The sequence below is a fragment of the Nocardioides sp. genome (assembly GCF_047602075.1).
Taxonomy (GTDB): domain Bacteria; phylum Actinomycetota; class Actinomycetes; order Propionibacteriales; family Nocardioidaceae; genus Nocardioides.
This window is the reverse complement of record NZ_JASGIF010000001.1, coordinates 391925-506809: the sequence shown is the minus strand read 5'-3', so window position 1 is coordinate 506809 and position 114885 is coordinate 391925. Positions and strand designations below refer to the sequence as shown.

The following is a 114885-nucleotide window of genomic DNA, read 5'->3' as shown; positions in this document are numbered from 1 at the left end:
GGTCGGGCTCGAGGACGGCCGACCAGTCGGGTGCGTCCGGCCAGCCGATCGCAGCGGCGCGCTCGCTGGTGGTGGCCAGCACGACGGGCGAGGTCGCCAGACTGGTCCCGTCCCCGTCGAGGCGCTCTTGGCCCTCGTCGCTCTCTCCGGCGATGCCGATCCACAAGGAAGAGTCGGGGATCCAGGCGTCCGGCAGCGCACCCCCGAGGCCCTTGCCCTCGGCACGGGCCACGTCCGCGGCGGTGCTCGCCGAGGACACCGAGCGCACGCCCACGCTGATGCACGGGTCCTCGGGCAGCTCAGCGACGATCTCGCGAACAGTTGCGGCGATCCGCGGGTCGGCCGCGATCGAGAAGCGCTGCTCACCGCAGGCGGCGTTCTGGTCGCCGGCTTGCACGTCGGTACCGCTGCCATTGCTCCCGTCGCCGCGCAGGGCCCTCACCGCGACCGCTGCCGCCCCGGCTGTGAGCCCGATGACGAGCACCATCGCGAGCAGCCCGCCCCACCGGGATCGCTTCTTGGCTGCCCGATGGCCGCCCACGCGTGGTTGTGTCACGGTCGTCCACGATGCTGGGCCAGCCGAACCGGTGTCAACACGCGCCACACACGTCTCGGTGTCCGATCCGCGCGTCGGCATTGGTGCTGAGCGACTTTGGACAGCAGAATCCTTGGCGTGGAGCACCTCCGACCCGCGTCCGGCACCGCCATTCGACGGTTGAGCCGCCGCCAGCTGTTGGCGGGGCTCGGGGCGACCGGCGTCGGCGCCATCGGTCTCGCCGCATGCACCGGGGACGGTGGCGGGTCGGGCGGGGCCTCGACCGAGCCCGCCTCGCGCTCCTCCTCCAGCGGCACGTCCGAGGAGGCAACGGGGCCAATCGTGTGGGCCAACTGGCCGGCGTACATCGCCAAGGGCACCCTCCAGGGCTTCGAGCGCAGCTCGGGGATCCACGTCGACTACAAGACACCGATCAACGACAACGACGAGTTCCTCGCCGTCATCGGCGACGATCTCGACGCGGGGCACCCGATCGGCTACGACATCATCACGATGACGTCCTGGGTGACCGCTCAGCTCCTGGACAAGGGCGTGTTGCAGCCCTTCGGCCCGGTCGAAGGCGCCGATCGGGTCATCTCCTCGCTCGCCACGCCCAACTGGGACCCCGAGCAGCGCTATTCGATGCCCTGGCAGGCGGGGCTCACCGGGATCGCGTACGACGCCCGCCGCGTCGACCGCGCCATCGGCTCGATTGCCGAACTCTTCGAGCGCAAGGACCTCGCCGGCGGCGTCGGCATGCTGACCGAGCTGTCCGACACCCTCGGCATGGTGCTGCTCGGACGGGGCCACTCGCTGAGTGATCTGTCCGAGGACGACCTGGACGCCTCGATCGACTACCTGCGCAGCCGCTCCGACGCTGGCCAGTTCGCCGGCTTCTACGGCAACAACTTCATGAAGGGTCTGCGCAACGGAACCCTCACGGCCTCGCTCGCCTGGTCCGGCGATGTGCTGCAGGAGCAGCTGAAGAACCCCTACCTGAAGTTCGTGGTGCCCGAGGAGGGGCTGCTGATCTGGTCCGACGACCTCCTGGTCCCCCGTGGCTCGACCCAGGCTGCTGCCGTGGCCGAGCTTGCGGCGTACTACTACCAACCCGAGGTGGCCGCCCGAGTGGCCGCCTGGGTCAACTACATCTGCCCCGTCGAGGGAGCGCGCGAGGCGATGACCAAGGTGGCGCCCGACCTGGTGGACAACCCGCTGATCTTCCCCGACGGCTCGATCAACGAGGTGAGCTACCTCTTCCCGAACCTGCCCATCGAGATGTTCGACCGGGTCTCGCAGAGCTTCTCCGAGATCGCCGGGACATAGCCAGCAGAGCCACGCCGTGCGAGTCCCCTCGCGGAGAGGGCCCGCCGACCACTACGTTGTCCACATCTCGTTTCTCGACCACAGGAGCCAGCGATGTCGATGGACCCGCCTCCCCCGCCGCCTCCCCCGCCGCCGGCTGGCGCTAGCCCGACCGGTTACAGCGCGGGTCAGGCTTGGAGCTACGGCTGGAACAAGTTCACCAAGCACTTCGGCCAGATCATGCTGGCCGTGCTCGTGCTGGTGGTCGTGATGTTCGTCTTGGAGGGGATCGGCTTCTTCGTCACGCGAGCGGTGTCTTGCGACCCGACCGCGACGTTGACGGACAACGGCATCAAGGTCGACACCTGCAACCGGGGCTTCTTCAGCGCCGGCAACATCGTGTCGTGGCTGTTCGGCCTGCTCGCCTGGATCGTCTCCTTCGTCATCAGCGCCGGTCTGGTCCGTGGTGCGCTCACCATCGTGGACGGCCGTGACCTCGACCCGAAGACACTGCTGACCCCACACCGACTGCCCGAGGTGATCGTCGCCTCGATCCTGACCAGCATCGCCACCTTCATCGGGCTGGTGCTGTGCATCATCCCGGGTCTGATCATCTCGTTCTTGTTGTCCTACACGCTCTACTTCTTGATGGACCGTGACGATATGAGTGTCGGCGACGCGATCAGGGCGAGCTTCGAGTTCACCACGAAGAACCTCGGCAGCGTGGTGCTCTGGTTCCTGCTCAGCCTGGTGACCGCTTTTGTGGGCGCACTGCTGTGCGGCATCGGCCTACTTGTCGCCATCCCGGTCGTCCTGATCGGCACGGCCTACACCTACCGCACCCTCAGCGGGCGGCCTGTCGCTCCCTGACCTGCTAGTCGGAGGATCCCCCCGGACTGGTGGCTACCCCTCGACCTTAGGGTTGGGGGGGTGGCCACCAGTCCGACCCTGCGACCCGCCCGACCCGCGGATGTCGATGCGGTCGCGGGGGTGTTTCACCGCGGCTGGCACGATGCGCACCCGGGCCTGGTCCCCGACGGCCTCACCGAGCGGCGTACTCCTGAGTCGTTCCTCGAGCGGGTCACGCGCCGCGTTGCCGAGACCGAGGAGACGACGGTCGCCGAGGTCGACGGCCGGATCGCCGGGTTCATCATGGTGCACGACGACGAGGCCGAGCAGGTCTACGTCGACCGGGACTTCCGGGGCACCGGGGTCGCCGCGCTCCTCCTCACCGAGGCCGAGCGGCAGATAGCCGCGGCCGGACACGAGGTTGCCTGGCTCGCGGTCGTGCGCGGCAACGAACGCGCGCAGGCGTTCTACGCCAAGCAGGGCTGGGTGGACGACGGCGATGTGGACTATCACGTCACGGCGCTCGGCGAGCAGTTCGTCTCCCCGTGCCGGCGCCTCGTCAAACCGGTCCTGTAACGCGTGCGGGTCATCGTCGCAGGCGCGGGCGCCTGGGGACTGTCCCCTGCGGCCGTTTGCCGAACAGGTCGTCCACTCGGCGACGGGGGCGCCTCAAAACGTGTTGGGGAAGTCTCGGCCGTCACGAGCGGCGCATCCGCGGGATGACTCGGCAAGGCGCGGAATCGAAGCCATACCGGGTCCTCTCGCGAGATTCCGCAGCGCAGCGCCCTCGGGGCGTCGCGCAGCAGGCCACGGCATCCCAAACACGTTCTCAGATCAGGACGACAACCTGCCCTGCCTGATCGACGGCCCGACCGAGACGGACCCGGCGGTGTATGCCATGCCGCCGCCGGGTGTCGGCTACAAGATCGGTCTGGACGATCCGCTCCGTGCGTTCACCGCCGCTGGCGAGGTCAGCCTGGATCGACCCGGTGCTGGTCGATCAGCTCGTCGGCACGCGCTCGCGTCGCCAGGTCTGACCGGGCCTCCTGCTCGAGCCCGCGGAACAGGCTCCTGAGCGTGTCGGCAACGGTGCCCACACCCAGGCGGGGGACCTCGCTGGCGAGCCCTCCGACAGAGGACTCCTCGAAGGGCACCTCCAAGGCTCGGTAGACCTCACCGAGCACCGGTCGAAGCACCTCCTCACCGTCGACGACGACCAGCGAGCTGAACAGCCACGACGCGCGCAGCACCCGCTGAGCGGTGCCGACCAGCTTCGTCTCGCCGCCGGCATTCACGCTGTAGGCGCCGGGACAGTACTCGCCGGGCACCGGCCCCAGCCGGGCGTCGGCGCCGAGCGCCCGCAGCGCGTCGACGAACATCCGCCCAAAGGTCACGAACCGGTGCTCCTGACCGAGCACCGCCTGCGTCTCGGCCGCCACGTGGTCCACCACCACGGTGTCAACGGTGTAGGCGACCGCGCGGCCACCCACTGCTCGTACGGCGGTCTGGAAGCCGGCCTCCCGCGCTGCCCGCACCGCTCGGGCGAAGCCGGGCGACCGGGTGTCGCGGCGGCTGAACACGACGGCGTTGCGCGTGGGCCGATAGATCCGGACCGTCTCCTGCGCCAGCCCCGCATCGGTGCGCCGCAACATCGCCTGGGCGAAGGCGAGCTCGGTGGCCTGGTCGTCGGCGACCGAACCGGTCAGCACCCGCTCGACCGGCCACGGAGTCGCCGGGCCGACGGGATCGGACACAGGCTCAACCCTCGTCGACCGAGGAGTCCTCGTCGTGGGTGCCCGGGCGAGGCGCCCACGGCAGCTCCCGGGCGGGTCGGACCACAATCAGTCGATCACCCCGGGCGAGCTGGGAGACGACGGGGTCGAAGTAGCGGTAGACGGTCTCGTCGCGGATCACGGCGATCACCTGGTCCGGGAGTGACTGTGGCTGCTTGCCGACCTCGGTCAGGAGCAGATCCCGCTCGGCGACCTCCAGGCCTTCGCCATAGGTCAGCAGATCCTCCATCACCGAGCCGAGCATCGGCGAGAGCGTCGAGAGCCCCAGCAGGCGGCCGACGGCGTCGGAGGAGGTGATCACCGAGTCTGCCCCGGACTGCCGCATCAGCGGGACGTTCTCGTGTTCGGCGACAGCGACCACGATCCGCACCTCCGGGTTGAGCTGGCGCACGGTGAGGGTGGCCAGCACACTCGAGTCGTCTCGCCCGGTGCAGATGATCACCTGACTGGAGCGGGTCACGCCGGCGCGCATGAGCACCTCGCGCCGAGTCGCATCGCCGGTGACCACCGCGACGCCGTCCGAGCGCGCGTCCGCCAACGCGACGGCGCTCGGGTCGACCACCACGATGTCCTCGCGGGTGTAGCCGTTGTTGAGCAGCGTGTCGACCGCGCTGCGCCCCCGAGTGCCGTAGCCGATGATCACCACGTGATCGGACATCTTGTTCCTCCAGCGCGCTATTCGGAACTGATCTCGGCCCTGGGAGGCGAGCACCTCCAAGCTGGTGCCGATCAGCAGCACCAGGAAGCCGATACGTGCCGGGGTGATGATGAACGCGTTGACCAGTCGCGCCCGCTCGGAGACCGGCGCGATGTCGCCGTACCCAGTCGTGCTCAGCGTCACGGTCGTGTAGTACAGCGCGTCGACCAGGTCGACCTGATAGTTGTGCTCGGGGTCGTTGCCGTCTCGGTAGCCTGCGCGTTCGACATAGACAAGCAGCAGAGTACCCAAGAGGATCGCCAGCGCCGCCATCAGCCGCATCCCGAGCTGCCACCACGGCGAGTGCTCCCGCTCGGGCAGGGTGACCTTGCCAAGCGCCGGACCGATCTGGTCGCGCGGGTCGTCGGGCACGGACCGAATCTAGTCGAACCCGATCATGCTCCGGGTGGCACCACGCTGCTGTCTCGCTCGGGATCCGGGGGCCTCCGCCTGGCCCGCTCGGTGTCGACCTGGGGGAACACGGTGTCGAAGGCGGCGTTGACAGCGGCCCCGATCAGCACGGCGATCGCGACGAGATAGAGCCAGAGCAGGACGGCGATGGGCGCGGCCAGCGGACCGTAGATCGACTTGGAGTCCGCCGCGGTCCCGGTCAGCACCAAGCGGAGCAGATAGGAGCCGAGGATCCACGCCACCAGCGAGAACGTCGCGCCCGGGAGGTTGAAGCGCCACTTGGTCCGCACCGGCACGGAGACGTGGTAGAGCATGGCCAGGAAGCAGATGCAGGCGACCACGATCGTCGGCCAATAGAAGTCCATCACGAACTGCAACCGATCCGGGAGCCACGCGCTCACCAGCCGTGGCCCGGCCAGCACCAGCGGGATCGCCACCGCGCCAGTGATCATGGCCAGCACGTAGAGCCCGAAGGAGAGCAGTCTGGTCCGCACGATGCCGCGGCGCCCGCCGAGCCCGTGCATGATCGTGATGGTGTCCACGAAGACGTTGAGTGCCCGTGATCCGGACCAGAGGGCAAGCAGGAAGCCGAGCGAGATGACGTCGTACCGCGGCTGACCCAGCACGTCGTTCAGGGTCGGCTCGATGATCCGGTCGACCGCCTGGTCGGTCAGCGCACGATTGGCCAGGTCGATGACCGCGTTGCGGAAGTCTGAGATCTGCGCCTCGCTGAAGCGCTCGGAGACGAAACCGACCGCTCCGGCGAGCGCGAACAGCAACGGAGGAATGGACAGGATCGCGAAGAAGGCGGCCTCCGCCGCCAGGCCGGTGACCCGATTCCGCATGCAGGAGCCGACGGTGCTGACCAGCAGACGCCAGCAGACGTCCCCGGCCCTGCGCAGCCAGCCGACGGCCGCGGCCAGCTGCTTGTCACCACCGGGCATGGGCCTACCGTAGCGGCATGGATCAGGTCATCCGCGAAGCCACCAACCAGGCTCCCCCGCTGGTCGGTCACCACGTCGTCAACAGCGACGCGGCGCTCTCCGAGGCCGTGCTGCGCCATGGCTCGCCGGAGGTGTTGAAGTCCCTAGACGAGCTCGGGACCCTCGCGGGCACCGAGAAGGCCCGCAACCACGGGATGCTGGCCAACCGGTTCGAGCCGGAGCTCCACTCCTACGACCGCTACGGCAACCGGGTCGACGAGGTCGCCTTCCACCCGTCGTGGCACTGGCTGATGGAGCACGCCGTCGGCTTCGGCCTCCAGGCAGCGCCGTGGGTGTCGGATGAGTCACACCCGCACGTACGGCGGGCTGCCGGGTTCCTGGCCTGGTCCCAGGTCGAGTCCGGTCATGGCTGCCCGATCTCGATGACCTATGCCGCCATCCCCGCGCTGCAGGCCGACGAGGTGCTGGCAGCACGCTGGACGCCTCCACTCGCCGCGACCCACTACGACCCCGGCACTCGGCCGCTGGCAGCCAAACGCGCCGCCCTGGCGGGGATGGGGATGACCGAGAAGCAGGGCGGCTCCGACGTGCGCGCCAACCGGACCGAGGCACGACCCACCGGGGTCGAGGGCGACTACACCCTGCACGGGCACAAGTGGTTCACCTCCGCGCCGATGAACGACGTGTTCTTGGTGCTGGCCCAGGCACCCGGCGGATTGACCTGCTTCCTGGTCCCCCGCTGCTTGCCGAGCGGCGAGCGCAACGTCTTCGACATCGCCCGCCTGAAGGACAAGCTCGGCAACCGCTCCAACGCCTCCTCGGAGCTGGAGTTCGACGGCACCCTCGCCCAGCGCCTCGGAGACGAGGGCCGCGGAGTGCGCACCATCATCGAGATGGTCGCTGCCACTCGACTGGACTGCGTGATCGGCTCGGCGGCGCTGATGCGGCGAGCCGTCGCCGAGGCGTCCTGGCACGTCGCCCACCGCTCGGCGTTCGGCCGGGTGCTGGCCGACCAGCCCCTGATGGCCAACGTGATCGCGGACCTCGCGGTCGAGTCGGAGGCCGCCACCGCACTGGCGATGCGACTAGCGGCCGCCGTCGACGACCGAGACGACGCCCACGAGGCGGCCCTACGCCGGATCGCGCTGCCGCTGGCGAAGTTCTGGGTCTGCAAGCGCACCCCCGCCCAGGTGGCGGAGGCGCTGGAGTGCCTCGGCGGCAACGGCTACACCGAGGAGTCCGGGATGCCGCTGCTCTTCCGCGAGTCTCCGCTGAACTCGATCTGGGAGGGCTCGGGCAACGTCAACGCCCTCGACGTGCTGCGCGCCCTGTCCCGTGAGCCGGAGGTGCTGGAGGCCTGGATTACCGAGGTCGGCGCGGCGCACGGCGCCGATCCACGCCTGGATCGGGCGGTCGAGCAGACCCTGACGCTGCTCGGCGACTCCGGAGCGCTCGAGGTCTCCGCTCGCCAGCTCGCCGGCAGCATGGCCGCCTGCTTGCAGGGCTCCCTGCTGGTCCGCTTCGCCCCGCCCGAGGTGGCCGACGCCTTCTGCGCCACCCGGCTGGACAGCCGCTACCACGGCACCTTCGGCACCCTGCCCGCCTCGCTCGGCGAGTCCGCGATGCGCACGATCATCGAGCGCACCACACCCACCGTCGACTGAGCACAGCCCGGCGGACGTCATCCTCTGCGGGTTCAGCCGAGGTCGATCTCGGGGTAGAGCGGGTGCTTGTCGAGCAGTTCGGCCGAGGCCGTCCGGACTCGATCGGCCACGCCGTCGGCCAGGACGTACGACGCCTTCGACGGCGCGCCCGCGCTGGTCTGGCCCGGGGTGGTGCTCGACAGCACCTCCACCATCAGCTCGGCCACCCGGTCGAACTCGTCGTGGCCGAAACCCCGAGTGGTCAGCGCCGGAGTGCCGAGACGGACGCCGGAGGTGTACCAGGCGCCGTTGGGGTCGGCCGGCACGGAGTTGCGGTTCGTCACGACACCGGCCTCCAGCAGCGCCGACTCGGCCTGGCGACCGGTGAGGCCGAACGAGGTGACGTCGAGCAGGACCAGGTGGTTGTCGGTGCCGCCGCTGACCAGGGTGCAGCCGCGCTTGAGGAAGCCCTCGGCCAGGGACTGGGCGTTGTCGGCGATGCGCCGGGCATACTCCTGGAAGGTTGGCTGCCTGGCCTCCGCGAGCGCCACTGCCTTGGCCGCCATCACATGGCCCAGCGGGCCACCGAGGACGAGCGGGCAGCCGCGGTCCACCGCGTCGGCGTACTCCTCTTGCGCGAGCACCAGGCCGCCGCGCGGGCCGCGCAGCGACTTGTGGGTCGTGGTCGTGGTCAGGTGTGCGTGCGGGACGGGGTTCTCATCGCCGGTGAACACCTTGCCGGCGACCAGGCCGGCGAAGTGCGCCATGTCCACCATCAGCGTGGCGCCGACCTCGTCGGCGATCTCGCGCATCTTGGCGAAGTTGATCCGACGCGGATAGGCGGAGTAGCCGGCGACCAGGATCAGCGGGCGGAACTCGCGAACCTTGGCGGCCACGGCGTCGTAGTCGAGCAGCCCGGTGACGGGGTCGGTGCCGTACTGCTGCTGGTGGAACATCTTGCCGCTGATATTCGGCCGGAAGCCGTGGGTCAGGTGCCCGCCCGCGTCGAGGGACATGCCGAGCAGCCGCTGGTTGCCCAGCTCCCGGCGCAGCGACTCCCAGTCCTCCTCGGTCAGGTCGTTGACGCTCTTCACGCCCCGCTCGGCCAGGCCCGGCGCCTCGATGCGATGGGCGAGGATGGCCCAGTAGGCGACCAGGTTGGCGTCGATGCCGGAGTGCGGCTGGGCATAGGCGTACGGCGCCCCGAACAGCTCGCGGGCGTGCTCGGCGGCGAGCGCCTCGATCGTGTCGACGTTCTGGCAACCGGCATAGAAGCGGTGGCCGACGGTGCCCTCGGCGTACTTGTCGCTGAACCAGGTGCCCATCGTCATCAGCACCGCTGGCGAGGCGTAGTTCTCCGAGGCGATCAGCTTGAGCGAGCCTCGCTGGTCGATCAGCTCCTGGCGGGTCGCCTCGGCGACGCGCGGCTCGACCGAGGCGATCACCTCGAGTGCTTGACGGTAGACGCTGGAGATGCGGGCATCGGTCATGGGCACACAGTAGTGATAGGAGGCCCTGCGCTGCGCGTCGGTCTTGTCTCCTCGTTCCGCCGTGGCTCTGGGGCGGCATCGACCCGCCGGGGCGGAAACATGTGATGGCTGTCTCACATGGTGTTTGGAACGTTCACATCATGAGATCGCGATTTGTGGACTCGGTGTCCGATCCGTGAGACTGGCAGAGCCGGTCGCCCGTCGGGGCGGCTGGGACTCGTCTCCGGACGGTCCTCGACAGCGTCGTCGAACTCCCCCACCCGACTCGCTCGAAGGAACCCACCATGGCCGCTCCCCCGCTGATCGCACTGGCGCGCGCCGGGCATGACGCCCGCACCAAGCAGACCGTTGCCGACCTCGTCGAGGAGGTCCACCACAGCCGTTCGGACCTGCGTATCGAGCGAGCCTTCTTGGAGGGCAGCCGACCGAGCTTCGCCACTGCGGTCGACAAGCTGGTGCGCGCTCACCACGAGGAGATCGTGGTGGTGCCGCTGCACCTGACCGACTCCGAGCCGCTCCAGGCCCAGGTCGGCGCCGCGGTGGCCGAGGCCGAGGCCAAGCACGAGCACCTCCGCATCCGGGTCTCTCGCCCGCTGGGGCTGGAGCCGTGTTTCCTCGAGGTCCTCGACGTCCGACTGCGCAGTGCCCTGCGCGAGGCCCGGGTCCGCGAGTTGGACGCCCTGGTGCTCGCAGCCGAGGGGTCGACCGACCCGCTGGCCAACCAGGCGGTCGCCCGGCTCGCCCGCGTTTGGGGCACCCATCACCGGCTTCCAGTCACCGCCGCCTTCTCCTCGGCCGCCCCGCCCGCGACCGGTGAGGCCGTGCGCGCGTTCCGCGCCGAGGGGCGCCGTCACATCGCGGTTGCCTCCCTCTTCCTGGCTCCGGGCCCGATGGCCGACCGGGCGGCCGAGCTCGCCCTCGAGGCCGGCGCGATCACCGTTGCCGAGCCGCTTGGTGCACACGCCGAAGTGGCTCGGGCCGTGCTAGCGCGGTATGCCGTCGGCGCGGTCGAGCTGGTCCCCGTCTAGCCGACCAGGCGCTCCAGGAGCCACTCAAGCTCACGCTCCGGATCGGCGGTGACGCCGCCATGCACCGGGCCCGGCCGGATCACCGTGCTCCGGGGCGCCCTGAGGAAGCCGAACCGCTGACCCGCCGGTCGCTGGGCGGCGGCCCCGCCTCGGGCGTCACCCGCGCAGACGCCGTCGACGAAGTCGAGCGCTGCTCGGACCTGGGCAAGATCCACACCGGGGTCCAGCGCTCGCAACCGCTCCTCGACGACGAGGTGGCCCAGCCGTAGCAACCCGGTGGACTCGCAGTAGAGCACCACTCCGACGTTCACGAACTCCTCGCGATCGGCTCGCGGCACGCACCGCAGCACGACGTACTGATAGGGGTGCTGACCGGCGAGGGTGGTCATGGCAGCACTCCCTGCAGCCACTGCCGCGTCGCGAGCCGAGCGGTCAGGAACTCCACATAGGCCGCCCGCTGCTGAGCGGGCGTCTCAGCGCCCGGCACCGACTCCAGCCAAACGTCTGGGACCTCCCCGACGGCGGCTTCGAGCGCGGCCCGGTCCAGGGCCGCCGTCGCCAAGGCGTCCGCCTCGGGCAGGTGATCGACTGCCGAGAGCAGCACGTGGTTGTCCGGGTCCCAGGGCTGGGCGGCAAACCGCGCCGGATCACCGAGGCCGCCCTGCCAGCCGTGGTGGAAGTACAGGCAGGCGCCGTGGTCGATCACCCACAGGTCGCCGTGCCAGACCAGCAGGTTCGGGTTGCGCCAAGAGCGGTCAACGTTGGCGACGAAGGCATCCAGCCAGAGCACCCGCGCGGCCTCCTCGGCGTCCGCGGCCACGACGGTGTCGAAGCCGAACGCCCCTGGCAGAAAGTCGACACCGAGGTTGGCCCCCGGGCTCGCGTTGAGCAGATCCTGGACCTCCTCGTCGGCCTCGTAGCGGGCGATCTGCGCATCCAGATCGAGCTCGACCAGGCGCGGCGTGCGCAGGCCCAGCCGGCGGGCGAGCTCGGCCACGATCACCTCGGCGACCAGCACCCGAGCGCCCTGCCCGGCACCGCGGAACTTGCACACATAGGTGCCGAGGTCGTCGGCCTCGACCAGTCCCGGCAGCGAGCCTCCTTCACGCAGGGGAGTCACATAGCGGGTGACGGTGGCGGTCGGGATCACGTGATCGGTGCCTCGTCGGCCAGCCGCTGCTTCTCGACCTCCACGTCGAAGTCCGCGGCCGGCCAGCCCAGGCCCAGCTCGGCGAGCGCCTCGTGCAGCAGCCGGCCGATGGCCAGGTTGCGGAACCACTTGCGATCGCTGGCGATCACGTGCCACGGCGCCACCTCGGTGTTGGTGCGCTCCAAGGCGATCTGGTAGGCCTCGCGGTACGCCGGCCACAGCGCCCGCTCGTCAAGGTCGCCGGGGTTGTACTTCCAGTGCTTGGTGGGGTCATCGAGGCGCGCCAGGAGGCGCTCCTTCTGCGTCTCGGCGGAGATGTGCAGCATGCACTTGATCAGCACGGTGCCTTGGGCGACCAGGTCTGCCTCGAAGGCGTTGATGGCGTCGTACCGCCGCTCGATCTCCTCCGGAGGGGCGAGCTGTCGCACCCGAGCGATCAGCACGTCCTCGTAGTGCGAGCGATCGAAGACGCCCACGTAGCCCCGTGCCGGCAACGCCTTCTCGATGCGCCACAAGAAGTCGTGGCCGAGCTCCTCCTTCGTCGGCGCCTTGAAGGAGGTGATCCGCACACCCTGCGGGTCGATCAGCCCGACCGTGTGTCGCAGCACGCCGCCCTTGCCGGAGGTGTCCATCCCTTGCAACACCAGCAGCACCGAGCGAGCCTGGTCGGTGCCGCGCGCCGCGAACAGCCGCTCCTGGAGATCGGCGAGCCCCGGACCGAGCTTGGCAAGCGCCTTCTCCCCCTGCTCCTTGTCGCCCTCGAAGCCGGGGGTGGCGTCGGTCGGGATCGTGCGCAGGTCCACCGGACCCGCCGGCAGAGTGAGCTCCGCAGTCGTCATGGGTCCACACCCTAATGGGGCGTCGCGAGAGGCCGTTGGCCTCAGCCGAGGACGGTCGCGACATCGAGGGTGCAGCCGACGACCGTGTCGACGCCACCACTGCGCGGCTCGTCGAACCAGGTGCCGCGCATGAACCCGGCCTTGTCCAGCATCCGCAGCGACGCCTCGTTGCGGTGGTCGGGGGCGGCGAAGTACGACGACACCTCGGGGAAGCGGGATCGGGCCCGGAGCATCCAAGCCCACAGCATCCGGGCGCCGATCCCTCGGCCCACCCAGGCCGGCTCTCCGATGGCGTAGTCCACTCCGGCCGCCTCGGGATCGGGACACAGCACCGCATAGTCGGGATAGTCGCTGAGCCGATAGTCCTGCACGAAGCCGACCGATCGCCCGTTGACCTCGGCGACCCACATCGTGGTCGGGGTCTCGCCGTCGATCCGGGGGGCGTACTTATCGGTCACTGTGGCCAGTGTGCGCTCCCCGTCCTCTGCCCACCAACGGTGCACGTGCGGCTCGGCAAGCCACCTGGCCATCAGCGGTAGGTCCCCGCGGGTCATCGGCCGGACCGCGACTACGGTCAGTGGATCGACCACGAAGAGCTTCGGCTCGCCGACGAGATCGAGAGGCATCGGGTCGCCCAGCCATCCGTTCGCCAGCCGGCCTGCCGCAGCCGCCCAGGACTCCCCGGGGCCGATCAGCCCGGTGCGCTCCTCACCGCGGTGTCGGACCACCACGCGCACGCTCATCTATCTAGGTTAGAAGGTCGTCCTCGTCCGCCGACTGGGCCAACTCCGAGCGCACGACGGCCAACGCCAGCCCGGAGGAGTAGCCCTTGCGGGCGAGCATGCCGACCAGGCGGCGGGTAGCGGTGGTGGCGTCGACCCGCTGGAGACTACGCAACCGCCGACGGACGAGCGCTCGGGCAGCGGCCTCTTGGGCCTCCTGGTCGACCTCGGCCACGGCCTCGCGCGCGACCTCGTCGCTGACGCCCTTGCGGCGCAGCTCCTGCGCCAGCGCCCGCGGGGCCAGTCCGCGGCTGGCCTGTCGGCTCTCCACCCAGGCTCGGGCGAAGGCCTCGTCGTCGATCAGGCCGACCTCGGTGAACCGGTCCAAGAGTTGCTCCGAGATCTCTTCGGGCACCCCGCGTCGATCCAGCTTGGTGCGCAACTCGGCCCGACTCCGGGCCTGCCCGGTGAGCTGGTCGAGCAGGATCTTGCGAGCCACCGCCTCCGGGTCGGCGTCGGGGCCGTCGGCCATCGGGTCGGCAGGGGCCGCGGACGACCTTCCCCTTTCCGGAGCGGCCCGGCCCTCAGCAGCCAGGTCGTGGCCGGCCCAGGCGGCGACGCCAGCAGCGACGTCGCCCTCCCACGGCCGACCAGCGACCGGCCGAGCAGCCTTAGAAGTCATCGATGCCGATCGGCTTATCCGAGAGCTCTTCGGCCTCGGCGTCGACCTGCGGGCCCACCCCAAGCTTCTCGAGGATCTTCTTCTCCAGCTCGTTGGCGAGGTCGGGGTTGTCGCGCAGGAAGGAACGGGCGTTCTCCTTGCCCTGGCCGAGCTGGTCGCCCTCGTAGGTGTACCAAGCGCCCGCCTTGCGGACCAGGCCCGCCTCGACGCCCACGTCGATCAGCCCGCCCTCGCGGCTGATCCCCTGGCCATACATGATGTCGAACTCCGCCTGCTTGAACGGCGGGGCCACCTTGTTCTTGACGACCTTGACCCGGGTGCGGTTGCCGACCGCATCGGTGCCGTCCTTGAGCGTCTCGATCCGACGCACGTCCAACCGCACCGAGGCATAGAACTTCAGCGCCCGACCACCGGTCGTCGTCTCCGGTGATCCGAACATGACGCCAATCTTTTCCCGGAGCTGGTTGATGAAGATCGCGGTGGTGCCGGCGCCGTTCAAGGCACCGGTCATCTTGCGCAGCGCCTGGCTCATCAGGCGGGCTTGGAGGCCGACGTGGCTGTCGCCCATCTCCCCCTCGATCTCGGCGCGCGGGACGAGGGCGGCGACCGAGTCGATGACGAGCAGGTCGAGCGCGCCGGAGCGGACCAGCATGTCGGCGATCTCGAGCGCCTGCTCCCCCGAGTCGGGCTGGGAGACCAGCAGCGCGTCGGTGTCGACGCCGAGGGCACGGGCATAGTCCGGGTCGAGCGCGTGCTCGGCGTCGATGAAGGCGACCACACCTCCGGCCGCTTGGGCGTTGGCCACCGCGTGCAGGGCGACGGTGGTCTTGCCGGAGGACTCCGGGCCGTAGATCTCAACCACGCGGCCACGCGGCAACCCGCCGAGCCCGAGCGCCACGTCCAAGGCGATGGCGCCGGTAGGGATCACCTCGAGCGGAGCCCGCACGTCATCGCCCAGACGCATCACCGAGCCCTTGCCGAACTGCTTCTCGATGTTGGCGAGTGCGGCGTCCAGGGCCTTCTCGCGGTCGTTAGCTGCCACTGTCATCTCCGTCCGATCTGGGTGTCACGTAGGACGCTAGACCGGGCCACCGACAGTTCCCATCCCACCGAACAGGACCTGTGGAGTACGCCGACCACCCGCGTCGTCTGCGCACCAACCTAGTGCGAACGTCTGTTCGAACCAGTCATCGCGCGGCGGCGTGTCGCCCTCGGATGGCTGGTCCCGCCTGGAGGTGCTTCCGATCGACAGGGCGCTTACCGAGAGAGCAGTCCTGGGGTTCCGGCTGCTGGCCGACCCATCTGATGCGCGGTTGTAGGGGGTGAGTGTCCAGTAGACCGGGCACTCAGCACCCATAGAGGCGCGGGAGACGCAAGAAGACCGCAGCAGACGCCATCGATCCAGGCGGGCCTACCCCACGCCACCGGAGATCAGCCGACGCGACCGGAGGGCGGCGGCGAGGGTCAGGGCGGCGATGAGTGCGGAGAAGAGGTTGAGGGTGGCGTAACCCTGCCAGCCCACGACCACGCCGGCGAGCGCGCCGGCACCAGCGGCGGCCAGGTTCATCACCAGGTCGGCTGCGCCTTGGATGTCGGTGCGCGCCTCGAGCGGGGTGTGCTCGACGACCAGGCTCGAGGAGGCGACCGTGCCGAAGGACCAGCCGAGGCCGAGCAGGAAGAGTCCGGCAAAGATCAGCCACGAGCTCCCCCTCCGGCGAGAGCCCGCTCAGCACCAGCGACACCAGCAGGACCACGCCGCCGACAGCGAGCGTGACCGGCGCCCCCCACCGGTCGGTCGCCCACCCCGACAGCGGCGAGAAGGCGAACATGCCGAGCACGTGGACGGAGATGACGAACCCGATCACTCGCAGGTCGGAGCCGCCATGATGCATGTGCAGCGGCGTCATCACCATGACCGCCACCATTACGGCGTGTGACGAGGCCAGCCCGACGATGGCTGCGACCAGGATCGGACGCTCTCGCAGGACGGCTCGCACGTCGACCCACGAGAGGTTCCGCACGACGGCCGTGCTCACTCCCGCATGCTCGCGGGCGATCAGCAGCGGGTCGGGACGGAGGAAGAGCCACAAGATCAGGGCGGCAAGCAGCATCCCGAAGCTGCCGAGCAGGAAGGGACCGGTCAGGGCGGGGATGCCCAGCCGATCCGCGAGCCGGCCGGCCGGGCCAGTGAGATTCGGGCCGAGGACGGCACCGATGGTGGCTGCCCACACCACCACTCCGAGGGCGCGACCGCGGGACTCCTCGGGGGCGAGGTCCGTGGCGGCGTACCGCGCCGCGTTGTTGGCCGCCGTCGTAGAGCCCAGCAGCACCGCGCCGGCCAACAGCAACAGCATCGACCCCGCCGCACCCGCCACCACGACCACGACCGAGCCCGCAGCGCCGAGCAGATAGCCCAGCGCCAGCCCTGCGCGTCGCCCGCGGCGCGACATCAACCGCGCCAGGAGGTACGACGCCACCGCCGTGCCGAGCACCTGGCTTGTCTGAGCCAGGCCGGCGAGCTTCTCCGAGCCGGACAGGTCCTCGGCCAGCAGAGAGGCCGTCGCGATACCGATGGTGATCCCGGTCGCGCCGACGATCTGGCCAGCGACCAACGTCGCCATCGTGCGCCGCTGCACCTTCGCAGCGGCCGAGACGACGGCCGTCACCGCTCGGACTCCGAGAGCCTCCAGCACCTGCCAGACCGCGGCCCAGACCCGTTTGGGCGGCACGCCCTCGGCCAGGGCCTGGACCACGGTGCGCCCGTCCAGGTCGGTGATCACGATCCGCTCCGCCCACGAGCGGGCGTACGACGACCCGAGCGCCGCCTCGAGCCGCTCCCAGAGCTCGGTGTGCCTCATCGACGCCTCGCCAGGACATCCAGCCATGCCTCACCCGTCGGGTCGGCCAGGTGGTGCACCTCGATCGGCTGCCAGCCCGCGCGCGAGAGCGCCCCGGCCAGCGGCTCCTCCCGCCAGTAGGTGAAGAGCCGGGGCGCGTTGACGCGACCTGGCTGAGGCTCGGACCATCCGTCGCCATCGCCTTCCTTCACTGCCACGTGGAGGAGGGCCTCGGGCCGCGAGACCTCGGCCAGCCGGGCAAGAACCCTCCCAAGCGCGAACCGCTCCACGTGGAGCAGGCTCGCGTTGGCCCAGACTCCGTCGTAGGGCCGGCTCGGGTCGGCGGGATCACGCAGGTCGTCGGTCAGCGGGTCGACCAGATCGGCCTCCAACCCTCTCCCCCGGAGCATCTCGACGAAGCTCGGCGTGACGTCGGTGCACCGCACCGAACAGCCCGCCTCGCCGAGCGCGAGAGCATCCCAGCCGGGTCCGCTCCCGATCTCGAGCACCCGCGGCCGCGGTGGAAGCAACCCCACGAACCGGGCGATCGCCGCGTCGACGGCTTCCGACGAGCGGGGAGTGCGCTCGGCGTAGGGCTCCGCGTAGGTGTCGTAGGCCTCGATCGTGCCGGCCGTCGCATCGAAGCCGACGTCGTGCAGGTGGTGGATCACGTCGTGCAGGTGGTAGCGACCGAGCGAATCCACGGTGAACGTCGAGCCGTTGCTGCGTCTGCCGGTGCGAGCCCACTGGTCGGTGCCGACCAAGCGGTACGACGCAGCGACGGCGTTCGCCGCCTCGACGAGCTCACCGGACACCACCGCGGGGTCCTGGAGGTCATAGCCGCCTTCGACGGCCGCAGCGTCTTGGTCCCAGTTGGCGAAGAGGGGATCCTGCTCGCCGAGCATGAGTCGGACCCGCTCGTCGAAGACGCGATGCACGTCGCGCACATGGCAGGCATACTCCAACGTCGACCAGCGATCCGGGCGCGGCCGACGGGTGACCTGGTCCCCCGCAAGCACTCGCGTCCAGCCGACCGCATTGGCCTCGATCGTCCCGGGGATGTCGGCCGGCGTCAGCACGGCGGCGTCGAAGCCGCACTCCGGGCAGGGTCGATCCAGGACCCAGGTCCAGTCCTTGGTGTCCGGCTCGATGCTCACCGCGGCATCCTCTCGCACGCGGCCACCAGCGCCGGCGGCCGACCATCGGTCGAGTTCACGTGAGCAGCAGGGTCCATTTGAGTAGCAGAGTCACTTGAGCAGGAGGGTGCTCAGCCGACGGCGTACGACGAACAGCCCGAGCAGGCCCATCAGCACGAGGTAGACGACCGACGCCAGCGAGCTCCACGTCAGCGCGCCGGTGGTCAGTTCCCGGCAGAGCACGACACCTCGATAGAGCGGCGTCACCTCGACAAGCCAGCGCACGATCGGGTGGAGGGTATCGATCGGGAAGAACGTGCCGGAGAACAAGAACAGCGGCAGCTGGACCAGGGTGATCTTGTCGAAGTCCTGCCAACTCGTCATGAAGGTGGTCAGGGCCATCCCGACCGCCGCGAACGCGAACGCGATGAGCAGGGCTGCGGGGAAGGCCAGCACCGCCCACCACGAGCTGATCAGCCCGAGCATCCCCATGAAGACCACGAAGGCCGCGGAGTAGGCGCCACCGCGCAGCAGCGACCAGGTGATCTCGCCCCGCGCGATGTCGCCGGTCGACAACGGGGTGGCGAGCTGCTGGTCGTACAGCTTGTCGAACTTGAGCTTGAAGAAGACGTTGTAGGTCGCGTCCATCACCGCGCCGTTCATCGCCGAGGCGGCCAGCATCCCCGGCGCGACGAACGCCGCGTAAGGGATCTCCCGCCCGTTGAACTCGAAGGTGTCGATCAGCTGCCCGACGCCCACCCCGATCGAGAGCAGATAGAAGACCGGCTCGAAGAATCCGCTGATGAAGAGCTTCCACGCCTTGCGATAGACCAGGTAGTTGCGCAGCACCAGGAGCTGAACGGCCCCGAGCAGCGAAGGTGGCGGCGGGATGGTCCCGGCCGGAGTCGTCGACGTCGTGGCCATCAGTTGGCCAGCCTCTTGGTGAGGCCGGTCACCGACCAGTGCCAGCCGATCGCGAGCAGCGCGATCAGGACCACGGTGTTCACCGCGGCTACTGGCCAGTCGATGGTGTCCAGGGTGAACATCCGCGACAGGTTGACCCCGTGCCACAACGGCGTCAACCGGGCCACCCAGCTGAGCACCGAGCCGAGGTTGGCGATGGGGAAGAACGCGCCGGAGAACAAGAACAGCGGGAAGACGCCGAGCCGGAAGATCAGCCCGAAGCCCTCCTCGGAGGTCAGTCGCGCGGTGAACCCGAAGACCAGCGTCGCGAAGACCATGCCGACCAGCACCTGCGCCGCCAGCGCCAGGATCGGTCCCCACCAGGTCGCGTAGATCCCGAACGGCAGCAGGATCAGCGTGTAGACACCGCACGTAGTCACCAGCCGGAACAACACGAACAGCAGGTTCCCCGCCACCAGGTGGCGCACCTCGAGCGGCGTGGCGAGCATCGAGTAGTAGATCTTCTGCCACTTGATCATGCCCATCACCGGGTAGGTCGTCTCTCCCACCGCGGTCTGCATGGCATGCGCTGCGACCAGGCCGGGCACGACGAAGGCGAGGTACGACGTCGCGCCCTCGAGCTGGTCGGGATCGCCCTTGATGAAGCCGCCGAGAAGGATGCCCATCGCGACGACGTAGAACAGCGGCGTGACGAAGGACGAGATCACCGAGCCGCGCCAGGTCCGCTTGTAGACCGTGGCCCAGTAGTCGAACTGACGGGCGGCGCCCTCACCCAGGCTGAGTGTGCGCGGTGTCGGAGGGCTCGGCGTTGAACTGCTGGAGGCGGCGTCGACCATCACTCCACCAGCGTCCGACCGGTCAGATGCAAGAAGACGTCTTCCAGAGTCGACCGCCGCACCAGCACCGCCACCGGCTGAAGTCCTCGCTCGTTGGCGCGCGCGATGACGGCCTCACCGTCGTCGCTGTAGACCAGCAACCGGTCGGGCAGCACCTCGACCCGCTCGCCCAGGTCAGCGACCTTCTCCGCGGCGGCCTGGTGCTCCCCCACGCCGAAGCGCAGCTCGGCCACCTCGCGGGTGGAGTGCTCGCGGATCAGCTCGAGCGGAGCGCCCTCGGCCACGATCAGGCCCTGGTCCATCACCACCAGCCGGTCGCACAGCTGCTCGGCCTCGTCCATGTAGTGCGTGGTGAGGACCAGCGTGACGCCCTGCTGCTTGAGCCGGAACAGCCGATCCCAGAGCAGGTGCCGTGCCTGCGGATCGAGCCCGGTGGTCGGCTCGTCGAGCAGGATCAGATCGGGCGCGTTGATCAGCGATCGGGCGATGGTGAGCCGTCTCTTCATGCCGCCGGAGAGGCTGTCCACCTTGGCGTTCGCCTTCTCGCTGAGCTGGACGAAGTCCAGCAGCTCCTGGGCACGGCTGCGGACCTGCTCTCGCGGGAGTCCGAAGTAGCGGCCGTAGATGTAGAGGTTGTCGAAGACGTTGAGTTCGGTGTCCAAGGTGTCGTCTTGCGGGCAGACCCCCAGCCGCGCGCGGATCGCCGGCCCGTCGGTGTGTGGGTCCATGCCGAGGATGGACAGCTCTCCCCCGCTGCTCGGCGACACTGCGGCGATCATCCGCATCGTCGAGGACTTCCCAGCACCATTCGGGCCGAGGAAGCCGAACGCCTCGCCACGGCGTACGTCGATGTCGATCCCCCGCACCGCCTCGAAGTCACCGAACGACTTGCGCAGCCCCCGGGCATGGATCATCGAGTCGGACACGAGTAGCGAGGTTAGACGACCCCTCCGACAACAGCACGCCAACCCGGGCGCGAGTGTCGGCGGAGTGCGGGAGGATGGGCAGATGGACGGCGTGTGGGACTCCTTCTCAGCCCCGACGGGCGAGTGGTTCCGCGCCGCGTTCGCCGAGCCCACGGCCGCCCAGGTCGGCGCCTGGCAGGCGATCTCCGCCGGGCGGCACGCGCTGGTGGTGGCACCTACCGGGTCGGGCAAGACCCTGTCGGCGTTCTTGTGGTCGCTGGACCGGCTGCTCAGCGCGCCGCGCCCGGAGGACAAGAGCCGGCGCACGCGGGTGCTCTACGTCTCCCCTCTCAAGGCGCTGGCGGTCGACGTGGAGCGCAACCTGCGTGCCCCGCTGACCGGGGTCCGGGCGACGGCCGAGCGGCTCGGTGGGCCGCTCCCCGAGATCTCGGTCGGGTTGCGCACGGGCGACACGTCGGCGGCCGACCGCCGACGCCAGTTGAGTCAGCCCGCCGACATCATGATCACCACGCCCGAGTCGCTGTTCTTGATGCTCACCTCGCAGGCCCGAGAGACGCTGCGCGGCGTCGAGACGGTGATCATCGACGAGGTCCACGCGGTCGCCGGCACCAAGCGCGGCGCCCACCTGGCCGTCACCTTGGAGCGCCTCGACGAGCTATTGGACCGACCAGCCCAGCGGATCGGCCTCTCGGCGACCGTCCGCCCGCACGAGGAGGTGGCCAGGTTCCTCGGCGGCGTGGCGCCGGTCGAGATCGTGGCGCCGCCTGCGCAGAAGTCCTGGGACCTGCGCGTCGTCGTCCCGGTCGACGACATGACCGCTCCCGACGACGGAGCGGAGGACCCGGAGGGGCGCTCCTCGATCTGGCCGCACGTCGAGGAGCAGATCGCGGAGCTGATCGGCCAGCATCGCTCGACGATCGTCTTCGCCAACTCCCGTCGGCTCGCCGAGAGGCTCACCGCCAGGCTCAACGAGATCGCAGCTGAGCGCGACAGCGACAGCAACGACGCATCTGACCCCGCCAGCGCCTCGCCGGCCCAGGTGATGGCCCAGTCCGGGCACACTCACGGCGCGGCGCCGGTCATCGCGAAGGCGCACCACGGCTCGGTGTCGAAGGAGCAGCGCGCGATCATCGAGGACGACCTCAAGCGCGGCCGGCTGCCAGCAGTGGTGGCGACCAGCAGCCTCGAGCTCGGCATCGACATGGGCGCGGTCGACCTGGTCATCCAGGTCGAGTCGCCGCCCAGCGTGGCCAGCGCCCTGCAGCGAGTCGGTCGGGCCGGCCACCAGGTGGGTGAGACCTCCCGCGGGGTGCTCTTCCCCAAGCACCGTGGCGATCTCGCGCCGACCGCCGTCGCGGTCGAGCGGATGCGCAGCGGGACGATCGAGTCGCTTCGGGTGCCGGCCAACCCGCTCGACGTGTTGGCCCAGCAGGTGGTCGCCGCGACCGCGCTGGACGAGTGGGGCGTGGACGACTTGTTCGCCCTGATCCGCCGCAGCGCTCCCTTCACCAGTCTGCCGCGCAGTGCCTACGACGCGACCCTGGACCTGCTGGCCGGCCGCTATCCGTCGGAGGAGTTCGCCGAGTTGCGCCCCCGGATCGTGTGGGACCGGGTCGCCGGCACGCTGACCGGTCGACCGGGTGCGCAGCGGCTCGCGGTCACCAGCGGCGGCACCATCCCCGACCGCGGTCTCTTCGGCGTCTTCCTGGTCGGCGCGACCGGGCCGGGCGCCCGGGTGGGCGAGCTCGACGAGGAGATGGTCTACGAGTCCCGCGTCGGCGACGTCTTCGCGCTGGGAGCGACCAGCTGGCGGATCGAGGACATCACCCACGACCGGGTGCTGGTGACCCCAGCCCCCGGCGTGCCCGGTCGACTGCCGTTCTGGAAGGGCGACAGCCTCGGCCGTCCGGCCGAGCTGGGCGCAGCGGTGGGCGCGCTGCGCCACGAGCTGGGCAGCCTGCCCGAGCCGAAGGCGCTCGCCCGCGCCCATGAGGCCGGGCTGGACGACCGAGCCGCGGCCAACCTGGTCGCCTACCTGCGCGAGCAGCGGGAGGCCACCCAGCTCTTGCCCAGCGACCAGACTCTCGTCGTCGAGCGGGTCCGTGACGAGCTCGGCGACTGGCGGCTGGTGGTGCACTCGCCCTACGGCACTCCCGTGCACGCACCCTGGGCGCTGGCGATCAACGCCCGACTCCGGCAGCGGTACGGCGTCGACGGCCAGGCCGTCGCCAGCGACGACGGCATCGTCATCCGCATTCCAGATGGAGAGGCCGAGCCACCGGGCGGCGACCTGATCGTCTTCGACGCCGAAGAGATCGCCGAGATCGTGACCACCGAGGTGGGCGGCTCCGCCCTGTTCGCCTCCCGGTTCCGCGAGTGCGCAGCGCGCGCGCTGCTCCTGCCTCGACGCGACCCCGGCCGCCGCTCGCCACTGTGGCAACAGCGCCAACGCTCGGCCCAGCTGCTTGAGGTGGCGGCACAGTATCCCTCCTTCCCGATCGTCCTCGAGGCGGTCCGCGAGTGCCTCCAAGACGTCTACGACCTGCCGTCGCTGACCAACCTGATGGACCGCATCGAGCGACGAGAGGTCGCGGTCAGCGACGTGGCCACCACTCAGCCGTCGCCGTTCGCACGGACGTTGCTGTTCGGCTACGTCGCCCAGTTCATGTACGAAGGCGACTCCCCCGTCGCCGAGCGTCGCGCCGCCGCGCTCTCGCTGGATCAAGGCCTGCTCGCCGAGCTGCTCGGCCGAGCGGAGCTGCGTGAGCTGCTCGACCCCGAGGTGCTCGCGCAGCTCGAGGCGGAGCTCCAACGACTCGCGCCCGACCGTCGGATCGGCACGGTGGAGCAACTCGCCGACCTGCTCCGGATCCTCGGGCCGTTGACCATCGACGAGGTCGCCGAGCGCAGCGTCGAGGGCGCGACGGTCGCAGACTGGGTCGCTGAGCTCGCCGGCAAACGCCGCATCGTCAACCTGCGCGTCGCCGGACGGGACTGCTGGGCCGCGGTCGAGGACGTCGGTCGCCTGCGTGACGGGCTCGGCGTGCCGGTGCCTCCCGGCACTCCTGACGCGTTCACCGACCCGGTCGAGGATCCGCTGGCCGACCTGATCGGCCGCTATGCCCGCAGTCACGGCCCCTTCACCGCCGACGACGTCGCCTCTCGACTCGGCCTCGGCATCGCCGTGGTCCGGCACACCCTGGAGTGGCTGACCGCACGGGGTCGCCTGTTGGAAGGCGAGTTCCGGCCGGCCGGCACCAGCCAGGAGTGGTGCGATGCCGACGTCCTGCGCAGGTTGCGCCGGCGGTCCTTGGCCAAGCTCCGACACGAGGTCGAGCCGGTCGAGCCCGATGTGCTCGGTAGGTTCCTGCTCGCCTGGCAGCGGGTGGGTGCCGGGCGTGGTGCCCTGCGTGGGATCGACGGCGTCTATGCCGCGGTCGAGCAGCTCGCGGGGGCGCCGGTGCCAGCGTCGGCGCTGGAGCCACTGGTGCTGGCTGGCCGCGTCGCCGACTACGAGCCCGCCATGCTCGACCAGCTCACCACCTCCGGCGAGGTGCTCTGGACCGGTCACGGCGCGCTCCCCGGCAACGACGGCTGGGTCTCCCTCCACCTGGCCGATCAGGCAGCGCTCACGCTTCCCCTCCCTGATCCCACCCCGTCCGACCCACCGGACCTGAGCGATCTGCACCGCGCCATTCTCGACGCACTGGCACCGGGCGGCGCGTGGTTCTTCCGCCAGCTCGCCGACGTGGTCGTCGACGACGAGGCTGCGTTGACCTCCGCGCTGTGGGATCTGGTCTGGGCCGGCCTGATCGGCAACGACTCCCTTGCGCCGCTGCGGGCGCTCACCGGCTCCGGACGGCCCACGCACCGCACTCGCAGACCGGCGCCGCGCAGCCGCCCGGTGCTCAGCGGTCGACCCCGGCTGCCGTCATGGCAGGGTCCGCCGGAGACCGCGGGCCGGTGGGCACTCCTGCCCGAGCGTGACGACGACCCGACCCGGCGAGCGCATGCCACGGCCGAGCGCCTCCTCGACCGACACGGCGTGATGACCAGGGGCGCGGTCGTCGGTGAGCGGGTGCCCGGCGGGTTCGCCGGCGTCTACCGCGTGCTGACCGCCTTCGAGGAGTCCGGCCGTTGCCGGCAGGGCTACTTCGTGGCCGGTCTGGGCGCTGCCCAGTTCGGCACCGCCGGCGCAATCGACCGACTGCGGACCTTCATCCACCGCGACGAGCTCGCCGATCCAGTGGCGGTCGCGCTCGCGGCGACCGACCCGGCCAACCCCTACGGCGCGGCGCTGGCGTGGCCCGAGCGCATCCAGGCTCAGGGCGAGGAAGGCCCCGGCCACCGGCCGGGTCGCAAGGCTGGTGCCCTGGTCGTGCTCGTCGACGGCAGCCTGACCCTCTACGTCGAGCGCGGTGGACGGACCCTGCTCACCTGGTCCGATGACGAGGAGCGACTCACCGCCGCCACTCGCGCGCTGGCCGACGCAGCACGGGCCGGACTGCTGGGCAAGCTCACCGTCGAGCGCGCGGATGGCGAGCAGCTGCTCGGCGCCGGGGCCACACCGCTGCGGCTCGCGCTCCAGTCGGCGGGCTTCGTCACGACTCCTCGAGGGTTGCGGTTCCGTGCCTGAGGGAGACACCGTCTGGCGAACGGCGCGCACCCTCGATCGGGCGCTCGCCGGCCATCGACTGACCGCCACCGACTTCCGCGTGCCGGCCCTGGCCACCGCTGACCTGGCCGGAGCGATCGTGCGACAGACGGTGTCGCGCGGGAAGCACCTGCTCACTCACATCGACCACGAGTCGCACACCTGGACCCTGCACACGCATCTGATGATGGAGGGGGCCTGGCACACCTACCAGCAGGGACAGCGCTGGCGCCGGCCCGACCATCAGGCGCGCGTGGTGCTGACCGCCCACGACCGACTCGCGGTCGGCTTCTCCCTCGGCATCGTCGAGCTGCTGCCACGCAGCGAGGAGCACCAGGTCGTCGGCCACCTCGGGCCCGACCTACTCGGCGCCGACTGGGACGAGCAGGAGGCACTTCGACGCCTGCTGCAGATGCCCGAGCGGGCCATCCACGAGGCGCTGCTCGACCAGACCAACCTGGCCGGCATCGGCAACCTCTACGCCGCCGAGCTCTGTTTCACCAGCGGCGTCCACCCGACCACTCCGGTCGGCGAGGTCGCCGATTTGCCGCGGCTGATCCGGAGGGCGCAGGCGATGCTCGAGCAGAACAAGACCCGAGCTGTCCAGACCACCACCGGCGACCTGCGCCAGGGTGAGCGGGTCTGGGTCTACCGCCGCGACCGGCAGCCCTGCCGTCGATGCGACTCGACCATCGAGGTCTCCTCGATCGGCGAGCCCAGCCGGGAGCGGGCGGCGTACTGGTGCCCGACCTGCCAGCCGGGCTGAGCCTCAGCCTGGATCCGTGGAGGGGCGCCGTCGCGAGCGGCGCTGGAGGGGTGCGATGGCAAGGCGCCGGCGCGAAGGCAGACTGGACGTCTTTCGAGCGTCCGGCAACGCAGCCAGGGCGCCGCTCCGGCGCCGCGCAGTAGGCGGCCTTCCACGGATCCAGGCTTAGGCGGCGGAGGCGACCACGTCGCCGGTGGGACGGGTCGGCACCTGGAGTGGAGTGGCCTCCACCGGCAGCGACTCGAGCGAGAGCAGCGCCTCCTGCTCCGCCACTGCGTCGCTGACCTCGCGCAACACGTCGGAGAGCGGCACTTCGAGCGCCCCGCACAACGAGGCGAGCAACTCGGAGGAGGCTTCCTTCTGACCGCGCTCGATCTCGGAGATGTAGCCCAGGCTGACCCGGGCCTCGGCGGACACCTCGCGCAGCGTCAGGCCCCGCTGCATCCGCCGACCGCGGAGCACATCGCCGAGCAACCGACGAAACAGCACCATCCGCTCATCCCTCCGGGGTTCCCTCGGCGGTCCGGAACAGACCACCTGACGGCCCCAACGCTACCCGAGACCCGAGTGTTCCCGGCGCAGGACGTCGGCAAGCGCCGCCAGCGCCGCCTCGCAGGTCGCCGCCTGGACGGCCGGCCGATCGCCGTCGAGCCGCAGCGGCAACGTTCTGACACCCTCGGGCGAGGCGACCCCGACAAACACGGTGCCCGCCGGATGTCCCTCCTGCAGGTCCGGCCCCGCGACCCCGGTCGTGCTGAGGGCGTACGACGCTCCGACCACGCGGCGCGCGCCGTCGGCCATCGCCTCGGCGCACGCCGGAGAGATCACCCCGTCCTTCTCGACGACCGTCGTGGGCACGCCGAGCAGGTCGACCTTGACCGCGGTGGCATAGGACACCACGCCACCGCGATAGACCAGCGAGGCGCCCGGCACCGAGGTGATCCGAGCCGCCAGCTGCCCGCCGGTCAACGACTCCGCGGTCGCCAGCGTCCCGCCGCACGCCACCAACAGCTCGAGCAGCTCGGCCGCTCGGGCGTCCACTCCGGCCCCTACTTCTTCACGACCTTGATGGTGATCTTCTTGCTGACCGACTTGTTGTGGTCGTCGCCGAGATACTTCACCGTCACTGCCTTCTTGCCGACGGTGGTGAACTTCGGCAGCGTCACCGTGGCCTTGCCGCCCTTGAGGTCGGCGAGATAGGTCTGCGTGCCGACGGTGACCGCGATGGTGCCAGTCGGTGTCTGCCCGGTCGCCGCCAACGTGGCGGTCACCTTCGCCTTGGTCTTCTTCACCACGACCTTGGCCGGTTTGCTGCTCACCGTGAGTGAGGGCGTCGCCTTGGCGACCGTCAGGCCAACCGCGGTCGAGGCGGCGGCGAGGTCGCCGTCGCCGGCATAGGTGACGATCAGCGAGTGCGTGCCGGGCTCGAGCGCCTTGCCCCCGATGGCCACGGTGGCCTGCCCTCCCGTGAGCGCGGCGGAGCCGAGCTGCGTGCCGCCGTCGCGCACCTGCACCTCACCGGTGGCGCTGGCCGGATCGACCGAGACCTGCACCGAGCCCGCAGAGCCGTAGGTCATCGACGCCGCGGTCGCGGTGACCGTCGAGGCGTCGCGGCCCTTGCCAGCCGTGGTCATCGACGGGGCTGCCACGACGGTGAGCGTCGAGCCGGCGGGGACACGGTTGGGCACGGTCAGGTCCACACTCGCCGCACCATCGGTGACCGGGAAGGTGCCGAGTGAGATCTGGCCACCGGCGCTGGTCCGGGCGTAGACGCGCACCGAGGTGTTCTCCGGACTGCCGAGCGAGCTGAGGTTGAGCTTGTCGAGGGTGAACGAGACCTGGTCACCGGGCGAGACACTGCGCGGCATCCCCGACTCCGCCACCTGCTGACGGGCGAAGTCCGGGCCGATCGCCGGGTTGTCCTGCAGATAGGCGATCCACAGGTCCCGGTCGATCAGACCGGTGTCGCGATGGGTGCCGTCGGTGAACGCGCGGAAGTTGTCGCCGCCGGTGCCGAGGAAGGAGAACGTCGAGACGGTGTAGGTCTTGGACGCCGACACTGGCGCGCCGTCGATGGTGATCGAGGTGATCCGGTCACCCTCGGGTCGACTGGCGTCGTAGGTCACGTTGACGTTGTCGGACAGCCCGAGCGCCAGGAAGGACCTGGTGGGAACGTTGCCGTTCTCGTCGCGCTGCCACTGCTGCTCCAGCACCTGCTTGAGCTGGGCGCCGGTGAGGTCGACCAGCCAGATGTTGTTGAGGAAGGGCAGCACGGAGTTGGCCTCGGCATAGGTCACCACGCCATCGGTGTTGGCGGGATTCTCGCTGGTGTCGCCGGCGTAGTAGAGCTCGTTGCGCAGCCCGCCCGGATTGACGATGCCGATATCGGCGGTGCCGATCGCGCTGGACAGGCCGTCGCGCAGTGCGTTGGCGACCAGATCGCCGAGCGCGGACTCGTTGGCCCGGTCGTCACGGGCGCCACCTGCGTAGACACCGTCCACGAACCCACCACCCGAGAAGGCCGTGGTGACGTCCGACGTGACCGATCCGATCGGCAGGTTGCCGATCCCGGCAGCGTGGTCGAGCGCGGCGGTGACCGTGTCGTCGATCGGCCCGAGGACATCGGGATACTGCGCGACGAGCGGCGGGTTGTCCTCGACCGGTCCACTCGGCACCGGGTTGTTGGCCACCGTGTAGGAAGCGACCTTGTCCGCGATGGTGTCGTAGGTCAACACGACCTGGCCGATGTTGGAGCCGTAGGACCCCGTCTGCAGGAAGGGCCGCGTCGCTAGGTCACCGCCGGGGTTCGGCGCGTCCCAGGCGTAGGTCTGGTGCGTGTGGCCGTTGAAGACGACGTCGACGGCCGGGTCGAGGTTGGCCATCTCGGCGAACTCGCCGCCCTTGGCGACCTCGTCGTCGTACGTCGATCCGGCGCCGACCTGCGCGCCCTGGTGGAACGCGGCGACGATGACATCCGCCTCGCCGTTGGTGAGGTTGCCGTCACTGAGCTCGCCAGCGACCCGGTTGACCGCGTCGATCGGGTCGCCGAAGTCGAGGTCGGCGACACCGGCCGGGCTGACTAGGGTCGGTGTCTCGGCCGTCACCGCGCCGATGACGGCCACGGTGACGCCGTCTTCGTCGTAGGTGGCGTATTCCGGCAGCACCGGATCCTCGGTGCCCTTGGTGTAGACGTTCGCGCCGAGGTAGTCCCAGGCGGCGTTGTCGCCGCCGTCGATCACTCGGTTCTCCAGGTCATTCCACCCCTGGTCGAACTCGTGGTTGCCCACTGCCGAGGCGTCCAGGCCGATCTCGTTCATCACGTCGATGGTCGGCTGGTCCTGCTGGATCGCCGAGGCGAACTCCGAGGCGCCGATCAGGTCGCCGGCTCCGATCAGCAGGCCGGCGTCGGCCGGTGTGTCGGCCCGCAGATCCTCGATCTTCCAGGCCCACTTCACGGTGTTGTTGTTGATCCGACCGTGGAAGTCGTTGGTCAGCAGGAGGTTCAAGGTGACGTCGCCATCGGCCGCCTGTGCGGGCGTGGTGGGGATGAGCACCGCGAGCGGGGCAAGGGCGAGCGCCGTGGCAGCAACCAGGGCGGCGCCGCGCCGACGCGAGCGGGGGTCACGTCGTGACGGGGATGTGGGGAACACGAGGCACCTTCCGAGCGGCGAACCGTTGCACGAGTCGAATCACCATAACGCCGGGATCGTGGATTTGTTTACCTTCGGGATCAAACCGTGATGCCAGCGGGGCCCTCAGAGTCCGGGCCGGCTCTCAGGCGTCACGCATGGAGCCGCGTTGCCGCCACACGTCACGGAAGAACTCGTAGCCCGACCAGAGCGTCATCGCCACGGCGCCGGCCAGTGCCACCTGGGCGAGGTAGAACACCACCGTCCCTGGCGTCCCGAAGACGTCGAAGGCTCCCCCGTGCGCATCTCCGTGCGGAAGGGGTAGGCACAAGCCCGCCAGGGCAACCGCTTGAAGGGTCGTCTTGATCTTGCCGCTCATCGCGGCCGGGATGACCACGTGCTTGAGCACCGACAGCCGGAGCAGAGTGACGCTCCACTCCCTGACCAGGACGACGATGGTGACCCACCACCAGATCTCGCCCATGATCGAGAGCCCGATGAAGGCCATCCCGGTGATCGCCTTGTCGGCGATCGGGTCGGCGATCTTGCCGAAGTCGGTCACCAGGTTGCGGGCCCGCGCGATGTCGCCGTCGACCTTGTCGGTGATCATCGCGGCCACGAAGATCGCGAAGGCCACCAGCCGCCAGGTGATCGAGTCGCCGCCGTCGGCCAGCAGCGCCCATCCGAAGAACGGCACCATCACGATGCGCAGCGTGGTCAGCGCGTTGGGCAGGTTGAGGTTGCTCACCTGGGGTTCGCTCACTGGTCGACTCCGATCGGTCGTGCCTCCAGGTCGGCCCCGTCGGCGGCGACCACGACTGCCTCGACCAGGTCACCTACCTGGTGTCCGTTCACCGGGAGGCTGGTGCATCCGTCGACCTCGGGACCCTGGTGGTCACCGCGGCCCTCGGCCGAGGCTCCGTCGACGGCCTCGACCAGCACCCGGACCGGCTCACCGACCCGGTCCTGGGCTCGCTCGGTGGTGACGGAGTCGACCAGGTCGGCGACCCGCTCCACTCGCGCGCGGATCTCCTCGGCGTCGAGCTTGTCGTCGTACGTCGCTGCTTCGGTGCCGTCCTCGTCGGAGTAGCCGAACACCCCTGTCACGTCGAGCCGGGCGTCGGCCAGGAAGTCGCACAACAAGTCGAGCTCCTGCTCGGTCTCGCCGGGGAAGCCGACGATCACGTTGGACCGGATGCCCGCGGTCGGCGCCAGCTGCCGGATCTGGTCGAGGAGCCCCAAGAAGGTGTCGGGGTCGCCGAACCGTCGCATCCGGCGCAGCACGGTCGGGCTGGCGTGCTGGAAGGAGAGGTCGAAGTAGGCCGTGACGCCCGGGGTGCCGGCAATGGTCTCCAGCAGGCCGGGTCGCAGCTCGGCCGGCTGCAGGTAGGACACCCGGACCCGCTCGATCCCGTCCACGTCGGCCAGCTCCGGCAGCAGGGTCTCCAGCAGGCGCAGGTCGCCGAGGTCCTTGCCGTAGGACGTGGTGTTCTCCGAGACCAGGAACAGCTCCTTGACGCCGGTCTCGGCCAGCCAGCGCGCCTCGGTCAGCACCTCGGCGGGTCGCCGGCTCACGAACGAGCCTCGGAAGCTCGGGATGGCGCAGAACGTGCAGCGCCGGTCGCAGCCGCTGGCGAGCTTCAGCGCGGCCGTGGGTCCGGGGTCGAGTCGGCGGCGCAGTCCCGCGGCGGCGGCATGGCCGGGCACCGGCAGCTCGGTGGCGGCGCGGTCGATCGGGGTGATCGGCAGCAGGCGACGCCGGTCCTGCGGCTGGTGCGCCGTGGGGACGTCCCCGGCCACGATGCCTCGCAGGCGGGCCGCGATGTCGGGGTAGTCGTCGAACCCGAGCACGGCGTCGGCCTCGGGGAGCGCGGCGGCCAGCTCGGCGCCGTACCTCTCCGCGAGGCAGCCCACCGCGACGACGCTGCGCGGGCGTCCGGACTCCTTGAGGTCGGCCGCGGCCAGCAGGGTGTCGACGGAGTCCTTCTTGGCGGCCTCGACGAAGCCGCAGGTGTTGACCAGCACGGTGTCGGCGTCGACCGGATCGGCGACCAACCGGAACCCGTCGGCCGCCAGCCGACCGGCCAGCTCCTCGGAGTCGACCTCGTTGCGGGCACAGCCGAGCGTCACCAGCGCGACCGCGAGCGGCTCGCTCGCAGCCTCGCTCGCCTGAGCTCCAGGCTGGGGGGTGGCCGACACGATGATCGAGTATCCCAGCCGCCGCTCACCCCCCGCGCATCCACCCCGCGCGGGACATCTCCAACTCAGTCGCCGACGTAGGTGCGGGTGGCGGGTTGGCCGGTGTGGCCGAGGGCGCCCTGTTCTTGACCGTCGACGACGACCTTGACGCTGCCGTCGGAGGACTCGACCCGGACCGGAGGCGCGACCTCGAGGGAGCGGGAGGCGCCGTAGGCGAGGTCGCCGGTGAAGATGATGCGGCCGTTGCCGTCGCGGACCACGACGTGGGCGCCGCCGCCAGCAGCGCGTACGACGACGGGCACGGCGTCGGCGGTGGTCGAGGTTGCGGCGCGGCCTACGCCGCCGGAGCCGTCCAGCCGCGGGGCTACCGGCACGTCGACCGGGCCGTCCATGACCAGGCGCGCGAGTGACCAGGCGAGCACGACGGCCATCAGGGCGGCCACCAGCACCGACCAGTTCGGGCCGCCGCGGGTGTTGCGCAACGACGCCGTGGCGCCGGTGGCCAGCTCGGCCTCGAACACTTGGCGAGGGGTCACCGGCGCATGGGCGTAGCGCTGGTCGTACTGCTCGATCAGCGGAGCCGCCTCCAGTCCGAGCACACGCGCGAGGGTGCGCAGGTGGCCGCGGGCGTAGAAGTCGCCGCCGCACGGCCCGAAGTCGTCGATCTCGATGCCGGCGATCACATGCTGGCGGATGCGGGTCCGCTCGGCCAGCGCCTCGACGGTCAGGTCGAGCCGGCGCCGTGCGGCCGCTACCTGGGGGCCGATGACCGGCTCCGGGAGCTCCTCGGCAGCCGGCTCGTTCTCGACCTCCAGGCCGGGGAACTCCGGACGACGCAGCTCCTCCATCTCCGGCAGCGCCACCGTCACCTGGTCGGGTGAGCTGGCCAGCGCGAGCGACCCCAGCACCAGGTCCGAACGCAGACCAGGCGTGAGCTGGCGGTCAGGCGTCGGTGCCGGCTCGGTGAGGCTCGCTGCCGGCGCGACCGGCAGCCCCGGACCAGGCAGATCTTGACCAGGAGGGCCCTGCTCAGGAGACGACTCTTCGGCGGTGGCCGAGGCAGGCTCGCCACCGCGGCCGGCGATCCGCAGCCGCTCGGCGATCGCACCGATCCCGGCCGCCATCGCCGGACGGGGGTCGCGCCAGCGAGAGGCACCGGGCGCATCAGCCTCGTCGGGCTCGACCGACAGATCGGGCTCGATCGGCGCGACCAGGGCAGCGCCGGGGACGATCTCGGCCAGGACGGCATCGAGGCCGTCAGCAGCCCCGCTCACCCGGGTCGACAGTCCGAGCGGGACGGCGTACGCCTCGGCATCGGCGGCTGCGGGCTCGACGACCAGCCGGCCGTCACGGAGCAGGCTGGACCGGGGCTGGTGCTCGACCGCGTCCACCTCAACCCAGGGCAGGCCCTGCCAGGTGCGGCCGCGCCGCACCCGGACGCCCCGGGCATCGGCGACCAGCAGCGGTGAGCGCGCGTCCACGACGACAGCGAGGTAGCCGAGCGCGACCAGGCCGAGCACCACGCCCAGGATCCAGTCGAGCGCCGAGCCGGACCCGGTGGCCCGGTGCAGATACGCGGCGGCGACCAGGGCAGAGGCCACGCCGACACCGGCAAGCAGCCAGACGTTGCGCCGGATCTCCAGCCGAGGCTCCGAGTGGCCCTCGGCGGCAGGCGTCTCCGGGTGATCGATCTCGGTCGTCACTGCTCCCCCTGCAAGGTGATGAGCACCGCATCCAGCTCGTCGGGCTTGATCAACACGTCGCGGGCCTTGGAGCCCTCACTGGGTCCGACCACGCCGCGGCTCTCCAAGATGTCCATCAACCGGCCGGCCTTGGCGAAGCCGACCCGCAGCTTGCGCTGCAGCATCGAGGTGGAGCCGAACTGGGTCGACACGACCAGCTCGACGGCCTGCACGACCAGATCGAGGTCGTCGCCGATGTCGTCGTCGAGTTCACGCTTGCTCGAGGCCGCCGCGGTGACGTCCTCGCGGTAGCTCGGCGACAACTGCTCCTTGACGTGCCGCACCACCTGGTGGATCTCGGTCTCGGTGACCCAGGAGCCCTGGACTCGGACCGGCTTGGAGGCGCCCATCGGCAAGAACAGGCCGTCACCCTGGCCGACCAGCTTCTCCGCACCCGGCTGGTCGAGAATGACCCGGCTGTCGGCGAGCGATGAGGTCGCGAAGGCGAGCCGCGACGGCACGTTGGCCTTGATCAGGCCGGTGACGACGTCGACCGACGGCCGCTGGGTCGCGAGCACCAGGTGGATCCCCGCCGCTCGGGCCAGCTGGGTGATCCGGACGACGGCGTCCTCGACATCACGGGGCGCGACCATCATCAGGTCGGCCAGCTCGTCGACGACGACCAGCAGGTAGGGGTAGGGCTCGAGCTTGCGCTCGCTGCCGACCGGCACCTGCACCTTCCCGGCGCGCACCGCCCGGTTGAAGTCGTCGATGTGCCGGAAGCCGAAGTTGGCCAGGTCGTCGTAGCGCATGTCCATCTCGCGCACGACCCACTGCAGCGCCTCTGCGGCCTTCTTGGGGTTGGTGATGATCGGCGTGATCAGGTGTGGGATGCCTTCGTACGCCGTCAGCTCGACCCGCTTGGGGTCGACCATGATCAGCCGCACCTCGTCCGGCGTGGCGCGCATCAGGATCGAGACGACCATCGAGTTGATGAAGCTCGACTTGCCGGAGCCGGTGGCGCCGGCCACGAGCAGGTGCGGCATCTTGGCGAGGTTCGCCACCACGAAGCCGCCCTCGACATCCTTGCCGAGCCCGGCCAGCATGGGATGCGGATCGGAGCGTGCGGTCGAGGAGCGCAGCACGTCTCCCAGCGACACGATCTCCTTGTCCAGGTTGGGGATCTCGATGCCGATCGCGGACTTGCCGGGGATCGGGCTGAGAATGCGCACGTCCGCGGACGCGACGGCATAGGCGATGTTCTTCGACAGCGCGGTGACCTTCTCCACCTTCACCGCCGGGCCGAGCTCGACCTCGTAGCGGGTCACCGTCGGGCCGCGGGTGTAGCCGGTCACCTGCGCGTCGATGCCGAACTCCTCCAGCACCTGGGTGAGCCGCTCGACCACGCCGTCGGAGGCTCGTGACCGTGGCTTGTGCGGGGACCCCATCTTGAGCACGTCGCTGGCCGGCAGGGTGTAGGTGATGTCCCCGGACAGGGCCAGCTGCTCGACGCGCTGCGGCAACGGCGTGTGCGGCGGCGCCTGGAGCTCCACCGGCTCGGGCGTCTCGGCGGGCGCCTCCGCCTTCGGAGGGGCCGCGCCCTTGCGCCGCTTGTTCACCTCGCGGTCCTCGAGGACCGGGGTGTCGTAGGCCGGGCTGCCCAGCTCGGGGTCGACATCGTCACCCGCGCCGCGACCGCGCCGGCGGGTCCGGATCGGAGCGGTCTGCTCCGCATCGGTCTCGTCCGCCGAGGGCCCGTCGGTCCGGCCGAGCAGCCGATCGCGCGCGGCGCCGATCCGCTCCGGCACCCGGTGGACCGGCGTCGCGGTGATCACCAGCAGTCCGAAGATCGCGAGCAGGAGGAGCAGCGGCACCACGATGTACGGCGTGCGCAGCAGGTCCATCAGCAGGCTGGAGACGACGTAGCCCACCGCTCCCCCGGCCTGCTGCAGATCACTGCTGTCACCGGCCCGCGGCGCCGGCGAGCCGTTCGCGATGTGCACGATGCCGAGGACGCCGAAGGCGAGCGCCGTCCAGCCGACGATCTGTCTGCCGGCCGGGCCGTTGCTCTCGGGGCGGCGCAGGGTGCGCCAGCCGACCAGGATCAGCAGCAGCGGGACCAGCCAGCCGACCTTGCCGACGGAGCCGGCCACGACGGTGCGGACCAGCTCCATCACCGATCCGGGCAGCTGCCACCACACGGCACCGGCGCTGACGACCGCCAGCCCGAGGAACAGCAGGCCGACACCGTCGCGGCGGTGCTCGGGCTCGAGATCGCGCGCGGCGCCGCCGATGTGGCGGGCCACACCACCCACGCCATGCGCGATCGCCAGCCAGACACCGACCACAGCACGGCCGACGGCGCGGAAGAACCGCGAGACGGGGCCAGGGCCGGAGCGCACCGCGCGCGGCGCGGTGCGCGCAGTCAGCCCACGAGACTTCTTCTTGCTCGTGGTCCGCCTGCTGCGGCTGGTACTCCGGGATCGGGTGCTCGAGCCTCGGCCTTGGGAGGACGTGCTCTTGCTCCGCGAACCCGGCGGGGAAGACGTACGGGTCGCCATGCTGCGACCTTAGGCGATCGTCACACCAGCATCACGCTTCACAGCGCGTGTCGTGCCCGACCGACCGGACGCGGCGATCATCGCGAAATCGTTCGTATCCAAACGATTGAATAACGAAACACCAGTATTGCGGAATTCGGGTAAGGCCCACCTGTGTTAGTGACGCCACATTCAAATGTCGTCTCCCCGATTGCTTTTTAGTGCGGGAGCGGGTCGATACTCGAAGGCAGGAGCCTCATCCTCCGCACCAGAAGGGGCCACGCTTGTGGATGTTCTCGACATCGCCCGGTGGCAGTTCGGCATCGTCACCGTCTACCACTTCTTGTTCGTGCCGCTGACCATCGGCCTGACCGCCCTCATCGCCATCCTCGAGACGATCTGGGTGCGCACCAACAAGCCGGAGTACCTCCGGCTCACCAAGTTCTTCGGCCGGCTGTTCCTCATCAACTTCGCCATCGGCGTCGCCACCGGCATCGTGCAGGAGTTCCAGTTCGGCATGAACTGGTCGGACTACTCCCGCTTCGTCGGCGACATCTTCGGCGCCCCGCTGGCCGTCGAGGGGCTGCTCGCCTTCTTCCTCGAGTCGACCTTCCTCGGCCTATGGATCTTCGGGTGGGACAAGCTCCCCCGTGCCCTGCACGCCACCACGATCTGGCTGGTGCACCTGGGCACCCTCGCCTCCTCCTGGTTCATCCTCGCGGCGAACTCCTGGATGCAGCACCCGGTCGGCTACACCTACAACCCCGACAGCGGACGCGCGGAGCTGACCGACTTCTGGGCCGTCATGTTCAACAAGGTCCAGCTGGTGACCTTCCCGCACGTGGTGATGGCGGCGTACATGACCGCGGGCGCGTTCGTGCTCGGCATCGGCGCCTACCTCTACGTGCGCAAGGACAAGGAGCATGACCGGCCGCTCTACCTCAAGGCGATCCGGTTCGGCGCTGCGGTCTCGCTGATCGGCGGACTGGGCGTGGCCATCACCGGCGACGTCCAGGGCAAGATCATGACCGAGGTGCAACCCATGAAGATGGCGGCGGCCGAGGCGCTCTACGACACCGAGCAGCCCGCGTCGTTCTCGATCTTCACCATCGGCACGCCGGACGGTCAGACCGAGAAGTTCGCGATCAAGGTGCCGCGGCTGCTGTCCTTCCTGGCGACCGGCGACTGGAACGGCAAGGTCGAGGGCATCAACCAGCTCCGCGAGAGGTACATCGAGAAGTACGGCCAGGACCCGGGCGCCACCTACTACAGCGCCGGGGACTACGTGCCGGTGATCCCGGTGACCTACTGGTCCTTCCGGTTCATGATCGGGCTCGGCGTCCTGGTGGCCGCCGGCGCGGCGCTGATCTTGTGGCTGACCCGGCGCGGTCGCGCGCCGACCAGTCCCTGGTTCGGCCGGTTCGGAATCCTGATGCCGATCGCCGCGGTGTTCGCCAGCTCCTGGGGTTGGCTGTTCACCGAGATGGGTCGCCAGCCCTGGGTCGTCTTCGGGTTGATGACGACCGAGCACGGCGTCTCCCCCAGTGTCCCTGCCTACGAGGTGTGGACCTCGGTGACGGTCTTCACGCTGCTGTACGGCGTCCTCGCGGTCGTCGAGATCGGCCTGCTCGCGAAGTACGTCAAGCGCGGTGCCGATCCGTTCGAGGAGCCGCCGGACGTGCCGCTCGGCGGTTCGGACGACGACGCCCCGCTGTCGTTCGCCTACTGAGAGGAACGAGACGATCATGGAACTCACCACTGTCTGGTTCGCCCTCATCGCGATCTTGTGGATCGGCTACTTCGTCTTGGAGGGCTTCGACTTCGGCGTCGGCATGCTGCTGCCGATCCTGCCGAAGGACGAGAAGGAGCGCCGCGTCCTCTACAACACCATCGGCCCGACCTGGGACGGCAACGAGGTGTGGGTGCTGGTCGCCGGCGGCGCGACCTTCGCGGCCTTCCCGGAGTGGTATGCCACCTTGTTCAGCGGCTTCTACCTCGCGTTGCTGCTCATCCTGGTCGCGCTGATCGTGCGCAACCTGGCCTTCGACTACCGCGGCAAGCGCGACGACGACACCTGGCGGAGCCGGTGGGACATGGCCGCCATCTTCGGGTCGTACGTGCCCGCGCTGCTGTGGGGTGTCGCGTTCGCCAACATCGTGGCGGGCGTGCCGATCGACGAGCACAAGGAGTTCACCGGCAACCTGCTCACCCTGTTGAACCCCTACGGCCTGCTCGGCGGGCTGGTCACGCTCTCCCTCTTCCTCACCCACGGCGCGATGTTCTTGGCCCTCAAGACCGACGGCGACATCCGGCACCGTGCCCGGTCCCTCGCGGTCAGGCTCGGCTTGGTCGCCGCGGTGATCGCGGTGGTGTTCATCGTGTGGACGCTCGCGAAGTACGACTGGGAGATCATGCCGCTGCTGTTCTTCGCGGTGGCCGCTGTGGCTCTGCTCGCCGCGATCGGGATGGCCGCTCGAGGAAGCGAGGGCTGGGCCTTCATCGGCACGGCGGTGACTATCGCCTGCGCGGTGGCCGGCCTGTTCTGGGCCCTGTTCCCGGCCGTGATGCCGTCGAGCACGGATCCGGCCTTCTCGCTGATGGCGTCCCACAACCCGGCGGTGGGGGTCTCCGCCGCCGCGACGCAGTACACCCTGAAGGTGATGACCTGGGTCGCCGTGGTCTTCACGCCGATCGTGCTCATCTATCAGGCCTGGACCTACTGGATCTTCCGCAAGCGGATCTCCACGCACCACATCCCCGACCCCGTCGGGGATACCGTGCAGGCCTGATGCGGCCACTGGATCCACGAGTCCTGATCCACCTCCGGCCAGCACGCCGAGCTCTCCTCGGGGTGCTGGCCGGAGGCACGCTGGGCGGTCTGCTCACCGTCGCCCAGGGCTTCGCCATCGGCACGCTGGTGGTCCGGGTCGTCGATAGTGGGCACTGGCAGGGCGCCGCGTGGTGGGTGCTGGCGATCACGGCGGCGCGGCTCGCGTCGTCGTACGTCGTCGACGTCGCCTCGGCCACCGCGGCGACCCAGGTCTCCTCGGCCCTGCGCCGACGGCTGCTGCGGGCCACCTTGGACCTGGACGCGCTCGCCCTCTCCCGCCGCCGGGCCGGCGAGCTGACCCTGCTGGCGACGCGCGGGATGGCGGCGGTGGAGCCCTACCTGACCCGCTACCTGCCGGCGATGGTGATGGCGAGTGTGCTGCCCGCGATCACGGTGCTCGCGCTGCTGCTGCTCGACTGGCAGGCCGGGCTGATCGTCCTGCTGACGCTCCCGCTGGTGCCGGTGTTCGCGATCCTGATCGGCCACGCCACCCAGGAGCGCGCCGACCGACAGTGGCGGCTGCTCGCGGTCCTCTCCGGGCACTTCCTCGACGTGGTGCGGGGTCTGCCGACCCTGGTCGCCTTCCGGCGCGCCGAGGCGCAGGCCGCCTCGATCCGGGCCATCACCGACCGCTATCGGCGCGCCACCTTGGACACGCTTCGCATCGCGTTCGTCTCCTCCGGCGCTCTGGAGCTGATCGCGACCCTCTCCGTCGCCCTGGTCGCCGTCGACGTCGGGCTGCGGCTCGCTGCCGGCCGGCTCGACTTCTGGACCGCGATGGTGGTGCTGCTGTTGGCACCCGAGGCCTACTGGCCGCTGCGGCGGGTGGGTGCCGAGTTCCACGCCGCCGCCGAGGGCACGGCCGCCTTCGAGCAGGCCGACGCGCTGCTGGCGACCGAGCCGGCTCCGCAGGGTGACCCGATCACTCCTGGAGCGCCTATCACGCTCGACGGCCTCATCGTCCGCTATCCCGATCGCGCCACGGCGGCGGTCGACGACCTCACCGCGGTGCTCCCCTCCCCCGGGCTGACGGCCGTCGTCGGACCGTCCGGCAGCGGCAAGTCCACCCTGCTCGCCACCCTGCTGGGCGAGCTCTCTCCCGACGCCGGTGAGGTGCGGATCGGCTCCACCTCGCTGGCCGGCGCCGACCTGGCCGGCTGGCGCACGCAGGTGGCCTGGTCGCCGCAGCGGCCGTGGCTCTTCTCCGGCTCGGTGGCGGACAACCTGCGAGTCGCCCGACCCGAAGCGACGGACGACGAGCTCCGTGCCGTGCTCGACCGGGTCGCTCTGGGCGAGGTGGTCGCCGCCCTGCCGGCCGGACTCGGCACCGAGCTCGGCGAGGACGGCGCCGGACTCTCCGCCGGACAGCGGGCACGGCTGGCCCTCGCCCGAGTGCTGTTGGCCGAGCGCCCCTATGTCTTCTTGGACGAGCCCACCGCGCACCTGGACGAGGCCACCGAGGCGATCCTGCTCGACGCGCTGCGGGACCTGAGCCGCCGCTCCTGTGTCGTCGTGGTCGCGCACCGACCGGCCGTGACGGAGGTTGCCACCCATCTAGTCACGCTCTCCCCTCAAGTTCCCCGGGCGTCGCCGGATGTGGTCGAGCCGGCGGCGACACCGGCCGCGCTCGACCACTCGGGTTCCGACCGGGCTCCTACTCAGACCGTTGCGAACAAACCACCCCGCCGCACCCGGTTCCGCGCCGGCGCCCGGACCGGCACCCTCCTGGGCACCCTGTCCGTCGTCTGTGGCGTCGCGCTGACGGCCACCGCGAGCTGGCTGATCACCCGCGCCTCGGAGCAACCACCGGTGCTGGACCTGATGGTCGCGATCGTCGCGGTGCGCGCCTTCGGCCTGGGTCGCCCCGCGCTGCGATACGCCGAGCGGTTGGTCTCCCACGACGCGGCCCTGCGGTTGCTCGCCGAGCGGCGCGCGGAGGTGTACGACGCGCTGGTCCCGCTGGTGCCCGGGCGGCTCGGCACGCGCCGGGGCGATCTGCTCAGCTCCGTCGTGGACGACGTCGACTCCCTGGTCGACCGTCAGCTCCGCGTCCGGCAGCCGGTGTGGACCGCGATCTGGGTCAGCCTGCTGGCCGTCGTCCTGGCGGCCGCGCTCGATCCGCGGGCGGGGGCCACCGTGCTGGTGGTCTGCCTGGTCGCCGCCCTCGGCCTCCCCCTCGCCCACCGTGGCGTCGCCGCTGCCGAGCCTGCCTTCGTGGCCGCGCGGGCCGGTCTGTCCGCCCGCGTGGAGCAGATCGTCAGCTCGGCCCGCGACCTGGTGCTCTGGGGCGCCGACGACCGGGCCCTGGTCGACCTGGATGCCGCGAGCGAGAGCCTGGGTTCGGCTGCACGTCGGTCCGCACGCGCGACGGCGCTCGGTCGGCTCCTGCCGATCGTCGCGGGCGGGTGCGGGGTGGCCGCCATCGCTGTCGTCGTGCCTCGTGGCGCGACGTCGGACGCGATGCTCGCGCTCCTGGTGCTGCTTCCACTCGCGTTGGTCGACGCCTTCGCGCCGCTTCCGGACGCCGGCGCCCTCGCCGTCCGCACCGCCGCGGCCCAGCGCCGCCTCGACGCACTCACCTCTCAGAGCCCGGTGGTGACCGAGCCGGCGGCTCCGGTGGCCGCCGACCTGACCCGTCCCGACGCCCGTGCCCACGCCATCTCGGTGGGCTGGGGTGAGCAGGATGCCCTCACCGACTTCTCCCTCGACCTTCCCGCCGGGGCGAGAGTCGGACTGGTGGGCGCGTCGGGCACCGGGAAGTCGACCTATGCCGCAGTGATGATGCGCTTCCTCGACCCGCACTCGGGCAGCCAGACGCTCGCCGAGGTCGACCTGCGCGAGCTCGCCTTCGGCGACCTGCGCGGTGCCACCGGGCTGGTCGACGACGACCCGCACGTGTTCGGGTCCACCGTGGTGGAGAACGTGCGGCTGGCCCGGCCGGACGCGACCGACGAGGAGGTCCGCAAGGCTCTCGATGCCGCCCACCTGGGCTCCTGGGTCGACTCGCTGCCTCGTGGCCTGGACACCCCGATCGGCGAGGGCAGCGCCCACGTGTCGGGAGGCGAGCGGGCCAGGATCGCCCTCGCCCGGGCCTGGCTGGCCGACCAGCCGGTGCTCGTCCTCGACGAGCCGACCGCCCACCTGGACTCCGACACCGCCCGCCGGGTCAGCCAGGAGATCCTCGGCGAGGAGCGCGGTCGCTCGATCGTCTGGATCACCCACGGCACCATCGGCCTGGACGCGATGGATCAGGTTGTGACGCTGCGCTGATGCTTCATCAAGGTAAGTGGGTGGACCTTCACCTCACACGGCGCACACGCAATGAGAAGTGAAGCCCCGTGCACGTACCGCAGATGTTGCAGCGACGCCCGGGGCCAGCAGTGGCATGCTGCTGTCGGTGATCTGGGCGCTAGCGGGTGTGACGGGGGTGCTGGCCGCCGTCGACTGGGTGGCGGTGGTGCGTGACGATCGACGGACCGAGCAATGGGCCAAGCCGGCCACGCTGATCGCGCTGATCGCGGTCGCCCTCGCGGGCGGGGCGCTCGAGACGGGTGCGGGCACGTGGCTCGCGGTCGCGCTGGTCTTCGGACTGCTCGGTGACGTGATGCTGCTGGGCGACTCCGCGGCCAGGTTCCAGGCCGGCCTGGCGGCGTTCTTGGTCGGGCACCTGGCCTACGTCGTCTGCTTCGTGGTCCTCGGGCTGCCGTCGCCTGCCTTGGCGGTGGCCGGAGTCGCGTTCGTCGTGCTGGCGCTCGGCGCCGGGCGGGAGGTGCTCCCGTCGGCCTACCGAAGCGAGGGCTGGGGCCTGGCGGTGCCGGTGGCGGCGTACATGCTGGTGATCTCGGCGATGGCGATCACGGCCTGGATGACCGCCGATCCGCGGGTGGCGCTAGGCGCGTCGGTCTTCGTCGCCAGCGACACCATCCTCGCGATGGACCGGTTCGTGCGGCCTCGGTCCTGGGCGCGGCCGGCGATCATGGTCACCTACCACCTGGGCCAGGCCCTGATCGTGTGGGGCGTGCTCGCTGCGACCTGACCCAGAGGGCTCAGGCCTCGATGACGATCGGGATGATCATCGGCCGTCGCCGATGGGCGTTGTTGACCCAGCGGCCGACCACACGGCGTACGTTCTGCTGAAGCTGGTGGGGGTCGCTGACCCCGTCTCGGAGGGCGGCGTCGAGGGTGTCGATGATCGGCTGCTTGATCTCGTCGAAGGCCGAGTCGTCCTCGGCGAACCCGCGGGCGTGGATCTCCGGGCCGGCCGCAACCTTGCCGCTCACCGTGTCGACCACCACGATCACCGAGACGAAGCCCTCCTCGCCGAGGATCCGGCGGTCCTTGAGAGACATCTCCGCGACGTCGCCGACCGAGGATCCGTCGACGAAAACGTAGCCGCAGTCGACCTTGCCGGCTATCTGCGCTCGGCCGTCGATCAGATCGACGACGACGCCGTCCTCGGCGACCACGACGTTCTCCGCGGGGACGCCGGTCGCCCGGGCCAGCTCGGCGTTGGCGCGCAGGTGGCGGGCCTCCCCGTGCACCGGCATCACGTTGCGCGGGCGGACCACGTTGTAGCAGTAGAGCAGCTCGCCGGCGCTGGCATGACCGCTGACGTGCACCAGCGCGTTGCCCTTGTGCACGACGTTCGCGCCGAGCCGGGAGAGGCCGTTGATCACCCGATAGACGGCGCTCTCGTTGCCGGGGATCAGCGAGGAGGCCAACACCACGGTGTCGCCCTCCTCGATGGTGACGAAGCCGTGGTTGCGTTGCGCGATGCGGGCCAGCGCCGACAGCGGCTCGCCCTGGGATCCGGTCGAGACGAGCACCTGCTGGTCGGCCGGCAGATCGGCGAGCTGCTTGGCATCGACCATCACACCGGGCGGCACGGTGAGATAGCCCAGGTCTTGGGCGATGGCCATGTTGCGGACCATCGAACGGCCGACGTAGCCCACCTTGCGGCCGTGCGCGACCGCGGCGTCGAGCACCTGCTGGACCCGGTGCACGTGGGAGGCGAAGCAGGCCACGATGATCCGCTGCTTGCTCTGGTGGAAGACCCGGTCGAGCACGGGCGCGATGTCGCGCTCGGGGGTGGTGAAGCCGGGCACCTCGGCGTTGGTGGAGTCGGTCAGGAAGAGGTCGACACCCTCCTCGCCCAGCCGGGCGAAGCCACGCAGGTCGGTGATCCGGCCGTCCAGGGGCAGTTGGTCCATCTTGAAGTCGCCGGTGTGCAGCACCGTGCCCGCCGGAGTGCGGATCGCCACGGCCAGCGCGTCGGGGATCGAGTGGTTGACGGCGACGAACTCCAGGTCGAACGGGCCGAACCGCAGCCGGTCGCCCGCCTCGACCACGTGGCGCACCGTCTCCTTGAGCCGGTGTTCGCGCAGCTTGGAGGAGAGTAGTGCGAGGGTGAGCTCGGAGCCCACCAGCGGGATGTCGTCGCGCTCGCGGAGGAGGTACGGCGCCGCGCCGATGTGGTCTTCGTGCCCGTGGGTGAGCACGAGAGCCTCGATGGCGTCGAGCCGGTCCCGGATCGACTCGAAGTCGGGCAGGATCAGGTCGACCCCGGGGTGGTGCTCCTCGGGGAAGAGCACCCCGCAGTCGACGACGAGCAGCCGGCCGGCGTGCTCGAAGACCGTCATGTTGCGGCCGATCTCGCCCAACCCGCCGAGCGGGATGACCCGAAGCCCCCCCTCCGCCAGTGGTGGTGCCTCGGGCAGCTCAGGATGGGGGTGGCTCAACGGACTCTTCTCTTCTCTCGGTTCGGGGCTCAGATGAGGTGGGCGGCGGCGAGGGCGGCCCCGAGGGCGGCGTACTCCTCGTCGTCGAGCGGCACCAGTGGGCCGCGCACGAAACGGTTGTCGAGCACACCCAGCAGCTGGAGTGCGCCCTTGGCGGTGGTCGCGCCGTAGTTGGACACTCCCATGATCGCGTCGATCACCGGCAGCATCGCCCGGAAGGTCTCCAGCGCGGCCGCGTGGTCGCCCTCGGCGAACTGGTCGTGCATCGCCCGCAACTGCATGCCGCAAGCGTGACCGGCCACCGACACGAAACCCGAGGCGCCGTGGGCGAGCCAGCCGAGGTTGTTGGCGTCGTCGCCGGAGTAGATCGCCAGGCCGGTGTCTCGGGCGATCCGGACCCCGCGCGCAAAGTCGCCCACCGCGTCCTTGATCGCGACGACCTGGTCCCACTCCGCGGCGCGGGCGTAGGTGTCCGGCGCGATCGTGGTGCCGGTGCGGCCCGGGACGTCGTACAGCATCACCGGCAGGTCGGATGCCGCAACCACGGCGCGGAAGTGCTCGAGCACGCCCGCCTGGGACGGCTTGTTGTAGTAGGGCGTCACGAGCAGCACGCCGTCGGCCCCGGTCTTCTCTGCTTGGCGGGCCAACTCCACGGAGTGAGCGGTGGCGTTGGTGCCGACGCCGGCGACGACGGTAGCGCGGTCGCCGATCGCGTCCCTCACCGCCCGCAGGATCAGGCCGTCCTCCTCGACGGTGGTGGTCGGCGACTCCCCTGTCGTGCCGGAGACGACGACGCCGTCGTGGCCGTGCGCGACCAGGTGCTCCGCGATCCGCGCGGTGCCATCCGGGTCGATCGAGCCGTCCTCGTGGAACGCCGTCGCCATCGCGGTCAGCACGCGGCCGAAGGGAGCGCTGGGTGCGGACGTCATGGGCTCCAGGTTAGTGGTCGCCGCCGGTGGTTCGTGGGATGCCCCACAGCCAGTCCGGACAACCCGTCCCGGTCAACCGTCCCGACAAGCGGCGCGACAACCTGTGCCGACAACTCGGGCGTGATCTACGGCGTCTTTCACCATGTGGGGGCCGGATGCGGTTGGGTACTCCCCTGACCAGGACGACTCGACGCCTTGAGCTGAGCGTGCTCGCCTGCCTGCCGCTCCTGGTCCTCACGCCCAACACTCGGGGCCTCGACACCACCGAGCAGGGGCCGGGCATCACTCTCGCCGCAGACACCGGGCCGAGTGCTGCTCCTTCGCCGGGTCGTCCTCTGAGCCTTCTTCTCAGCCTTCCTCGGAGCCGACGTCGGCCACGCAGCAGGAGCGCCCGCGCACCCGGACGGTGACGGTCGCGATCAGCGGCGACATCCTGATCCACGACAACGTGTGGACGTCGGCGCAGCGGCTGGCCGCCCGCGACGGCCACCCGGGCTTCGACTTCCGGCCGATGCTGGCCAACCTGAAGCCACTGGTCTCGGGCGCCGACCTGGCGCTGTGTCACCTCGAGACTCCCCTGGCGCCACGCGGTCCAGCCGATCGAGCGCATCCACGGCACCTGGGTAGTCTTCGGACTCCGCAACCTGCTCGCCGGGCAACGGACCACGGCTTCCGGCGTCGACCGCGGTGAGGTCGTCGTACTCACTCTTCGGCAGCGCGGCGACGGCCCCGTCCGCGTGCTCCGCCCCACCAGGCACCCGACCCAGATCCTCGAGCACGGGCCGGACGGCAAGTTCTCCGTCCAGCTCGTCGGTTAGCGGCGCTCGAGCCAGCGCCAGGTGAAGGTGCCGTGCTCCTCACGGGCGGTCTCGTGCCACTCGGTGGGGTCCCAGACCGGATAGAAGGTGTCGCCGTCGGGGACGTCGAGATCCACCTCAGTGAGGATCTGATGGGTGGCGACCGGCTGAGCCAGCGCATAGATCTGGGCGCCGCCGGCGACCATCACGTCGCCGGGTTGCTCGCGGGCCAGCGCCAGGGCCTCGTCGAAGGTGTGCGCCACCAGCACCCCGTCGGCTGACCAGTCCGGGTCGCGGGTGAGCACCACGGTGGTTCGGCCCGGGAGGGGTCGCCCGATGGAGTCGAAGGTGGCCCGGCCCATCAGCAGGGTGTGACCGAGCGTGGTGGCCTTGAAGTGCGCGAAGTCCTCGGGGATCCGCCACGGGATGTCGCCGTCTCGCCCGATCACGCCGTTGCGAGCGTACGCCGCGATCAGGACGACCCGATCGGTCATACCGCGATCGGCGCCTTGATCCCGGGATGCGGGCCGTAGCCCTCGACCTCGATGTCCTCGAGCTCGAAAGCGTCCAGATCAGTCACGGCCGGGTTGAGCCGCAGCGTCGGCAGCGGCCGGGGCTCGCGGGTCAGCTGCAGCCGCGCCTGGTCGAGGTGGTTGCGGTAGAGGTGGGCGTCGCCGAGGGTGTGCACGAAGTCCCCGACGGCGAGACCGGTGACCTGGGCGATCATCTGGGTCAGCAGGGCATAGGAGGCGATGTTGAACGGCACGCCGAGGAACACGTCGGCGGACCGCTGATAGAGCTGGCAGGAGAGCCGCCCGTCGGCGACGTAGAACTGGAAGAACGCGTGGCACGGCGCCAGCGCCATCTGCGGGATATCGGCGACGTTCCAGGCGGAGACGATGTGGCGGCGCGAGTCAGGATCGCTCCGGAGCTGCTCGACCACCTGGGCGACCTGGTCGATGTGCCGTCCGTCGGGCGCCGGCCAGGATCGCCATTGATAGCCGTAGACCGGGCCGAGGTCGCCGTTGTCGTCGGCCCACTCGTCCCAGATGGTGATGCCGTGGTCCTGCAGCCACTTGATGTTGGTGTCGCCGCGGAGGAACCACAGCAGCTCGCCGAACACCGAACGGGTGTGGATCCGCTTCGTCGTCACCAGGGGGAAGCCATCGCTTAAGTCGAAGCGCATCTGATGGCCGAAGACGCTCAACGTCCCCGTCCCGGTCCGGTCGCCCTTCTCCGCGCCCTCGTCGAGGACGCGGCGGACCAGATCGAGATATTGCTGCATGGGCCGACCCTACGCCCGGGCACCGACCTCGACCGTGCCAGACACGACGGTCACGGTGTCTCCGCCGACCCAGATCTCGCCACCGTCCTGGTCGACGAAGACTCGCCCGTTGCGGCCGAGTGCGGTGCCCTGCGAGGCGACGTACGACGACGGCAGGCGACCGCTGCCGATCAGCCACTGGGCCAGGCTCGCGTTGAGGCTGCCGGTGACCGGGTCCTCGACCACACCGAGCGACGGGCAGAAGGCGCGCACCTCGACGGCGGCACCGACCCGAGCCGCTGCTTCGTCGGCGTAGGCGCCGACCACGCCGACCTCGAAGCCGACCAGGTCTGGCCAGCTCGGCCGGAGGGCGAGCACGGCGTCGGCGTCAGCCAGCAGCACGCCGATCCAGCCGGGGCCGTTGTCAGCCCACGCGATGTCGACGACCTCGTCGCGACCGACCCGCAAGCCGCGGCAGATCCGCTCGACGTCGGCGGGCGCGACCGGACCCTCACGGACCAGTGGCGGAGCGGCGAAGGCGAGCCGCTCGCCCCGCCGCAGCCGGACCAGCCCGGCCCCGCACTCCTGGACCACCGCTCCCTCCTCGCGCGGGACCCCGCCGCCGGCGAGCCAGGCGTGGGCGCTTCCGAGGGTGGGGTGACCGGCGAAGGGCAGCTCCTCGGCCGGGGTGAAGATACGCACGCGGTAGTCCGCCTCCGGTGCGGTCGGCGGCAACAGGAAGGTCGTCTCGGAGAGGTTGGTCCAGTGTGCGAAGCGCTGCATCTCCTGGTCGGTCAGTCCCTCGGCGTCGTGCACGACGGCGACCGGGTTGCCGCCAAGGGGGTCGGCGGAGAAGACGTTGACCTGGGTGAACGGCCGCATCGCGGCCCTCAGCTCGCCGAAAGCGGCATCGGGCCGTAGACCATCCGCTCACCGTCGAAGAGGCTGACCGCCTCGACCCCGGCCTCGGCGAGGTCGGCCCAGATCTCGCCGACCCAGGACTCGGCGTCGGACTGACTGGGGAAGCGCTGGTCAGCGAGACTGCGCTCGACCTCGACCAGATCGCCGCCCGCCGACTCCAGCCGCCACCACCAGCTCCGCTCGGGTTGGTTGCCGGACCGGATCAGCGGGGGCTGCTCGGGAAGGTTCACGACTCACGCACCGAGGTGTCGACGAAGGGGAGCTTCACGCACTGGAAGATCTCGCGGCGACCTCGCACGTCGACGCCCAGCTCGGCCTCGGGGTCGACGAAGGTCGGCACCAGAGCGAGCCCGATCCCCTTCTTCAGGGTCGGCGAGAACGTGCCCGACGTGATCTCGCAGAGCGGCACGTCACGGGCCAACGAGACCGACATGCCCGGTCGCGGGATGCCCCGGCCGACGGCGAGCAGGCCGCGCAGCGTCCGCTGGGGGCCCTCCTCCTTCTCGGCGAGGATCGCGTCGCGGCCCCAGAAGGCGTCCTTCTTCCAGCCGACCGCCCAGCCGAGCCGGGCCTGGTTGGGGGTGACGTCGAGGGAGATGTCCTGGCCGTGCAGCGGGTAGCCCATCTCGGTGCGCAGGGTGTCGCGCGAGCCGAGGCCGCACGGCAGGATGCCGAACTCCTCCCCCGCGGCGAGGATCGCGTCCCAGAGCGCACCGGCCGCGTTGTTGCGGACGATCAGCTCGTAGCCGCGCTCTCCGGTGTAGCCGGTCCGGCACACCACCACGCCGGCGTCCCCGAAGTTCGCCTCGACGAAGGACATGTACTCGTGGCCGACCGGCAGCCCGACCTTCGCGAGCACCTCGTCGGACTTGGTGCCCTGGACGGCGAAGACGGCGAACTCGGTGTGGTGGTTGCGGATGGTGAGGCCCTCGGGTGCCTTCTCGACCAGGCGGCGCACCACCTCGGCGGTGTTGGCGGCGTTCGGCACCAGCAGGACGTGGGAGTCGTTGTGGAAGTAGGCGATCAGGTCGTCGACGACGCCGCCGGTCTCCTCGTCGCAGCACAGGGTGTACTGCGCCTTGCCGTGCCGGATCTTGCCGAGGTCGTTGGTCAGCGTGGCGTTGACGTAGTCCGCCGCCCCCGGCCCCGACACCATCGCCTTGCCGAGGTGACTGACGTCGAAGATCCCGACGGACTCCCGGACAGCGGTGTGCTCCTTGACGATGCCGGTGGGGTATTCCAACGGCATCGACCAGCCACCGAACTCCGCGAACTTCGCACCTAGCGCCTCGTGCCGGTCGTGGATCGGTGAGCGCAGCAGGTCCTCAGTGTCGGCCATGGTCGCAACGTATCGCAGCACCCCCGCCGAGGTGCCAGTCCGGGTTGCGCGAGGTGCCAGCCCGGGTCGCTGGTTGCCTTGGGTGCTCGCCGACGGGGCACCGACGGGGAGCGGTGGCCTCAGCTTCCGGTCGCCGCCCGGGTTGCTGGTCTGCGGCGGTCACTCCTCTCACCGCAACATCTGCGGTATCTCGGTGGGCCTGCACTTCTCATTGCGTGTGCGCGATGAGAAGTGACGCTCCACCCACTTACCGCAGATGTTGCAGCAGCCCGAGTGACTCCCGGGACCAGAGCGTGTGCCGCGCCCGGGGATGAGTGCGCCGATTGTTCCGAAACTGCATCCCGCCCCGTCTGCCGCGGTGCTGTGGTGGCCCGACCCGTCTGCCGAGGTGCTGTGGTGGCTGGGGACCCCGTATACGGGCCACTTTGCCACTACAAGACCGCGGCAGACGCAAGAAGACCGCGGCAGACGGCCCACCGGGCGGGCCGGGCGACCGCAGCAACCCCAGCATTCGTCCGCGTATCCTGCGCGGGTGACGACTTACACCTTGCGCAGTGCCAGCCCCGCCAAGACCCGCGCCGATGCCGTCGTGGTGGGTGTGGTGCAGAAGGGCAAGGACGCGCGGCTGGCCGCGGGGGCGGAGGACGTGACTGCCGCGTTCGGTCGCCGGCTCCGGCCGCTGCTGGCGAACCTCGGCGTGACCGGCAAGCCCGGCGAGGTCGTCAAGCTGCCGACGCAGGGGCTGATCGGGGCCGGGCTGTTGGTGCTGGTCGGCTTCGGCAAGCAGGATGCCGTCGACGCGGCCGGCGTACGCCGTGCTGCGGGCGCCGCCGCGCGGGCTGTGGCCAACGCGGCCTCGGTGGCGATCGCGCTCCCCGCCGACACCCCCGAGCTGGTCCGCGCGGTGACCGAGGGTTGGCAGCTGGGTGGCTACAACTTCACGGCCTACAAGTCCGACAGCGCCAGCCCGGCCAAGAACCCTCACGAGGTGGTCGTGCTCAGCTCGATCGCTCGGCAGGCCGCGGCCACGACCGCGTTCGAGGAGGCCCAGGTCGTGGCGGCCGCGGTCGCCCAGGCACGGGACTGGGTCAACACCCCCGCACAGGACCTCACCCCGCCGCTCTTCGTCGAGTCCCTGCAGGCCTTCCACAAGCAGGTGACGAAGGGACGTGGCGCTCCGAAGCTCACCCTGACCGTGCTCGACGAGGCCGAGCTCGCGGAGCAGGGCTGCGGTGGGATCATCGGCGTCGGCCAAGCCTCCGACGCACCGCCCCGTCTGGCGGTGCTGCGCTACCGCCCGCGCGGCGCGGTCGCCCACCTGGCGCTGGTCGGCAAGGGCATCACCTACGACTCCGGCGGCTTGTCGATCAAGCCCGCCAACTCGATGCACACCATGAAGTGCGACATGGCCGGCGCGGCGGCGGTGCTGCAGGCGACCTACGCAATCGCCCGCCTCGGCCTCCCCATCTCGGTCACGACCTTCGCCCCGATGGCGGAGAACATGGTCTCGGGCCGCTCCACCCGACCCGGGGACGTGCTCACCATCCACGGCGGCCGCACCGTCGAGGTGCTCAACACCGACGCCGAGGGACGGCTGGTCCTGGCCGACGCGTTGGTGATGGCCACCGAGGAGAAGCCCGACGTGATCCTCGACGTGGCCACGCTGACCGGCCACATGGTCGTCGCGCTCGGTGACCGGGTCGCCGGGGTGATGGGCTCCGAGGAGATCGTCCAGGAGGTGCTCGCGGCCGGGCAGGTCGCCGGCGAGCCGCTCTGGCCGATGCCGATCCCCGAGGACATGGACGAGCGGATCCACAGCAGCAAGGTCGCCGACCTGGCCCAGCACGACTGGACTCGCTGGGGCGGCGGGCTGTTCGCCGCAGCGTTCCTGCGCGAGTTCACCGACGGGCTGCCCTGGGCCCACCTCGACATCGCCGGCCCCGCGTTCAACTCCGGCGGTCCGCACGGCGAGGTCACCTCCGGCGGCACCGGCTTCGCCGTCGGCACCCTGGTCGACTTCGCCCGAGAGCGAGCGGCTCAGGACTGACTACCCGCCGGCCTTCTTCCGCCGGTTGTAGTCCCGCATCCGCTGAGGCACGCCGACCACCGCGGCGTCGTACGACGGCACCTGGCGCTCGTTGCAGAAGCCGTGCGCCCACTTCACCGAAGGCACCCGGCGGCGGGTCCACTCTCCGTCGTGGGCGACCAGCAGGAGGGTCACGTCGCTGACGGCGGTGCGTGGCTCGACGAAACCCTCGACCCCGCGCCGGGTCGCGACGAAGTCGTTGAGGTGGTCCTCGTCGGCGCGAGACGACGCTCGCACCGTTGTCGACCCGGTCCGCGCAGAGTTGCCACCGGGGCGTCGCATCCGCTGCGTCGACCTGCGGAACCGATCGAACAAGGCCATGCCCACAGTGTGCCGGGTCACCGGACGGGATGCGTTGCGAACCGCTACCCGGAGGATGCAAAGATGGGTGCCGCCGAGTTGTGACGGACGTGACGGAAGGACGAGGGTGACGCACTTCGACGTACTCGTCCTCGGGGCGGGGTCGGGCGGCTACTCCTGTGCCCTGCGCGCCGCACAGCTGGGCCTCTCGGTCGGGCTCGTCGAGAAGGACAAGGTCGGCGGCACCTGCCTGCACGTCGGCTGCATCCCGACCAAGGCACTGCTGCACGCGGCCGAGGTCGCCGACGGCGCCCGCGAGGCGGAGCGGTACGGCGTCCGCGCCAGCCTCGAAGGCATCGACATGCCAGCCGTCAACGCCTACAAGGACGGCGTGGTCGCGCGTCTCCACAAGGGTCTCGGCGGGTTGATCTCCGGCCGTGGCACCACCGTGATCGAGGGTGAGGGCAGGTTGACCGGACCGCTGACCGTGACGGTCGGCGACGAGGTCCACACCGGCACCGACCTGGTGCTTGCCACCGGGTCGCACGCCAAGAGCCTGCCGGGTCTCGAGATCGACGGCGACAAGGTGATCGCCTCCGAGCACGCGCTCGCGCTGGACCGGGTGCCCGAGTCGGTCATCGTCCTCGGTGGCGGCGTGATCGGGTGTGAGTTCGCGAGTGTCTGGCGCTCGTTCGGCGCCGAGGTCACCATCGTCGAGGCGTTGCCGCGTCTCGTTCCGGCCGAGGACGCAGCCAGCTCCAAGGCGCTGGAGCGGGCCTTCCGCAAGCGCGGCATCAAGTTCCGCACCGGCACCCCGTTCGGGACCGTCACCGCCACCGACAGCGGGGTCTCGGTCACCCTCGCTGGAGGGGACACCCTGGCCGCGGAGCTGCTGCTCGTCGCGGTCGGCCGCGGCCCGAACACCGACGGCCTGGGGTTCGCCGAAGCCGGAGTCACTCTCGACCGCGGCTATGTCGTCACCGACGAGCGGTTGCGCACCAACCTGCCGCACACCTACGCCGTCGGCGACATCGTGCCCGGCCTGCAACTGGCCCACCGCGGCTTCGGCCAGGGCATCTTCGTCGCCGAGGAGATCGCCGGACTCGCGCCGGCTCCTCTCGATGACGCGGGCATCCCCCGGGTGACCTACTCCCATCCCGAGGTGGCCTCGGTGGGGCTGACGGAGGAGCAGGCCACCGAGCAGTACGGCGCCCACGGCGTCGCCACGCTCACCTATGACCTCGGCGGCAACGGCAAGAGCCAGATCCTGGGCACCCAGGGCTTCGTGAAGCTGGTCGCCCGCCCCGACGGACCGGTGATCGGGATCCACCTGGTCGGCGACCGGGTCGGCGAGCTGATCGGCGAGGCCCAGCTGATCTATGGCTGGGAGGCGCGCGCCGACGACGTGTCTCCTCTCGTGCACGCCCATCCCACTCAGAACGAAGCCCTCGGCGAGGCACACCTCGCGCTCGCCGGCAAGCCACTCCACGCCCACTCGTAGAGCAGAAGGACACTCACATGGCCAGCGAAGTCACCCTCCCCGCCCTCGGCGAGTCCGTCACCGAGGGCACCGTCACCCGGTGGTTGAAGCAGGTCGGTGACAGCGTCGCCGTCGACGAGCCCCTGCTCGAGGTCTCCACCGACAAGGTCGACACCGAGATCCCCTCCCCCATCGCCGGCACCCTGGTCGAGATCCGCGCCCACGAGGACGACACCGTCGAGGTCGGCGCCGTGCTCGCCGTCATCGGGGACGCCGACGAGGCCGGCAGCGCGCCCGCCGCGGAGGCCGCCCCGGCAGCGGAGGCAGCTCCTGCCGATGAGCCCGCTCCGGCCGCCGAGCCTGTCGAGGCAGCAGCGCCCGAGCCGGCTCCGGCCGCCGAGCCTGCGGCACCGGCCGCGTCTGCCTCCGGCACGTCGGTCACTCTCCCTGCGCTCGGCGAGTCCGTCACCGAGGGCACCGTCACCCGGTGGTTGAAGCAGGTCGGTGACAGCGTCGCCGTCGACGAGCCGCTGTTGGAGGTCTCCACCGACAAGGTCGACACCGAGATCCCCTCTCCCGTCGCCGGCACCTTGCTCGAGGTCAAGGTCGCCGAGGACGAGACCGTCGAGGTTGGCGCCGAGCTTGCCGTGATCGGCAGCGGTGACGCAGCACCCGCGCCTTCGGCACCCCCGGCGCCCGAGGAGCCTGCCGCTGCGCCCGAGCCTGTTGCCCCTCCTGCGGCCGTCGAGCCCGAGGCACCGGCCGCCGAAGCACCTGCCGCCGAGGCGCCAGCACCGGCGGCACCGGCACCGGCCGAGCCCGCCCCAGCACCTGCCGCCGAAGCCGAGCAGGCCGGTGATGCGGGAAGCCGCAGCTACGTCACCCCACTGGTCCGCAAGCTCGCCGACCAGCACAGCGTCGACCTGTCGGCGCTGACCGGCTCGGGAGTCGGTGGCCGCATCCGCAAGCAGGACGTGCTGGAGGCCGCCGAAGCGGCCCAGAAGGCAGCACAGAAGACAGCCGAAGAGGCTGCTGCGCCAGCCGAGGCAGCGGCGGCACCGGCAGCAGCCGCCGCGCCGGCCCAGCCGGAGGCCTCCCCGCTGCGGGGCAAGACCGAGCCGATGTCACGACTGCGCAAGGTGATCGCCGCGCGGATGGTCGAGTCGCTGCAGACCAGCGCCCAGCTGACCACCGTCGTCGAGGTGGACGTCACCGACATCGCCCGCCTGCGCAACTCAATCAAGGCCGGGTTCGCCGAGCGGGAGGGCGTGAAGCTGTCGTTCATGCCGTTCTTCGCGAAGGCCGCGATCGACGCCCTCAAGCAGCACCCGTCGCTGAACGCGACGATCGACACCGAGAAGGGCGAGGTCACCTACTTCGACAAGGAGAATGTCGCCATCGCCGTCGACACCGAGAAGGGTCTGCTGACCCCGGTGATCAAGGACGCCGGCGACCTCTCGATCGCCGGGCTCGCTCGCAAGATCGCCGACCTGGCGGAGCGGACGCGCACCAACAAGATCAGCCCCGACGACCTGTCGGGCGGCACCTTCACGCTGACCAACACCGGCAGCCGGGGTGCGCTGTTCGACACCCCGATCATCAACCAGCCGCAGGTCGCGATCTTGGGCACCGGCGCAGTGGTCAAGCGGGCCGTGGTCATCGACGACGCTCACCTGGGCGAGACGATCGCGGTGCGCCAGATGGTCTACCTCGCGCTGACCTACGACCACCGCCTCGTCGACGGTGCGGACGCCGCCCGCTTCCTCACCGACGTCAAGGCCCGGCTGGAGTCCGCGCAGTTCGAGGTCTAGCCAGAGGTCGCCGCATTGACCGGCGTGCAAGGCTGGCGCCATGACTCTTGACGTTGTCATGGCTGGCGCCTCCGGCCTGCTCGGACGCACGCTTGCCGCTGAGCTGACGGCGCGCGGCCATCAGGTCACTCGGTTGGTACGCCGCCCGGCCGGCCCCGACGAGTCCACCTGGGACCCCTATGCCGGCAGCGTCGACCGTGACCTAGTCGGATCAGCCGACGTGGTGGTCAACCTCGCCGGCTCACCGCTGATCGGCAACCCCCACTCCCGCAAATGGGCGCAAAGCGTGCGGCAGAGCCGGGTCACCACCACCCGACTGCTGGCCGAGCTGATGGCAGCAGCCGACCAGCCGCCGGCGTACCTCGCCGGCAACGGCATCGGCTACTACGGCGACCACGGTGACGAGGTGGTCACCGAGGAGTCCGACAGCAGAGGCGACTCGCTGCTCGCCTCGGTGACTCAGGACTGGCAGGCCGCCACCGACCCAGCAGCGGAGGCCGGTGCCCGCGTGTGCGTGCTGCGCACCTCGCCGGTGCTGGACCGGGCCAGCGCCCCGATGAAGCAGCTCGCGCTGCTCTTCAAGCTGGGGCTCGGCGCGAAGCTGGGCGACGGCGGGCAGTACTTCCCGATCATCTCGCTGCGCGACTGGGTCAACGCCGTCGCCTTCCTCGCCGAGCACGACTCGATCAGCGGCCCGGTCAACCTGTGCTGCCCGACCACACCGACCAACGCCGAGTTCACCCGGGCGATGGCCGCTGCCGTGCACCGACCCGCCTTCCTGGCGGCGCCCGCGTTCGTGCTGCGCCCCGCTGCCGGATCGATGGCACCCGAGCTGCTGGGCTCCGTGCGGGCCCGGCCCGCGGCCCTGCTCGATGCCGGCTTCGCCTTCCTCGACCCCGACGTCGACGCCGTCGTGGCCGCTGGCCTCAGCTCCTGAAACGGAGTGAGGTTGATCGGCCCGTCATGAACGGACAGCCCACACTCAGCTCGCGACTGGGTCGAAGGCGCCGCGTTGGGTGGGCACGATCTCCTTGCCGAGCGGCATCAGCGAGATGGGGATCATCTTGAAGTCGGCGATGGCCAGCGGGATCCCGATGATCGTCACGAACAGCGCGACGCCGGAGATGATGTGTCCCAGGGCCAGCCACCAGCCGGCGAAGATCACCCAGAGCACGTTGCCGAGGAACGAGCCCGCGCCGGCGGTCGGCTTGCTGACGATCGTGCGGCCGAAGGGCCACAACGCATAGTTGGCGATCCGGAAGGACGCGATGCCCCACGGGATGGTGATCACGAAGATGCACAAGATCACGCCGGCCAGCAGGTAGCCGAGGAAGAGCCAGAAGCCCGACAGCACCAACCAGATGATGTTCAGCAACGTGCGCATGCCCCATCGTCTCAGGTCGTCCGGCCCCGGCGAGCATCCTCACGAAGCGCTCCGATCGCGGACCTCGTCGACGACCCACTCCCCTGCCACCCGGCGCAGCGAGACCAGGCGGCGGGAGGGGGCGTCCGTGGGGAGGGGTACGGCGACGCCGGGGCCGGTGGCGACTCCGCCGACCACCCGGTCGGTGACGACCAGCGTCAACCGGTCGGTGCCGCGGTGGTGGACTCTGACGGCGAGCACCTGCACGGCCAGGTCGGCGACCCGCAAGTCGCGGTCGAGGTAGCGGCGCAGCATCCGCACATCACGATCACCGGCCACCGACCCAGACGCATAGAGACCTCGCAGCGCCTCGGGGTCGCCCGCGGCCCAGGCAGCGGAGCGGCGTGCGTCCCAGTCGTGGAGCACGGCCAGCGGGTCAGCCGAGCTCGGCGCGGTCGACGCGCCGACCCGCCCGCGACGAGGCGGAGCAGCCGGGGAGCGCAGCGAGATCAGCACCAGCGTCAACACCACGGCGAGGATCGAGAGGGCGACCACCAGGAGCCGGGTCCGTCCCATCCGCACCGAGGTCATCGAGCCAGCCTGCCCGATCCCGGTCATCGACCGCGCCGGCTATCCACAGCCCCTCCGCAGGTATCCTCGACCAGGTGACGGCACTGGACTTCCGGACGGTTGGATTGGCTGACCAGGCCGTCGACTATCTGGCCGCCTGGGCGCTCCAACGAGACGTGCACGCCGAGGTGTCGGCCGGCAAGCGACCGGACACCGTGCTCCTCCTCGAGCACCCGCCTGTCTTCACCGCCGGGAAGCGCACCGACCCCGACGAATACCCGCTCGACCCGGGTGGCGCCCCGGTGATCGAGGTGGACCGGGGCGGCAAGATCACCTTCCACGGACCGGGCCAGCTGGTCGGCTATCCGATCGTGCGGCTGCCCGAGCACGTCAAGGTCGTCGACTACGTGCGCCGGCTCGAGGAGGCGCTGATCGCCACCTGCCGCGAGTTCGGCGTCGTGTGCGCGCGGGTGCCCGGCCGCTCCGGGGTCTGGCTGCAGGCCGACGACCGCGGCCCCGAGCGCAAGATCGCCGCTCTCGGGATCCGGGTGGCGAGCCGGGTGACCATGCACGGCTTCGCGCTCAACTGCGATGCGGACCTGAGCTGGTACGACCGGTTCGTCCCCTGCGGGATCTCCGATGCCGGGGTGACCTCGCTGAGCGTCGAGCTGGGCCGGGACGTGACCGCCGAGGAGGTGGTTCCGATCGCGGAGCGCCACCTGACGACGTACCTCGGCTGGCGGCCCTACGACCGCACCCCCGACTACGAGCCAAGACCCGAGCCGGCACACCATCCGCGCATCGAGCTGCTCACCCCTCGCCGATAGGACTGCTGCACGTGACCACCTCCCCTGCCACCGCTGGTCCTGTCTCCGCCGACGGCCGTCGTCTGCTGCGGCTGGAGGCCCGCAACGCCGAGACGCCGATCGAGCGGAAGCCGGAGTGGATCAAGACCCGCGCCAAGATCGGCCCGGCGTATGCCGAGCTGCAGAGCCTGGTCAAGGGCGAGGGGCTGCACACGGTGTGCCAGGAGGCCGGCTGTCCGAATATCTTCGAGTGCTGGGAGGATCGCGAGGCCACCTTCTTGATCGGCGGCGACCAGTGCACGCGGCGCTGCGACTTCTGCCAGATCGACACCGGCAAGCCGCAGCCGTTGGATCGTGACGAGCCGCGCCGGGTGGCGGAGTCGGTGCAGAAGATGGGGTTGCGTTACGCCACCATCACCGGGGTCGCCCGCGACGATCTGCCCGATGGCGGGGCGTGGCTGTACGCCGAGACGGTGCGGGTCATCCACGAGCTCAACCCAGAGACGGGCGTGGAGAACCTGATCCCCGACTTCAACGGCCGCCCCGACCTGCTCGCCGAGGTCTTCGAGTCCCGGCCCGAGGTGCTCGCCCACAACGTGGAGACGGTGCCGCGGATCTTCAAGAGGATCCGGCCCGCCTTCCGCTACGACCGGTCGCTGGACGTGCTGACCCGGGCCCGGGACTTCGGGCTGGTCACCAAGTCCAACCTGATCTTGGGCATGGGCGAGACCCGCGAGGAGATCTCCCAGGCGCTGCTCGACCTGCATGCCGCCGGCTGTGAGCTGGTCACCATCACCCAGTATCTGCGTCCGACCGTCCGGCACCACCCCGTCGAGCGATGGGTCAAGCCCGAGGAGTTCGTCGAGCTCGCGGCCGAGGCGAGTGAGATCGGCTTCGCCGGAGTGATGTCAGGCCCGCTCGTGCGTTCGTCGTACCGCGCCGGTCGGCTGTACCGTCAGGCCATGGACGCGCGTACCGCGTCCCGCTGAACCATCCGCACCCCCCTAGCGAAGGCCACCATGTCGTCGACGGCACCCGAGAAGACCGGGCGGATCAAGCAGTACCGCCAGAGCTACCAGATCGCCAAGCGCACCGACCCGAAGATCGGGCTGTGGACGCTGCTCGCCTTCGTGGTGGGCGCCGTCGTCGGCGTCGGCCTGTTCTGGGTGATCCCGCCCCAGCAGTTGTCGGTCTTCAAGATCATCGTGATGGTGCTCGGCGCGTTCGCGTTCGGCGCCAGTAGCGCCCTGATCCTCTTCTCACGGCGCGCGCAGAAGGCCGCCTTCCAGCAGATGGAGGGTCGACCGGGCGCCGCCCTGGCCGCACTCGGCGTGCTGCGCCGCGGCTGGATCAAGGAGGAGATGCCGATCGCGTTCAACAAGCAGCAGGACATGGTGCACCGGGTGGTCGGCCAGCCCGGGATCGTGCTGATCGGCGAGGGCAACCCCAACCGGCTGCGTCAGATGCTCACCAGTGAGCGGCGCAAGCACGAGCGGGTGGCCAGTGACGTCCCGGTGCACGAGATCGTCGTCGGCAACGGTGAGGGCCAGATCCCGCTGCCGAAGCTCGCCTCCTCGGTGACCAAGCTGCCGAAGGCGATCAAGCCCGCCGACATCACCGACGTGGTCAACCGGTTGAAGGCGATCGACGCCGTCCGGCCCGCGCTGCCGATGCCGAAGGGCCCGGTGCCGACCAGCATGAAGGGGATGCGGCAGGGCATGCGCGGCCGCTGAGCCGCCCCTGCTCGACCTGTGTCGGGCCAGGCGGCGGTCAGCCCATCCCGCCCATGCCGCTCGTCGTCACCTCGCTGGCCGGCGGCGCGGTGATCTTCACCGGTGTGCCGAGGTCGGTGATGGTGACCTTCGTGGTGCCGAGCTTGCCCATGTCGACCTGGGTCTGTCGAACCCGGCCGTCGCCGTCAAGCCACATGTCGTAGCGCATCGTCTTCGGCAGCACACCCTCGGTGGCGGCATCCCCGGTCTGCAGTGTGCTGGTGTCGATCGTCAGCTTGTAGTGGTCGGCGGCCTCGCCGTCGACGGCGTCCGAGCCGACGAAGACGACCTTCTGCATGCCGGACTCGAACATCTCGAACGACTTGACCGGGTCCATCGAGTTGGTCAGCGAGTCGGTGTTGCCTAGCGGGCTGTTGGGGTCGTCGAGGTCGAGCGCCATGAACTTGCCACCAGTGAGGTCGCCCATCTTCATGTACATCTTCTTGGTCTTGCCGATCAGCCGCATCTCGATGTTCTGGTTGCCCATCGCTGCCATCTGCATGGTCATCTGCATGCTCGGCGGGGTGGTGCTGTAGTCGACCTGGCCCTCGGCGGTCATCGCGCCCGGCCCGCCGGTCGTCTCCATGTGCACCTTGGCGGTGGTCATCTCACCGACGCCACTCTTGACCTTCTCGACGAAGTCGTGCGGATCGATCGACTCCCCCGCCTGGACGTCGTCGCTCTGATCGGCGGGCGGCGACTCGCTGCTCTGCTCGTCGCTCGGGCTGCTCGACGAGGCGGCTGACGTGGAGTCCTGGTCGGCTGACGTGGAGTCGTCGGGGCCGCAGGCCGCGAGGGCGGCGACCAGGAGAGGTACGGCGACCGCTGCGATCAGGCGGCGGGATCGGACTGGATGCATGAGAGTGGGCCTCCCGGGAGACGGCGCGAACAGGGTCGAGGCTACCGACTCGATGGGCGGCTCCACCGGGTTTCGACGCAGAACGGCTGGCATCGTGCTGGTCGGTGAGGGCAACCCCACACTATCGTTCAGCCGCGATCAGGCGGCGCCCGTCATCGCACCCATCCCGGACGTCACCTGACCGGACGGAGGAGCCGTGACCTTGACTGGCGCATCGAAGTCACCGGTGGTGACCGTCGTGGTGCCGAACTTCCCCATGTCGATCTGGCTCCGACGCAACCGACCCTCGTCGTCGAGCCACATGTCGTAGCGCACCGTCTTCGGCAACATGCCCACGGTGCCTGAGCTCTGGGAGTTGAGCTTGCTGGAGTCGATAGTCAGCCGGTAGTGGTCAGCGTCTTCGCCGTCGACCGTCTCCTCACCGACGAAGACGACCTTCTGCACTCCGTCCTCGAACTTCTCGACCGCCTTGGTCGGATCCATCGAGTCGATCGCCGCGTCAGTGTCGCCGAGCGCGCTGTTCGGATCGTCGAGGTCGAACGCCATGAACTTGCCGCCACTGAACTTGCCCATCTTCATGTACATCGTGTTGCCGACCAAGCGAAGCTCCATCCGCAGGCCACCCGTCTCCGTCATCTGCATCGTCATCGCGATGCTGGGCGGGTTGGTGCGGTAGTTGACGCGACCGTCGGCGGTCATCGTGCTGGGCCCGCTGGTCGCCTCCATATGGATCTTCGCCGTGGTGATGGTGCCGAGCGCGTCCTTGACCTGCTCGGTGAAGTCGTGCGGGTCGACCGAGTCGCCTGCCTGGACGTCGTCGGTCTCTTCGGCAGGTGCTGACTCGCTGCTCTGCTCGTCGCTCGGGCTGCTCGACAAGGCGGCCGGGGTGGGCTCCTGGTCGGCTGACTTGGAGTCGTCGGAGCCGCAGGCCGCGAGGGTGCCGACCAACAATGGCACGGCGACCGCTGCGATCAGGCGGCGGGATCGGACTGAGTGCATGAGAGTAGGCCCCCGGGAGACGGCGCGAACGGACCCGAGGCTACCGACTCGGCGGGCGGCTCAATTGGGTTTCAGCGAAGAACGGCTGGCTGTGATTCGAGGGCTAGGTACGGCGGGGCAGCGCGATCGTCACCGACCCGACGGCGAGGTCGTGCAGCCCGCGCCCGTCGGGGCGGAAGACCAGGGGCGGGATGAGCAGTGCGATCAGCACGCTGCGCACCAGGGCGGCCAGCAGGCTCAGCGGTCGCCCGGTCCCGTCGTTGCGGACGACGCGGAGGCGGGTGGCCAGTTGGCCGAACGAGCCGCCGGCGACCGCGCAGAGGATGGCGCTCTCCACGACGTAGACGCCGAGCACGACGAAGCCGGCCGACGGGTCGTCGCGATAGGTGTCCAACCCGACGATCACGATCGCCACCAGCGTCGAGGCGATCCAGTCGACCATCAGCGCGAGGCCACGCCGCACCCACGACGCCGTCTCACGCTCGGTCACCGGGTCAGGGTAACGACCACGCCCACGTCGTCGTACGCCCGGTCACGCCGAGTCGTTACACGGCAGAAACAATCGGGACACGGTCAAGAAACCGGCCCGGCATAGCGTCGAGACACCGGCGCATGAGTTGCGCCTGCCCATCAACCCTGACCCTGTCGGTCGCGCGCCCTGAGGCGGCCAAGGAGGACGAATGTTCGCAAACAGCGACGAGCTGCTGAAGTACATCAAGGACGAGGGCGTCGAAATGGTCGACGTCCGGTTCTGTGACCTGCCGGGTGTCATGCAGCACTTCACCGTGCCGGTGTCCTCGTTCGACCAGTCCGTCTTCGACGCCGGCCTGAACTTCGACGGCTCCTCGATCCGGGGCTTCCAGGCGATCCACGAGTCGGACATGTCGCTGTTCCCGGACCCGACGACGGCGTACCTCGACCCGTTCCGCAGCGCGAAGACCCTCGTGGTCAACTTCTTCATCCACGACCCGCTGACCGGCGAGGCGTACTCCCGCGACCCGCGCAACATCGCCCGCAAGGCGCAGGCCTACCTGTCCTCGACCGGCGTCGGCGACACCGCCTACTTCGCGCCCGAGGCGGAGTTCTACGTCTTCGACTCGGTGCGCTTCGAGACCGCGGTGAACAAGGGCTTCTACCACATCGACTCCGAGGCTGGCGCGTGGAACACCGGTGCCGAGGAGAACAACCGGGGCTACAAGGTCCGCTACAAGGGCGGCTACTTCCCGGTCGCGCCGTATGACCACTTCGGTGAGCTGCGCGACGAGATGACCATCGAGCTCGAGGCCGCCGGACTGACCGTCGAGCGGGCCCACCACGAGGTCGGCACCGCCGGCCAAGCGGAGATCAACTACAACTTCGCCGAGCTGCTCCAGGCCGCCGACGATGTGATGAAGTTCAAGTACATCATCAAGAACGTCGCCTGGCGCAACGACAAGACCGCCACCTTCATGCCCAAGCCGATCTTCGGCGACAACGGCTCCGGCATGCACTGCCACCAGTCGATCTGGGCCGACGGCAGCCCACTGTTCTACGACGAGACCGGCTACGCGGGCCTCTCCGATATGGCCCGCTACTACATCGGTGGCCTGCTCGCCCACGCCCCCTCGCTGCTGGCCTTCACCAACCCGACCGTGAACTCCTACCACCGCCTCGTGCCCGGCTTCGAGGCCCCGGTCAACCTGGTCTACAGCCAACGCAACCGCTCAGCCTGCATCCGGATCCCGATCACCGGGTCCAACCCGAAGGCCAAGCGCATCGAGTTCCGCTGCCCCGACCCCTCGGCCAACCCCTACCTCGCCTTCTCCGCGATGCTGCTAGCCGGCCTCGACGGCATCAAGAACAAGATCGAGCCCCACGAGCCCGTCGACAAGGACCTCTACGAGCTCCCCCGACGAGCACGCCAACATCCCCACCGTCCCCGGCACCCTCTCAGCCGTCATGGACGCCCTCGAAGCCGACCACGACTTCCTCCTCGAAGGCGGCGTCTTCACCGCCGACCTGATCGAGACCTGGGTCGACTACAAACGCACCAACGAGATCCAGCCCATCGCCCTGCGGCCACACCCGCACGAGTTCGAGCTCTCATTACGACATCTAGGCCCTGAGACCTAGCGAACCGGCCCCTGACCTGCAGAAACGCAGAATCAGGGGCCGGCTTGTTTCGTCCTAGTCCGCAAAAAGTCCGCAAGACGACCGTTGCGGACCAACGACGGCACGCGACAACCGGCTCCGGCCAACGTTCGTGGCCGTCGCCTACACTGGAGTCATGTCCGAGCTTCGCGATGAGCTGCACCACCTGATCGACTCCCTCCCGGAGGACGAGGTCGAGCAGGTGCTGAGTGACGTCCGCAAGCGCGCGGACCTTCACGTGGTGCCGTCGGATAAGGCGTTTGCCTGGGTCGGCTCGTTCAGCGGTCCGTCCGACCTCTCGACCAACCCCAAGCACCTTGAGGGCTTCGGCCGCGACTGACCGGTGATCCTGTATGACACCGGTGCGATCGTCGCGGCCGCGAACACCAACGACCAGCATCACCACGCCTGTGTCTCACTGCTGACGGGGTTGCGTCTCGCCAAGCGTCGTCTGCTCGTCCCGGCCACGGTCGTCGCCGAGGCGGGCTACATGATCCGCAAGCACTCTCCTCGGTCTGAGGTCGAGTTCATCCGCAGCCTCTCCAACGGCGACTTCGAGCCGGTCGAACTCACCGTTGCCGACTACGCGCGCATGACTGAACTCGCGGAGACCTACATCGATCGACCGATGGGCGTCACCGACGCGTCGGTCATCGCGATTGCCGAGCGGCTCGGCGTCACCGAGATCGCCTGCACGGACCGAACCGACTTCCGCATGGTCCACCCACGGCACGTCGATGCGTTCGCGCTGCTGCCCGAAGGTATCGGTTAACGCGAGTTGTATTACGACATTTAGAGGCAGGGGTCATCTGGCCTGCTTGTCATCTGGCCTGCTCTGACGTGTAGAACAGGCCCCTGACCTGGGAAAACGTCCTTCAACGCCGCTCAGCGTTGAGGGACGTTTTCCGTTGTTCTGTGCCATGGATGTGCCATCGGCACCCGGCTTCCTTCTCCTTCACTGCCTAGGTGCGTCGCGCCTTCCGGCGCTCGGGTTCACCGCTCGCTGGGCGGCCCAGCACACCTCCTAGGCGTCCCACCAAGCAACGTCCGAGGAGAGCCCGATGGCAAGAGCATCGAACGAGGGCTTGTCAACGACGAGCCGCGCTATGACGTCCGCTACCGCGACCCGTCAGGTCGGCAGCGCAAGAAGACCTTCCCCAAGAAGGGCTTCGCCGTCCGGTTCGCCGCCACGATCGAAGCCGACATGCTTCGAGGCACCTACATCGACCCCGATGCCGGACGGGTCGCGTTCCAGAAGTACGCCGAGAACTGGCTACGGAATCAGCCGCTGGAGGCGACCAGCCGGGAGACGATCGAGCGCCGGCTCCGACTCCATGTCTATCCGGTCCTCGGATCGAAAAGCCTGAGGCAGATCGATCCATCGGCCATTCGCGGCTGGCTGCACGGGCTCAGCCTGGCCTCATCGAACTCCCAGCATTCGGTCTTCACCAACGTCTCTACCGTCTTCTCTGCGGCGGTCGACGACGGGCTCGTCCCGAAGAACCCGTGCAAAGCGCGATCCGTGCGCGCACCGCGACTCGAACGACGCCGAGCAGTGCCGTGGGATGCGGTCAGAGTCATGGCAGTTCGCGAGGCTCTCCCCGATAGCGGCGCGCAAAGCAGGCGCGGGGATGAGGGTTGTACCAGAGGTCGATGAGGAGCACGCCGTCGATGTAAGTCAGTAGGTCGGCCTCAGTTCCCTCGCGCAGGACGATCTCGTAGACCCGGGCCGGGTCCTGGCGGTCGGTCAGGTGGTAGGTGCGGGAAGGACCGGACCAGTAGAGGTGACCCGGCAGCACAACAGCGGCGAGCGCGTCGGCGACGTCCAGGCGCCAGAGACGGTCGGGAACGACTTAAGGCTCACCGCGAGTACATGCGTGTTGGGCGAAGCTGACGCGCGGCGTGAGGTCGAGGTCGTAGCCGCTGGCCTCCACGATCCGTTCGGCTACCGCCAGCGTCGGTGACTTCTCTCCACGCTCGTAGACCGACAGTGTGGGCTGGGCGGTACCCGAAAGGCGCGCCAAAGTTCGCTGCGACAGTCCGCTGCTACGACGCGCACGGGCGATAATCGTTCCTCCGGCCACGCCAGGACCATATCTGCCCGAATATCATCCGAACGCACTGCTCGCTCCCGCCGGAGCGCCTGCGCCCCGAAATCGTCGCCAAACCACCACATCGCGATCCGGCTTCTTGTCGGTCGGCTCTCCTACACTGGGCAGCATGAGCGTGGATCGCAGCGAGTTGCACGAGCTCGTCGACGCGCTGCCGGATGACCAGTTGCCGGCAGCGGGCGATGAGTTGCGGCGACGGCTGCCTCAGTCCACGACAAACAGCACGTGGCCGCCGGAATTCTTCAACATCATCGACGGCACTGAGGTGCCCACCGATGTGGCCCCGAACGTCGACCTCTACTTGGCCGCCTACGGCTTCGGCAGTGACTCCTTGTGATTCTCTGTGACAGCGGTCACTCATCGCCGCTGCCGTCAAGAAGCAACCTCACAACCACCCCTGCGTCGAGATGTTCACCGGACTGCGGTTGGCCGGAAGGCGACTGCTCGTGCCGCCCACGGTCGTCGCCGAGGTCGGATTCATGCTGGACAAGCTCGGCGGCTCCCGCGCCGAGAAGGCGTTCCTGCTCGCGCTCGGTAGGCGAGACTTCGACCCGGTGGATCTCACGACCGACGACTACACGCGCATGGCCGAACTGGTCGAGCAGTACGACGATCTCCGCCTCGGCACAACCGACGCCTCGGTGATCGCCCTCGCCGAACGACTGAACATCACGGACGTGGCGACGCTGGATCGCCGCCACTTCACCGCCGTGCGACCACAGCACGTCGAGGCGCTGACCCTCTTGCCAGAACGCCTCTAGATTCACATCAGCCTCGCTGATAACTCCAGTTTGTGCCATGACGGTGCCATCGCCTCCGGCGGGAGCAGCCGAATCAGCCGTTTGACCTGCACAGACGCCGAATCACTTGTCGGACTTACGACATTTGGGCCCTGAGACCTAACGAACCGGCCCCTGACCTGCGGAAACTCAGAATCAGGGGCCGGCTTGTTTCGTCCTAGTCCGCAAAGAGTCCGCAAGACGTTCGTTGCGGACCAACGATGACCGTCGGTTTCCGCTCACCGCCACCACTCTCGGAGGCGTGTACACTTAGAGCAGTTAGATGTGGCGAGTTGCCGGGAGGCGAGATGAGCACTGCACTTGTTGAGGATGTCGAGGTTCTGCGCTCGGGCTTGGCCAGTGACCAGCCCGAGATTGAGGTGACCCTCCGGCTCCCCCGTGAGAGCGCGAAGAAGGTGCTCGACCTGCTGGATGCCGAGCAGACCGTCGGTGCGCTGGTCATCCCCGCCAAGCAGGAGTTCACCACCACCCAGGCCGCGAAGATTCTCGGCATGTCTCGGCCGACGCTGATGCGACTCATGGCTGTGGGGCGGATCGGTTTCCGCAAGGTGGGCAAGCACCACCGCATCTCTGCTGCGGCGATTCAGGAGTTCCGTGAGCGCCAGCGAGAGGAAGGCGACCCGATGGCCGTCGTGGCCGCGCTCGCCAACAAGTACGGGAATGTCGATTGACGATCTCGGTCACGCTCGCTGACGCGAACATCCTGATCTCTCGGACCCTCCGCGACTACTTCGTGTACGCCGCGAGCGTTGGCGCACTTCAGATTCACGGGAGTGACTCGATCCTCGACGAGACCACCCGCAACCTGATCGCCAAGTACGACTTCTCGACCCAAGACGCCGCTGTCCTGGTCGCCCTTCTCGGCCAGTTCTTACCGGACGCGCTCATCGAGACGACCAAGCGCGACCTCGCTGCGGTGGAGAAGGTCGAGGTGAGTCCGAACGACCGTCATGTGCTCGCGGCCGCGTTGTCTGCACAGGCCGACCTTCTGCTGACCGACAACATTCGTCACTTCCCCAAGGGCTGGATGGCGGACCGCGGCATCGAACTGATCGACTCAGCGAGCCTGCTCACACGCCTTGCCCGCGAGCAGCCCGACAAGCTGCGTGCGGCGCATCGGCTTACCGTCCATCGCTCCCCCAAGTCTGAGGAGGCGATTCTCGCGACTTTGGAGCGCGCTATCGGAGCCGAAGCAGCCGCGGTCGTCCGCGCCGTCGTCGAGCCGGAGGCTCAGCGTGAGTCGGACGACTGAACCGCCTCGGCCCGCGCCTGCATCACCGCGTCGATGGCTGTGCGGGTGGACTCGTCGGAGTCGGGCCATAGGTGTGCGTAGGTGTCGAGTGTTGTCTTGGCCGAGGCGTGTCTCAGCCGTGCCTGGACGACCTTTTCGTCCGCGCCGCTGGCGATGAGCATGCTGGCGAGGTAGTGCCGCAGGTCGTGGAACCGGAAGTCGGGCGGCAACCCCGGCACTTTCTCGCGTGCCGTGCGGATCGCGCGTTGCAGCGTCCACGGGGCAAGCTGGTCGCCCCACTCGTTGACGAGCACGAACCCCTCAGCCGACCACTGCGCGACATGGGCCGACAACGCCAGCGCGAGGCTCTGCGGGATCGGCAACGCTGCCCGTGAGGCGTCAGTCTTCAGGGGAAGTGCTGGGTATTGAACGGCCGGGTTGATGACACCGCGCATGAAGTCGACGTCACTGACCCTCAGTCCGCAGACCTCGGCGTCACGCAACCCCGCGAACGCCCCGAGCAACACCGCCGCACGCAGGCGCTCAGGCAGAGTGTCGTGCAACGCCCACATCTGCTCGGTGGTGCAGACGTAGGGCCGTTGCTTGCCCGCCGCCGGCGACGTCCGCCGCGAGCACGGCGACTTGGCCACCAGCCCGTCGTGGACGGCGTCAGAGAACACCTGCGCGAACCGGGAGTGGAGGGCGTAGACATAGGAGTCCTCCAACCCCTCGGCCGCAAGCTCCGCTGTCCAGGTCCGCACATGCGACGGGCGCACCGACCCGAGCGGCATCGTGCCGAACGCGGCCTTGATCCGCTTGATGTGGGTCTCGGCCTGCCGGACGGTGGAGTCGCGGTTGCGCCGGTAGCCGTCGAGCCAGGTGTCGCACCACTGCCCCACCGTGATCTTGGCTTGCTTGGGCGCAACGTGCGTGCCCGTCAGCAGCCGCGAGGTCTGCTCGTCCAGTCGAAGGCAGCACCGGCCGTACCCGTGGCCCGGCCGAGGAGTTGCGCTACCGGATCGAAGGCACCCTGGGCGCGATCGAGGTCAGCCTGCCCACGATGGACGAACTCGTCACCGAGCAGCCGTTCGCACTGGTCGACACCTGGCGACAGGCAGCCCGTGCCTGTGTGCTCGGCGAGCACGACTTCACCAACGGCGTCGGCTACGGGCGGCTCTCCGAATCCCAGTGCCTGACCGTCATCAAAGACGCAGCCGACGTTGTACGCGCTCTCGTCAGCCTCGACCGGCGCTACGCCAACATCCCCGGCTGGCATCCGTTGAAGGATCCCGGTCGACTCGGACGCGTGGCCGAGACCTGCGCAACCTGGGCCGGATACTGGGAACCGGACTACACCGTCGACCTGCGCGGCTGGCGACCCGAGCCCACCCTGATCGAAGGACCCGGGCTGCCCGGCATCACCGGCGTGCTCCAGGCCCAGCACAACCTGCTCATCCACCTGGGCACATTCCCCACCGCCAACAACCTGCGTGTTGTGCTCGACTCCCAGCGCATCGTCTCCCGCGAAACCGCCCACGGACTCCAACCCTTCGACCCGACCCTGGCAGCGCGGTGGGAACGGCGAGCTGAGACCTACGGGCGACTCGTGCACGAGACCCGTGACCTCGGCGGCATGGTCGGCAACGGCGGACCCGCCGCCGGCCAAGGCTCGATCGCCGCCGTACGCATGGAGAAGCTCGCCAGGGACGCAATCACCGATCCAGCACAATCCCGGCGGCTCCAACGTGTCAGCGCAGGCATCGACGAACGGATCTGCAACGTCATCGAACGCGGCGTCGCCCAGCGCCTCTACTTCCAGCGCATCAACGTCCCCGGCCTCAACGACCACAACGGCGAACTCGTCCGCGTGACCCGGCAGAAGTTCGTGCCCATCACCTCCCCGGTGCAGACCGACCTGCTCGCAATCGTTCGCAACGACCTGCGGCCCACACCTATCCGACGAAAGGCGCCGAAAGGTGCGACGCAAAGCCGACTCGACTTCGAGGCAGCGCTGCACCACCGGCCACCACCGAGAGGAGCGAGCCCAGATGTCCCGTCGATCTGACACCCCGTCCACCACCCACCACCGAGGAGAGAACATGGAGAGACTCCTGACCGTCGAGGAGGTCGCCGACTTCCTCGGTGTCCCGGTCAACACGCTCTACCAGTGGCGACACAAGGGCACCGGCCCCCTCGCCTTCCGCGTCGGACGCTTCCTGCGCCACGACGCCGCTGAGGTCCGCCAGTGGCTGACCGATCACGCGGCGGTGAGCCATGGCCTGGGTTGAGAAGCGCGAGCGCACCACCGCGAAGGGCAAGACTCAGATCACCTGGCGCGTCCGGTGGCGGGAACCCGATGGCCGTGCCCGAGCCAAGTCGTTCCCCCGCAAGGTCGACGCCGACCGATTCGCGTTCACCGTCTCGGCCGACATCGTCCGGGGCAACTACCTCGACCCGGACGCCGGCAAGGTGAAGTTCGAGGAGTACGCCGCCAAGTGGCTCGCAGCGCAGACCTTCGAGGAGACCACCCGCGTGGCGGTCGAGCTCCGACTGCGGCTCCACGCCTACCCCGTGCTCGGGGATCGGTTCCTCTCCGACATCCAGCCATCGACGATCCAAGGCTGGCTTCGCGGCCTGACCGAGTTGGCACCGACGTACCGCAAGGTCGTGTTCGCCAACGTTGCCACCGTCTTCACCGCCGCGGTCGACGACGAGATACTCGCCAAGAACCCGTGCAAGGCGCCGGCGGTGCGCAAGCCGAGGTCGGACCCGAAGAAGCTCGTGGCCTGGACGCAGCAGCGTGTGCTGGCAATGCGTGACGAACTGCCCGACCGCTACTCGTTGGTTGCAGTTCTCGGCGCCGGGCTCGGACTACGACAGGGTGAGATCTTCGCCCTCTCTCCCGACGACCTCGACCTGGAACGCGGCGAGGTCAACGTCCGGCGTCAGGTGAAGGTGTTCGGTGGCAACGTGCTCGTGTTCGGGCTGCCGAAGGGCCGCAAGACCTGCAAGGTCCCTCTGCCCGACGGCACGCTGGAGGCGATCACGCGCCACATGACCCAATACCCGCCCGTTGAGGTCACCCTGCCGTGGATGGTCCCCGACGGGAAGGAGACGACCGCTTCGCTGCTGTTGACCACTCGGGAGAGGAAGGCGCTGAACCGCAACTACTTCAACACCTACGTGTGGAGGCCAGCGCTCGTTCGCACACACATCCCCGACCTGCGCGAGAACGGCTGCCACGCGCTGCGGCATTTCTTCGCCAGCACCGCGCTCCACGAGGGCGAGACGATCAAGGCGGTCAGCGAGCACCTCGGCCACGCCGATCCGGGTTTCACTCTTCGGACGTACACGCACCTCATGGAGGGCAGTTCGGAGCGCACCAAGCGCGCCATCGACGCCGTCTTCGGCACCCACTCCGACGAGGAGGAAGACGTCGAGGAAGATGACGACGATGACGTGCGTGATGGTGATCCCGACGTTGCCGCAGATCCCCCCGACGACAGTCGGGTCGACGACGTCATCGAGGATGGGGAGGCCCTGGAGTGAGGGGTTCGACTTTCACCGATGTCACGTTCCCGGTACACTTTGGTGACATGACGACGTTGTCGCCCGCTGCGGTGATCCGAGAGACGCCGGAGAAGTCCTTCGTCCATGTGGACAGGCTCCCCGGCTCCTCGACCGCTGCCCGCAAGGCGGCATCGCGTGCGGTGAAAGACGGCCTGCTGCTGCCGGTCCGCCGTGGCCTGTACTACCGCGGCCGACGCACCCGATACGGCATCACCGCGCCCCGACCCGACGAGGTCGCTCGCGTGGTGCTCGGCACCCGTGGCGTCGGCCCGGCGGGTTACTCCGCCGCCCGCGCCTGGGGCGTCACCACACAGGTTCCCCCGCTGTGGCATGTCGCCACGCTGCGCACCGTCGACCCCATCGAGGGCGTCACCCAGCACGAGCGCCGCAACCTCGCGCGAGCCGATCTCGAGGAGAAGGAGATCGCCCTGCTGGAGTTGTTGCGCTCCCCCGATGTCTACGTCGAGGCTGGCTGGGACGCCCTGGTCGACAGGTTCCGTGCCTCGCTGGGCAACCGCGAGGTCGACCAGGAGCGGCTGCGGGCCGCAGTGCCCGGTGAGTACAACCGGGCCGTGCGGGACAACTTCGCCCGGCTCGTCGAGTCCCTGGCGGTGGCGGCATGACCGAACGTCTACGGGACCATCCCGACGACCTCGACGCGCTCGTCACGCAGACAGCTTCTGCGGGAGGGCTGCCTGCGGCGTACGTCGAGAAGGACTTCTGGGTGACCGAGATCCTCCGCGCTGCGGCGATCGACCGCACGGTGCCCATGCCTGACGGGTCGACCTCGACGGTGACGTTCTTGTTCAAGGGTGGCACCAGCCTGAGCCGCGTGTTCGGGATCGTGGACCGCTTCTCCGAGGACGTCGACCTGCTCTCGCCGTGTTCCCCGCGGGGCCATCACTCAACGCGCGCCACAAGGTGCTCAAGCAGGTCGACACCGACGTCACCACCCACCTCGGTCTGACGAAAGCAGACGTGAGCGCTGGCGCTTCGACGACCGGGGTCAAGCGGTACACGACCTACCACTACCCCACCGTCCGAGCTGGCGACAGCTTGAAGGAGGGCGTGCTGCTCGAACTCGGCAGCCGCGGCGGCACCTACCCCGCCGCGCTTCACGGCTACCGCTCGATGGTCGCCGAGTATGCGATCACCCAGCTCGGCGAGCCCGAGGACACATGGGAGGAGTTCACCTCCTTCGAGGTGAACGTGCTCGCGCCCGAACGGACTCTGCTGGAGAAGATCGCGGCCGTCCACGACGCCGCCGTCCGGGGCGACACTGCCACCCTGCTCAAGCACGGTCGGCACTTCTACGACATCGACCGGCTCCTCAACACCGACTCAGTCACCGCGGCGCTCGACGCTCTCGGACGAGACGGGTTCACCGAGCTGGTCGAGGACATCAACGCGCATAGCGCCGACGCCGGCTTCTCCTGGAGCCCACGCCCCGAAGGCGGCTACGCCGACAGCCCTGCGTTCGATCCGGAGACCGACGTGCATGCCGCAATCCGCACCGGCTTCGACGCCGCGCAGGCGCTCATCCACGGTGCCCGGATCACCCTCGACGAGGTCATCAGCACCGTCCTCGCGAACCGCGAGAGGCTGTGATCCCGTGGACGCCGAGCGTACCCAGAGCGTACCCAGCGACATGATCAGCGACGTTTCCGCAGTGATGATGGCGGGGCTGCCTGGTCCGGTTGGATCGTGGTGGAAGTCCCCGGCCGGTTGACTCTCGTTTCCGCCGGCTTCGTGCCTTTGACCTGAACTGTCGCCGGCCGGGGGCGCACGCACCGGCCGGACGGAGCGTGACCTGATAGGAGCTTGGCCGCGCCTCGTCACTGTGCTGTCCGCCCGACCGGCGGTGCGTGTCCGTCCTATCGGATCGAAGAGAACGGCACACACACCATGGTAGAAGCCACCGACCTTGCTCGTGAGGTCACCGACATCGCCGGCGGGATCGACACCCACGCAGACACCCACACCGTCGCCGCAATCGACGGCCTCGGCCGGCTCCTGGGCCACGCGACCTTCCCGGTCACCATGACCGGCTTCGACGACCTACTGGCCTGGCTCAAAGGCCACGGAAATGTCATCGTCGTCGGCATGGAGGGAACCGGCTCCTACGGCGCCACCTTGTTCCAGCATCTACGTGCCCAGGGGCTGCGCATCATCGAGGTCGACCAGCCCGACCGACGTGCGCGACGCAAGTCCGGTAAGTCCGATCCGACTGATGCGATCGCAGCTGCGCGTGCGGTCTTGGCTGGGACCGCGACGGGGACACCGAAGACCCGCGACGGTGTCGTAGAGTCCGTGCGAGCGCTCAGAGTGGCTAGGAATGGGGCGATCAAGGCTCACACGGCCGCGATCAACGCACTGCGTCAGACCATCATCACCGCGCCCGCGCACCTACGCACACAGTTGACCGGGCTGGGCGCGAAGACGCTGGTCGAGACCTGTTCCCGGTTCCGGCCCGGCGACGTTCGTGATCCCGAGCAGGCCGCCAAAGCCACCCTGCGGCGCCTGGCTCGCCGCTGCAAGATGTTGGCCGACGAGCTGGCTGAAACCGACAAGGACATCGCGCGCCTGCTCACCGACCGTGCGCCGGACCTGTTGGCCGTGCACGGCGTTGGCCCCGACATCGCCGGACAACTCCTCATCACCGCTGGCGACAACCCCGAACGCCTCAGATCGGAGGCATCCTTCGCCGTCCTGTGCGGCGTCAGTCCGCTCCTGGCGTCCTCAGGCAAAACCAACCGACACCGCCTCAACCGCGGTGGCGACCGCGCCGCCAACAGTGCCCTACACAGGGGTGGTGGCAGTAGTCCAGTTCGATCGAGCGGTTCTGCGCGAACTGATCTCGGCTAGGTAGATCTGCCCGGTTCCGCCGAAGGAAGCGACCATTGGCGCGCGGCTGCTCGTGTCACCCACAGGCCATCACTCTGTTGCCTCGTCGGTGAGGTGTAGTCCCCTGGAGGGTGTCGAGGGCGAGGACCGCTGGCACCAGAGCACGCAGATCGCCACAGGGGAGCGGATCGCCGCCACCTTCACGCTCGACCACGGGGCGCCAGGGACGATGAGCGCCGGCCGGCTACGCGCCGCACTCGGCCTCTAGCCACACCGGGTCCGGCAGAGCAACACCGCGCCGAGTCGCCGGAGCGGCGTAGACTTCTCGGGAGCGATGAGGACTCACATCAGTGCGCGCCACTCGCGGAGTGCTGCCCGGTCCACGGGCCCGCGGCCGGGTGGAGTGCCGTCAAGGCGGCGTCCAGCGATTGCAGGGTCTTCCTCGCACCCCGCTCCCACCAACGTTCGCTCAAGACCTCAACCTCGATGTCGCCGGTGTATTGAAGACGAGCGGCGAGACTAAGGAACGCGCCGAAGTCGATGCACCCCTCGCCTGGGATGCCGCGACTGGTGGTTGGGCCGTTGTCCGGGTCTATCCAGTCGGCGATCTGAACGCAGTGAATGCGACCTTTGAGCCTGTCCGTCAGATTGTCGATCCCTGCGTCCCACCACACGTGGTAGCTATCGAGCGCGATGCCGTGCTCGTGCATTCCCAGTTCGTCCAGAACATCGAGCGCCTCGCCTACAGTCGTGATGCACGACCTGGCTTCCACGAGCATCGGGTGCATCGGTTCCAGAGCCAAGGACACGCCGCGACTTGCGGCGTACTCCGCCAGACGTCCGAGCCCATCACGGACCATCGAGCGCGATCCCACGAGGTCGCGAGCGACGAGGCCGCCCGGGACTACAACCACGGCTGCGGCTCTCAGCGCCGCCGCTTGATCTACCGCGAGAAGCGAGTCGTCGATCGCCCTGGCACGCTGCGCTGGATCCTCGTGGGTGAAAAGCCCGGCGCGGCAAAGTGAGCTCACTCGCAGTCCGGACTCGGCTACCCGGGCCGCCACTTCCGCCGCGGCATAGTCGTCGAAGTGATCCCGCCACAGCCCGATGCCCTGGTAGCCATGCTTTGTCGCCGATTCGAGCAATTCGGGAAGCTCAAGGTACGGGACTGTGATGGAGTTGAGGCTCCATCTCGTCGGGATAGCCGCGTTCGCGCAAGTCACGAGACCCCCAGGTCAGAGAACACTGCTCTCGCCCTGGCGGCTGCTATCTCGGGGTCGGGGAAGAGGCCCAACGCGTCCGCGGCCACGAGAACACGAGCAAGATGCTGCGGGTCGCGTCGCTGCTGGAGGTCACCTAGCATCCGGAAGTGCTCCTGATGCCCTGAGAGGTGTGCGATCCAAGCCACGCCGACTTTGTAGAACTGCGTCGGGCTCTCAAACACGAGCCGGCTCAACTCCTCGCTCGGGCCGAGCGTTTGAATGAAACCAGTCAGGTCGTCTTCGTCTAGTCGGCGCAGCGCAGCAGAAGCAACAGGAGCGAGAAACGCGAAGGCCCCGAGCAAGGCATCGCTGTGCTGCTCTCCGTCCCCCGCAATGAGCTCGGTGTAGTGGAAATCGTCACCGGTGTAGCAGCGCACTCCTTCCGGGAGCGCTGCCCGAAGCGCTACCTCCTTGGTCTGGTCGAGGAGCGAGACCTTGATGCCCCGCACCGTGTCGGTGTGGGCGGCGATCAGGTCGAGGACCACTTGATCGGCATGGTCACGCTCTCCCCCGGTCCAGTACGACTTCAACGCTGGGTCGAACGCGGTCCCTAACCAATGCAAGATGACCGGGCCATCGGATTGCGAAAGAACCTCGTCATACACCGCCCGGTAGTCCGCGGGACTAGCGGCGACGGCGGCCAGCTGCCGGCTCGCCATGATGACAGGGACGGCACCCGACGCTCGTGCTCGGTGCACCTCGTGAAGGTAGGCAGAGGTGATCGCGGCGAGGCTAGGACGGTCGGTGGCGCTCAAGGCATCCGTGCAGACGCCCACCACCAACGGAGACGGTGCGGTTCGCGACTTCGCCTGAGAACAAGTTTGATCCACGAGTCGCCTTGCAGCGGCGGCGCTGAGGCCTTGACCGCGCTGCGCGGTATCCATGGCGTCAGCAACGCCCAACCCAAGGTCCCACAAGTGCTCGCGGAAGGCCGCGGTGCCGTCCCAGTCAATCTGTCCTGCGCCGTCGACGACCACATGTGCCGCGGCGAAGACCTCCCTTGACGTTGCCGGTGCCGACAGAGTGTCTAGGGTCTGCGGATCGCCAAGCGTGTGGGACACCACACCGTTCGCCGATGGCAGCCGTACGGATACGGCGGTCGTCAAGGCCATGCAGACTAGAGTAACCGATTACTCCAATCTGAAGATAGACCTTGTGCCACGCGTAATCAGGGGCCTATCGTGTCAAGCAATCGCTTTCTCAGGAGATGGTCTTCCAGTGCGCAACGCACAGCTGCCGGATGCATCGCCGGCCCGTCCCGCGCCTCAAAGTGTCGACGAGGTACGGGTCTACGGTCAGTTCATTGACGGAACCTGGACTCCGTGGCCAGAGCCCGAGGCTGCACTCGAGAGAGTGGGTCCTGGCACTGGCGGGCGCGTTGTCGCTCGCTTCACCCGAGGCACCTCGCAGGACGTGTCTGACGCCGTCGGAGCTGCTCGTCGTTCATTCGACGAGGGCCCGTGGCCCCGGATGAGCGGAATCGACAGGGGTCGCGCACTCCTGAGGCTTGCCGGCCTTCTCCGAGAGCACAGTGAGCGGTTCGCGCGAATCGAGGCACAAGAGGTCGGCAAACCAATCCGGTTGGCACGTGGCGACGTCGACGCATGTGTCGACATGATCGAGTACGCCGGCGGGTTGGCAATGGCGACCACTGGTGACGCCCACACAAACCTCGGCGAGACCTTTCACTCGTGGACGGTGCGCGAACCAGTTGGCGTGGTGGCGATGGTAACTCCGTGGAACTTTCCCCTTCTCCAGTTGGTGCAGAAGCTTCCGTTCGCTCTGGGGTCTGGATGCACCGCAGTAGTCAAACCGTCGGAGATGACATCGTCGACCACCCTTGAACTCGCATTGCTCGCGCAGCAAGCAGGTGTCCCCGACGGTGTCATCTCGGTCGTGACCGGCGAGGGAAAGGATGTGGGGCAAGCGCTCGCGGAGAGTCCGGAAATTGACCTGATGTCCTTCACCGGCAGCACTGCAACTGGCCAGGCCGTGTCCGTTGCCGCCGCCGCGAACGCCACGAGGTTGTCTCTTGAACTTGGCGGCAAGGCGGCCACCATCGTCTGCGCGGACGCGGACTTGGACGACGCCCTCGACGGCACACTTTTCGGGCTCTTGTTCAACCAAGGCGAGTGCTGCGTATCCGGAGCTCGGCTCCTGGTCGAACAATCGATCGCCGATGAGTTCTTGGACAGACTGGTTTCTGCCGCGGCAGCGGTGCGCGTCGGCCCTCCGCTAGACGAGGACACCGAGGTAGGTGCCCTGATCAGTCCGGATCACGTCCAGAAGGTATTGAGCTTCCTCGCACCCGAACGGCTAGGAAAGGGCCGTGTCCTCACCGGCGGCGAGATCCGCGATACAGACTTCGTCACGCCCACGATCGTCGACGACGTCACTCCCGACAGCGCGCTCTTCCAGGAGGAGATCTTCGGCCCCGTGCTAGCGGTTACCCGCTTCCGGGATCTTGACGAGGCGATTCAGCTCGCCAACGCGGTTGACTACGGCTTGGCGAACTCCATCTGGAGCAAGAACGTCGACAAGACGCTGATGGCAGCGCGACGGTTGCGCAGCGGCCGCGTCTGGATCAACACGACCATCGACGGCTCGGCGCAACTGCCTGCAGGTGGCATGGGAGCCAGTGGCTATGGCCGGGAGATGGGTCGCCAAGGCTTCGACGAGTTCACCGAACTCAAATCCGTGCAGCTTCGCACCGGGCCGCGCGAGCGCTTCTTCGCTGCGACGCGAGCGCTGTCTTGAGGTTCCTAGACGCCGAGGCGGCGGTAGCCGAGATCCCACACGGCGCAACGGTCACGCTCTCGGCCAACGGCGGTGGCATGCTCGAACCCGATCGCGTGCTCGCAGCGCTTCGAGCGCGATTCGAGAGTACGAGCGGACCAAGAGACCTCACCCTGGTGCATGCCCTCGGTCTCGGCGACGGAGTTCATCGCGGAACCAACGCAGTCGCACTCGAAGGACTTGTCAGCACCGTCATTGGCGGACACTGGACCTGGTCCCCCGAAATGGTGCGCATGGCGAACGAAAACCGGATAGCCGCCTACGCCCTGCCAGCAGGTGTGATCAGCCTGCTACTCAGGGAGATCGGTGCCCGGCGGCCCGGACTACTTACCCGCACAGGGCTAGGCACCTTCGTCGACCCACGACAGGCCGGGGGCGCCTGCAACGCACGAGCCCGCCAACGGTCGCTGGTGGAGGTTGTCGAGTTCGACGGCGATGAGTATCTCCGCTATCGCCCGTTCCCGGTCGATGTGGCGATCATCCGTGCCGAAGCGGTCGACCCGGCAGGAAACCTCAGCTGTGCGCGTGAGGCCGGCGTACTGGACGTCTTGGCTGCCGCGACCGCCGCGCGCGCCTCTGGTGGTCGCGTCATCGCGCAGGTCAAGCGACGCATAGACACGGTGCACGAGCCACACCTCGTGCACGTCCCCGCGCCACTCGTCGACGTAGTCGTCCTATCCCCAACGCAGTGGCAGACCTACGCCGGCGAATTCGATCCCGCGTTCTGTGCCACCTCCGCCGAGGCTCACATCGTGCCGAAATTCACCGATCCCGTACGCACGCTCATCGCCCTCCGAGCAGGGCAAGAGGTCAGAGCTGGGTCGTTGCTCAACGTCGGTTTCGGGATGTCATCCCTCGTGGTTGACGCACTCACCTCACAAGGGCGCATGGACGACGTCACCCTCGCGATCGAGCAAGGCATGATCGGTGGTGTGCCGGTTTCGGGTGATCTCTTCGGCGCAGTCAGAAGCCCCGCCGTGGTCCAACCATCGACGACGCAATTCGACCTCTTCGCCAGTGGCGTACTCGATATGGCATGCCTGGGCATGGCGCAAGCCGATGCTGATGGAAACGTCAACGTCAGCCGCATCAACGGCTCTGTGATCGGACCCGGTGGGTTCGTTGACATCGCACAGAACGCCGCCGAAGCCGTATTCTGTGGCACCTTCACAGCCAAAGGACTCCGGGTCGGATTCCAAGATTCTCGAATCAGGATCCTTGAGGAGGGTTCGGTGCCCAAGTTCGTCGCCCAAGTCGAAGAGATCACCCACTCAGGGCGCCTGGCCGTCGCCGAGGGTAGGCAGGTCACCTTCGTCACCGAAAGAGCTGTGCTAAAGCTCCGCTCAGAAGGCGTTGAACTCGTCGAGGTTGCGCCCGGTATCGACATTCGCACAGACGTGATAGAGCACATGGGATTCACCCCGCTTGTGCGAAACGTCAAACCAATGGACGCCGGCCTGATCGCTGCCGCACAGTCCCTGACGGCGGGAGCGGCATGAGCGCCTCGGAGAACGGTTTGGTCGGCAAAGTCATCGTCATCACGGGAGCGAGCGGCGGTATCGGGTCAGCTATTGCACGCCGCGTGGCCGCTGCCGGCGCCACCCCCTTCCTCGTCGACCTGGCCGACAACGTCGAAGCTCTCGGGAATGAGCTCGACGCCGCTTCGCTGCAACTCGATCTCTCAGAACCGGGCAGCACACAACAGGTAGTGCGAGACGTCGCGTCAGCGAACGGTCGCATCGACGGCATCGTTGCAGTCGCAGGTGTCCAGTGGCGTGGTGAAGCGACCCAAATCACGGAGGAGAGCTGGCAACGGCTACTGGATATCAACCTCTCCTCGACCTACCGCCTCATACGCGACGCAACTCCGCATCTCAGCGAGTCCAAGGGCTGCATTGTTGCGGTCTCATCGCTAGCCGCCGACCGGGCGGTTCCAGGCATCGTTCCCTACGGTGCCACCAAAGCCGCGTTGCACCAACTGTGCAGGGGCCTAGCAGTCGAGCTCGGACCCTCCGGAATCCGGGTAAACACTGTGGCGCCCGGGTACGTGGACACGCCGATGACCGCCGCGGTGCTCCAGGACCCCGAGTCCCGCACGGCCAAACTGTCCCGAATCCCGCTAGGACGGCTGGCCGACGCCTTCGACATCGCCGATCCGGTGGTCTTCCTGCTGTCTGGCGCCGCCCGATACGTCACAGGCGCCTGCCTCGCCGTTGACGGCGGCTACGCGATCACTTGAGGAGCTTGAAATGCGCGATGTGCCGCTGGGCACCACAGTAACGTTCCGAAAGACAGTGTCCGAGAGCGACGTCTACGGCTACGCCGGCATCACGGGGGACTTCCACGCCAACCACGTGGACGAGGAAGCCATGCGCAACTCGGTGTACGGAGGTCGCATCGCCCACGGCACCTTGGTCCTTGGTTACACGTCGGCGGCATCCACTGCTATGTCGGCGAAGTTCGACGGACACGCCGTGTCTTACGGCTATGACCGTGTCCGCTTCACCGGAGCGGTGCGACTAGGAGACACCCTGACGGTCACCTACTCGCTCACACGCATCGAACCCGCGGAAAGTATGGCCTTCAGCGACATCCGAGTGCTCAATCAAGACAACGAGCTGGTGTTGGTCGCGGTACACATCTTGAAGTTCCTAGCAGAGGACTGAGCATGCTCCAGACCTTCGACTACGTCATTGTCGGCGGGGGGACCGCGGGCTGCGTTCTCGCCGCGAGGCTGTCCGAGGACCCGAACCTGAAGGTGCTACTCCTCGAGGCTGGCCGCACCGACCGTCATCCTTTGGTCCATGTGCCGGCCGGGTTCGCCAAGCTCACCGCCGGGCCATGGGAGTGGGGACTGTCCACGACTCCGCAAGCCCACCTCAACGATCGCCGTATTCCCTATGCGCAGGGCAAGGTTCTCGGTGGGGGAGGTTCCATCAACGCCCAGGTGTTCACCCGCGGCACCCCATCGGACTATGACCGTTGGGAAGCTGAGCACGGCGCGAAGGGCTGGGCCTTCGAGGATGTACTGCCCTACTTCGTGAAATCGGAAGACAACAACCGGCTCTCGGGTCGTATGCACGGCACCGGGGGACCGCTTGGTGTCAGCGACCAGATCAATCCCTCTCCGCTCTCACGAGCGTTCGTTAAGGCAGGACAAGAAGCGGGTTTGCCGTACAACGACGACTTCAACGGAGAGCGCCAGGAGGGCGTTGGCTTCTACCAATCCACCACACGCAACGGCCGACGCTGCAGTGCCGCGGTCGGCTACCTGCGCCCCGCAGCGAGTCGACCGAACCTTACTGTGCAGTGCGCGCGGCTGGTACTCCGTGTCGTGGTGGACGACGATCGAGCGATCGGTGTCCAAGTCGCGAACGGCGGCAGCGACTCCGAGTTCATCCGAGCCACCCGTGAGGTGATCGTTGCCGCTGGCGCGATCGGGTCTCCTAAACTGCTCCAGCTCTCCGGCGTCGGGGATCCGGCAGCCCTCCATCGAGCCGGCGTCGAAGTCCAGCACGCCCTCCCGGGGGTAGGCGCGAACCTGCGCGATCACTGTGACTTGGACGTGATGTACGAGCTGAAACAGCCTCTTGGCCTGGATCGCTACGACCGCATCCACCCCCGAGTCGGGGCCGCGGGCCTGCGATACCTCACCACCCGGACCGGACCGCTTGCCTCGACCGTCGTCGAGGCCGGCGCTTTCTCATTCGCCCCCGAAGTCGACGACCAGCAAAGCCAGCCATCTCTCCAATTTCACTTCCTGCCCGCCGCGGGCGTGGAGGCGGGAATCGAAGCGCTACGCCCTGGATATGGCGTCACGCTCAACTCATACTTTCTACGGCCGCGGAGCCGAGGATCCGTCTCGATCAGATCGGCCGACCCGGAGCTCCCTCCCGACATCGACCCTCGCTACATGGCTAACGACTACGATCTCGAGATGGCGATCGAAGGAGTGCGACAGTCGCGCGAGATAATGGCGCAGCCGTCGATGGCGCAACTAGTTAGCCGCGAGCACCTGCCGGGCGGCGATCGGGTCACTTCGAAGGACGACTACATCCGTTTCGTCCGCTCACACGGCCGGACCAGCTACCACCCGGTTGGTACATGCGCGATGGGAACCGGCGAGGACGCTGTGGTGGACGCTCGATTGTCAGTGATCGGGCTAGGTGGACTGCGCGTCGCTGATAGCTCCGTGATGCCTGACTTGATCAGCGCGAACACCCAGGCGCCCACGGTGATGATCGCGGAGAAGGCAGCCGACCTGATCCGCATGGACGAGTGATGCCCGCTCACCATCCACCGTCGCGTGCCACCGTATCTACAGTGGCGGCCGCGGCCGGTGTGTCAACTGCAACCGTTTCGCGCGTCATGAGTGGCGCACTCACCGTCAACGCCGACCTCGCTGCCCGTGTCCGCCGCGCGGCCGAGGAGGTGGGCTACCACCCAAACTCTGCTGCCCGGGTGCTGGCGTCCGGCATGCACCGATGCATCGCCGTCGTCATCCCCGACGCTGCAAACCCGTACTTTCTTGAGGTCATCAAGTCAGTGTTGCTCTCGGCAGCCGGTGAGGGGTACCGCACCCTCGTCGCCGACTCTCAAGGCGATCCCATAGAGGAGCTGTCCATCTCACGGTCTCTAGTTGGAACAGTGGACGGTCTGATCCTGCTATCGTCACGCATATCCGCCGACGGGCTCCGAGAGATCCCGCGATGGGGAATCCCTACGGTTCTGGTCAACCGGCGCGAGCTTGGCGTAGAGATCCCCATGGTCGCCATCGACAATTTTAGCGCCATGCTGGCATTGTGCGGGCATCTCGCCGAACTTGGCCATAAACGTGTCGCCTATCTCGGGGGTTCGCCATTGGCCTGGCAGAACCAGGAACGCTGGCGTGCCGTCCAGCAGGCCGCTGTGCTAGGACTCGAGGCGACCCTGATCGAGGGCGACGGGTCAATTGAGGCTGGCCGCCTGGCAGCGGCCAGCGCAATAATGCAGGATGTGACCGCCCTAGTCTGCTTCAACGATCTCGCGGCCATCGGTGCCATTTCGCTGCTCCGAGAAGAGGGCTTACGCGTGCCGCAGGATATATCGGTTACCGGCTTTGACGATATCGCCCTGGCTCGCTATGGCGATTTGAGACTGACTACCGCCAGGACATCACGTGCCGACTTAGGTCGGCAGGCTTGGGACCTGCTTCACGGGAAACTAGTTGGGGAGAAAACTGATCTGGCCATGCCACTTTTGAAGGCCGAGGTCATCATCGGTGAATCGACCGGCGTTGCTGCCACCGTCAGATAGCTTCACCCCACACCAAGGGCACCGCGACCCCGAAACCGGAGCCGCCGGGTCGGACTCGCCCAACCGTTGTCAGCAAGGCTGAGGGTGGTCCCGGGAGGCACGATCTCGTCGATGCGGTCGAGGACCTCGTCGATCCGGCGGGAGACATCAAGTACGGTGCCGCCCGCCCTGGTAACTTCCGGGTCACCTCGAAGAGCTTTGACACCTTGCGCGCCGGCAAGGTCGCCGTCGGCTCGTCGAGCACCAGGATGCGTGGACTCTCGGCGCCGAACCGGTCGTCCAAGACGCGCGCGATGGCCACAACAGGCTGCGCTGGGCCGGCGAGCTGCCCGACACCAAGGCGCAGGGCTCCGGCCTAGGTCGCGTTCTTGTCCGCGATGCGATCCCGTCCACGCTTGCTGCCGCTGACCGCATCGGCGTGCGCATCCTGCTCGTCCACACGCTGCACGAGCAGGCGGCAACGTTCTACGACAAACTCGGCTTCAAGCGCTCCCCCACCGACCCGCTCCACCTCTACCTGCTGCTGGCCGACGCCTGGAAGTCGCTCGGCGGCTGAGCCCCACAGGTCGTGAAAGCGTCAGCCGTCTGGCCGGATGCGCCCGTCAGCCGGAAACCTCTTGAAGCTCCCCGGCAACCGGGGCACGGCGCTGCGCCGGGATAAGGAGGGCCATCAGGGCACCGGCGAACGCGGCCAACGCCCCGACAAGGAGACAGACCTGGAATGCCTCCTTGCTCGGGATCTCGACGCCACCGCCCAGTTCTACGGTCTGGCTCGTCATGATCGCCGCCATGACGGCCCCGGCGATCGTCGTACCGACCGACCGCATCAGACCATTGACGCCGACACTCGAGCCGGCCTCGGACTCGGGAACGTTGTCGAGGATCAGGGTCGGCATGGCTGCATAGCCGATCCCGACACCCGCCGACGCGATCATCGATGACACCATGAGTTGCCACGGGGCGTTCATGAGGACGAGGGCGACCAGATATCCCCCGCTGATCACCACGGCGCCGATCGACAGCGTGGTGCGCGCCCCGATGGAGTTGATCAATGTGCTCGACACAGGAGCGAAGAGCATCATCATGATGCCGCCGGGAGCCACCCACAGGCCCGCTTGCAGGATTGATTGCCCGAGTCCGTAGCCCGTCGCTTCCGGCATTTCAAGGATCTGCGGCACGACGATCATCTGTGCCATCATCGCGAAACCGATGAGCAGGGCCGACAAGTTCGTGAACAACACCGGTCGCTGCGCTGTCGTCCGCAGGTCGACCAACGGATCGTCGTGTCGCAACTCGTACCATGCCCAGACGACGAGCACGATCACGCCGCCGATGATTCCCGACAACGTGCGAGCGTCAGTCCAGCCCCACTCCGAGCCCTTGCTGATGCCGATGAGGGCCGCCGCCAGTCCGACGGCCATGCCGACAATGCCCAACACGTCAAGGTGGGCCGGGTGAGCGTCGTGAATATGCGGGACCACCACCAGGGTGGCGACGAAGACCACGATTGCCAAACAGGTGGACAGCCAGAACAGTCCGTGCCACGAATAGTCTTGCGCGATCCATGCCGACAGCGGCAGACCCAACGCACCGCCGACCCCCAACGTGGCGCTGACCGCAGCCACGGCGCTCGCTCGGCGCTCGGGTGGGGCGATCTCGCGCACCATGCTGATCGCGACCGGGATGTAGCCCATCGCCATGCCCTGAAGCACCCGGCCAACCAAGAACGGTGCCAAGGTGCTCGACATAGCGGCCAGCAGGGAACCCAGGATCAGGATCGCTGCCGAGACGACCATGATTCTCTTCTTGCCATACATGTCGGCGAGTCGTCCGGTGACCGGCATGGTCACTGCGGCTGCGAGCAACGTCGCCGTCACGGCCCAGGACGCACTTCCGGGGTCGGTGCCGAGCAAGTCGGGGAGCTCGGCCTGGATCGGGATGACGAGCGACTGCATGAGGGCGCCGCACAGGCTGCCGAAGCACAGCACCGCAATGACGGCTGCGGACGAGAAGCGAGATGACGCTGCTTCGTCGGTGTAGTTCGAGGACATGATCGTTGATCTCCAGCTCTCGTGAGGCGTGATATGTATGCTACATACAAGTAGCGGAGGGGAGAAACGAACCCCATGACTTCGATGACAGCCTTCACCCAGACACCCGCCTGGACTCTGGCGACGGCGCTGGGTCGATACGAGCAGACGCGGCGCGAGGTCGAGGTCGCTTCGACGCTGGGCCGCGCTGAGCTTCGGCTAATGTGGCTGCTCGCTCAGGGCGATCCGATGACACTGCGCGACGTTGCCGACCACCTCGGACTGGAGCAATCCACCGTCAACCGGCAGGTGAACACGGCCCTCGAAGCGGGACTGGTACGGCGGTTCCGCGCCCCGGGATGCTCGGTCTACCAGATCGAGGTCACCGAACATGGCGCACAGCTCTTCAGTGAAGACGCCGCCTGGAACCTCGGCCTACTCGACAAGGCGCTGGCAGCGCTACCTCCCGAACAGCGCATCACCTTTCCCGCTCTCTTGAGCGAGTTCGTCGAGGCGTACGCGCATGCCCTGACCAGTAGTCACCCCGCAGGACAGGTCAGCACGCGACCGTAGCTCTCTATCGGCTCAAGTACCGCGTCTTCGAGCAGGCTTGTGCTGACGCCCATCCGAGGGAGCGGGCATTCCTCGTGGATAGCCACAGGCACGTCGCCGTCAAGCGCTACACCGTGTCAACCGCCGCTAGAGCGCGGTGGCGGTGCGGCGGTCTGACTGACCGACTACGCGAACTGGCAGAACTGCACAAGGAAGGCATCCTAGAGGAGGCGCAGCAGTGATCCAGATCGACAATGACGCCGACCCGAACATGGTCGATGACGAGGACCTCCGGATCGTTGCACCGCCGCATCAGCCGAGCGTGCAGCCACGGGCCGTGCCGGTCGTGGAGCTCACGAAGCGCCCCGGCGTCCCCGTCGGCTACCGCGGCCACCAGCGCCGCGTCCGTCGGGATGGTCATGACATCACTGTCGCAGCGACGGCGAGAAATGGTTCCCGATGAACGCAGTCGATGTTGGCCAATCCCGCAGCCGCGCTCGTGCCTGATGGTCTTCACTGCGAGGATGACCCCGTGCGTCGCGCCGTGGGTCTGCTCCTTGCCGTCACCGTGGCACTGGTGCTCGCGGACTCGGCGATCGTCACCCTCGCGCTGCCCGACATCCTGATCCACCTGGACGCGACGGTCGGCCAGGTCGCCTGGGTGCTGATCGCGTTCAACCTGGTCCTGGGTCTGGGCGCAGTGCCCACGGCAGCGATCCTGCCGAAGGTGCGTCCGCCCCTCTTCACCGCGCTCGGGATCGCGGTCTTCGCCGGCTCGTCGGCGTGGTGCGCCCTGGCCGACTCGATCGAGGTGCTCATCGTGGCGCGGTGCGTGCAGGCGGTCGGTGGAGCGCTGGCACTGGTCGGCTGCCTCGAGCTGCTGGTCGAGGAGTACGGCGAGCGCCGGGGCGTCGCGACCTGGATCACGGCCGGGGTGATCGGCACCGCGATCGGACCGGTCGCCGGCGGCATCCTCACCCAGGCGATCTCCTGGCAGTCCATCTTCGTCGTGCAGGTGCCGTTCGCCATCCTGGCCGTGCCGGCGGCGCTCAGTGTGCGGGCGGAGCACGTCACGCCACCAGATCGGCACCGTCCCGCCGTACGCGCCAACATCACCCTCGCGCTGCTCTCCGCCGCGCTCACCGCAGCGCTTTTCCTGGTCGTGCTGCTCCTCGTCCAAGGCTGGGGCCGCTCCCCCGCGGTGGCTGCGCTGACCGTGTCGGTGGTGCCCATCGCGGCGCTCGCGGCGCGGCCACTCGCCCGGGTCTGGCAACCTCCGCACGTCGTCGAGGTCGCCGTCGGCTGCTTCCTCATCACCGGCGGCCTCGTCGCCCTCGCGATCCCACCCTCGGCCGACTTGGCCTGGACCGTCGCGCCGCAGGTCCTGGTCGGCCTCGGGCTCGGCCTGACCCTCGACCAGCTCACCTTCCACGCGATCGAGCTGCGGTTGCCGCGGGCGAGCCACGCAGCCTGGACGATCAGCGCGCGCCACCTCGGCGTGGTGCTGGGGCTGGCGATCCTGACGCCGGTCTTCACCGCCGACCTGATGGACGCCCAGGAGCCCGCCCAGGAGGCGATCACGTCGCTGGTGCTCGATGCGCCGCTGCCGCCGGAGGACAAGATCGCCGTTGCCGAGGCGCTCGGCCGGGTGCTGTCGGACCAGCAGCGTCAGGTCCCGGATCTGCACAGTGCCTTCGCGTCGTTGGACCTCGATCCTGCCGAGCAACCCGCCGCCGATCAGTTGGAGCGTGACCTCAACGAGCAGGTGGAGCGCGCTGCCACCTGGGCGTTCCGCGACTCCTTCCTCATCGGTGCCGCGCTCGCGCTGCTCGCCCTGCTCACCGTGACCGCACCCGACTGGAGGCGGACCCGATGACCGCCGTGCCTCGCTGGATCGGACTGCCCGTCACCGCAGTGCTGCTCGTCGTCGGCGTGCTGGGCGTCCAGGCGGCCAACGGCGGCGGATCGTTCGCGCCGAAGGCGACCGCCGACCCCTGTGTCCACCGTGACGTCACCTCGCAGGTCGACGGCATCGACGGACTCACCGAGCAGCTCGTCATGATCGGGCTCGACAAGACCGCCTGCCGACTGCACGTCAGCCGCGAGGCGCTCACGCTCGAGCTGGCGCAGAGCGGTCTGCAGACCGACGCCGAGGTCGACGCACTGCGCGAGGGCCTCCGCGATGCCGTCCAGCAGATGAAGGACGACGGCACCCTTCCGCCCGCCTCCGACCTGGTCGACGACGCGCTCGCGGCCACCGACCTCGACCCGCTGCTCGCGGCCGCCATCCGCGTGCTCCCGGACTCGGTCATAGACGCGGCGCTGAAGACCGACGACGTGCTCCTGCGCACGATCGACAACCTCGACCTGCGCTCGCTCCTGGCGAACGTGCAGGACCAGGACGACCTCAACCGGCAGATCACCGAGGCGACCACCCAGGCGGTCAAGGACTCCCTCGTCGCCAGGGTGCGCGACCTGCTGTAAGGCGCCGTCACGGGATCGAAGCAGCCTCGGCTTTCGCGTCAGTCCTGACGTCGCGAGCAACGACCGCGTGGGGAAGGCCGCTCGCCACTGCGGTCGCCAGACAACCAGCCGCCACGATCACGGCCGCGACGCGCGGACCCAGCGAGGACACCAGGGCAGGTGCCAGCACGGTCCCGACGAACGCACCCGACACCATCACGCTGTCGGCGATCCCGAGTGCGCCCGCGAGATGGCGCGCGTGCATCTGCTCCTGGATGGTCTGAGTGACGGTGGACTCGACGACCACGATGCACGCACCAACCACCGCCAACAGCGGCAGCGCGGGCCCGGGTCCGGCCCACCAGCCGAGGGAGCAGATCGAGGTGGCCATGATCAGCAGGGCCAGGATCCGCCGCGGTGCCGGATCGGCGACCACCCAGCCGAGCAGCGGCGCGGCCAGCGCGCCGAACCCCAGGCACGCGGTGGCGGCACCGAAGCCGGACTCGCCGTGCCGCCACACCTCACGAGAGAGGGGAAGCAAGATCACCGCCAGCGCCGAGAGCGCCACATTGACCAACCCAACGACGGCCAGCGCACGCAGCACCGACGGCTGGCGGCGCACGCTCGCCATCAGGCCGGCGCCGGGCGCTCGGTCACCCGAGTCTCCTGGCCCCGCCAGCTCCAGACCCAGCACGAACGCCAGCGATGCCAGCGTCAAGAGAGCCGCCACGGTGGGCACCCAGCCCCGTGTCGCCGGCCACAACAAGAGCCCACCCAGCGCAGGACCGACCACCCATGCACCGGCCTCCACGGTGACCAGTACGTCGGTGGCGCGGCGGGCATCCAGACCGGCACTGCGCGCCAGGGCGGGCATCGCCGCGGCGATGGCCGGATAGGCGGGCGTGCCGCAGGCGACGGCCAGGCAGGCGGCGGACACCGCGACCCAGACCCGGCCCTGGGCGACCGCCACTGCCACGACGGCCAGACAAGCCACTCGAAGGGCGAGAGTCGCGACGACCAGACGGTCGCGGCGTACCCGGTCGCCGAGGCGTCCCACCGCCCACGACAGCGCGATGTAGGGCACCATCCGGGCCGTCCCGGTCAGACCCAGCGCCCAGGCGCCCCGGCTCCCGCCGCCGCTGTGGTCCCAGGCCATCACCATCAGCAGTGGCCACGGCAGCGAGACAGCGAGCGCAGCGAGGGCATAGCCAGCGAGGTGGCGCACGACGTGGACACGCATGCCTGCTCCTTCCTGCTCGGGCCCGCTCAGGCCTGCTCAGGCGCGGCGCAGCACCGGAGCTCGACAGATAGGAGCCGCCAGGTCGCTCTCCCGGACATGCGGCCGGGCTACGGGAGGTGGAGCCCTGCCTCCCGGGCAGCGATGATCGCCTGGGGTCGCTCGGAGACACCGAGCTTGACGAAGATGCGGCTGACGTAGTTCTGCACAGTCTTGGTGGTCAAGAACAGGTCCCGGGCGATCTCACCGTTGGCCCGGCCCTGGGCCATCAGCTGGAGGACCGCTCGCTCGCGCTGGTCAGGTCGGGGAACGGCAGCTCCACTGTCTGTCGGTGGACCAGCGAGGAGAGCTGGCCGGCGATGTCGCGACCGAGGTGGGTGTCGCCCCAGGCGACCGAGGTGACCGCGGGAACGAGCCGAGGAGCTCGGCGGCACCTTCGACGCCGGGCCAGCAGAATCGGGGGGACGCGTCCGCGTGACCTTCCCGGTGGGGAAGGCCACGACATGACGATGATTGTGATCGCGGACGATCACCCGCTCGTCCGGCAGGGCCTCCGGGCCGTGCTGGACGCGACCGACGACCTGGTCGTCGTCGGCGAGGCCGACAACGGTGCTGACGCCGTGCGGCTGTGCGTCGATCACCGGCCCGACGTGATCTTGACGGACCTGCAGATGCCCGGCTTGCACGGGATCGACGCCACCGCCCGGATCAGTCAGACCGCGCCCGACACCGCCGTCGTCGTGCTCACGATGTTCGAGGATGACGACACCGTGTTCGCCGCTGTCGAGGCGGGTGCCGTCGGCTATCTGCTCAAGGGCGCCGACGGCGCCGACATCGTGGCCGCGGTGCGTGCGGCCGCGGCGGGTCAGGCGGTGTTCGGAGCGGCGTTCACCAAGCGCATGCAGACCTGGTTCGGCCGCGCCCCGTCGAAGCCGGAGCTCCCCTTCCCCGGGCTCACCGACCGCGAGCGCGAGATCCTCGACGGTGTCGCCGCAGGCCTCACCAACCCGGAGATCGGCGCCGAGCTGTTCCTCTCACCCAAGACCGTCGCCAACAACGTGAGCGCGATCCTCGACAAGTTGCAGTTCGCCAGCCGAGCCGAGGCGATCGCCAGGGCCCGGGACGCGGGACTGGGCGAGCGGCCGCACGGATAGAAGAGGCGTGGAGAGGCCAGCGTCCCAAAACCGCGACAGAGCGGTTGCCGGAGATGGGGCGACCCCAAGAGGGTGAGAGCGCGTGCCCGCGACCCTCTGTCTCACTGGGAGACTGGACGGGCGCGTCCAAGGAGGAGTTCGATGAGAAGAATCCTGCAGCTCGGTCTTGCGGCGACCGTCGTCCTCACGGCAATCACCGCCACCGTAGCGCCGGCCATCGGTGAACACAGCGGCACGACCACCACGCCAGCGGCTAAGGCAAGAGCGAAACAGCATGGGCCACCCTTGGCAGGTCTGCGGATCCTGCTCTCCAACGACGACTCCATGCAGGCCGCGCGCGAGAACGGCAAGGACGGCATCGGGCTCTACGACATCCGCAAGTCACTGTGCGCAGCGGGCGCCGATGTGGTCGTGGTCGCTCCGTGGGGCTACATGAGCGGGGCGGGCGGCTCGGTCACCAATAGCGGCGTGCTGACCGCGTCGCAGCGAACGACGCTCCCGTCCGGCTACGAGAACGACTGCAGCGGCGCACCCTCCCAGGGCGCGGTCTTCGGCCTGTGCCGAGGCACGACGTGCACCTCAGACACGCCGAGCGCCACTCCCGCGGACACGGTGAAGTTCGCGCTGCACGACGGCCTCGAAATCGCTGGTCGGCTGGCAGAGCCCACCAGATCTGGTGGTCAGCGGGATCAACTCGGGCCCCAACGTGAGCGCGTCGATCAACGACTCCGGCACCGTGGCTGCCGCCATCGCGGCCATCGACAACGGCGTGCCCGCAGTCGCCTTGTCCGGACACGTCGAGGCGGTCTCCGACACGGTGACCAGGCCGACCTACGTCGCCGCGGCGGACTTCGGTGCCCAGTTGATCGGCAAGCTGGTCAAGAAGCGGCTACTGACCAATGCGTACGTCGTCAACGTCAACTACCCCGACGTCACCAACGGCAACGACCCGGGGCGCCCCGTGTGGACCCGCGTCGGACTCGGCACGTTCGGCGTGCACACCTACACGCCGACCGAGTCGGGATCGCTGTCCTTCACGATCGGCTGGGCGGTCTGCCCCGCCGCACACTGCATCACCGAGCCGCGCAAGGACGCCGACAGCACCGCGCTGTTCGCCGGGAAGATCACGATGACCGCGCTCACCCGTGACCGCACGCTGATGACCGGGCAGGACAAGCCGTTGCGGCGCGCCGTGCAGAGCGGCCAGCTCATGCGCTGATCGCAGCGACCGACCTGTGCAGTTGTAGGCGCGCGTCGCATCGGGTGGTCCGGCTCCGGTCGGACCACCCGGTGCGACACCGCCCGGAGAGCTGCTGGCACCAGACCAGCCGACCTGTGAATGAATATCTATCTGGTCATATGATCGCTATTCTAGTCATATGAACTTTGGCGAGTCCTTCGGCGGATTGATGCCCGGAGCACGCGGAGCGGTGCTTGCGGCACTCCTGCGGACCGGCACCCCACTCACCGGGAGAGGGGTCCATGCCCTCGTGGGCGATCACCACAGCCTCGGTGCTGTCCAGCAAGCGCTGCGGGATCTCGAGCAGATCGGGATCACCACCACCACGACCGTCGGCCGCGCTGGCGTTCATCAGGTCAACAACGAGCACGACGCAGTCGCGTCCCTTCGCGCCCTGGCCAGTCCGCTCGACATGCTGGCTCGCGTCGTCCGAGAGGAGGCGCCCGACGCGGAGACCATCATCGTGTTCGGCTCCGTCGCTCGCGGCGAGGCACGCGCCGACAGCGATGTCGACCTAGCCGTGGTCGCACCTGACGACTGGGCGGGTCGGGCCGACTTGCAGGAGCGCGTGCACTCCCGCCTCGGCAACAACTGCGACGTCCTCCACTTCGCGCCGGGGCAGCTCACCGAACACGCTGTGGACGACGAGCCCGTTGTCGCCGAAATCCTGCGCGACGGCATCGCATTGGTCGGTCGGATGCCGCCACGCATGACGCCAGTCGTTGCAGGGAAACCTCGGCGGCCGACCGCCGCGTGTTCAGACTCGACGACGCTGCGTGGGCAGAGTTCACCGCGATCCTCGATCAACCAGCCAAGTGTCTCCCCGAACTCGTCGAGCTCCTCGACGAATCTGCCGCTTGGGCTGAGTGAGTCCCTGAATGCCGTCGTCACCGAGGCAGCCCGAAGGGCCAGGTAGTCACAACTTCGCCACGCTCGATATCCACACCCCGAGCCGCACCCGTCGCGCTTGCCGAAGAAGGCTGAGATCGTGGGGACGGACCACTCGCGACGGTGAACCACGCGGACCGTCACCGGTTGGTTAACCCCGGTCTTTCATGAGGCTGGCGACGACGGTGTGGCTGCGTGAGGTGACGAGATGAAGGTCGGTGGGCACGACGCTGGGCCGGCTGGCGCTGCCGGGCTGCGGTTCTCCGGGTGGTGATGTCGTGGGCGGACGGTCGGTCAGACCGGTTGTGGGATCGCGGCGATGTTGGCGAAGACCGCGACGATCGCGGCCGCCCAGGGCCACGATTCAGGGATCCGAAGCCGTCGTCGACGAGCACCGTGGGTGAGTCGTGCTGGCACGTGCAGGAAGCGGTAGCGCAGCGCTTTGGGCTCACACGCCGCGAGGATCGTGGCGTCGCCGGTCAAGGCGAGCAGCCGTGTCCAGGCGGTGAGGTCGGCGGCGATCTGGACGAGCGTGAGCCATGCCTGGTTGATGTCGAACTCCCGCGATGGGAACCGGCCCAGACCACTGTCCTTGGCGTGCCGGATCCGGTCCTCGACCCTGGCGTGGGCACGGTGTCGGGCTTCGAGGAACGCGAGCTGGCCGGTCGTGGTGTTGGTGACGAAGGCTTGGTAGCGCCAGCCGTCGCGTTCCTCGAACAGCGACAGCTGCGCGCCCGGATGCGGGCGTTCGCGGCGGACGATGACCCGCATCGCGGTCGGCCACTTCGCCATCACGGACTTGTCGATGAGGCCGGTGAGTTCGGCGACGTCGCCGCCCTCACGGACACTGCCGTCGGCATCGGATGCCGGGGCCCAGATCTTCTCCGGGACCAGGTCGATGGCGTTGCGGAGCTTCTCGGTGATCGCGAACCCCACGGAGTACTCCACGCTACGGCCACGGACCTGACCCTGTTCGGTGAGCCAGTCCAACAGCCCGTGAGACGCACCAGCACCATCAGAGCGGATCAGCAACCTCTTGCGGTGGGTGCCGGGAACCTGAGCGATCGCGTCGGTCAGCACCTCGATGTGATCCGTCGTAGTGTTCGAGCCAGCGTTCCCGGCACGAAGCTTGGCGGCGAGGAACTCGGTGGTGTTGTCGCACCACACCCCGATCGGGTGGAACCCGAAGGTCCGCTTGAACGTCGCCGCAGCGTTCTCCTTCTCACTGTGCGTGATCACAACCGTGGCGTCGATGTCGAGCACCACGACGTCACCGAGGTCAGTGCCGGCGACCTTGGATGCGGGCAGGCCGTCGGGCAGTTGAGACCACACGTGGCGGCGGACCCGGGCACGGGCGGCCGCGATCTTCTTCAACCGTCCGGGCGTGACCACCTTCAGTGTTCGCCACACCGTCGGCGCCGAGGCGACCGGACCGAGCACACCGGCCTGGTGACGCAGCACGTCGATGTCAGCGATCGCCTCACCGCCATCAGCAAGCATCACCGCGACATCAGCCAGCACCCGGCCACGGTCGTGACCGGGGTTGAACCTGGAACGGGTCATCGCCTTGGACAACTCAGACGTCAGCCCTGTCCGGTCGCCCAACAGCCGGGTCGCGACGCTGCCCGCGTGGGCCACCACGCCGACTCCATCACCGGTGACGGACAGACCCGTCGACCACGAAGTACGCTTCACCTACCGAGTGCCTCTCTGCTGGGACTACTTGAACCGTCGCAAGTCCAAGTTTCCCCTGCACAGCAGGCACTTCGGTGTTTCTACGCGCCGATCACGCCGCCGCGTCGTGAACGATCCGGGTTAACTCTGCGCACGGAGTTGTTCTGTTTGCCGATACTATCGTTGTACGTTAGGGTATGCAGTGATCCAGGCCTTCAAGAACACTGATACCGAGAAGGTCTGGAACCGCGAACACGTCCGATCTCTCGGACCCGACCTGCAACGAGCCGCGCAGAAGAAGTTGCGTCTCCTGAACGCGGCCTCTGAACTGAACAGCCTGCGGGTGCCGCCCGGCAACCGCTTGGAGAAACTAGTTGGTGGGCGGTCAGCACTCCATTCGTGTCAATGATCAGTACCGGATCTGCTTTGTCTGGACCGACATCGGCCCGACCGACGTGGAGATCACCGATTACCACTAGCGCCAAGGACGATCACCATGAAGAAGGCCCATGAGCCGATCACCCCCGGGGAGATCCTGCTGACCGAGTTCTTGGAGCCCCTCGGCATCACGCAGTATCGCCTCGCCCAGGCAACCGGGCTCCCCCAGACCCGCATCAGCGAGATCGTCCGTGGCAAGCGCGCCATCACCATCGACACCGCCCTGCGCTTGTCCAAGGCACTCGGCGTCGACGACCGATTCTGGATCAACATCCAGACCGACTACGACCTCGAGGTGGAACGCGACAGGCGCGGCGACGAGTTGGCCGAGGTGACCAGGCTGGTCGCGGGCTGAATCCTCACCGCAGCGCGAAGTCCACAGCGGCCTCCGCGTGCAGGCGGGTGGTGGGGAAGACGGGGACGGTCGCGTCGGCTTGGCCGACGAGGAGCTCGATCTCGGTGCACCCGAGGACGACTCCCCCGGCACCACAAGCGACCAGCCTGGCGATCGCCTCCTGATAGACCACCCGAGACTCCTCACGCACCACACCCAGCACGAGCTCGTCATAGATGATGTCGTGGATCGAAGTCCGGTCCGGCTCGTCCGGCACGAGCACGTCGACCCCGTGTGAACGGACCCGATCGCGATAGAACGCCTGCTCCATGGTGAACCTCGTGCCGAGCAGGGCGACCGTGCTCAACCCTGCGCGCTTGACCGCCTCGGCGGTGACGTCGGCCAGATGGATCAGCGGCATCGCGATGACTCGCTCGATCTGCTCGGCCACGATGTGCATGGTGTTCGTGCAGAGCACCAGACACTCTGCTCCCGCCGCCTCCAGCGCACGGGCCTCGGCGGCGAGGACCGTCCCGGCCTCCTCCCAACGGCCAGCCACCTGCAACGCCTCGATCTCCGCGAAGTCGACCGAGGCCATCACACATCGGGCCGAGTGGAAGCCGCCCAGTCGCTCCCGCACGCCCTCGTTGATCAGCCGGTAGTAGAGCTCCGAGCTCTCCCAGCTCATCCCGCCGAGCAGGCCGATCTTCCGCACCCGGCGAGTCTAGGAGAGGCCGCGCGGGAGCCAGCCCCCCGAACGGGCCCGAGGACGACAACTCTTCCGGCACAAAGCCCGACCGACACGAAATCGTTGTCGGATCGCGACCATCGAACGGGCCGCTCTGCATGGACCCCGGGCGTCCGGCGCGAGTAAGTTGCCCGGCGGAACCGACCCGGCGAGACGGCCGGGTCAACGATCCGGAGGGGTGAGATGAAGGTCAACAGTCTCTGGCGCAAACGTGCGCTCGGCGTCCTCGCCACGGGTGCTCTCGTCGGCGCGCTCGCGGCGTGCGGCGGATCCGATAGCGGTGACAACAAGGGCAGCGGCGACGAGAGCGGAGGCGCGGCGACCGGGGCCCCGTGGATCCTCGGCACCACGGACGCCGTGACGTCGGTCGACCCGGCCGGCTCCTACGACTTCGGCTCGTGGAACATCCAATACAACATCTTCCAGCAGTTGATGACGGTGCCCGCGGGCGGCACCGACCCGGAGCCCGACGCCGCGGACTGCTCCTACGACGACCCGCAGACCATCACCTGCAAGCTCAAGGAGGGGCTGAAGTTCTCCAACGGAGACGAGCTCACCTCCTCCGACGTGCTGTTCTCGTTCAAGCGCAACATCGAGATCAACGATCCCAACGGCTCGGCCGTGCTACTCGGCTCGATCAGCAACGGCGACGACAAGAAGCCCACCCTGGCCGACGGCGCGATCGACACGCCCGACGACACCACGGTGGTCTTCCACCTCAACCAGCCGGACCAGACCTTCATGCAGGTGCTGACCTCGGCCACCACCTCGATCGTCGACGAGGACACCTTCCCCGCCGACGACAAGCTGGCCGACGACGACACCGACAACATGATCGGCTCCGGCCCGTTCGTGCTCAGCCAGTACAAGGCCGGTGAGCAGGCGGTCTTCGAGGCCAACGACAACTACACCGGCGACAAGACGCCGCAGAGCAGCCAGGTGTTCGTGCAGTACTTCAACGACCCGGCACCGCTCAAGACCGCCGTCGAGTCCGGTGAGGTCGACATCGCCTGGCGCACGCTCAGCCCGACCGACCTGAACTCGATCGAGAAGGGCGGCAAGGCCGAGGTGATCCGCGGCAAGGGCTCGGAGTTCCGCTACTGGGTGTGGCAGTTCTCGACCGACGTGGGCAAGAACAAGGCGATCCGGCAGTCCGTGGCCCAGCTGATCGACCGGCAGGCCATCTCCGACAACGCCTACGACGGCAGCGTCACGCCGGCGTACTCCATCGTCCCGCCCGGCTTCGCCGGCCAGAAGGACTCCTTCAAGGAGAAGTACGGCGAGCCGAACGTCGACGCCGCCAAGAAGATCCTCGACGCCGCGGGCGTGCAGACCCCGGTCAAGATCAAGCTCGGCTACCCGCCGGAGCACTACGGTCCCAACGCCGTCGACGAGGCCAACGAGCTCGCCGACCAGCTGAACTCCAGCGGCCTGTTCGACGCCACCGTGGACGACGCCGCGTGGGAGGAGTACCAGACGGTCTACAAGGAGGGCGCCTACGACCTCTTCATGCTCGGCTGGTACCCCGACTTCCTGGACGCCGACAACTACCTGTCGCCGTTCGTGCGGGACGGTGGGTTCTTCGCCAACGGCTACTCCAGCGACAAGGTCAACAAGCTCCTCGACCAGGAGATCGGTGAGACCGACCCGGACGCTCGTGCGGACGAGATCGGGCAACTCCAAGACATCGTCGCCGAGGACGTCCCGTTGATCCCGTCGTGGAACGGTCAGAACGTGGCGGTGGCGAACTCCTCGATGGAGGGGGTCTTGGACACCCTGGACCCGACCTACATCTTCCGGTTCTGGATGATCAGCAAGAACGGCTGACCGGCCGACCGTTGGTCCAGCCACCAGCACGACCCTGATCGGGGGAGGGCACCCGCCTTACGGTGCGGTGCCCTCCCCCGATCCTGTTCAATGCCAGCAGGTCCGAAGAACCAGGAGGTCTCCGCGTGAGCTCAGGCTCGGGATCACTCTCCCGCTACCTGGTGATCCGCCTTCTCCTCGTCATCCCGATGATGTGGGTCGTCCTCACCGTCATCTTCTTCCTGCTCCGCGTGGCGCCGGGAGACCCGGTCAGCGCGGCGTTCGGTGGCCGACTCGACGAGCACGCCCTCGACGTACGCCGTGCCGCGCTCGGCCTGAACCGGCCCCTGATCGTGCAGTACTTCGACTATCTCGGCGACGTGGCCCGCTTCGACTTCGGCCACACCATCTCCGACAACCGCCCGGTGCTCGACGTGATCCGGGAACAGGGTGGCGCCACCCTCACCCTCACCCTCGGCGCGTTCCTCTTCGCGCTGCTGATCGGACTCCCCCTGGGCCGCCTCGCCGGGCGCTACCGCGACAGCGGCACGGATGCCGCCATCCGCATCTTCGGCGTGGTCACCTACGCCGCGCCGATCTTCTGGGTCGGCATCATGCTGGTGCTGCTGGTGGTCAAGGTATTCCCCGGCTGGCCCACCTATGACATCGCCTCGCCGATCACCAAGTTCACCGTCCCACCCAAGACCCACATCCTGTTGCTCGACGCCGTCCTGTCCGGCAACAGTGACGCCCTGGTCGACGTGCTGAAGCACCACGTCCTGCCCTGCTTCACCCTGGGCCTGCTGCTCTCCGGCGTCATCATCCGGCTGGTCCGGATCAACGTGATCCAGGCGATGAAGGGCGACTATGTCGAGGCGGCCCGGGCGCGCGGCATCCCGGAGCGCAGGGTCGTGCGGCGCCATGCCTTCCGCAACGCGCTCGTCCCCGTCATCACCGTGATCGGCCTACAGGTCGCGCTGACCCTCGGCGGCGCCGTGCTCACCGAGCGCACCTTCAATTGGCCGGGCCTGGGCACCGAGCTGATCCAGTACATCACCGCCCGCGACTACATCGCGCTGCAAGGACTGGTGACGTTCTTCGCCCTGATCGTGGTCATCGTCAGTGTGCTCGTCGACATCTTGAACGCGCTGGTCGACCCGAGAGTGAGGTACTGACGTGCGCAAGTTCCTCTCCACGATCTGGAACACCAAGGGTCTGGCCCGGTGGATCCTCCTCGTCGGTGTGGTGATCACCGTCGTCTTCGTTGCCTTCGCGATCTTCGCGCCGTGGATCGCTCCGTTCGACTTCAACCAGACTCGTGATGCCGCGGGTGTGAAGTTCCCCAAGCTCCAGTCGCCTTCGGGCACGCACTGGCTCGGCACCAACGACCAGTTCTTCGACATCTTCTCCCGCGTGGTCTGGGGGGCACGGACCGCGCTCGAGGTGGTCGTGATCTCCGTGCTGGTGGCCGGGGTGATCGGTGTGCCGCTCGGTCTGGTGTCCGGCTTCGTCGGCGGTTGGATGGACCGGCTGCTGGTCTTCGTGATGGACGCGCTCTACACGATCCCGTCGCTGCTGCTGGCGATCATCTTCGCGTTCCTGCTCCGCGACGCGCTCGGCGGCAGCATCATGGCGGTCGCCCTCGCGCTGGCAGCGATCTACGTCCCGCAGTACTACCGCGTCGTGCGCAGCACCACGGTGTCGGCGCGCGAGGCGACGTACGTCGAAGCCGCGCGCGCGATCGGCGCCAAGCCGACCACGATCATGCGCAAGTACCTCTTCGGCAACGTCGTGCAGTCAGTGCCGGTGCTCGGCACCCTCAACGCGGCCGACGCACTGGGCACCCTGGCCGCGCTCGGCTTCCTGGGCCTCGGCATCCAGCCGACGGAAGCCTCCGAGTGGGGCTATGACCTCAGCCGAGCCCTCGACGACGCGCAGGCGGGCGTGTGGTGGCCGGCGCTGTGGCCGGGCCTGGCGATCATCTTGCTGATCACGGCGCTGACCTTGGTCGGCGAGGGCCTCAACGAGACCCTGAACCCCGCCTTGAGACGGCGCCGGCTGCTGCCCGTGAGGTTCCCCGCGAAGGCGACCCCGACCGATCCCGAGATGGCGGAGGCGGCGAAGTGAACAGTCCAACGGTCGACCTCGTCGACGGGCAGGTCACCGAGCCGGGCGTGCCGGACAAGCCGGTGCTCGAAGTGCGCGACCTGAGGGTCTGGTACGGCACCGAGCGCGGACCAGTGCGCGCGGTCGACGGAGTCAGCTTCGACCTCGCTGAGGGAGAGATCCTCGGCGTCGTGGGCGAGTCGGGCTGTGGCAAGTCGACGCTGGGCCGCGGCCTGATCGGGCTGCTCCCCGACGGCAGCAACCGCGACGGCACGCTGCGGTTCCAGGGCACCGACATGCTCGCCCTCAAGCCCAAGGAGCAGCACGCCATGCGCGGGCGCGACCTGGGCATGATCTTTCAGGAGCCACTGACCCGGCTGAACCCGCTGATGCGGATCAGCGAGCACTTCTCCGAGACGCTGAAAACCCACGACAAGTCGATCGGCAAGGCCGAGATCGAGCGCCGATCGTTGGAGTCGCTGCGGGTGATGGGCATCCCACCCACCCGGTTCCACGCCTACCCACACGAGTTCTCCGGCGGGATGCGGCAGCGGCTGATGATCGCGCTCACCCTCGTCCTGCGACCCGCCTTCGTGGTTGCTGACGAGCCCACCACCGCCCTCGACGTCCTCGTCGAGGCGCAGATCATCCGGATCCTGCACGACCTGCGGGCCAACTACCGCACCGCGCTGCTGCTGATCACCCACAACCTGGGCATCGTCGCCGAGGCGTGCGACCGGGTGGCGGTGATGTATGCCGGCGAGATCGTGGAGATCGGTGACGCCCGGGAGGTGTTCGCGCGCCCCCAGCATCCCTACACGCGAGAGCTGCTGCGCTCGACGATCTCGCTGTCCACCACCGGCCTCAACTACATCGACGGTGCGCCACCGGACCTGGTCGAGCCGCCCCCGGGCTGCCACTTCCACCCCCGCTGCCCCGATGCGATGAAGATCTGCGCCAGCCGCCACCCGATCACGCGGGTGCACCCCGGCGGCAGCCTGGCCTCCTGCTGGGCCGCCGATGCCCGCGAAGCACTGCTGGGCGACGTACTCCCGGCCGAGCTCGAGCCGCTGCCTCGGGAGGAGATCGCCGTTGCCGACGAAGCATGAGCAGGAGACCGCCGTGTCGGCCGTCCCTCACCAGAGTGTCCTGGACGTCGATGACCTGGCAGTGCACTTCCAGCTCCAGGGCGGTGCGCTGTCCCGGCTGCTCGGCCTGAGGGCGCGCAGCGTCAAGGCGGTCGACGGCGTCACGCTGACCCTGCACCGCGGTGAGGTGCTCGGGTTGGTCGGCGAGTCCGGCAGCGGCAAGACCACCCTCGGTCGGGCGCTGCTCGGCCTGGTGCCCACGACCGGCGGCTCGATCACCTACCACGGACGGGAGCGGGGCGACCGGCTCGTCTCCGAGATGCGCGGTGCCGAGCTGCGCCGGCTGCGCACCGACCTGCAGATGGTCTTCCAGGACCCGCACGCGGCGCTGAACCCGTCGATGACCATCGAGGAGGCCGTCGGACACCCCCTGGTGATCCACGGCATCGCGACCGGCGCGGAGTTGAGAGAGCGCGTCTCGGCGGCGTTGGAACGGGTCGGGCTGGCCCCGGTCGAGCGCTTCCTCGGCAAGTACCCCTCCGACCTCTCCGGCGGCCAGAAGCAGCGTGCCGTCATCGCGCGGGCGATCATCCTCCAGCCCGAGGTGTTGGTGGCCGACGAGCCGGTGTCCATGCTCGACATGAGCGTGCGGGCGAAGATCCTCCAGCTGATGCTCGACCTCAAGAACGACCTCGGCCTGACCTACGTCTACATCACCCACGACCTCGCGACCGCGAAGTACTTCTGCGACCGGATCGCGATCATGTATCTCGGCCGGGTGGTGGAGATCGGCGCGACCGACGAGATCTTCGCCAACCCGCGTCACCCCTACACCAAGGCGCTCCTCAAGGCGATCCCCGAGCCGGACCCGGAGAAGCAGGTGCCTCGTGACCTGCCCCGCGGCGAGATCCCCGACGCTGCCGTGCCACCGCTGGGCTGCGCCTTCCACCCGCGCTGTCCGGAAGCGATCGCCGGCTGCGGCTGGGAGTCCCGCGACCTGCGGGCGCTGCTAGAGGAGCACTGGACCCGCAAGGTCGAGGCGTACGACGACGAGGTGGCGCTGATCGGCGACCTGGACAGCCTCGACACCCCGTCGACCACGGCCAAGCTCGGCAGCGGCGGCTCCGGGGAGGTCCGTGCCCTGCTGGACCGGATCCGCGCGGAGAAACCCGACGAGCCGCTCTGGAAGGGGGTCACCGACATCGAGCCGGCCGGCAACGGCGTCGAGGTGCAGTTCCAACCCGCCGACTCCCCCGCGCTGCGTCGAGCCGGCGGGGCCGAGGTCGCCTGCATCCTCTATCCCGAGGGTGCGCCGGAGCCCTAGGCTGCGGTCCCATGGCGACCGTGGTGCTGACGCTGCTGGGGACGGATCGAGCCGGGCTGGTCTCGGCGGTGTCCCAGCTGATCACCGAACGGGGCGGGAGCTGGGAGCGCAGCCAGATGGCCCACCTGGCCGGGACCTTCGCCGGCATCGTCGAGATCGACGTGCCGTCGGCACAGGTCGATGCGCTGGTCAGCGGGGTCGAGGCGCTGGGTAGCCAAGGGCTTCGGGTGAGCGTCGAACGGTCGGGTGAGGCGCCGCCGGCGTCGACGGAGGGGCACCGGATGTCCCTGCATCTGGTCGGGGCCGACCGACCGGGCATCGTGGCCGAGGTGTCGGCGCTCCTGGCCCGGCACGGCGTCAACCTGGAGGAGCTGAGCACCCAGGTGGTCGAGGCGCCGATGGCCGGCGGCACGCTGTTCGAGGCCGACGCCGTCGCCGTCGTACCCGACAGCGCGGACACCACAGCCCTGCGGTCCGCGCTCGAGGCGCTCGCCAACGAGCTGATGGTCGACCTGGACCTGCACGAAGGCAGCTGACCCTCCTCTTCCCCGAGGCCGGACTCAAGTCCGGCTCAAGTGTGGCTGGAGCGCCGTGGTCGAGCGTGTGCGGTGAACGACACCCACGCTCACCAAGGAGACACCACCATGTCCACCACCTTCCTCCATCGGCTGGGACGCGCCACCGCGCTCCACCCCTGGCGCACCCTGTCGGCCTGGGTGCTCGCCGTGACCGTCAGCGCCGTCACGGCCGCCACCTTCGGAGGCGCGCTCCAGGAGAACTGGGACGTCCCGGATGCCCGCGCCCAGGCGGGGGTCGAGCAGCTGCGCGCGCACTTCCCGGCCTCCGGCGGCTCGTCCGCCCAGGTCGTCTTGCACGACGACGGTGCACTCGACCCCGCGCTGGTCGACTCGACCGTCGCCGAGATCGGGACCCTCGACCACGTCATCAGCGTGACGCCGCGCCTCGCCGAGGACGGCCAGACCGCGCTGATCTACGTGCGCTACGACGTCCCGACCACCGACCCGGACCTCTACGAGGACATCGCACCGCTGAAGGGCGCCACCAGCGCCGCGCGCGACGCCGGTGTCCAGGTGGAGTACGGCGGTGAGCTGCCCGGCACCGCCACCACCATGGAGGGTCGTGGCGAGGTCATCGGCGTCGTTGTAGCGCTGGCCCTGCTGGTGATCGCCTTCGCGTCGATGCTGGCCGCGGGACTGCCCTTGCTGACCGCCGTGATCGGACTCGCCGTCGGCTCGTCGCTGGTCACCGTCCTCGCCGGGATCGTCGACGTGTCGGGTATGACACCGACGGTCGCCACCATGGTTGGGCTCGGAGTGGGCATCGACTACTCGCTGCTGCTGGTCACCCGGCAGATCGAGGGACTGCGATCGGGGCTGGACCCGGTCGAGGCCGCCGCACGCGCGACGGCCACTGCTGGCCGGTCGGTGTTCGGTGCCGGGCTGACGGTGCTGGTCTCGCTGCTCGGGCTGAAGCTGGCCAAGCTGCCGACCTTCGACGCGTTCGGTGTCGCCACCGCGCTGACCGTCGTCGCGGTGATGCTCGCGTCCCTTACCCTGGTCCCGGCTATGGCCGCGAAGGCCGGCTGTCGTCTGCTCCCCCGCAAGGAGCGCCGTCGCCTGCGGTCCGGTCAGTCTGTCGGTGGCCCGCGGGCCGCGAAGAGCCCCTGGGCCGCCCGCTGGGCCCAGCGGATCTCTCGTCGCCCGCTCGCTTGGGCCGCCCTCTCGCTGACCATCCTGGTCGCCATCGCGGCGCCCGCGCTGGGCATGCGGACCTGGCCGCAGAACGACGCCGACGCCCCGACCAGCTCGACGCTGCGACGCGCGCACGACCTAGTGGCCGACGCCTTCGGCCCGGGAGCAAACGCTCCCCTCACCATCGTGGTCGACCGCTCCGCGCTGACCGACGACGAGGTCGCCTCGCTCCACCAGGAACTCGCCGACCACCAGGGTGTCGCCACCAGCACGCCGGTCACCTCGTCGCCGGACGGTGCGCTGGCCGTGTGGGACATCGAGCCCACGACCGGGCCCGGTGAGGTCGCGACGACCGACCTGCTCGACGGGCTCCGCGCTGACCTGCTGCCACACGGGGTCGAGGTCACCGGCTATGTGCCGATCCTGGCCGACATCTCCGACATGCTCGCCGACCGGCTCTGGGTCGTCATCGGCTTCGTCGTGCTCGTCTCGGTGCTGCTCTTGACGGTGCTGCTCAGGGCGCCCGTGGTCGCGATCAAGGCGGCGGCGATGAACCTGCTGTCCATCGGCGCGGCGTACGGCGTGATGACACTCGTCTTCCAGCACGGCTGGGGGCTGTCCCTGCTCGGCATGGACCACACCGTCGCGGTGTCCAGCTGGGTCCCGATCTTGATGTTCGCCGTCCTGTTCGGGCTCTCGATGGACTACGAGGTGTTCCTGCTCTCGGCCGTCCGCGAGGACTGGCTGGAAACCGGTGACGCCCACGGATCGGTCGTGCGCGGCCTCGCCTCGACCGCTCGGGTGATCTCGATCGCCGCGGCGATCATGGTCGCGGTGTTCCTCGGCTTCGCCACCGAGGCGAACGTCGTGGTGAAGATGGTCGGTGTCGGCATGGCCGCCGCGATCGCCCTCGACGCCACCTTGGTCCGGCTGGTGCTGGTGCCGGCCACCATGACGCTGCTCGGGCGCTGGAACTGGTGGGTGCCCGGTCGGTCGAACGACCGCACCCCGCCGTCAATCGAGGAGCCGGTCGAGGACGAGCTGATCTCGATCTGACCCGCTCACGACCTACCTATCAACCCATGAACACAGAGGAGAAGAACATGTCCACATCCACCTCCGAGACCGGGCCGGCGCCGGTGAAGCAGCTCCGGCTGCCCGGCCAGGCCGCCGCGCCGGAGGGACCGGTCGACCTGACGATCATGTATCTGATGCATCACGCGTTCCGCCGGGATCTGCAGCGCTTCGTCGCGGCGATCACGCACACACCGATGACCGAGCGGGCGACCTGGCAGGCGATCGCCCTCCGCTGGGAGCGGTTCGGCGAGATCCTGCATCACCACCACACCGTCGAGGACGACGAGATCTGGCCGGTGCTGCGGGAGCGCGGCACCGACGCGGACCGGGAGCACCTCGACGCGATGGAGGCCGAGCACGACGAGATCGACCCTCTCCTCGCCTCGGTGGGCGCGGGGCTCGCCCCTCTCTCCGGCGACACCCTGCCCAGCGACGCCGCCGACCGTCGGGCCGCCCTGGTGGTCCGCATCTCAGCCGCGCGCGACTCCCTGGGGCGTCACCTGGCGCACGAGGAGACCGACGCGCTGGTGATCGTGCAGCACCACCTGACCCCGACCGAGTTCGAAGTGCTCCACAAGGATGCGAGCGCCGGCATGTCGGTCGGGCTCGGCTTCATCGTCCCGTGGCTGGCCGAAGACCTGCCGGCCGACGCCCGGGAGCACGTGCTGCGCGAGGCGGGGCTGCCGATGCGGGTCCTGCTGTGGCTCACCCGTGGCCGCTTCCGTCGCCAGGAGCGGGCCGCCTTCCGCTTCGGGATGGCCTAGTCTGCCGCGGTCTTCCTGCGTCTGCCGCGGTCTTGTAGTGGGTGAGTGCCTCGGATATCGGGCCCTCAGCCACCACAGCACCGCGGCAGACGGGTCAGCCCGGGGCCGCTGTTGTGATGCCGTGGCGGTCGAGCAGGTCGACGAAGAGTCGGGCGGCCGCAGGGAGCTCCCACTCCTCGAGGAGCGTCAGCGCGACATCCGCGTGGGCCCGGGCGATCTCCCGCTCACCTGCCGCGGCCGCGGCGAGGGCGAGCGAGGCCTCGACCGGGCCGTACGCCGGCCCGGAGCCGGCCACCACCAGTCCGCCACGGCCAGGCAACAGCATCTCGTAGACCTGGGCACCGAGGTCACGAAGGCCAAGGCCGAGAGCAATCTCCGCCAGCGTCGTCTGGTGCGCCTCGGCGTACCAGTTGTCCGCCTCCGGCGTCTGCGGGATCGTCTCCCAGAAGGCGCGCGCCTCCTCCGGTCGGCCCTTGCGCAGGAACATCATCACCACCGCGGCCGCGACCGGCACGTTGGCCACGTCGAGGAGGCCGATGGCCTCGGTGTGCGGCGGCGGTGAGTCGTCGAACAACAAGGGGTAGAGCAGCGCTCCCTGGATCGCGTCGGCCTTGTTCGCCACGGAGATGAGGTCATCTAGCTCCATCAGCCGCGCGGCATCAGCGGCGATGGCGGCTCGGTCGTCCTTGAGCACCGCGAGGGAGCTGTGCAGGGAGCGGGTCGCCATCTCCACGAAGTAGAGGCGGTGCCGCTGGGCCTCGTCCGCGATGCCCATCAACTCCTCGTAGGCCCCGGTCAGGTCCCCCGCCGTGCACCGAGCGACCCGGTGCAAGAACGTCGCCGTCACCTGCTCCCGCTCGAAGCCGTGCTCCCGGGCGAGCTCGATCGCCTCCTGCGACCACACGATCTGTCGGGCGTTGGCAGCGCGTCGCCACACCGTGCAGTAGCCGGCCAGCAGCACCTCCACCAGCAGCTCCGGATCACCCAGGCGCCGCGCGGCCGCGATCGCCTCCTCGACCAGAGCCTCGATCTCCCGCCAGTCACCGGTGTAGACGAGCTCTCTGCCCAGACCTGCCATCAGCCGGCACCGCACTGCGGAGTCATCACTCGGGAGCTGGGCCAGTGCATCGCGCATCACTCGCACCACCGGCTCGCTGACCATGCCGTAGAGGCGCCACGGCCAGATCGATCCGCGTGCGAGCACGCGCGCGGCGCGCACGACCAGCTCCGGGTCAGCGAGTCGGCCGGCGATGGCGATCGCCTCGTCGACCGCGTCGACCGCTTCCAGCAGGCGGGTGCTCCAGCGACAGGCATCGGCGTAGCCGACCAGCAGGTCGTAGCGCTCGTGCTCGCTGGCCGTCTGGTCGCGGTCCACCATCTCCAGCGCGGAGGCGTAGTGGCGCACCGCTTGTTCCGGAGCGTGGGCGGCCATCGCCACTTCGCCGGCATTCGCGGCCGCGTGCCAGGCCTCTCGCATCCTCCGCTCCCCCGCGGCAGCCCAGTGCCGGGCGATCTCGGAGGCACGCATCGACCGACCCGGCGCCTCCGCGACCAGCTCTGCCAGCCGCGCATGCATCCGCTCGCGCCGCGACGGCGCGAGGTCGGCGTACGCCGTGTCGCGGACGAGTGCGTGACTGAACCGGAAGCGGTCGGCACCCAGATCCTGGATGAGCTCGCTGTCGAGCGCGGGCTCGATCAGGTCGAGTGTCCGTGCCTCGTCGGCGTCGAGCGCCAGCGCGAGGAGGTCGAGCTCGAACTCCCGGCCGATCGCTGCTCCGGCGGTGATGGCCTCGACGGTCGGCTTCGGCAGCTGGCTGATGCGCCGGTTGACCACGTCGGCGATGCTCCGCGGCGTCTCGCCGAGCACGTCCGCGAGGGGCACCTGGTTGTCACGGGCGAGCCTCGCATACTCGATGAGGAAGAACGGGTTGCCCTCGGTGCGTGCCCGGGCCGCGTTGGCGGTGTCCGGGGCCAGCTCGGTGCCGGTGATGGCCTCGACCAGACTGATCGTCGCCGCCTCGGTCAGCCCGACCAGCTCGATGCGGTTGGCGTGGCGACGCGCGAGCGCCTCCACCACGTCGCTCAGGCCGTCCTCCTCAGCGGGCCGCCAGGTCGCGACGACAAGCAGCCCACCGTGGTCGGCGCGAGAGACCACATGACGGAGCACGCGCAAGGAGCTGGCATCGGCCCAGTGCAGGTCCTCGAGGAAGAGGACGGTCGGCGTGTCGCCGCCCAACTCGTGGCGCACCTCCTCCGCGACCCGGAAGCGCTCGGCATCGTGGTCTGTGGACGACGAGGTCACCAACTGGCGGCCGAGAGCCTCACTCCACGGCCACAGTGGCGGGGCGTCCTCGCCCTGCGCGCAGCGACCGACCAGCACCCGGGCTCCCTGAGCGGTGGCCTCCCGGCCGAGCTCGAGCGAGAGCCGCGACTTGCCGACACCCGGCTCACCGACCAGGGCGACGAAGACCTGCTCGCCCTGCATCGCCCGGGTGAGTGCGTCGTCGAGGGTCGCGGCCTCCGCCTCGCGACCGACCATCGGCCAGTCCGGGACCGGTAGCCGCAGCCCGCCTCCTGGCGGCCGCTCGACGGTCACGGTAGCGACGGGACTGACCTCCTGTCGCAGGATCGCGGTCTGCAGGTCGTGCACGTCGGCCGACGGGTCGATGCCGAGCTCCTCGTCCAGCGTGGCACGCAGCCGGGCGATGGCGGCCAGAGCGTCGGCCTGCCGACCAGACCTCGCCAGCGCGGTCGCGAGCAGCACCCAGAGGCGCTCGCGCAACGGGTGCTCGGTGGTGAGAGCCTCCAACTCGCCGATCGCCTCGGCATCGCGGCCGGTCGCCACCAGGGCGGTCGCCCGATCCTCGAGGGCCAGCAGCCGCAGGTCGTGCAGGCGGGCACGCTCCGGTGCCGCCAGGTCGCCGACGACATCGGCATAGGGCTCGGCCCGCCACAGCGCCAGCGCCTCGTCGAGCGTGGTCACGATCTCGGCAATCGCCGCCGGGTCGGTCGCCGCGGGGACGGCTGCGGTGGTGAGCGCGCCCAGTGCAGCGTGTGCCTGGTTGACGACGCGGGTGAAGACGGCGGCGTCGACCGCATCGTCGGGCACGGTGAGCTGATAGCCGAGATCACTGCTCGCGAGATAGGACGACGGGTGCCGCGCGGGCAGCTCGGGCTCGAGCGCACGGCGTACGACGGACACGTAGGACTGCAGCGACCCGAGCGCGCTGGCCGGCGCGTCGTCTCCCCAGAGCGCGGCGACCAGAGTGTCGGCGGGCACCGGACGGCCGCTCCGCAGGGCCAGCGCGCCGATCAGCGCCCGGTGCTTGGCAGCGGGCAACGCGATCGGCCCGGCAGAGCCAGCGACCAGGGTCGGTCCCAGCACACTGACCCGCATGGCGGTCAGGATAGTGGCTTCAGTTCTACAGTACTGCCATGGCGCTCACCGAGACCAGGGGGGCCCGCGGAGCCGACCCCGACCGGGGCCGGATGAACCTGGTCTTCCTCACCGTCGTCTCGCGACATCTGCTGGCGGCCCTCTACCAGACGATCGTCTCTACCGCGCTGCCGCGTGGTTTCGCCGCAAGGACGTCTTCAAGAAGTCTCGGCCGTCGCGCGCGACGCATTCATGTGGGATGATCCTGCAAGGCGCGGAATCGAAGCCATACCTGGGTTGTCTCGCGAGATTTCGCAACGCAGCGGTGCTGCCCCTCGGGGCCTCTCACCGCCACTGCCTGGCCATGGGCGTTCTTGACGTGCTAAACCTCCCCATCGGCTTGGCCGTGCCACGCTACTCCGCGACGACCATCCGAAGATCGCGGCAACCGGCCGTGCCCGATCATCGACTACCTCGGTGTCGGACTGATCTCGGTGGGCGCCGGCTGCCTGACCCTGGCCGTCTCCTGGGACGGCTACGGCGCGAGCACCACCGACCACATCGTCGCCGTGCTGGAGGCGGCGTCCGTGCTCGCGGCGATGGGCCCATAGGAGCCGGACACCGGTGCACCCGAGTCGGCGAGCAGGCTGCAGGTCCGGCCGCTCCCCTCGGCGCAGATCGCCTGCCGCGCGGTGGCGCCGGTCGTGGACCACGCGGAGGTGGTGCCGGACTTGTCGGCCCAGTGGGAGACCACCCACGAGCCTGCCGGAGCGTCGACCGCGGGAGTCTGTCGCGCGGTGGCGTTGGTGAGCTGAGTCGCGGTGCTGAACGTCGGAGTGGCGGCACCGACGCCGCGATAGGCGGCCACCGTCAGGGTCGCCTTCGCGGCGGCGCCGAGTGGCACTTGGACGGTGCTGCCACGATCGGCCGACACGGCCGCCTTGGTCCATACGGTGGTCGACATCGTCTTGGCCACCACGGTGTCCAGCCGAGTCCACCCGGCCGGGTCGGAGAAGGTCGGGCCGGTCGCGTTGACCGACATCACCAGCAACAGCCGGTCGCCCGGGTCCACAGCGGCCGGTACGACGACGCTGGGCTTCGCATTGGACGAGGCCGTGGCCGCGGAGCCGACGAAGTCGATCGACGGGTCGGGCTCCTCCACCGGCGGCTCGTCGCCATCAGCGGTCGGCAACACGATCGACCACATCGTCGCCGCGGACGACGGCGCATCGATGCTGGCCGAGATGTTGCCGTAGACCGCGGGGACCTTCGCGTTCGAGTCCGCCAGCGCACTGCAGATCCGGGCGCTGCCGGTCCCGCAGCCGGTGCCGCGCGTGGTGACCGCCGCCGACGGCGTCCACGCCGTCGTGCTGCTGGACTTGTCGGACCAGAAGGACACCACCCAGGAGCCGTCCGCGATGCCGCTCACCTCCGGCGTGGCACGAGTGGTGGCGTTGGTCAGCCCGGCATCGGAGGCGAACGCCAGCGACGACGTCTCTGCCACACCGGAGTAGACGGCCGCGGTGAGGGTGTACTTCGCCAGGCCGCCGCTCAGCGGAACGGTCACGCTGCTGCCCGGATCACCCGCAGCCAGCGTCTTGGTCCACACCGTCGTCGACATCGTCTTCGCGGTGTTGGTGCCGAGCCTGGTCAATCCCGTCACGCCGCTGGGGGTGGTGAACGCCCGATCGGTGTTGCTCATCGAGAAGATCAGCAGGAGCAGGTCACCCGCCTGCGCTGCCGCCGGCACTACGACCGACGGTGTGGCGGAGTTGCCCACACCGACCGCGGTCGCCACGTGCTGCACCTGGCTGGTCACGGGGACCCCGGACACGATGATGTTGCGGACCTGCGTGCTGGTGGCACCGCGGTTGTCGGTCGTCGTCAGCCGGACCCGGTAGGTGCCGCTCTCGGCGTAGACATGGGTCGGCAACTTGCCGCTCCCCGTCGTTCCGTCACCGAAGGACCAGTCGTAGGACGCCACCTCCCCGTCGGAGTCGCTGCTCGCAGAGGCGTCGAAGGCGCAGGTGAGCGTCGGGCAGTCGGAGGTGAACGACGCGGTGGGCGCGGCGTTGGGCCCCTTGCTGATGCGCAGGTAGTCGAGCTGGCCGCTGAAGTAGTCGCAGGTCACCGTGACCTGGTTGCACTGGATCTTGCCGCCGACGGTCATCGGGAAGGTGTTGTCGATCGTGCCGACGGTCCCGAGCTTGGTGCTGCGCAGCAGCCCGTCGACGTACATCTTGACTCCGGTGGAGTCGAGCGAGCAGGTCAGCGTATGCCACTTGCCGTCGTCCATCGCGGTCTGGGAGCCGGTCGCCACCTGCCCGGCGGAGCCCTTGAACAGGCACGACGGGATGCCACCGGGCGCCTGGATCTTCCACTGGCCGCCAGGCGTGGTCGCCTGCCCCTTCTGGGCGATGTTGCCGAACTTGTTGGTGAAGCGGAGCCGCAGCTCGATGGTGAAGTCGTCGTTGCCGGGCTCGAGGGCGATATCGTCTGGCACCTGGACGATCCGCTCCGGGGAGGCCGGCGGCTCCGTCGGAAGACGGTAGGGCCAGTTGTAGGCCGTGGCGCCGTCGAAGACACCCCCGGTCTCGACGCCCGCCGGGTTGACGGTGCCGTCGTTGCCGTTGCCGCTGCTATCCAGCATCACCGTGCTGCCAGCCGGCTCGTCCATCTGATACCAGGCGGTGATCCCGGACGTCACCGGTCCGGCAGCCTCGGCCGCTGGAGCCGGCACCACAGCGACGAGTGCGGCAGTCGCTCCCGTCACGACAGCAGCCAGGAGCGTGCGCACGATTGTGACCATCAGGCCGATCCCCCCATGTCCCCACGCAGATGACCGATGAAGGCATCAGCCTAGGTGCTGACGACCTCGCCGTCCACGGCGCCCCGCCCCCGCGCGGGTCAAATGTCGAGGAGCTGCTCGAAGAATGCGCCGAAGCCGCGCTCGCGGTCGACCAGGTGGACCTCGAGGATCCAGTGGCACGGGTTGCCGACCGCGTCGGGTCTGCGCATCGGCGCGTCGTTGCCGGTCGTGATGTAGCAGTCGATCTCGTCGCCGTTGATCTTCTCGTGGGGGAACTCCCCGACCAGGTGGCCGGCGTGGGATGCGCCGTGACCCCAGCCGGCCTCGGCGATCAGCTCCAGCACCTTCGCGAAGAGCTGGCGCCGGTGATCTCCGGCGTGGACAGAAAGTGCTGACGGGCGCGCTCCCAGATCACCGGCAGGTCACCGGCCATCCGATGCTTGACCGGATCGTCGCCGAGCACGTAGGTGCGGCCGAAGTCGGCCTCCCACTCCTCGAAGATCGGGCCGAAGTCGAAGAACAGGATCTCGTCCTCGTCCAGCTTCCGGTCCGGAGGGTTGGAGCGGTAGGGCTCCAACGTGTTGACGCCGGCACGGACGATCCTCTTGTGCCAGAAACGACGCACGCCGTACATCTGGTTGGCCAGATCCCGCACCTCGTCGGAGAGCTCACGCTCGCCCTTCCCCGGCACCACCAGGCCCCGGGCGATCACCTCGTCGAACAACTGGGACGCCTTCGCCTCCGCGTCCCGCAGGTCGGCAATCCGGTCGGTGTCCTCGATCAGCACGAGTTCACCCTAGCCGCGTGTGGTCGCGTCACCTTTCAGCGGACGAGGCCGAAGCGCCACAGCGCGAGACCCGCCCGGGCCTTTCCACAGGGCGCGGATAGGCTCGGATTCGTGAGCGGCACGGGCCACGGGCACGGGCATTCGCACGTCCATGCCGGCGGTCGGCACCGGTGGCGGCTGGCCGTCGTGTTCGCCCTGGTGGCGGGCTTCTTCGTGGTCGAGATGGCCGCCGGGCTCCTCTCCGGCTCGCTGGCGCTGATCTCGGACGCCGGCCACATGGCCGCGGACGTGGTCGCGCTCGGGGCCGCCCTGGTGACCACGAAGATCGCGACCCGACCGGACCTGACCGGACGCCGCACCTACGGCTCCTACCGCGCGGAGGTGTTCGCCTCCGGTCTCACCGTGTTGATCATGCTCGGCGTGTCGGCGTACGTCGTCATCGAGGCGATCGCCCGCATCGGCTCCGACGTCACGTTGCAGCCGCGCAGCATGCTGCTGGTCGGCTTCCTCGGCCTGCTGGTCAACGCCGCCTCGATGGTGATCCTGCGCCAGGGCGCGCAGGAGTCGCTGAACGTCAAGGGCGCCTACTACGAGGTGGTCGCCGACGCGGCCGGCAGCATCGGCGTGATCGCGGCCGGCGTGCTGGTGTCCGCAACGGGCAAGAGCTTCTGGGACACCGCGGTCGCCGTTGCGATCGGCCTGTTCATCGCGATCCGGGCGATCGGCCTGGGACGGCAGGTGGTGCACGTGCTCGGTCAGCACGTCCCGGAGAACCTGGACCTGGACCAGGTCGTCGACGACCTTGCCGGTGTCGGCGGCGTCCAAGACGTGCACGACCTGCACATCTGGACACTGACGTCCGGGATGAACGTCGCCACTGCCCACCTGGTGCTCCGCACCGGCGCGGAGCCACAGGACGTCCTCACCACCGCCCAAACCCTGCTCCACGACCAGCACCACATCGAGCACGCCACCCTCCAGGTGGAGACCAAGCGCACGCGGCAGTGCTACGACGTGCAGTGGTGAGGTGGCCTGGTGACGATCCGAGCCGATGAACACCTGCTGGAGGCTCTCCGCGGGCTGCCGGACCCACCACCACTGCCCTCAGCGGCCGACGCGGTGCCCGGCTGGCTGCCCGATCTCCTCTTCGAGGATCAG

The 114885-nt window shown here is 68.9% G+C and carries 111 protein-coding genes and 3 pseudogenes (2 of these 114 only partly in view); 64 read left to right on the top strand and 50 right to left on the bottom strand.

Features of this window, described 5'->3' with window-relative positions:
- Positions 1-556, bottom strand: partial view of a substrate-binding and VWA domain-containing protein gene (locus QM714_RS02620; RefSeq protein WP_415097332.1) — the start only. It extends 1127 nt beyond the left edge of the window; only the first 556 of its 1683 coding nucleotides appear in the window; it begins with the start codon at positions 554-556; the stop codon falls past the left edge of the window.
- 117 nt (positions 557-673) lie between these two features.
- Between QM714_RS02620 and QM714_RS02615 the strand changes: the two genes are divergently transcribed.
- The 3 genes from QM714_RS02615 to QM714_RS02605 all read left to right on the top strand — a co-directional run bounded on the left by QM714_RS02615 (position 674) and on the right by QM714_RS02605 (position 3265).
- A complete protein-coding gene (locus QM714_RS02615) occupies positions 674-1861 on the top strand; it encodes a spermidine/putrescine ABC transporter substrate-binding protein (protein WP_415097330.1) in 1188 nt (395 codons plus the stop codon).
- Positions 1862-1954: 93 nt separating this feature from the next.
- On the top strand, positions 1955-2710 hold the full coding sequence (locus QM714_RS02610) for a hypothetical protein (RefSeq protein WP_415097328.1): 756 nt from the start codon (positions 1955-1957) through the stop codon (positions 2708-2710).
- Positions 2711-2770: 60 nt separating this feature from the next.
- Positions 2771-3265 (top strand): GNAT family N-acetyltransferase, encoded by a 495-nt coding sequence (locus QM714_RS02605; RefSeq protein ID WP_415097326.1) that lies wholly within the window; start codon positions 2771-2773, stop codon positions 3263-3265.
- Positions 3266-3660: 395 nt separating this feature from the next.
- Here QM714_RS02605 and QM714_RS02600 read toward each other — a convergent pair whose 3' ends face one another.
- The 3 genes from QM714_RS02600 to QM714_RS02590 are packed head-to-tail and all read right to left on the bottom strand — an operon-like array spanning position 3661 to position 6534.
- Positions 3661-4443: a lipoyl protein ligase domain-containing protein gene (locus QM714_RS02600; protein ID WP_415097324.1), complete on the bottom strand. Its 783-nt coding sequence runs from the start codon at positions 4441-4443 to the stop codon at positions 3661-3663.
- A gap of 4 nt (positions 4444-4447) precedes the next feature.
- Complete coding sequence (locus QM714_RS02595) at positions 4448-5551, bottom strand: potassium channel family protein (protein ID WP_415097322.1); 1104 nt, start codon at positions 5549-5551, stop codon at positions 4448-4450.
- A gap of 23 nt (positions 5552-5574) precedes the next feature.
- Positions 5575-6534, bottom strand: a complete 960-nt coding sequence (locus QM714_RS02590) for a YihY/virulence factor BrkB family protein (protein ID WP_415097320.1) — start codon at positions 6532-6534, stop codon at positions 5575-5577.
- A 17-nt stretch (positions 6535-6551) separates the two neighbouring features.
- Here QM714_RS02590 and QM714_RS02585 point away from each other — a divergent pair, with 17 nt between their 5' ends.
- A complete protein-coding gene (locus QM714_RS02585) occupies positions 6552-8198 on the top strand; it encodes an acyl-CoA dehydrogenase family protein (RefSeq protein ID WP_415097318.1) in 1647 nt (548 codons plus the stop codon).
- Between the two features lie 32 nt (positions 8199-8230).
- Here the strand turns inward: QM714_RS02585 and QM714_RS02580 are convergent, their stop codons facing one another.
- Positions 8231-9667: a glycine hydroxymethyltransferase gene (locus QM714_RS02580; RefSeq protein ID WP_415097316.1), complete on the bottom strand. Its 1437-nt coding sequence runs from the start codon at positions 9665-9667 to the stop codon at positions 8231-8233.
- Between the two features lie 284 nt (positions 9668-9951).
- Here QM714_RS02580 and QM714_RS02575 point away from each other — a divergent pair, with 284 nt between their 5' ends.
- Positions 9952-10695 (top strand): sirohydrochlorin chelatase, encoded by a 744-nt coding sequence (locus QM714_RS02575; protein WP_415097314.1) that lies wholly within the window; start codon positions 9952-9954, stop codon positions 10693-10695.
- Here QM714_RS02575 and QM714_RS02570 read toward each other — a convergent pair.
- The 11 genes from QM714_RS02570 to QM714_RS02520 all read right to left on the bottom strand — a co-directional run bounded on the left by QM714_RS02570 (position 10692) and on the right by QM714_RS02520 (position 20735).
- A complete protein-coding gene (locus QM714_RS02570; protein ID WP_415097312.1) occupies positions 10692-11084 on the bottom strand; it encodes a DUF3037 domain-containing protein in 393 nt (130 codons plus the stop codon). The genes QM714_RS02575 and QM714_RS02570 overlap by 4 nt on opposite strands.
- Positions 11081-11845: a HipA family kinase gene (locus tag QM714_RS02565; RefSeq protein WP_415097310.1), complete on the bottom strand. Its 765-nt coding sequence runs from the start codon at positions 11843-11845 to the stop codon at positions 11081-11083. Before QM714_RS02565 ends, QM714_RS02570 begins: the two co-directional genes overlap by 4 nt.
- The gene (locus QM714_RS02560) at positions 11842-12684 is read right to left on the bottom strand and encodes a PPK2 family polyphosphate kinase (protein WP_415097308.1); all 843 of its coding nucleotides are present in this window, start codon (positions 12682-12684) and stop codon (positions 11842-11844) included. Before QM714_RS02560 ends, QM714_RS02565 begins: the two co-directional genes overlap by 4 nt.
- A gap of 41 nt (positions 12685-12725) precedes the next feature.
- Positions 12726-13427, bottom strand: a complete 702-nt coding sequence (locus QM714_RS02555) for a GNAT family N-acetyltransferase (protein ID WP_415097306.1) — start codon at positions 13425-13427, stop codon at positions 12726-12728.
- Positions 13428-13431: 4 nt separating this feature from the next.
- Complete coding sequence (locus QM714_RS02550; RefSeq protein ID WP_415097304.1) at positions 13432-14088, bottom strand: regulatory protein RecX; 657 nt, start codon at positions 14086-14088, stop codon at positions 13432-13434.
- Positions 14078-15136 (bottom strand): recombinase RecA, encoded by a 1059-nt coding sequence (recA, locus tag QM714_RS02545; protein WP_415097302.1) that lies wholly within the window; start codon positions 15134-15136, stop codon positions 14078-14080. The genes QM714_RS02550 and recA overlap by 11 nt, the downstream gene beginning before the upstream one ends.
- A 298-nt stretch (positions 15137-15434) precedes the next feature.
- Positions 15435-16946: an MFS transporter gene (locus QM714_RS02540; RefSeq protein WP_415097300.1), complete on the bottom strand. Its 1512-nt coding sequence runs from the start codon at positions 16944-16946 to the stop codon at positions 15435-15437.
- Complete coding sequence (locus tag QM714_RS02535; RefSeq protein WP_415097298.1) at positions 16943-18082, bottom strand: methyltransferase domain-containing protein; 1140 nt, start codon at positions 18080-18082, stop codon at positions 16943-16945. Before QM714_RS02535 ends, QM714_RS02540 begins: the two co-directional genes overlap by 4 nt.
- A gap of 90 nt (positions 18083-18172) precedes the next feature.
- Complete coding sequence (locus tag QM714_RS02530; RefSeq protein ID WP_415097296.1) at positions 18173-18985, bottom strand: ABC transporter permease; 813 nt, start codon at positions 18983-18985, stop codon at positions 18173-18175.
- On the bottom strand, positions 18985-19821 hold the full coding sequence (locus tag QM714_RS02525) for an ABC transporter permease (protein ID WP_415097294.1): 837 nt from the start codon (positions 19819-19821) through the stop codon (positions 18985-18987). The genes QM714_RS02530 and QM714_RS02525 overlap by 1 nt, the downstream gene beginning before the upstream one ends.
- Positions 19821-20735, bottom strand: a complete 915-nt coding sequence (locus tag QM714_RS02520; RefSeq protein ID WP_415100951.1) for an ABC transporter ATP-binding protein — start codon at positions 20733-20735, stop codon at positions 19821-19823. The genes QM714_RS02525 and QM714_RS02520 overlap by 1 nt, the downstream gene beginning before the upstream one ends.
- Positions 20736-20829: 94 nt before the next feature.
- Between QM714_RS02520 and QM714_RS02515 the strand changes: the two genes are divergently transcribed.
- On the top strand, positions 20830-25383 hold the full coding sequence (locus QM714_RS02515) for an ATP-dependent helicase (RefSeq protein ID WP_415097292.1): 4554 nt from the start codon (positions 20830-20832) through the stop codon (positions 25381-25383).
- The gene (locus tag QM714_RS02510) at positions 25376-26167 is read left to right on the top strand and encodes a DNA-formamidopyrimidine glycosylase family protein (RefSeq protein WP_415097290.1); all 792 of its coding nucleotides are present in this window, start codon (positions 25376-25378) and stop codon (positions 26165-26167) included. Before QM714_RS02515 ends, QM714_RS02510 begins: the two co-directional genes overlap by 8 nt.
- A 165-nt stretch (positions 26168-26332) precedes the next feature.
- Here QM714_RS02510 and QM714_RS02505 read toward each other — a convergent pair whose 3' ends face one another.
- The 7 genes from QM714_RS02505 to QM714_RS02475 form a co-directional block, all read right to left on the bottom strand.
- Positions 26333-26659: a helix-turn-helix domain-containing protein gene (locus QM714_RS02505; protein WP_415097288.1), complete on the bottom strand. Its 327-nt coding sequence runs from the start codon at positions 26657-26659 to the stop codon at positions 26333-26335.
- A 60-nt stretch (positions 26660-26719) separates the two neighbouring features.
- Complete coding sequence (locus tag QM714_RS02500; protein WP_415097286.1) at positions 26720-27208, bottom strand: CinA family protein; 489 nt, start codon at positions 27206-27208, stop codon at positions 26720-26722.
- 8 nt (positions 27209-27216) lie between these two features.
- Positions 27217-29817 carry a 5'-nucleotidase C-terminal domain-containing protein gene (locus QM714_RS02495; protein ID WP_415097284.1) on the bottom strand — a complete coding sequence of 867 codons (2601 nt, stop codon included), beginning with the start codon at positions 29815-29817 and terminating at the stop codon, positions 27217-27219.
- Between the two features lie 124 nt (positions 29818-29941).
- Positions 29942-30559, bottom strand: coding sequence for a CDP-diacylglycerol--glycerol-3-phosphate 3-phosphatidyltransferase (gene pgsA / locus QM714_RS02490; RefSeq protein WP_415097282.1), 618 nt, complete (start codon positions 30557-30559; stop codon positions 29942-29944).
- Positions 30556-31995 carry a 30S ribosomal protein S12 methylthiotransferase RimO gene (gene rimO, locus QM714_RS02485; RefSeq protein WP_415097280.1) on the bottom strand — a complete coding sequence of 480 codons (1440 nt, stop codon included), beginning with the start codon at positions 31993-31995 and terminating at the stop codon, positions 30556-30558. The genes pgsA and rimO overlap by 4 nt, the downstream gene beginning before the upstream one ends.
- 65 nt (positions 31996-32060) lie before the next feature.
- Positions 32061-33698 carry a helix-turn-helix domain-containing protein gene (locus QM714_RS02480; protein WP_415097278.1) on the bottom strand — a complete coding sequence of 546 codons (1638 nt, stop codon included), beginning with the start codon at positions 33696-33698 and terminating at the stop codon, positions 32061-32063.
- Entirely contained in the window at positions 33695-36238 is a 2544-nt protein-coding gene (locus QM714_RS02475) for a DNA translocase FtsK 4TM domain-containing protein (protein ID WP_415097276.1), read from the bottom strand. The genes QM714_RS02480 and QM714_RS02475 overlap by 4 nt, the downstream gene beginning before the upstream one ends.
- 265 nt (positions 36239-36503) lie before the next feature.
- On the opposite strand from QM714_RS02475, the gene QM714_RS02470 reads away from it, so the two are divergent.
- The 4 genes from QM714_RS02470 to QM714_RS02455 all read left to right on the top strand — a co-directional run bounded on the left by QM714_RS02470 (position 36504) and on the right by QM714_RS02455 (position 43083).
- Positions 36504-37946 carry a cytochrome ubiquinol oxidase subunit I gene (locus QM714_RS02470; RefSeq protein WP_415097274.1) on the top strand — a complete coding sequence of 481 codons (1443 nt, stop codon included), beginning with the start codon at positions 36504-36506 and terminating at the stop codon, positions 37944-37946.
- Positions 37947-37962: 16 nt separating this feature from the next.
- Positions 37963-39006 carry a cytochrome d ubiquinol oxidase subunit II gene (gene cydB / locus QM714_RS02465; protein WP_415097272.1) on the top strand — a complete coding sequence of 348 codons (1044 nt, stop codon included), beginning with the start codon at positions 37963-37965 and terminating at the stop codon, positions 39004-39006.
- Positions 39006-42317 carry a thiol reductant ABC exporter subunit CydD gene (gene cydD, locus QM714_RS02460; RefSeq protein WP_415097270.1) on the top strand — a complete coding sequence of 1104 codons (3312 nt, stop codon included), beginning with the start codon at positions 39006-39008 and terminating at the stop codon, positions 42315-42317. The genes cydB and cydD overlap by 1 nt, the downstream gene beginning before the upstream one ends.
- Positions 42318-42432: 115 nt before the next feature.
- On the top strand, positions 42433-43083 hold the full coding sequence (locus QM714_RS02455) for a lysoplasmalogenase (protein ID WP_415097268.1): 651 nt from the start codon (positions 42433-42435) through the stop codon (positions 43081-43083).
- A gap of 10 nt (positions 43084-43093) precedes the next feature.
- Here the strand turns inward: QM714_RS02455 and QM714_RS02450 are convergent, their stop codons facing one another.
- Entirely contained in the window at positions 43094-44785 is a 1692-nt protein-coding gene (locus QM714_RS02450; protein WP_415097266.1) for a ribonuclease J, read from the bottom strand.
- 29 nt (positions 44786-44814) lie between these two features.
- Complete coding sequence (dapA, locus tag QM714_RS02445; protein WP_415097264.1) at positions 44815-45714, bottom strand: 4-hydroxy-tetrahydrodipicolinate synthase; 900 nt, start codon at positions 45712-45714, stop codon at positions 44815-44817.
- A gap of 406 nt (positions 45715-46120) precedes the next feature.
- On the opposite strand from dapA, the gene QM714_RS02440 reads away from it, so the two are divergent.
- Positions 46121-46405, top strand: coding sequence for a CapA family protein (locus QM714_RS02440; protein ID WP_415097262.1), 285 nt, complete (start codon positions 46121-46123; stop codon positions 46403-46405).
- Positions 46406-46528: 123 nt separating this feature from the next.
- On the opposite strand, the gene QM714_RS02435 is transcribed toward QM714_RS02440, so the two are convergent.
- The 5 genes from QM714_RS02435 to gcvT are packed head-to-tail and all read right to left on the bottom strand — an operon-like array spanning position 46529 to position 50035.
- Positions 46529-47005 carry a dihydrofolate reductase gene (locus QM714_RS02435; protein WP_415097260.1) on the bottom strand — a complete coding sequence of 159 codons (477 nt, stop codon included), beginning with the start codon at positions 47003-47005 and terminating at the stop codon, positions 46529-46531.
- Positions 47002-47796: a thymidylate synthase gene (locus tag QM714_RS02430; RefSeq protein ID WP_415097258.1), complete on the bottom strand. Its 795-nt coding sequence runs from the start codon at positions 47794-47796 to the stop codon at positions 47002-47004. Before QM714_RS02430 ends, QM714_RS02435 begins: the two co-directional genes overlap by 4 nt.
- 9 nt (positions 47797-47805) lie before the next feature.
- Positions 47806-48657, bottom strand: coding sequence for a PhzF family phenazine biosynthesis protein (locus tag QM714_RS02425; protein ID WP_415097256.1), 852 nt, complete (start codon positions 48655-48657; stop codon positions 47806-47808).
- A gap of 8 nt (positions 48658-48665) precedes the next feature.
- Positions 48666-48926, bottom strand: a complete 261-nt coding sequence (locus QM714_RS02420) for a hypothetical protein (RefSeq protein ID WP_415097254.1) — start codon at positions 48924-48926, stop codon at positions 48666-48668.
- Positions 48923-50035 carry a glycine cleavage system aminomethyltransferase GcvT gene (gcvT, locus tag QM714_RS02415; protein ID WP_415097252.1) on the bottom strand — a complete coding sequence of 371 codons (1113 nt, stop codon included), beginning with the start codon at positions 50033-50035 and terminating at the stop codon, positions 48923-48925. Before gcvT ends, QM714_RS02420 begins: the two co-directional genes overlap by 4 nt.
- A gap of 532 nt (positions 50036-50567) precedes the next feature.
- On the opposite strand from gcvT, the gene QM714_RS02410 reads away from it, so the two are divergent.
- Positions 50568-52082: a leucyl aminopeptidase gene (locus QM714_RS02410; RefSeq protein ID WP_415097250.1), complete on the top strand. Its 1515-nt coding sequence runs from the start codon at positions 50568-50570 to the stop codon at positions 52080-52082.
- Here QM714_RS02410 and QM714_RS02405 read toward each other — a convergent pair whose 3' ends face one another.
- The gene (locus QM714_RS02405) at positions 52083-52442 is read right to left on the bottom strand and encodes a hypothetical protein (protein ID WP_415097248.1); all 360 of its coding nucleotides are present in this window, start codon (positions 52440-52442) and stop codon (positions 52083-52085) included.
- A gap of 106 nt (positions 52443-52548) precedes the next feature.
- On the opposite strand from QM714_RS02405, the gene lpdA reads away from it, so the two are divergent.
- The 3 genes from lpdA to QM714_RS02390 are packed head-to-tail and all read left to right on the top strand — an operon-like array spanning position 52549 to position 56649.
- Positions 52549-53922, top strand: coding sequence for a dihydrolipoyl dehydrogenase (lpdA, locus tag QM714_RS02400; protein WP_415097246.1), 1374 nt, complete (start codon positions 52549-52551; stop codon positions 53920-53922).
- A 17-nt stretch (positions 53923-53939) separates the two neighbouring features.
- Positions 53940-55712, top strand: coding sequence for a 2-oxoglutarate dehydrogenase, E2 component, dihydrolipoamide succinyltransferase (gene sucB / locus QM714_RS02395; protein ID WP_415097244.1), 1773 nt, complete (start codon positions 53940-53942; stop codon positions 55710-55712).
- Between the two features lie 40 nt (positions 55713-55752).
- Positions 55753-56649 (top strand): TIGR01777 family oxidoreductase, encoded by an 897-nt coding sequence (locus tag QM714_RS02390; protein WP_415097242.1) that lies wholly within the window; start codon positions 55753-55755, stop codon positions 56647-56649.
- Positions 56650-56694: 45 nt separating this feature from the next.
- Here QM714_RS02390 and QM714_RS02385 read toward each other — a convergent pair whose 3' ends face one another.
- Both QM714_RS02385 and QM714_RS02380 read right to left on the bottom strand, forming a co-directional pair.
- Complete coding sequence (locus tag QM714_RS02385; protein WP_415097240.1) at positions 56695-57096, bottom strand: YccF domain-containing protein; 402 nt, start codon at positions 57094-57096, stop codon at positions 56695-56697.
- Between the two features lie 39 nt (positions 57097-57135).
- The gene (locus QM714_RS02380; RefSeq protein WP_415097238.1) at positions 57136-57693 is read right to left on the bottom strand and encodes a hypothetical protein; all 558 of its coding nucleotides are present in this window, start codon (positions 57691-57693) and stop codon (positions 57136-57138) included.
- A gap of 47 nt (positions 57694-57740) precedes the next feature.
- On the opposite strand from QM714_RS02380, the gene lipB reads away from it, so the two are divergent.
- Genes lipB through QM714_RS02365 form a run of 3 tightly spaced genes read left to right on the top strand, consistent with a single transcriptional unit; the run spans position 57741 to position 60184 of the window.
- Positions 57741-58472, top strand: coding sequence for a lipoyl(octanoyl) transferase LipB (gene lipB / locus QM714_RS02375; RefSeq protein WP_415097236.1), 732 nt, complete (start codon positions 57741-57743; stop codon positions 58470-58472).
- 11 nt (positions 58473-58483) lie between these two features.
- Positions 58484-59440, top strand: coding sequence for a lipoyl synthase (gene lipA, locus QM714_RS02370; RefSeq protein WP_415097234.1), 957 nt, complete (start codon positions 58484-58486; stop codon positions 59438-59440).
- Positions 59441-59470: 30 nt separating this feature from the next.
- Positions 59471-60184: a DUF4191 domain-containing protein gene (locus tag QM714_RS02365; RefSeq protein WP_415097232.1), complete on the top strand. Its 714-nt coding sequence runs from the start codon at positions 59471-59473 to the stop codon at positions 60182-60184.
- Between the two features lie 37 nt (positions 60185-60221).
- Here QM714_RS02365 and QM714_RS02360 read toward each other — a convergent pair whose 3' ends face one another.
- The 3 genes from QM714_RS02360 to QM714_RS02350 all read right to left on the bottom strand — a co-directional run bounded on the left by QM714_RS02360 (position 60222) and on the right by QM714_RS02350 (position 62571).
- Positions 60222-61082: a DUF6612 family protein gene (locus QM714_RS02360; RefSeq protein ID WP_415097230.1), complete on the bottom strand. Its 861-nt coding sequence runs from the start codon at positions 61080-61082 to the stop codon at positions 60222-60224.
- Between the two features lie 138 nt (positions 61083-61220).
- Positions 61221-62081, bottom strand: coding sequence for an LppX_LprAFG lipoprotein (locus QM714_RS02355; RefSeq protein WP_415097229.1), 861 nt, complete (start codon positions 62079-62081; stop codon positions 61221-61223).
- 103 nt (positions 62082-62184) lie between these two features.
- A complete protein-coding gene (locus QM714_RS02350) occupies positions 62185-62571 on the bottom strand; it encodes an RDD family protein (RefSeq protein WP_415097228.1) in 387 nt (128 codons plus the stop codon).
- Positions 62572-62761: 190 nt separating this feature from the next.
- Between QM714_RS02350 and glnA the strand changes: the two are divergent.
- The 4 genes and pseudogenes from glnA to QM714_RS02330 all read left to right on the top strand — a co-directional run bounded on the left by glnA (position 62762) and on the right by QM714_RS02330 (position 65868).
- Positions 62762-64179 (top strand): annotated as a pseudogene (glnA, locus tag QM714_RS02345) (type I glutamate--ammonia ligase).
- Positions 64180-64347: 168 nt separating this feature from the next.
- On the top strand, positions 64348-64551 hold the full coding sequence (locus tag QM714_RS02340) for a hypothetical protein (RefSeq protein ID WP_415097227.1): 204 nt from the start codon (positions 64348-64350) through the stop codon (positions 64549-64551).
- 3 nt (positions 64552-64554) lie between these two features.
- Positions 64555-64983 carry a type II toxin-antitoxin system VapC family toxin gene (locus QM714_RS02335; RefSeq protein ID WP_415097225.1) on the top strand — a complete coding sequence of 143 codons (429 nt, stop codon included), beginning with the start codon at positions 64555-64557 and terminating at the stop codon, positions 64981-64983.
- 432 nt (positions 64984-65415) lie between these two features.
- Positions 65416-65868: a phage integrase central domain-containing protein gene (locus QM714_RS02330; RefSeq protein WP_415097223.1), complete on the top strand. Its 453-nt coding sequence runs from the start codon at positions 65416-65418 to the stop codon at positions 65866-65868.
- Between the two features lie 196 nt (positions 65869-66064).
- Here the strand turns inward: QM714_RS02330 and QM714_RS02325 are convergent, their stop codons facing one another.
- Positions 66065-66295 carry a helix-turn-helix domain-containing protein gene (locus tag QM714_RS02325; RefSeq protein ID WP_415097221.1) on the bottom strand — a complete coding sequence of 77 codons (231 nt, stop codon included), beginning with the start codon at positions 66293-66295 and terminating at the stop codon, positions 66065-66067.
- A 136-nt stretch (positions 66296-66431) separates the two neighbouring features.
- Between QM714_RS02325 and QM714_RS02320 the strand changes: the two genes are divergently transcribed.
- The 4 genes from QM714_RS02320 to QM714_RS02305 all read left to right on the top strand — a co-directional run bounded on the left by QM714_RS02320 (position 66432) and on the right by QM714_RS02305 (position 68374).
- A complete protein-coding gene (locus QM714_RS02320) occupies positions 66432-66659 on the top strand; it encodes a hypothetical protein (protein ID WP_415097219.1) in 228 nt (75 codons plus the stop codon).
- 22 nt (positions 66660-66681) lie between these two features.
- Positions 66682-67083, top strand: coding sequence for a type II toxin-antitoxin system VapC family toxin (locus tag QM714_RS02315; protein ID WP_415100949.1), 402 nt, complete (start codon positions 66682-66684; stop codon positions 67081-67083).
- A 326-nt stretch (positions 67084-67409) separates the two neighbouring features.
- Positions 67410-67793, top strand: a complete 384-nt coding sequence (locus QM714_RS02310; protein ID WP_415097217.1) for a helix-turn-helix domain-containing protein — start codon at positions 67410-67412, stop codon at positions 67791-67793.
- Positions 67790-68374: a hypothetical protein gene (locus QM714_RS02305; RefSeq protein ID WP_415097215.1), complete on the top strand. Its 585-nt coding sequence runs from the start codon at positions 67790-67792 to the stop codon at positions 68372-68374. Before QM714_RS02310 ends, QM714_RS02305 begins: the two co-directional genes overlap by 4 nt.
- Here the strand turns inward: QM714_RS02305 and QM714_RS02300 are convergent.
- Complete coding sequence (locus QM714_RS02300; RefSeq protein ID WP_415097213.1) at positions 68353-69252, bottom strand: tyrosine-type recombinase/integrase; 900 nt, start codon at positions 69250-69252, stop codon at positions 68353-68355. The genes QM714_RS02305 and QM714_RS02300 overlap by 22 nt on opposite strands.
- 107 nt (positions 69253-69359) lie before the next feature.
- Between QM714_RS02300 and QM714_RS02295 the strand changes: the two genes are divergently transcribed.
- The 8 genes from QM714_RS02295 to QM714_RS02260 all read left to right on the top strand — a co-directional run bounded on the left by QM714_RS02295 (position 69360) and on the right by QM714_RS02260 (position 75035).
- Entirely contained in the window at positions 69360-70418 is a 1059-nt protein-coding gene (locus tag QM714_RS02295; protein ID WP_415097211.1) for a hypothetical protein, read from the top strand.
- A gap of 34 nt (positions 70419-70452) precedes the next feature.
- Positions 70453-70641 carry a helix-turn-helix transcriptional regulator gene (locus QM714_RS02290; RefSeq protein ID WP_415097209.1) on the top strand — a complete coding sequence of 63 codons (189 nt, stop codon included), beginning with the start codon at positions 70453-70455 and terminating at the stop codon, positions 70639-70641.
- A complete protein-coding gene (locus tag QM714_RS02285) occupies positions 70628-71902 on the top strand; it encodes a tyrosine-type recombinase/integrase (RefSeq protein ID WP_415097207.1) in 1275 nt (424 codons plus the stop codon). The genes QM714_RS02290 and QM714_RS02285 overlap by 14 nt, the downstream gene beginning before the upstream one ends.
- A gap of 47 nt (positions 71903-71949) precedes the next feature.
- Positions 71950-72546, top strand: a complete 597-nt coding sequence (locus tag QM714_RS02280; protein WP_415097205.1) for a hypothetical protein — start codon at positions 71950-71952, stop codon at positions 72544-72546.
- Positions 72543-72890, top strand: a complete 348-nt coding sequence (locus tag QM714_RS02275; RefSeq protein ID WP_415097203.1) for a nucleotidyl transferase AbiEii/AbiGii toxin family protein — start codon at positions 72543-72545, stop codon at positions 72888-72890. Before QM714_RS02280 ends, QM714_RS02275 begins: the two co-directional genes overlap by 4 nt.
- Positions 72845-73531, top strand: a complete 687-nt coding sequence (locus tag QM714_RS02270; RefSeq protein WP_415097201.1) for a nucleotidyl transferase AbiEii/AbiGii toxin family protein — start codon at positions 72845-72847, stop codon at positions 73529-73531. Before QM714_RS02275 ends, QM714_RS02270 begins: the two co-directional genes overlap by 46 nt.
- A 297-nt stretch (positions 73532-73828) precedes the next feature.
- On the top strand, positions 73829-74788 hold the full coding sequence (locus QM714_RS02265) for an IS110 family transposase (RefSeq protein WP_415097199.1): 960 nt from the start codon (positions 73829-73831) through the stop codon (positions 74786-74788).
- Between the two features lie 88 nt (positions 74789-74876).
- On the top strand, positions 74877-75035 hold the full coding sequence (locus QM714_RS02260; protein ID WP_415097197.1) for a hypothetical protein: 159 nt from the start codon (positions 74877-74879) through the stop codon (positions 75033-75035).
- Between the two features lie 79 nt (positions 75036-75114).
- On the opposite strand, the gene QM714_RS02255 is transcribed toward QM714_RS02260, so the two are convergent.
- Positions 75115-75990 (bottom strand): sugar phosphate isomerase/epimerase family protein, encoded by an 876-nt coding sequence (locus tag QM714_RS02255; protein WP_415097195.1) that lies wholly within the window; start codon positions 75988-75990, stop codon positions 75115-75117.
- A complete protein-coding gene (locus tag QM714_RS02250) occupies positions 75987-77141 on the bottom strand; it encodes a DUF993 family protein (RefSeq protein ID WP_415097193.1) in 1155 nt (384 codons plus the stop codon). The genes QM714_RS02255 and QM714_RS02250 overlap by 4 nt, the downstream gene beginning before the upstream one ends.
- On the opposite strand from QM714_RS02250, the gene QM714_RS02245 reads away from it, so the two are divergent.
- The 7 genes from QM714_RS02245 (at position 77140) to QM714_RS02215 (ending at position 84676) form a co-directional block, all read left to right on the top strand.
- Entirely contained in the window at positions 77140-78786 is a 1647-nt protein-coding gene (locus tag QM714_RS02245; protein ID WP_415100947.1) for an aldehyde dehydrogenase family protein, read from the top strand. The two genes, QM714_RS02250 and QM714_RS02245, sit on opposite strands and share 2 nt — an antisense overlap.
- Positions 78783-80324 (top strand): CoA-transferase, encoded by a 1542-nt coding sequence (locus QM714_RS02240; protein ID WP_415097191.1) that lies wholly within the window; start codon positions 78783-78785, stop codon positions 80322-80324. The genes QM714_RS02245 and QM714_RS02240 overlap by 4 nt, the downstream gene beginning before the upstream one ends.
- The gene (locus QM714_RS02235; RefSeq protein ID WP_415097189.1) at positions 80321-81064 is read left to right on the top strand and encodes an SDR family NAD(P)-dependent oxidoreductase; all 744 of its coding nucleotides are present in this window, start codon (positions 80321-80323) and stop codon (positions 81062-81064) included. The genes QM714_RS02240 and QM714_RS02235 overlap by 4 nt, the downstream gene beginning before the upstream one ends.
- A gap of 10 nt (positions 81065-81074) precedes the next feature.
- Entirely contained in the window at positions 81075-81491 is a 417-nt protein-coding gene (locus QM714_RS02230; RefSeq protein WP_415097187.1) for a MaoC family dehydratase, read from the top strand.
- Between the two features lie 2 nt (positions 81492-81493).
- The gene (locus QM714_RS02225; RefSeq protein ID WP_415097185.1) at positions 81494-83107 is read left to right on the top strand and encodes a GMC family oxidoreductase; all 1614 of its coding nucleotides are present in this window, start codon (positions 81494-81496) and stop codon (positions 83105-83107) included.
- A complete protein-coding gene (locus QM714_RS02220; RefSeq protein WP_415097183.1) occupies positions 83107-84120 on the top strand; it encodes a LacI family DNA-binding transcriptional regulator in 1014 nt (337 codons plus the stop codon). Before QM714_RS02225 ends, QM714_RS02220 begins: the two co-directional genes overlap by 1 nt.
- A gap of 418 nt (positions 84121-84538) precedes the next feature.
- Positions 84539-84676: a hypothetical protein gene (locus QM714_RS02215; RefSeq protein ID WP_415097181.1), complete on the top strand. Its 138-nt coding sequence runs from the start codon at positions 84539-84541 to the stop codon at positions 84674-84676.
- 46 nt (positions 84677-84722) lie between these two features.
- Here the strand turns inward: QM714_RS02215 and QM714_RS02210 are convergent, their stop codons facing one another.
- Entirely contained in the window at positions 84723-86171 is a 1449-nt protein-coding gene (locus QM714_RS02210) for an MFS transporter (protein ID WP_415097179.1), read from the bottom strand.
- A gap of 75 nt (positions 86172-86246) precedes the next feature.
- Between QM714_RS02210 and QM714_RS02205 the strand changes: the two genes are divergently transcribed.
- The 4 genes from QM714_RS02205 (at position 86247) to QM714_RS02190 (ending at position 89186) form a co-directional block, all read left to right on the top strand.
- A complete protein-coding gene (locus tag QM714_RS02205; RefSeq protein ID WP_415097177.1) occupies positions 86247-86723 on the top strand; it encodes a MarR family winged helix-turn-helix transcriptional regulator in 477 nt (158 codons plus the stop codon).
- A 217-nt stretch (positions 86724-86940) separates the two neighbouring features.
- Positions 86941-87165, top strand: coding sequence for a hypothetical protein (locus tag QM714_RS02200; protein WP_415097175.1), 225 nt, complete (start codon positions 86941-86943; stop codon positions 87163-87165).
- Positions 87166-87234: 69 nt separating this feature from the next.
- A complete protein-coding gene (locus tag QM714_RS02195) occupies positions 87235-88578 on the top strand; it encodes an MFS transporter (RefSeq protein ID WP_415097173.1) in 1344 nt (447 codons plus the stop codon).
- A complete protein-coding gene (locus tag QM714_RS02190; RefSeq protein ID WP_415097171.1) occupies positions 88575-89186 on the top strand; it encodes a hypothetical protein in 612 nt (203 codons plus the stop codon). The genes QM714_RS02195 and QM714_RS02190 overlap by 4 nt, the downstream gene beginning before the upstream one ends.
- Before the next feature lie 7 nt (positions 89187-89193).
- Here QM714_RS02190 and QM714_RS02185 read toward each other — a convergent pair whose 3' ends face one another.
- The 3 genes from QM714_RS02185 to QM714_RS02175 all read right to left on the bottom strand — a co-directional run bounded on the left by QM714_RS02185 (position 89194) and on the right by QM714_RS02175 (position 90907).
- Complete coding sequence (locus QM714_RS02185; protein ID WP_415097169.1) at positions 89194-90405, bottom strand: MFS transporter; 1212 nt, start codon at positions 90403-90405, stop codon at positions 89194-89196.
- A gap of 107 nt (positions 90406-90512) precedes the next feature.
- Positions 90513-90671: a response regulator transcription factor gene (locus QM714_RS02180; RefSeq protein ID WP_415097167.1), complete on the bottom strand. Its 159-nt coding sequence runs from the start codon at positions 90669-90671 to the stop codon at positions 90513-90515.
- A complete protein-coding gene (locus tag QM714_RS02175) occupies positions 90671-90907 on the bottom strand; it encodes a hypothetical protein (protein ID WP_415097165.1) in 237 nt (78 codons plus the stop codon). Before QM714_RS02175 ends, QM714_RS02180 begins: the two co-directional genes overlap by 1 nt.
- Here QM714_RS02175 and QM714_RS02170 point away from each other — a divergent pair.
- The 5 genes and pseudogenes from QM714_RS02170 (at position 90906) to QM714_RS02150 (ending at position 93666) form a co-directional block, all read left to right on the top strand.
- On the top strand, positions 90906-91556 hold the full coding sequence (locus tag QM714_RS02170) for a response regulator (RefSeq protein ID WP_415097163.1): 651 nt from the start codon (positions 90906-90908) through the stop codon (positions 91554-91556). The genes QM714_RS02175 and QM714_RS02170 overlap by 2 nt on opposite strands.
- A 141-nt stretch (positions 91557-91697) precedes the next feature.
- Positions 91698-92177 (top strand): annotated as a pseudogene (locus QM714_RS02165) (5'/3'-nucleotidase SurE); the annotation flags it as partial.
- A gap of 25 nt (positions 92178-92202) precedes the next feature.
- Positions 92203-92775: a 5'/3'-nucleotidase SurE gene (locus QM714_RS02160; protein WP_415100945.1), complete on the top strand. Its 573-nt coding sequence runs from the start codon at positions 92203-92205 to the stop codon at positions 92773-92775.
- A 160-nt stretch (positions 92776-92935) separates the two neighbouring features.
- Positions 92936-93421: pseudogene (locus QM714_RS02155) on the top strand (nucleotidyltransferase domain-containing protein); the annotation flags it as partial.
- A gap of 128 nt (positions 93422-93549) precedes the next feature.
- A complete protein-coding gene (locus tag QM714_RS02150; RefSeq protein WP_415100943.1) occupies positions 93550-93666 on the top strand; it encodes a DUF1778 domain-containing protein in 117 nt (38 codons plus the stop codon).
- Positions 93667-93978: 312 nt separating this feature from the next.
- Here QM714_RS02150 and QM714_RS02145 read toward each other — a convergent pair whose 3' ends face one another.
- The gene (locus QM714_RS02145) at positions 93979-95379 is read right to left on the bottom strand and encodes an IS1380 family transposase (protein WP_415097161.1); all 1401 of its coding nucleotides are present in this window, start codon (positions 95377-95379) and stop codon (positions 93979-93981) included.
- 181 nt (positions 95380-95560) lie between these two features.
- On the opposite strand from QM714_RS02145, the gene QM714_RS02140 reads away from it, so the two are divergent.
- Positions 95561-95767, top strand: coding sequence for a type II toxin-antitoxin system RelE/ParE family toxin (locus tag QM714_RS02140; protein WP_415097159.1), 207 nt, complete (start codon positions 95561-95563; stop codon positions 95765-95767).
- Positions 95768-95854: 87 nt separating this feature from the next.
- Positions 95855-96151 carry a HigA family addiction module antitoxin gene (locus QM714_RS02135; protein WP_415097157.1) on the top strand — a complete coding sequence of 99 codons (297 nt, stop codon included), beginning with the start codon at positions 95855-95857 and terminating at the stop codon, positions 96149-96151.
- 4 nt (positions 96152-96155) lie between these two features.
- On the opposite strand, the gene QM714_RS02130 is transcribed toward QM714_RS02135, so the two are convergent.
- On the bottom strand, positions 96156-96845 hold the full coding sequence (locus QM714_RS02130) for an aspartate/glutamate racemase family protein (RefSeq protein ID WP_415097155.1): 690 nt from the start codon (positions 96843-96845) through the stop codon (positions 96156-96158).
- Between the two features lie 216 nt (positions 96846-97061).
- On the opposite strand from QM714_RS02130, the gene QM714_RS02125 reads away from it, so the two are divergent.
- The 8 genes from QM714_RS02125 (at position 97062) to QM714_RS02090 (ending at position 106755) form a co-directional block, all read left to right on the top strand.
- A complete protein-coding gene (locus tag QM714_RS02125; RefSeq protein ID WP_415097153.1) occupies positions 97062-98705 on the top strand; it encodes an ABC transporter substrate-binding protein in 1644 nt (547 codons plus the stop codon).
- Positions 98706-98830: 125 nt separating this feature from the next.
- Complete coding sequence (locus QM714_RS02120) at positions 98831-99859, top strand: ABC transporter permease (protein ID WP_415097151.1); 1029 nt, start codon at positions 98831-98833, stop codon at positions 99857-99859.
- A 1-nt stretch (position 99860) separates the two neighbouring features.
- The gene (locus QM714_RS02115) at positions 99861-100811 is read left to right on the top strand and encodes an ABC transporter permease (RefSeq protein ID WP_415097149.1); all 951 of its coding nucleotides are present in this window, start codon (positions 99861-99863) and stop codon (positions 100809-100811) included.
- The gene (locus QM714_RS02110; protein ID WP_415097147.1) at positions 100808-101899 is read left to right on the top strand and encodes an ABC transporter ATP-binding protein; all 1092 of its coding nucleotides are present in this window, start codon (positions 100808-100810) and stop codon (positions 101897-101899) included. Before QM714_RS02115 ends, QM714_RS02110 begins: the two co-directional genes overlap by 4 nt.
- Positions 101883-103202, top strand: coding sequence for an ABC transporter ATP-binding protein (locus QM714_RS02105; protein WP_415097145.1), 1320 nt, complete (start codon positions 101883-101885; stop codon positions 103200-103202). Before QM714_RS02110 ends, QM714_RS02105 begins: the two co-directional genes overlap by 17 nt.
- Positions 103203-103213: 11 nt before the next feature.
- Positions 103214-103738 carry a glycine cleavage system protein R gene (locus QM714_RS02100; RefSeq protein ID WP_415097143.1) on the top strand — a complete coding sequence of 175 codons (525 nt, stop codon included), beginning with the start codon at positions 103214-103216 and terminating at the stop codon, positions 103736-103738.
- 108 nt (positions 103739-103846) lie between these two features.
- The gene (locus tag QM714_RS02095; RefSeq protein ID WP_415097141.1) at positions 103847-105970 is read left to right on the top strand and encodes an MMPL family transporter; all 2124 of its coding nucleotides are present in this window, start codon (positions 103847-103849) and stop codon (positions 105968-105970) included.
- A 47-nt stretch (positions 105971-106017) separates the two neighbouring features.
- Entirely contained in the window at positions 106018-106755 is a 738-nt protein-coding gene (locus QM714_RS02090) for a hemerythrin domain-containing protein (RefSeq protein WP_415097139.1), read from the top strand.
- A gap of 94 nt (positions 106756-106849) precedes the next feature.
- Here QM714_RS02090 and QM714_RS02085 read toward each other — a convergent pair whose 3' ends face one another.
- Positions 106850-110152: a BTAD domain-containing putative transcriptional regulator gene (locus QM714_RS02085; protein ID WP_415097137.1), complete on the bottom strand. Its 3303-nt coding sequence runs from the start codon at positions 110150-110152 to the stop codon at positions 106850-106852.
- A 38-nt stretch (positions 110153-110190) separates the two neighbouring features.
- On the opposite strand from QM714_RS02085, the gene QM714_RS02080 reads away from it, so the two are divergent.
- On the top strand, positions 110191-110394 hold the full coding sequence (locus QM714_RS02080) for a hypothetical protein (protein WP_415097135.1): 204 nt from the start codon (positions 110191-110193) through the stop codon (positions 110392-110394).
- A 272-nt stretch (positions 110395-110666) separates the two neighbouring features.
- Here the strand turns inward: QM714_RS02080 and QM714_RS02075 are convergent, their stop codons facing one another.
- The 3 genes from QM714_RS02075 to QM714_RS02065 all read right to left on the bottom strand — a co-directional run bounded on the left by QM714_RS02075 (position 110667) and on the right by QM714_RS02065 (position 113727).
- Complete coding sequence (locus QM714_RS02075) at positions 110667-112940, bottom strand: PKD domain-containing protein (RefSeq protein ID WP_415097133.1); 2274 nt, start codon at positions 112938-112940, stop codon at positions 110667-110669.
- Positions 112941-113038: 98 nt separating this feature from the next.
- On the bottom strand, positions 113039-113284 hold the full coding sequence (locus QM714_RS02070; RefSeq protein ID WP_415097131.1) for a hypothetical protein: 246 nt from the start codon (positions 113282-113284) through the stop codon (positions 113039-113041).
- Entirely contained in the window at positions 113272-113727 is a 456-nt protein-coding gene (locus QM714_RS02065; protein WP_415097129.1) for a M24 family metallopeptidase, read from the bottom strand. The genes QM714_RS02070 and QM714_RS02065 overlap by 13 nt, the downstream gene beginning before the upstream one ends.
- 111 nt (positions 113728-113838) lie before the next feature.
- On the opposite strand from QM714_RS02065, the gene QM714_RS02060 reads away from it, so the two are divergent.
- Positions 113839-114753: a cation diffusion facilitator family transporter gene (locus tag QM714_RS02060; protein WP_415097127.1), complete on the top strand. Its 915-nt coding sequence runs from the start codon at positions 113839-113841 to the stop codon at positions 114751-114753.
- Positions 114754-114762: 9 nt separating this feature from the next.
- Positions 114763-114885 carry the start of a transketolase C-terminal domain-containing protein gene (locus QM714_RS02055; RefSeq protein WP_415097125.1) on the top strand. Its footprint extends 2052 nt past the window's final position, so 123 of the gene's 2175 nt are visible here — the first part of the coding sequence; the start codon lies at positions 114763-114765; its stop codon lies beyond the right edge, outside the window.

Coding starts and splice junctions, on each gene's coding strand:
- QM714_RS02610 (WP_415097328.1), top strand. CDS start 1,955: ATGTCGATGGACCCGCCTCCCCCGCCGCCTCCCCCGCCGCCGGCTGGC.
- QM714_RS02590 (WP_415097320.1), bottom strand. CDS start 6,534: ATGCCCGGTGGTGACAAGCAGCTGGCCGCGGCCGTCGGCTGGCTGCGC.
- QM714_RS02585 (WP_415097318.1), top strand. CDS start 6,552: ATGGATCAGGTCATCCGCGAAGCCACCAACCAGGCTCCCCCGCTGGTC.
- QM714_RS02580 (WP_415097316.1), bottom strand. CDS start 9,667: ATGACCGATGCCCGCATCTCCAGCGTCTACCGTCAAGCACTCGAGGTG.
- QM714_RS02575 (WP_415097314.1), top strand. CDS start 9,952: ATGGCCGCTCCCCCGCTGATCGCACTGGCGCGCGCCGGGCATGACGCC.
- QM714_RS02570 (WP_415097312.1), bottom strand. CDS start 11,084: ATGACCACCCTCGCCGGTCAGCACCCCTATCAGTACGTCGTGCTGCGG.
- QM714_RS02560 (WP_415097308.1), bottom strand. CDS start 12,684: ATGACGACTGCGGAGCTCACTCTGCCGGCGGGTCCGGTGGACCTGCGC.
- QM714_RS02555 (WP_415097306.1), bottom strand. CDS start 13,427: ATGAGCGTGCGCGTGGTGGTCCGACACCGCGGTGAGGAGCGCACCGGG.
- QM714_RS02550 (WP_415097304.1), bottom strand. CDS start 14,088: ATGACTTCTAAGGCTGCTCGGCCGGTCGCTGGTCGGCCGTGGGAGGGC.
- recA (WP_415097302.1), bottom strand. CDS start 15,136: ATGACAGTGGCAGCTAACGACCGCGAGAAGGCCCTGGACGCCGCACTC.
- QM714_RS02540 (WP_415097300.1), bottom strand. CDS start 16,946: ATGAGGCACACCGAGCTCTGGGAGCGGCTCGAGGCGGCGCTCGGGTCG.
- QM714_RS02530 (WP_415097296.1), bottom strand. CDS start 18,985: ATGGCCACGACGTCGACGACTCCGGCCGGGACCATCCCGCCGCCACCT.
- QM714_RS02525 (WP_415097294.1), bottom strand. CDS start 19,821: ATGGTCGACGCCGCCTCCAGCAGTTCAACGCCGAGCCCTCCGACACCG.
- QM714_RS02520 (WP_415100951.1), bottom strand. CDS start 20,735: ATGATCCATGCCCGGGGGCTGCGCAAGTCGTTCGGTGACTTCGAGGCG.
- QM714_RS02515 (WP_415097292.1), top strand. CDS start 20,830: ATGGACGGCGTGTGGGACTCCTTCTCAGCCCCGACGGGCGAGTGGTTC.
- QM714_RS02505 (WP_415097288.1), bottom strand. CDS start 26,659: ATGGTGCTGTTTCGTCGGTTGCTCGGCGATGTGCTCCGCGGTCGGCGG.
- QM714_RS02475 (WP_415097276.1), bottom strand. CDS start 36,238: ATGGCGACCCGTACGTCTTCCCCGCCGGGTTCGCGGAGCAAGAGCACG.
- cydB (WP_415097272.1), top strand. CDS start 37,963: ATGGAACTCACCACTGTCTGGTTCGCCCTCATCGCGATCTTGTGGATC.
- cydD (WP_415097270.1), top strand. CDS start 39,006: ATGCGGCCACTGGATCCACGAGTCCTGATCCACCTCCGGCCAGCACGC.
- QM714_RS02455 (WP_415097268.1), top strand. CDS start 42,433: ATGCTGCTGTCGGTGATCTGGGCGCTAGCGGGTGTGACGGGGGTGCTG.
- dapA (WP_415097264.1), bottom strand. CDS start 45,714: ATGACGTCCGCACCCAGCGCTCCCTTCGGCCGCGTGCTGACCGCGATG.
- QM714_RS02435 (WP_415097260.1), bottom strand. CDS start 47,005: ATGACCGATCGGGTCGTCCTGATCGCGGCGTACGCTCGCAACGGCGTG.
- QM714_RS02430 (WP_415097258.1), bottom strand. CDS start 47,796: ATGCAGCAATATCTCGATCTGGTCCGCCGCGTCCTCGACGAGGGCGCG.
- QM714_RS02425 (WP_415097256.1), bottom strand. CDS start 48,657: ATGCGGCCGTTCACCCAGGTCAACGTCTTCTCCGCCGACCCCCTTGGC.
- gcvT (WP_415097252.1), bottom strand. CDS start 50,035: ATGGCCGACACTGAGGACCTGCTGCGCTCACCGATCCACGACCGGCAC.
- QM714_RS02405 (WP_415097248.1), bottom strand. CDS start 52,442: ATGGCCTTGTTCGATCGGTTCCGCAGGTCGACGCAGCGGATGCGACGC.
- sucB (WP_415097244.1), top strand. CDS start 53,940: ATGGCCAGCGAAGTCACCCTCCCCGCCCTCGGCGAGTCCGTCACCGAG.
- QM714_RS02390 (WP_415097242.1), top strand. CDS start 55,753: ATGACTCTTGACGTTGTCATGGCTGGCGCCTCCGGCCTGCTCGGACGC.
- QM714_RS02385 (WP_415097240.1), bottom strand. CDS start 57,096: ATGCGCACGTTGCTGAACATCATCTGGTTGGTGCTGTCGGGCTTCTGG.
- QM714_RS02380 (WP_415097238.1), bottom strand. CDS start 57,693: ATGACCGGGATCGGGCAGGCTGGCTCGATGACCTCGGTGCGGATGGGA.
- QM714_RS02365 (WP_415097232.1), top strand. CDS start 59,471: ATGTCGTCGACGGCACCCGAGAAGACCGGGCGGATCAAGCAGTACCGC.
- QM714_RS02360 (WP_415097230.1), bottom strand. CDS start 61,082: ATGCATCCAGTCCGATCCCGCCGCCTGATCGCAGCGGTCGCCGTACCT.
- QM714_RS02355 (WP_415097229.1), bottom strand. CDS start 62,081: ATGCACTCAGTCCGATCCCGCCGCCTGATCGCAGCGGTCGCCGTGCCA.
- QM714_RS02340 (WP_415097227.1), top strand. CDS start 64,348: ATGTCCGAGCTTCGCGATGAGCTGCACCACCTGATCGACTCCCTCCCG.
- QM714_RS02330 (WP_415097223.1), top strand. CDS start 65,416: ATGCTTCGAGGCACCTACATCGACCCCGATGCCGGACGGGTCGCGTTC.
- QM714_RS02320 (WP_415097219.1), top strand. CDS start 66,432: ATGAGCGTGGATCGCAGCGAGTTGCACGAGCTCGTCGACGCGCTGCCG.
- QM714_RS02310 (WP_415097217.1), top strand. CDS start 67,410: ATGAGCACTGCACTTGTTGAGGATGTCGAGGTTCTGCGCTCGGGCTTG.
- QM714_RS02290 (WP_415097209.1), top strand. CDS start 70,453: ATGGAGAGACTCCTGACCGTCGAGGAGGTCGCCGACTTCCTCGGTGTC.
- QM714_RS02285 (WP_415097207.1), top strand. CDS start 70,628: ATGGCCTGGGTTGAGAAGCGCGAGCGCACCACCGCGAAGGGCAAGACT.
- QM714_RS02280 (WP_415097205.1), top strand. CDS start 71,950: ATGACGACGTTGTCGCCCGCTGCGGTGATCCGAGAGACGCCGGAGAAG.
- QM714_RS02275 (WP_415097203.1), top strand. CDS start 72,543: ATGACCGAACGTCTACGGGACCATCCCGACGACCTCGACGCGCTCGTC.
- QM714_RS02265 (WP_415097199.1), top strand. CDS start 73,829: ATGGTAGAAGCCACCGACCTTGCTCGTGAGGTCACCGACATCGCCGGC.
- QM714_RS02245 (WP_415100947.1), top strand. CDS start 77,140: ATGCAGACTAGAGTAACCGATTACTCCAATCTGAAGATAGACCTTGTG.
- QM714_RS02250 (WP_415097193.1), bottom strand. CDS start 77,141: ATGGCCTTGACGACCGCCGTATCCGTACGGCTGCCATCGGCGAACGGT.
- QM714_RS02235 (WP_415097189.1), top strand. CDS start 80,321: ATGAGCGCCTCGGAGAACGGTTTGGTCGGCAAAGTCATCGTCATCACG.
- QM714_RS02230 (WP_415097187.1), top strand. CDS start 81,075: ATGCGCGATGTGCCGCTGGGCACCACAGTAACGTTCCGAAAGACAGTG.
- QM714_RS02225 (WP_415097185.1), top strand. CDS start 81,494: ATGCTCCAGACCTTCGACTACGTCATTGTCGGCGGGGGGACCGCGGGC.
- QM714_RS02220 (WP_415097183.1), top strand. CDS start 83,107: ATGCCCGCTCACCATCCACCGTCGCGTGCCACCGTATCTACAGTGGCG.
- QM714_RS02210 (WP_415097179.1), bottom strand. CDS start 86,171: ATGTCCTCGAACTACACCGACGAAGCAGCGTCATCTCGCTTCTCGTCC.
- QM714_RS02205 (WP_415097177.1), top strand. CDS start 86,247: ATGACTTCGATGACAGCCTTCACCCAGACACCCGCCTGGACTCTGGCG.
- QM714_RS02190 (WP_415097171.1), top strand. CDS start 88,575: ATGACCGCCGTGCCTCGCTGGATCGGACTGCCCGTCACCGCAGTGCTG.
- QM714_RS02185 (WP_415097169.1), bottom strand. CDS start 90,405: ATGCGTGTCCACGTCGTGCGCCACCTCGCTGGCTATGCCCTCGCTGCG.
- QM714_RS02180 (WP_415097167.1), bottom strand. CDS start 90,671: ATGGCCCAGGGCCGGGCCAACGGTGAGATCGCCCGGGACCTGTTCTTG.
- QM714_RS02170 (WP_415097163.1), top strand. CDS start 90,906: ATGACGATGATTGTGATCGCGGACGATCACCCGCTCGTCCGGCAGGGC.
- QM714_RS02175 (WP_415097165.1), bottom strand. CDS start 90,907: ATGTCGTGGCCTTCCCCACCGGGAAGGTCACGCGGACGCGTCCCCCCG.
- QM714_RS02135 (WP_415097157.1), top strand. CDS start 95,855: ATGAAGAAGGCCCATGAGCCGATCACCCCCGGGGAGATCCTGCTGACC.
- QM714_RS02125 (WP_415097153.1), top strand. CDS start 97,062: ATGAAGGTCAACAGTCTCTGGCGCAAACGTGCGCTCGGCGTCCTCGCC.
- QM714_RS02100 (WP_415097143.1), top strand. CDS start 103,214: ATGGCGACCGTGGTGCTGACGCTGCTGGGGACGGATCGAGCCGGGCTG.
- QM714_RS02095 (WP_415097141.1), top strand. CDS start 103,847: ATGTCCACCACCTTCCTCCATCGGCTGGGACGCGCCACCGCGCTCCAC.
- QM714_RS02090 (WP_415097139.1), top strand. CDS start 106,018: ATGTCCACATCCACCTCCGAGACCGGGCCGGCGCCGGTGAAGCAGCTC.
- QM714_RS02085 (WP_415097137.1), bottom strand. CDS start 110,152: ATGCGGGTCAGTGTGCTGGGACCGACCCTGGTCGCTGGCTCTGCCGGG.
- QM714_RS02080 (WP_415097135.1), top strand. CDS start 110,191: ATGGCGCTCACCGAGACCAGGGGGGCCCGCGGAGCCGACCCCGACCGG.
- QM714_RS02075 (WP_415097133.1), bottom strand. CDS start 112,940: ATGGTCACAATCGTGCGCACGCTCCTGGCTGCTGTCGTGACGGGAGCG.